Origin of the sequence: Chitinophaga oryziterrae, assembly GCF_009758125.1 — a bacterium.
In the GTDB taxonomy this organism is placed as follows: Bacteria; Bacteroidota; Bacteroidia; order Chitinophagales; family Chitinophagaceae; genus Chitinophaga; species Chitinophaga oryziterrae.
Genome location: NZ_WRXO01000005.1, coordinates 115,344 through 230,686 on the forward strand (window position 1 = coordinate 115,344; position 115,343 = coordinate 230,686).

General features: G+C 43.9%; 98 protein-coding genes, 3 tRNA genes and 1 riboswitch (2 of these 102 cut by a window edge). Of the genes, 48 read left to right on the forward strand and 53 right to left on the reverse strand.

All coding sequences use genetic code 11. The features are described 5' to 3' along the window. Positions 1-81, reverse strand: the 5' end (the start) of a protein-coding gene (locus tag GO495_RS18080) for a Crp/Fnr family transcriptional regulator (protein WP_157301134.1). The gene continues 630 nt to the left of window position 1, outside the view; 81 of the gene's 711 nt are visible here — the first part of the coding sequence; its start codon is at positions 79-81; its stop codon lies beyond the left edge, outside the window. Positions 82-144: 63 nt separating this feature from the next. Between GO495_RS18080 and GO495_RS18085 the strand changes: the two genes are divergently transcribed. From GO495_RS18085 to GO495_RS18115, 7 genes are all read left to right on the forward strand, one after another. Continuing rightward, the gene (locus GO495_RS18085) at positions 145-732 is read left to right on the forward strand and encodes a pseudouridine synthase (RefSeq protein WP_157301135.1); all 588 of its coding nucleotides are present in this window, start codon (positions 145-147) and stop codon (positions 730-732) included. A gap of 81 nt (positions 733-813) precedes the next feature. Beyond that, complete coding sequence (locus GO495_RS18090) at positions 814-1,689, forward strand: YicC/YloC family endoribonuclease (RefSeq protein WP_157301136.1); 876 nt, start codon at positions 814-816, stop codon at positions 1,687-1,689. Between the two features lie 19 nt (positions 1,690-1,708). Further along, a complete protein-coding gene (locus GO495_RS18095; protein WP_157301137.1) occupies positions 1,709-2,218 on the forward strand; it encodes a gliding motility lipoprotein GldH in 510 nt (169 codons plus the stop codon). After that, positions 2,199-3,215, forward strand: a complete 1,017-nt coding sequence (locus GO495_RS18100) for a sensor histidine kinase (protein WP_157301138.1) — start codon at positions 2,199-2,201, stop codon at positions 3,213-3,215. The genes GO495_RS18095 and GO495_RS18100 overlap by 20 nt, the downstream gene beginning before the upstream one ends. Positions 3,216-3,239: 24 nt before the next feature. Then, positions 3,240-3,947: a response regulator transcription factor gene (locus tag GO495_RS18105; RefSeq protein ID WP_090101412.1), complete on the forward strand. Its 708-nt coding sequence runs from the start codon at positions 3,240-3,242 to the stop codon at positions 3,945-3,947. Positions 3,948-4,194: 247 nt separating this feature from the next. After that, complete coding sequence (locus GO495_RS18110) at positions 4,195-4,989, forward strand: sensor histidine kinase (protein ID WP_157301139.1); 795 nt, start codon at positions 4,195-4,197, stop codon at positions 4,987-4,989. Positions 4,990-5,109: 120 nt separating this feature from the next. Beyond that, on the forward strand, positions 5,110-5,868 hold the full coding sequence (locus GO495_RS18115) for a LytR/AlgR family response regulator transcription factor (protein WP_157301140.1): 759 nt from the start codon (positions 5,110-5,112) through the stop codon (positions 5,866-5,868). 6 nt (positions 5,869-5,874) lie between these two features. Here GO495_RS18115 and GO495_RS18120 read toward each other — a convergent pair whose 3' ends face one another. From GO495_RS18120 to GO495_RS18130, 3 genes are all read right to left on the reverse strand, one after another. Then, complete coding sequence (locus GO495_RS18120) at positions 5,875-6,636, reverse strand: SH3 domain-containing protein (RefSeq protein WP_157301141.1); 762 nt, start codon at positions 6,634-6,636, stop codon at positions 5,875-5,877. Between the two features lie 17 nt (positions 6,637-6,653). Further along, positions 6,654-8,612 (reverse strand): BatD family protein, encoded by a 1,959-nt coding sequence (locus GO495_RS18125; protein WP_157301142.1) that lies wholly within the window; start codon positions 8,610-8,612, stop codon positions 6,654-6,656. A 111-nt stretch (positions 8,613-8,723) separates the two neighbouring features. Next, entirely contained in the window at positions 8,724-9,428 is a 705-nt protein-coding gene (locus tag GO495_RS18130; RefSeq protein WP_157301143.1) for an SDR family oxidoreductase, read from the reverse strand. Between the two features lie 63 nt (positions 9,429-9,491). On the opposite strand from GO495_RS18130, the gene GO495_RS18135 reads away from it, so the two are divergent. After that, positions 9,492-10,193, forward strand: coding sequence for a YjjG family noncanonical pyrimidine nucleotidase (locus GO495_RS18135; RefSeq protein ID WP_157301144.1), 702 nt, complete (start codon positions 9,492-9,494; stop codon positions 10,191-10,193). Positions 10,194-10,248: 55 nt separating this feature from the next. On the opposite strand, the gene GO495_RS18140 is transcribed toward GO495_RS18135, so the two are convergent. From GO495_RS18140 to GO495_RS18160, 5 genes are read right to left on the reverse strand one after another with little or no spacing between them, the layout of a single operon-like run. Continuing rightward, positions 10,249-10,452, reverse strand: a complete 204-nt coding sequence (locus GO495_RS18140) for a hypothetical protein (RefSeq protein WP_157301145.1) — start codon at positions 10,450-10,452, stop codon at positions 10,249-10,251. Between the two features lie 11 nt (positions 10,453-10,463). After that, positions 10,464-11,114, reverse strand: coding sequence for a phosphatidylserine decarboxylase family protein (locus tag GO495_RS18145; protein WP_157301146.1), 651 nt, complete (start codon positions 11,112-11,114; stop codon positions 10,464-10,466). A gap of 24 nt (positions 11,115-11,138) precedes the next feature. After that, positions 11,139-12,026 carry a phosphatidate cytidylyltransferase gene (locus GO495_RS18150; RefSeq protein ID WP_157301147.1) on the reverse strand — a complete coding sequence of 296 codons (888 nt, stop codon included), beginning with the start codon at positions 12,024-12,026 and terminating at the stop codon, positions 11,139-11,141. 45 nt (positions 12,027-12,071) lie between these two features. After that, the gene (locus GO495_RS18155; protein WP_157301148.1) at positions 12,072-12,293 is read right to left on the reverse strand and encodes a putative signal transducing protein; all 222 of its coding nucleotides are present in this window, start codon (positions 12,291-12,293) and stop codon (positions 12,072-12,074) included. Between the two features lie 31 nt (positions 12,294-12,324). Beyond that, positions 12,325-13,254 (reverse strand): CPBP family intramembrane glutamic endopeptidase, encoded by a 930-nt coding sequence (locus tag GO495_RS18160; protein ID WP_157301149.1) that lies wholly within the window; start codon positions 13,252-13,254, stop codon positions 12,325-12,327. A gap of 92 nt (positions 13,255-13,346) precedes the next feature. Here GO495_RS18160 and dusB point away from each other — a divergent pair, with 92 nt between their 5' ends. Together dusB and GO495_RS18170 are read left to right on the forward strand one after the other, a co-directional pair. Further along, a complete protein-coding gene (gene dusB / locus GO495_RS18165; protein WP_157301150.1) occupies positions 13,347-14,411 on the forward strand; it encodes a tRNA dihydrouridine synthase DusB in 1,065 nt (354 codons plus the stop codon). Positions 14,412-14,442: 31 nt separating this feature from the next. Continuing rightward, positions 14,443-15,012, forward strand: coding sequence for an NUMOD4 domain-containing protein (locus GO495_RS18170; protein ID WP_157301151.1), 570 nt, complete (start codon positions 14,443-14,445; stop codon positions 15,010-15,012). A gap of 123 nt (positions 15,013-15,135) precedes the next feature. On the opposite strand, the gene GO495_RS18175 is transcribed toward GO495_RS18170, so the two are convergent. Beyond that, positions 15,136-15,705 carry a thermonuclease family protein gene (locus tag GO495_RS18175; RefSeq protein ID WP_157301152.1) on the reverse strand — a complete coding sequence of 190 codons (570 nt, stop codon included), beginning with the start codon at positions 15,703-15,705 and terminating at the stop codon, positions 15,136-15,138. A 112-nt stretch (positions 15,706-15,817) separates the two neighbouring features. Between GO495_RS18175 and proC the strand changes: the two genes are divergently transcribed. Continuing rightward, entirely contained in the window at positions 15,818-16,618 is an 801-nt protein-coding gene (gene proC, locus GO495_RS18180; RefSeq protein ID WP_157301153.1) for a pyrroline-5-carboxylate reductase, read from the forward strand. Here proC and GO495_RS18185 read toward each other — a convergent pair. From GO495_RS18185 to GO495_RS18210, 6 genes are all read right to left on the reverse strand, one after another. Next, positions 16,615-17,115: a SixA phosphatase family protein gene (locus GO495_RS18185; protein ID WP_089781457.1), complete on the reverse strand. Its 501-nt coding sequence runs from the start codon at positions 17,113-17,115 to the stop codon at positions 16,615-16,617. The genes proC and GO495_RS18185 overlap by 4 nt on opposite strands. Before the next feature lie 162 nt (positions 17,116-17,277). Next, complete coding sequence (locus GO495_RS18190; RefSeq protein ID WP_157301154.1) at positions 17,278-19,125, reverse strand: amidophosphoribosyltransferase; 1,848 nt, start codon at positions 19,123-19,125, stop codon at positions 17,278-17,280. Between the two features lie 127 nt (positions 19,126-19,252). Continuing rightward, positions 19,253-20,635 (reverse strand): peptidylprolyl isomerase, encoded by a 1,383-nt coding sequence (locus GO495_RS18195; RefSeq protein WP_157301155.1) that lies wholly within the window; start codon positions 20,633-20,635, stop codon positions 19,253-19,255. An 86-nt stretch (positions 20,636-20,721) separates the two neighbouring features. Next, entirely contained in the window at positions 20,722-24,333 is a 3,612-nt protein-coding gene (gene infB, locus GO495_RS18200) for a translation initiation factor IF-2 (protein WP_157301156.1), read from the reverse strand. A 126-nt stretch (positions 24,334-24,459) separates the two neighbouring features. Further along, a complete protein-coding gene (gene nusA / locus GO495_RS18205) occupies positions 24,460-25,713 on the reverse strand; it encodes a transcription termination factor NusA (protein WP_089781448.1) in 1,254 nt (417 codons plus the stop codon). Positions 25,714-25,735: 22 nt separating this feature from the next. Then, on the reverse strand, positions 25,736-26,200 hold the full coding sequence (locus tag GO495_RS18210) for an LSm family protein (RefSeq protein ID WP_157301157.1): 465 nt from the start codon (positions 26,198-26,200) through the stop codon (positions 25,736-25,738). A 264-nt stretch (positions 26,201-26,464) separates the two neighbouring features. Here GO495_RS18210 and GO495_RS32740 point away from each other — a divergent pair, with 264 nt between their 5' ends. The 3 genes from GO495_RS32740 (at position 26,465) to GO495_RS18225 (ending at position 27,428) form a co-directional block, all read left to right on the forward strand. Continuing rightward, complete coding sequence (locus GO495_RS32740) at positions 26,465-26,704, forward strand: DUF2752 domain-containing protein (protein ID WP_205691288.1); 240 nt, start codon at positions 26,465-26,467, stop codon at positions 26,702-26,704. Next, positions 26,701-27,060: a TM2 domain-containing protein gene (locus GO495_RS18220; protein WP_205691289.1), complete on the forward strand. Its 360-nt coding sequence runs from the start codon at positions 26,701-26,703 to the stop codon at positions 27,058-27,060. Before GO495_RS32740 ends, GO495_RS18220 begins: the two co-directional genes overlap by 4 nt. A 128-nt stretch (positions 27,061-27,188) precedes the next feature. Beyond that, positions 27,189-27,428, forward strand: a complete 240-nt coding sequence (locus tag GO495_RS18225) for a hypothetical protein (RefSeq protein WP_157301159.1) — start codon at positions 27,189-27,191, stop codon at positions 27,426-27,428. Between the two features lie 2 nt (positions 27,429-27,430). On the opposite strand, the gene GO495_RS18230 is transcribed toward GO495_RS18225, so the two are convergent. Next, positions 27,431-28,045: an HAD family hydrolase gene (locus GO495_RS18230; protein WP_157301160.1), complete on the reverse strand. Its 615-nt coding sequence runs from the start codon at positions 28,043-28,045 to the stop codon at positions 27,431-27,433. Positions 28,046-28,177: 132 nt separating this feature from the next. Here GO495_RS18230 and GO495_RS18235 point away from each other — a divergent pair. Then, positions 28,178-28,251: transfer RNA gene (locus GO495_RS18235), tRNA-Ile, on the forward strand. A 74-nt stretch (positions 28,252-28,325) separates the two neighbouring features. Then, on the forward strand, positions 28,326-29,018 hold the full coding sequence (gene tmk, locus GO495_RS18240; protein WP_157301161.1) for a dTMP kinase: 693 nt from the start codon (positions 28,326-28,328) through the stop codon (positions 29,016-29,018). Positions 29,019-29,188: 170 nt separating this feature from the next. Here tmk and GO495_RS18245 read toward each other — a convergent pair whose 3' ends face one another. The 4 genes from GO495_RS18245 to GO495_RS18260 form a co-directional block, all read right to left on the reverse strand. Then, on the reverse strand, positions 29,189-30,286 hold the full coding sequence (locus GO495_RS18245; protein ID WP_157301162.1) for an esterase-like activity of phytase family protein: 1,098 nt from the start codon (positions 30,284-30,286) through the stop codon (positions 29,189-29,191). A gap of 94 nt (positions 30,287-30,380) precedes the next feature. After that, a complete protein-coding gene (locus GO495_RS18250; protein ID WP_157301163.1) occupies positions 30,381-31,175 on the reverse strand; it encodes a ferritin-like domain-containing protein in 795 nt (264 codons plus the stop codon). Between the two features lie 36 nt (positions 31,176-31,211). Further along, positions 31,212-31,919, reverse strand: a complete 708-nt coding sequence (locus tag GO495_RS18255) for a ferritin-like domain-containing protein (RefSeq protein WP_157301164.1) — start codon at positions 31,917-31,919, stop codon at positions 31,212-31,214. A gap of 329 nt (positions 31,920-32,248) precedes the next feature. Next, positions 32,249-32,401: a lmo0937 family membrane protein gene (locus GO495_RS18260; RefSeq protein WP_157301165.1), complete on the reverse strand. Its 153-nt coding sequence runs from the start codon at positions 32,399-32,401 to the stop codon at positions 32,249-32,251. A gap of 327 nt (positions 32,402-32,728) precedes the next feature. Here GO495_RS18260 and GO495_RS18265 point away from each other — a divergent pair, with 327 nt between their 5' ends. Further along, positions 32,729-33,193, forward strand: coding sequence for a ferritin-like domain-containing protein (locus GO495_RS18265; protein ID WP_157301166.1), 465 nt, complete (start codon positions 32,729-32,731; stop codon positions 33,191-33,193). 198 nt (positions 33,194-33,391) lie between these two features. Here GO495_RS18265 and thiH read toward each other — a convergent pair whose 3' ends face one another. From thiH to thiS, 6 genes are all read right to left on the reverse strand, one after another. Beyond that, positions 33,392-34,492 carry a 2-iminoacetate synthase ThiH gene (gene thiH / locus GO495_RS18270; protein WP_157301167.1) on the reverse strand — a complete coding sequence of 367 codons (1,101 nt, stop codon included), beginning with the start codon at positions 34,490-34,492 and terminating at the stop codon, positions 33,392-33,394. 13 nt (positions 34,493-34,505) lie between these two features. Beyond that, on the reverse strand, positions 34,506-35,264 hold the full coding sequence (locus tag GO495_RS18275; RefSeq protein WP_157301168.1) for a thiazole synthase: 759 nt from the start codon (positions 35,262-35,264) through the stop codon (positions 34,506-34,508). Between the two features lie 10 nt (positions 35,265-35,274). Next, on the reverse strand, positions 35,275-35,898 hold the full coding sequence (locus tag GO495_RS18280) for a thiamine phosphate synthase (RefSeq protein ID WP_157301169.1): 624 nt from the start codon (positions 35,896-35,898) through the stop codon (positions 35,275-35,277). A gap of 1 nt (position 35,899) precedes the next feature. Then, a complete protein-coding gene (locus GO495_RS18285) occupies positions 35,900-36,505 on the reverse strand; it encodes a thiamine phosphate synthase (protein WP_157301170.1) in 606 nt (201 codons plus the stop codon). 16 nt (positions 36,506-36,521) lie between these two features. Continuing rightward, positions 36,522-38,312: a phosphomethylpyrimidine synthase ThiC gene (thiC, locus tag GO495_RS18290; protein ID WP_157301171.1), complete on the reverse strand. Its 1,791-nt coding sequence runs from the start codon at positions 38,310-38,312 to the stop codon at positions 36,522-36,524. A gap of 79 nt (positions 38,313-38,391) precedes the next feature. Further along, the gene (gene thiS, locus GO495_RS18295) at positions 38,392-38,595 is read right to left on the reverse strand and encodes a sulfur carrier protein ThiS (RefSeq protein ID WP_089781415.1); all 204 of its coding nucleotides are present in this window, start codon (positions 38,593-38,595) and stop codon (positions 38,392-38,394) included. 51 nt (positions 38,596-38,646) lie between these two features. Further along, a riboswitch (TPP riboswitch) is annotated at positions 38,647-38,753 on the reverse strand. A gap of 36 nt (positions 38,754-38,789) precedes the next feature. On the opposite strand from thiS, the gene GO495_RS18300 reads away from it, so the two are divergent. Beyond that, positions 38,790-39,299 (forward strand): lipocalin-like domain-containing protein, encoded by a 510-nt coding sequence (locus GO495_RS18300; RefSeq protein WP_157301172.1) that lies wholly within the window; start codon positions 38,790-38,792, stop codon positions 39,297-39,299. A 24-nt stretch (positions 39,300-39,323) separates the two neighbouring features. Here the strand turns inward: GO495_RS18300 and GO495_RS18305 are convergent, their stop codons facing one another. The 3 genes from GO495_RS18305 to dnaN all read right to left on the reverse strand — a co-directional run bounded on the left by GO495_RS18305 (position 39,324) and on the right by dnaN (position 41,721). Further along, entirely contained in the window at positions 39,324-39,584 is a 261-nt protein-coding gene (locus GO495_RS18305; protein WP_157301173.1) for a hypothetical protein, read from the reverse strand. 3 nt (positions 39,585-39,587) lie between these two features. After that, complete coding sequence (locus tag GO495_RS18310) at positions 39,588-40,412, reverse strand: sterol desaturase family protein (RefSeq protein ID WP_157301174.1); 825 nt, start codon at positions 40,410-40,412, stop codon at positions 39,588-39,590. Between the two features lie 190 nt (positions 40,413-40,602). After that, positions 40,603-41,721, reverse strand: a complete 1,119-nt coding sequence (gene dnaN / locus GO495_RS18315) for a DNA polymerase III subunit beta (RefSeq protein WP_089781409.1) — start codon at positions 41,719-41,721, stop codon at positions 40,603-40,605. Positions 41,722-42,002: 281 nt separating this feature from the next. Here dnaN and GO495_RS18320 point away from each other — a divergent pair, with 281 nt between their 5' ends. After that, a complete protein-coding gene (locus GO495_RS18320; RefSeq protein ID WP_157301175.1) occupies positions 42,003-43,262 on the forward strand; it encodes a pyridoxal phosphate-dependent aminotransferase in 1,260 nt (419 codons plus the stop codon). 121 nt (positions 43,263-43,383) lie between these two features. Here GO495_RS18320 and GO495_RS18325 read toward each other — a convergent pair whose 3' ends face one another. Continuing rightward, a complete protein-coding gene (locus tag GO495_RS18325; protein ID WP_157301176.1) occupies positions 43,384-43,920 on the reverse strand; it encodes a hypothetical protein in 537 nt (178 codons plus the stop codon). A 674-nt stretch (positions 43,921-44,594) separates the two neighbouring features. Here GO495_RS18325 and GO495_RS18330 point away from each other — a divergent pair. The 5 genes from GO495_RS18330 to GO495_RS18350 are packed head-to-tail and all read left to right on the forward strand — an operon-like array spanning position 44,595 to position 51,529. Then, positions 44,595-45,209 (forward strand): TetR/AcrR family transcriptional regulator, encoded by a 615-nt coding sequence (locus tag GO495_RS18330; RefSeq protein WP_157301177.1) that lies wholly within the window; start codon positions 44,595-44,597, stop codon positions 45,207-45,209. A gap of 12 nt (positions 45,210-45,221) precedes the next feature. Further along, complete coding sequence (locus GO495_RS18335) at positions 45,222-45,836, forward strand: TetR/AcrR family transcriptional regulator (protein ID WP_157301178.1); 615 nt, start codon at positions 45,222-45,224, stop codon at positions 45,834-45,836. Positions 45,837-45,894: 58 nt separating this feature from the next. Further along, positions 45,895-47,250, forward strand: coding sequence for a TolC family protein (locus GO495_RS18340; RefSeq protein ID WP_157301179.1), 1,356 nt, complete (start codon positions 45,895-45,897; stop codon positions 47,248-47,250). 31 nt (positions 47,251-47,281) lie between these two features. Beyond that, positions 47,282-48,343, forward strand: coding sequence for an efflux RND transporter periplasmic adaptor subunit (locus GO495_RS18345; protein WP_157301180.1), 1,062 nt, complete (start codon positions 47,282-47,284; stop codon positions 48,341-48,343). A 6-nt stretch (positions 48,344-48,349) separates the two neighbouring features. Next, positions 48,350-51,529 carry an efflux RND transporter permease subunit gene (locus GO495_RS18350; RefSeq protein ID WP_157301181.1) on the forward strand — a complete coding sequence of 1,060 codons (3,180 nt, stop codon included), beginning with the start codon at positions 48,350-48,352 and terminating at the stop codon, positions 51,527-51,529. A 79-nt stretch (positions 51,530-51,608) separates the two neighbouring features. Here the strand turns inward: GO495_RS18350 and GO495_RS18355 are convergent, their stop codons facing one another. The 6 genes from GO495_RS18355 to GO495_RS18380 form a co-directional block, all read right to left on the reverse strand. Continuing rightward, on the reverse strand, positions 51,609-53,147 hold the full coding sequence (locus tag GO495_RS18355; protein ID WP_157301182.1) for a class I SAM-dependent methyltransferase: 1,539 nt from the start codon (positions 53,145-53,147) through the stop codon (positions 51,609-51,611). 90 nt (positions 53,148-53,237) lie between these two features. Beyond that, positions 53,238-54,653 (reverse strand): nicotinate phosphoribosyltransferase, encoded by a 1,416-nt coding sequence (locus GO495_RS18360; RefSeq protein ID WP_157301183.1) that lies wholly within the window; start codon positions 54,651-54,653, stop codon positions 53,238-53,240. Positions 54,654-54,664: 11 nt separating this feature from the next. Then, complete coding sequence (locus tag GO495_RS18365) at positions 54,665-55,576, reverse strand: pantoate--beta-alanine ligase (protein WP_157301184.1); 912 nt, start codon at positions 55,574-55,576, stop codon at positions 54,665-54,667. Positions 55,577-55,739: 163 nt separating this feature from the next. After that, positions 55,740-56,426: an NUDIX hydrolase gene (locus tag GO495_RS18370; RefSeq protein ID WP_157301185.1), complete on the reverse strand. Its 687-nt coding sequence runs from the start codon at positions 56,424-56,426 to the stop codon at positions 55,740-55,742. Between the two features lie 4 nt (positions 56,427-56,430). Next, the gene (locus GO495_RS18375) at positions 56,431-56,823 is read right to left on the reverse strand and encodes a hypothetical protein (RefSeq protein WP_157301186.1); all 393 of its coding nucleotides are present in this window, start codon (positions 56,821-56,823) and stop codon (positions 56,431-56,433) included. A 51-nt stretch (positions 56,824-56,874) separates the two neighbouring features. Beyond that, a complete protein-coding gene (locus tag GO495_RS18380) occupies positions 56,875-58,488 on the reverse strand; it encodes a M20/M25/M40 family metallo-hydrolase (RefSeq protein WP_157301187.1) in 1,614 nt (537 codons plus the stop codon). Positions 58,489-58,737: 249 nt separating this feature from the next. Here GO495_RS18380 and gcvT point away from each other — a divergent pair, with 249 nt between their 5' ends. The 5 genes from gcvT (at position 58,738) to GO495_RS18405 (ending at position 65,858) form a co-directional block, all read left to right on the forward strand. Beyond that, positions 58,738-59,826 (forward strand): glycine cleavage system aminomethyltransferase GcvT, encoded by a 1,089-nt coding sequence (gcvT, locus tag GO495_RS18385; protein WP_157301188.1) that lies wholly within the window; start codon positions 58,738-58,740, stop codon positions 59,824-59,826. 63 nt (positions 59,827-59,889) lie between these two features. Further along, entirely contained in the window at positions 59,890-60,363 is a 474-nt protein-coding gene (locus GO495_RS18390; RefSeq protein WP_157301189.1) for an SRPBCC family protein, read from the forward strand. Between the two features lie 45 nt (positions 60,364-60,408). Next, on the forward strand, positions 60,409-61,134 hold the full coding sequence (locus GO495_RS18395) for a 2-phosphosulfolactate phosphatase (RefSeq protein ID WP_157301190.1): 726 nt from the start codon (positions 60,409-60,411) through the stop codon (positions 61,132-61,134). 136 nt (positions 61,135-61,270) lie between these two features. Continuing rightward, positions 61,271-65,017 carry a DEAD/DEAH box helicase gene (locus GO495_RS18400; RefSeq protein WP_157301191.1) on the forward strand — a complete coding sequence of 1,249 codons (3,747 nt, stop codon included), beginning with the start codon at positions 61,271-61,273 and terminating at the stop codon, positions 65,015-65,017. A gap of 142 nt (positions 65,018-65,159) precedes the next feature. Next, positions 65,160-65,858 (forward strand): outer membrane beta-barrel protein, encoded by a 699-nt coding sequence (locus GO495_RS18405; protein WP_157301192.1) that lies wholly within the window; start codon positions 65,160-65,162, stop codon positions 65,856-65,858. A 64-nt stretch (positions 65,859-65,922) separates the two neighbouring features. On the opposite strand, the gene GO495_RS18410 is transcribed toward GO495_RS18405, so the two are convergent. Both GO495_RS18410 and GO495_RS18415 read right to left on the reverse strand, forming a co-directional pair. Then, entirely contained in the window at positions 65,923-66,699 is a 777-nt protein-coding gene (locus GO495_RS18410) for an enoyl-CoA hydratase-related protein (RefSeq protein ID WP_157301193.1), read from the reverse strand. 71 nt (positions 66,700-66,770) lie between these two features. Then, on the reverse strand, positions 66,771-68,798 hold the full coding sequence (locus GO495_RS18415) for a S9 family peptidase (RefSeq protein ID WP_157301194.1): 2,028 nt from the start codon (positions 68,796-68,798) through the stop codon (positions 66,771-66,773). Between the two features lie 83 nt (positions 68,799-68,881). Here GO495_RS18415 and hflX point away from each other — a divergent pair, with 83 nt between their 5' ends. The 5 genes from hflX (at position 68,882) to GO495_RS18440 (ending at position 72,820) form a co-directional block, all read left to right on the forward strand. Beyond that, positions 68,882-70,072 (forward strand): GTPase HflX, encoded by a 1,191-nt coding sequence (gene hflX / locus GO495_RS18420; protein ID WP_157301195.1) that lies wholly within the window; start codon positions 68,882-68,884, stop codon positions 70,070-70,072. Beyond that, complete coding sequence (locus GO495_RS18425; protein ID WP_157301196.1) at positions 70,072-70,410, forward strand: Rieske (2Fe-2S) protein; 339 nt, start codon at positions 70,072-70,074, stop codon at positions 70,408-70,410. The genes hflX and GO495_RS18425 overlap by 1 nt, the downstream gene beginning before the upstream one ends. Positions 70,411-70,479: 69 nt before the next feature. Next, entirely contained in the window at positions 70,480-72,099 is a 1,620-nt protein-coding gene (locus GO495_RS18430) for an ArnT family glycosyltransferase (protein ID WP_157301197.1), read from the forward strand. A gap of 76 nt (positions 72,100-72,175) precedes the next feature. Further along, positions 72,176-72,249: transfer RNA gene (locus GO495_RS18435), tRNA-Asn, on the forward strand. A 232-nt stretch (positions 72,250-72,481) separates the two neighbouring features. Beyond that, the gene (locus GO495_RS18440; RefSeq protein WP_089781363.1) at positions 72,482-72,820 is read left to right on the forward strand and encodes a hypothetical protein; all 339 of its coding nucleotides are present in this window, start codon (positions 72,482-72,484) and stop codon (positions 72,818-72,820) included. A gap of 101 nt (positions 72,821-72,921) precedes the next feature. Here GO495_RS18440 and GO495_RS18445 read toward each other — a convergent pair whose 3' ends face one another. The 4 genes from GO495_RS18445 to GO495_RS18460 form a co-directional block, all read right to left on the reverse strand. After that, positions 72,922-73,398 carry a hypothetical protein gene (locus GO495_RS18445; protein ID WP_157301198.1) on the reverse strand — a complete coding sequence of 159 codons (477 nt, stop codon included), beginning with the start codon at positions 73,396-73,398 and terminating at the stop codon, positions 72,922-72,924. Between the two features lie 92 nt (positions 73,399-73,490). After that, positions 73,491-74,186, reverse strand: a complete 696-nt coding sequence (locus GO495_RS18450) for a metallophosphoesterase (protein ID WP_157301199.1) — start codon at positions 74,184-74,186, stop codon at positions 73,491-73,493. 18 nt (positions 74,187-74,204) lie between these two features. Next, positions 74,205-74,681, reverse strand: coding sequence for a hypothetical protein (locus GO495_RS18455; RefSeq protein ID WP_157301200.1), 477 nt, complete (start codon positions 74,679-74,681; stop codon positions 74,205-74,207). A 272-nt stretch (positions 74,682-74,953) separates the two neighbouring features. After that, positions 74,954-75,026: transfer RNA gene (locus GO495_RS18460), tRNA-Ile, on the reverse strand. Between the two features lie 526 nt (positions 75,027-75,552). Between GO495_RS18460 and GO495_RS18465 the strand changes: the two genes are divergently transcribed. After that, the gene (locus GO495_RS18465; RefSeq protein ID WP_157301201.1) at positions 75,553-76,266 is read left to right on the forward strand and encodes a phytanoyl-CoA dioxygenase family protein; all 714 of its coding nucleotides are present in this window, start codon (positions 75,553-75,555) and stop codon (positions 76,264-76,266) included. Here GO495_RS18465 and GO495_RS18470 read toward each other — a convergent pair. Together GO495_RS18470 and GO495_RS18475 are read right to left on the reverse strand one after the other, a co-directional pair. Next, positions 76,258-76,788 carry a hypothetical protein gene (locus GO495_RS18470; RefSeq protein WP_157301202.1) on the reverse strand — a complete coding sequence of 177 codons (531 nt, stop codon included), beginning with the start codon at positions 76,786-76,788 and terminating at the stop codon, positions 76,258-76,260. The two genes, GO495_RS18465 and GO495_RS18470, sit on opposite strands and share 9 nt — an antisense overlap. 77 nt (positions 76,789-76,865) lie before the next feature. Further along, positions 76,866-77,972 carry a slipin family protein gene (locus GO495_RS18475; protein WP_157301203.1) on the reverse strand — a complete coding sequence of 369 codons (1,107 nt, stop codon included), beginning with the start codon at positions 77,970-77,972 and terminating at the stop codon, positions 76,866-76,868. 520 nt (positions 77,973-78,492) lie between these two features. Between GO495_RS18475 and GO495_RS18480 the strand changes: the two genes are divergently transcribed. The 6 genes from GO495_RS18480 to GO495_RS18505 all read left to right on the forward strand — a co-directional run bounded on the left by GO495_RS18480 (position 78,493) and on the right by GO495_RS18505 (position 89,318). Further along, positions 78,493-79,530: a helix-turn-helix transcriptional regulator gene (locus GO495_RS18480; protein ID WP_157301204.1), complete on the forward strand. Its 1,038-nt coding sequence runs from the start codon at positions 78,493-78,495 to the stop codon at positions 79,528-79,530. A gap of 27 nt (positions 79,531-79,557) precedes the next feature. After that, complete coding sequence (locus GO495_RS18485) at positions 79,558-81,162, forward strand: DUF6377 domain-containing protein (RefSeq protein ID WP_157301205.1); 1,605 nt, start codon at positions 79,558-79,560, stop codon at positions 81,160-81,162. A 427-nt stretch (positions 81,163-81,589) separates the two neighbouring features. After that, positions 81,590-84,550, forward strand: a complete 2,961-nt coding sequence (locus GO495_RS18490; protein ID WP_157301206.1) for a SusC/RagA family TonB-linked outer membrane protein — start codon at positions 81,590-81,592, stop codon at positions 84,548-84,550. 24 nt (positions 84,551-84,574) lie between these two features. Next, positions 84,575-86,122 carry a RagB/SusD family nutrient uptake outer membrane protein gene (locus GO495_RS18495; RefSeq protein ID WP_157301207.1) on the forward strand — a complete coding sequence of 516 codons (1,548 nt, stop codon included), beginning with the start codon at positions 84,575-84,577 and terminating at the stop codon, positions 86,120-86,122. Positions 86,123-86,174: 52 nt separating this feature from the next. Then, positions 86,175-88,625, forward strand: a complete 2,451-nt coding sequence (locus tag GO495_RS18500; protein WP_240915256.1) for a glycoside hydrolase family 31 protein — start codon at positions 86,175-86,177, stop codon at positions 88,623-88,625. A gap of 462 nt (positions 88,626-89,087) precedes the next feature. Further along, positions 89,088-89,318 (forward strand): hypothetical protein, encoded by a 231-nt coding sequence (locus GO495_RS18505; protein ID WP_157301208.1) that lies wholly within the window; start codon positions 89,088-89,090, stop codon positions 89,316-89,318. 361 nt (positions 89,319-89,679) lie between these two features. Here GO495_RS18505 and GO495_RS18510 read toward each other — a convergent pair whose 3' ends face one another. From GO495_RS18510 to GO495_RS18520, 3 genes are all read right to left on the reverse strand, one after another. Then, positions 89,680-90,765 (reverse strand): family 10 glycosylhydrolase, encoded by a 1,086-nt coding sequence (locus tag GO495_RS18510; protein ID WP_157301209.1) that lies wholly within the window; start codon positions 90,763-90,765, stop codon positions 89,680-89,682. 2 nt (positions 90,766-90,767) lie between these two features. Next, complete coding sequence (locus GO495_RS18515; protein ID WP_157301210.1) at positions 90,768-91,871, reverse strand: carbohydrate-binding family 9-like protein; 1,104 nt, start codon at positions 91,869-91,871, stop codon at positions 90,768-90,770. Between the two features lie 78 nt (positions 91,872-91,949). Further along, entirely contained in the window at positions 91,950-92,855 is a 906-nt protein-coding gene (locus tag GO495_RS18520) for a carbohydrate kinase family protein (protein WP_157301211.1), read from the reverse strand. Between the two features lie 766 nt (positions 92,856-93,621). Between GO495_RS18520 and GO495_RS18525 the strand changes: the two genes are divergently transcribed. From GO495_RS18525 to GO495_RS18550, 6 genes are all read left to right on the forward strand, one after another. Continuing rightward, on the forward strand, positions 93,622-94,245 hold the full coding sequence (locus tag GO495_RS18525; protein ID WP_157301212.1) for a TetR/AcrR family transcriptional regulator: 624 nt from the start codon (positions 93,622-93,624) through the stop codon (positions 94,243-94,245). Continuing rightward, positions 94,235-95,599, forward strand: a complete 1,365-nt coding sequence (locus GO495_RS18530; RefSeq protein ID WP_157301213.1) for a TolC family protein — start codon at positions 94,235-94,237, stop codon at positions 95,597-95,599. Before GO495_RS18525 ends, GO495_RS18530 begins: the two co-directional genes overlap by 11 nt. A gap of 55 nt (positions 95,600-95,654) precedes the next feature. Then, positions 95,655-96,785, forward strand: a complete 1,131-nt coding sequence (locus GO495_RS18535) for an HlyD family secretion protein (protein WP_157301214.1) — start codon at positions 95,655-95,657, stop codon at positions 96,783-96,785. A gap of 137 nt (positions 96,786-96,922) precedes the next feature. Then, complete coding sequence (locus tag GO495_RS18540) at positions 96,923-98,506, forward strand: DHA2 family efflux MFS transporter permease subunit (RefSeq protein WP_157301215.1); 1,584 nt, start codon at positions 96,923-96,925, stop codon at positions 98,504-98,506. A 594-nt stretch (positions 98,507-99,100) separates the two neighbouring features. Then, positions 99,101-99,328 carry a hypothetical protein gene (locus GO495_RS18545; protein WP_157301216.1) on the forward strand — a complete coding sequence of 76 codons (228 nt, stop codon included), beginning with the start codon at positions 99,101-99,103 and terminating at the stop codon, positions 99,326-99,328. 12 nt (positions 99,329-99,340) lie between these two features. After that, positions 99,341-99,589, forward strand: a complete 249-nt coding sequence (locus tag GO495_RS18550; RefSeq protein ID WP_157301217.1) for a hypothetical protein — start codon at positions 99,341-99,343, stop codon at positions 99,587-99,589. Here the strand turns inward: GO495_RS18550 and GO495_RS18555 are convergent, their stop codons facing one another. From GO495_RS18555 to GO495_RS18575, 5 genes are all read right to left on the reverse strand, one after another. Beyond that, positions 99,590-101,467, reverse strand: coding sequence for a monovalent cation:proton antiporter-2 (CPA2) family protein (locus tag GO495_RS18555; RefSeq protein WP_157301218.1), 1,878 nt, complete (start codon positions 101,465-101,467; stop codon positions 99,590-99,592). A gap of 8 nt (positions 101,468-101,475) precedes the next feature. After that, positions 101,476-102,024: an NAD(P)H-dependent oxidoreductase gene (locus GO495_RS18560; protein WP_338075444.1), complete on the reverse strand. Its 549-nt coding sequence runs from the start codon at positions 102,022-102,024 to the stop codon at positions 101,476-101,478. Positions 102,025-102,033: 9 nt separating this feature from the next. After that, positions 102,034-103,773, reverse strand: coding sequence for a chloride channel protein (locus GO495_RS18565; RefSeq protein ID WP_240915257.1), 1,740 nt, complete (start codon positions 103,771-103,773; stop codon positions 102,034-102,036). 133 nt (positions 103,774-103,906) lie between these two features. Then, positions 103,907-104,827 carry a transglutaminase-like domain-containing protein gene (locus tag GO495_RS18570; RefSeq protein WP_240915258.1) on the reverse strand — a complete coding sequence of 307 codons (921 nt, stop codon included), beginning with the start codon at positions 104,825-104,827 and terminating at the stop codon, positions 103,907-103,909. 57 nt (positions 104,828-104,884) lie between these two features. Further along, positions 104,885-107,464, reverse strand: coding sequence for an NACHT domain-containing protein (locus tag GO495_RS18575; RefSeq protein WP_157301220.1), 2,580 nt, complete (start codon positions 107,462-107,464; stop codon positions 104,885-104,887). Positions 107,465-108,159: 695 nt separating this feature from the next. Here GO495_RS18575 and GO495_RS18580 point away from each other — a divergent pair. Beyond that, on the forward strand, positions 108,160-115,343 hold the 5' portion of the coding sequence (locus GO495_RS18580) for a T9SS type B sorting domain-containing protein (protein ID WP_157301221.1). Its footprint extends 4,570 nt past the window's final position; only the first 7,184 of its 11,754 coding nucleotides appear in the window; its start codon is at positions 108,160-108,162; its stop codon lies beyond the right edge, outside the window.

Here is a 115,343-nt window from a genome sequence, read left to right on the forward strand (position 1 = left end):
GCACTTTTCTGCTTTGAAAAGGATTGATCCAAAGCGGGCCTGGCAATTCAGACAAGAAGCATTATGGAAAGCTGTACACATATATTCGACCGCAAAATTACTAATTTACAGGCAATTTACCCTTAAGTAACGAGTTGTTAATGTATGCCATTTAATTATTATGTTATATATAAACCTTTTCAGGTACTTACCCGTTTCGGGAAAGAGGATGGGAAGGACAGTCTGTCAGATTATTTTAAAGTACCTGTGGATGTATATCCGGTAGGCAGGCTGGATTATGATAGTGAGGGATTGCTGATACTTTCGAATGATAAATCATTGACTAACAGATTGCTTGATCCTGTGAATGCGCATGAACGGGAATACTGGGTGCAGGTAGACGGGGCTATAGATGATGCTGCTATCCGGCAATTACGTCAGGGCGTTACCATTGCTGTGGACGGGAAAAAATATCAGACCCGCCGCTGTCAGGCAGAGATCTTTGAGACGGAACCAGCGGTTCCGGAGCGTAATCCCCCTATTCGTTTCCGAAAGAGCATCCCTGCACCCTGGATAAAACTGGTTTTGCAGGAAGGCAAAAACCGGCAGGTACGCAAAATGACTGCAGCCGCGGGATTCCCTACGTTGAGACTTATCCGTTATCGTATCGGAGGCATTACCATAGAGGGAATATTACCCGGAGAGATGAGAGAGATGACCCAACGGGAGATCTACGCATTATTGTTTAAGTAATTACCACCAGTAAAGACCTTGTAGCTAATCTTTTGCGCTTTGCCCTAATTTAGCTAGGTTTGTTACTCACAAATCTCTATTATGCTGAAATCAATGACCGGCTTCGGAAGGGCGGAAAATACCAGGGGAGAGACCACCATCGTGGCAGAAGTAAAATCGCTCAATGGTAAGCAGTTTGACGTAAACCTGAAAATATCCCCGTTATTAAAGCCTTACGAATTTGATATCCGCAACCTGCTGCAACAATCTTTGCTGCGTGGTACACTGGATGCAACGGTGAATGTGCGGCAGAACGGGGCTAACCGTCCGGTGATGATCAATACGGAGCTGGCCCGGTTTTATCACCAGTCCATCACTACGCTGGCAACAGAGCTGAACATGCCGCAGGAAGATATGCTGAACGTGCTGATGAAATTGCCTGAAGTAGTGACGCCTGCTACAGAACAGATCACAGAGGAGGAGTGGAAAGAGGTGGAAAAAGTGCTGAAAGCTGCGCTGGATGAACTGGACGCACACCGTCAGGATGAAGGACAAATGATGGCAGCAGACCTGCTGGTACGCATAGATAATATAGAGTCTTATTGTGTAAAAGTGCGGGAACTGGACCCATTGCGTAAGGATAAAGTGCGTCAGCGACTGGAAAGTTTGCTGGCAGAACATGTGGGCAAAGAGAACGTCGATGCGAACCGTCTGGAACAGGAACTGATATTTTATTTAGAAAAGCTGGATATTTCAGAAGAGTTGATCAGACTGGAAAATCATTGCCGTTACTTCAAGGAGATCCTGCATGAAGCGGATCCTGCGAAAGGAAAGAAGCTTGGATTTGTGCTGCAGGAAGTGGGTAGAGAGATCAATACAACCGGTTCAAAGGCAAATGATGCCGCTATACAACAATGGGTGGTATTGATGAAGGACGAGCTGGAAAAGGCAAAAGAACAGGTACTGAACGTACTTTAATAAAAGTATTTCGAATTATATGAGTAATTTCTGCCGGACTATTGTGGCCGCAGGTATGCTGCTGATAGTGGCGTCCTGCCAACCCATGAAGATGGACACCTATGAAAAGAACCTGGAGATCCCGGGACATGAATGGTCTTACGAGCATAAACCTGTTTTTGAGGTTACATTGCTTCCGGAGGACACCGCCTACCTGTATAATATATTTGTAAATGTAAGGCATAAGGACTCCTATCCTTACAGTAATATATGGCTGGTAGTAAGTACACAGTTCCCCGAAGGAAAGCCAATACCTCAGCGTGTAGAACTGCCACTGGCAGACATGTCCGGCAAATGGCTGGGTAGCGGGCTGGATGACATTTACGAACACCAGATACCTATTCAGCAGAAAGCAATACTCAACAAGCCGGGCACTTACCGGTTCACCTTTGAACAAAATATGCGGCAAAATCCGCTGCCAGATATCATGAATGTAGGCCTGCGGATTGAGAAAGCCGGGTTACGAAAAAATGAGAAAGCTATTCCTTAAAATGCACGAAGGAAAGGTTATTTCCTTCATTTACCTCTTTGTACTGGCATACACTATTCTTGCCCTGGTATGGTGGGGGGTGTTACTGTTCATGCAAAGTGAACAGATCGCCCGCTTCGAAGTCCAGAACCTGGAACTAAGAACAGATAGTGTTTCGCACCCCGTAGAATATCATCAGGAACTCCAACGCATAGAAACTACCGAAGAACGACGAACTGTCATGTTCTTTGGGGAGGGGGTTATTTTCCTTGCCATCATACTTTTAGGCGGGTTCTTCGTATACCTGGCAGTCTATAAACAGATGAAGTTATCACAGCAGCAACAGAACTTCCTGATGGCGGTGACGCATGAACTGAAGTCGCCCATAGCCGCAGCTAAACTGAACCTGGAAACATTGCGCAAACATAAGCTGGACGAGGAAAAGCAACATCGCCTGCTGGATAATACCATCCGGGAAACCAATCGCCTGGACCAGCTTTGTAATAATATTTTACTGGCTTCCCAGATGGAATCCCAGCGTTATCAGCTGTACCGGGAAGACCTTGATTTCTCTGCCCTGATGGAGGCCGGCGTAAAGGAAATACAGTCACGGATACCGACCCATACTATACAGGCACATATTTTGCCTGACGTGTGGTTGAATGGGGACAAGTTCATGTTGCAGATCATGCTGAGTAACCTGGTGGAAAATGCTGCCAAATATTCACCTAAAAATACGGTGATAGATGTTGAGCTTACCGCAACAGCGAATCAGCTCAAATTAAAGGTAACGGACGAGGGACCAGGAATACCCATTGATGAGCGCAGGCGCATCTTCCTTAAGTTTTATCGTATAGGCAATGAAAATACGCGTAAATCCAAAGGATCAGGTTTGGGATTATTCCTTACCGAGAAGATCGTACAGCAACACGGAGGAACAATTATAGTGAAGGATAATGTGCCGGCTGGTGCCAGTTTTGAAATAACATGGCCTGTATATTCCGCACAAACTGTGTAAATTAGATTATTGCAATTATAAATTATGAAGGAAGCTACAAAAGCATCCATACTACTGGTAGAGGACGAAGAGAACCTCCAGGAAGCATTGAAGCTTAACCTGGAGCTTGAAGGATATGAAGTTACGGCTGTAGATAATGGCACCGCTGCTTTGAAGGCGGTGAAGAATGAATATTTTGATCTGATCATACTGGATATTATGCTGCCGGAAATGGACGGCATCGCCGTATGTGAGAACATCCGTATCCAGAATAATGAGGTTCCCATCTTATTCCTGAGTGCCAAAAATAGTAGTGCAGACCGGGTACTGGGCCTGAAGAAAGGCGGGGATGACTATATGACCAAGCCTTTTAACCTGGAAGAGTTGCTGCTGAGGGTAGAAAAGCTGATCGTAAAGAACAAGAAGATTCAGGATAAAGACAGTGTGCCAAGCGTATACCGCTTTGGAAGTAATGAAATAGACTTTGGAGCACAGGAATGTATAGGCAAAGACGGAAAGCATTATGAATTAAGCAAGAAGGAGGCCATGTTGCTGAAACTGCTGATAGAGAACAAGGGGGAAGTCGTGACCCGGGAGAAGATCCTGCAGGTGGTATGGGGGTACAATGTATATCCTACTACCCGTACTATTGATAACTTTATACTGAACTTCCGGAAGTATTTTGAGGAAGACAGCCGGAACTCGCGATACTTTCACTCTGTGAGAGGTGTCGGCTATAAATTTACCGAATAGAAGCTCCGCCAGGAGCTTTTTGTTTTTAACCCAATTACCACTTACCATGCGTTTTCCCCCAATTTCGGGAGAAATGCTGCCTTGTAATAATTGTCACTTTAATTTCATACATATTTAGCGGATATTTAAGATCGGTCTTAACTGATGTTGCAATGCCGTACCTGATTGAGGTTTTCTAACCTGGTGATGGTGCCACTTTGTAGTACAGACTTTAATTATATCCTTTTAAATAAAAACCGTTAAAGAGTTGAGGCTTTGCAATGACATACTCAGTGCAGCAGGTTGGCCGTATTGGCTGTTTTTTTTGTTAAGTGTAACGATATTATGTATCCTTTTTTTCAGAAGAGAAAGGCAGATAAGGAAGATCACAGCAAAAGAGATAACCCGGCAACAATCCCTTGTATACCTGGAAATGCACGCATTTCAGGCGCAGATGGACCCTCATTTCATCTTCAATAGCCTGAACGCAATACATCATTATATCCTTACTACCAGTACGGACCTGGCATCTCTGTACCTTACCCGCTTTGCAAGACTGATGCGATCCATGATCCGGAACTGCAACAAAGAATGGATAAACCTGGAAGAGGATGTAGAAGCCCTTGAACTATATCTGCAACTGGAACAACTGCGCTTTGGCCCACAGTTCGACTATAACCTGGAAGTATTGCCGGAGGTATTTCAGCAGGTGACCATGATCCCCCCTCTTATTATTCAGCCATATGTACAGGAAGCCATCTGGCAACGCTTGTTGCTGAGACCTGAAAAGACCGGCGGATTCCTGAAAATCATTATCAGTCGCGATAAAGACATGCTCTGCATCCACATAGCGGATAACGGTGTTCATAATGACACCATACCTCCCTCAGACGCTTCGTTCCTGAAAGGGATTACAATCGCTGCGGAAAGACTGGAAGCCATCAATGAAAAATATAACCTGAGAGCTTCTGTAGAAGAAGAAGATGTTTATAATGATCAGCATGAACCTGATGGAAGTCACGTTATTATCAAAATGCAACACGTTTCCAGCCGTCTGAATTAGCCCCTGCTTATTTTATTTAAATCATACACAAATCTTTACGGGAAATATTGTACTTTTTCCCTGCCTGACCTATACATGAGCATAAGCAGGGAATTTTGGGGACAAAGAATTTTCTAGAACATGCGTACCATCATAGTGGATGATGAAAAGCTAAGCAGGAGCGTACTGACGCTTTTATTGGAGAAACACTGCCCGGCAGTAAATATAGTGGCTGTTTGTGCCGATGGTATCACGGCTTTAGAGGCTATTGAGGCACATAAACCCGAACTCCTTTTCCTGGACGTGGAGATGCCGGGCCTGAACGGCTTTGAAGTATTGCAGGCCTGCAAGGATGCCAGCTTCTCTATCATAATAACTACTTCGCATGATCATTATGCATTGGATGCAATCCGTCATAATGCGCTGGATTATCTGATGAAGCCTATTATTAAGGAAGATCTGCAGGAAGCTGTGGATAAGGCCCAGCTGCGTCTTTCCAAAATAAAGGAACAGGCGGTCAGCAAAACAGATAGCCTGATGGAGTTCCTGCATCAGCACCTGCATCCGGGAGAACGGTTGGCATTGCCTAGTCCTGAAGGACTAAGGATGTTATTGGTAAGGGATATCCTTTACTGCGTAGCAGACGGGGAAAACACCAAAATTTATCTACAGAGTTCGCCGGAACAACCATCGCTGGTATGCCGTACATTAAAAGAAGTAGAGAGTAATCTAAAAAACAAAGGATTTTTCAGGGTACACCATAGCTATGTGGTGAACCTCTTCTATATGGACAGGTATATAAAAGGAGATGGCGGGGATATTATAATGAGCGACGGTTGTAGTATACCGGTGTCCCGGAATCGCAAGCAGGAGTTTATGGAAAGGATAGAGCGGCTGTAAGAATCCTTACAGCCTTTTTATTTCTGCACAGGCCAGCCATCCGGTTTTGCCATCTGGCAACACTATTTTGCAGTACTCCTGCGTAGCGTCTGTCACCTGTACTTTTACACCTTCATGTAATTCAAAAATATCTTTGCTGCCCAGGTCTGGTGCCGCTTTTACTTTTACCGTACTACCCATAATGATACCAGTATCATGCACGTTGGTATTCATGTAAGCACTAACGGCCATACTGATAAAACATAGAAACAACACACCTGTAATAACATTCCCCCATTTTATTAAAACCGGGTTAATTGCAGGGCGCAACAGCATTACAATAATACCCGTAACAAACAGCCAGAAGAAAAGAATACTTCCTAATGCCCATCCGTTCGGGTTATAGAGATGTTGTATCTGTAACCACCATTGCTGGAAGAATAACAGGGGAATATCATTTACATAGCCTTCTACCCGCTGATTAGCCACGGAAAGATTATGTGTTGCCGGTTTATAGAAAGGGTCCCTGATCAGTGCTTTTTCATAATTGTAAATAGCCAGGCCGGTGCGGTTGGCCTTGTACCAGGCATTACCTGCATTGACGTATAACTCAGGCTGGTTATAGCCTTCGTCTATCAGTTGCTGATAAGTACCAGCAGCGTCACTGTATTGTTTTTGCCGGAAAAGATCATTGGCTTTGTTGAACAACTGTTGCTGCGGTATCTCTGCTGCCAGTAATGAATTACATAGCAGCAAGCAGAAACAGATACCTGTTAATATTGATTTCATCCGTTAATAGTTATATTTTATGCAACTGTTTTTGCGCGTTGCAACTCGTCTTCTAATTGGCTGATCACCTTTACTGCCTGCTGATAGGTCCCCTGCATTTTGTCGTTGTTATGCATAGGGGTATACAGCGCCATTTCGCAATTATCAAGCAGTTCGAACAGCTGTTCAGTATTTTCTCCATTGATCTGTTGTTGTGAAAGGCGTTCCTGGATCAGCTGTTTACTAAGATCTGAAAAAGGAATATGCAGTTTATTACTAAGATAACCCCATACTGCACGGGAAGTTTCCTCATAGAATGCCTTGTCTTTTCCTTCCCGCAGGTAACGCGCAGCCAGTTCCAGGCGTTTGAGCGCTACTTTATTAGCATAGCGGTGTTTAAGGAATGCTGCGTTATTCTGCTGATAATCCTGTTTGCGGCGGTAAAATAACACAACGATCAGGACTATTAACGGAAGCAGTAATAAGATATAGAACCATGGACTAGCTAACAGGAATCGTTGGTCTTTGATCCATTGTAGTTGTCCATTGAAGTTAGAAGTGATGGTATTCCTGTTTTCGCTAAAGTCTTCCTTCTCTTTTTTTGCCTGTTTGCCTGCTGTTACATGTACTTTAAAGGCCGGCGAATGCATCGTTTTATAACTATTGGATGCTGCGTCGAAGTAAGAAAACTCTACGGGAGGGATCGTCTGATCCCCTGCTTCCAGCGGCATGAGCGCAAACTCAAACTGACGGGAGCCGGAAAGAGGGTTACTGTTCTTCTCAATGTTATCGGTAACCTTCGGATCGTATTTTTCGAAGCTGGACGGAATATCCAGCTTAGGTGCATTCAGCAGGTTCACATTACCCTGGCCGGCGATCACCACTTTCAGGGTGAGGGCATCGTCTGTACTCAGGTTTTGTTTGTCTACTGTAGCCGTCATATTGAATTTACCAACAGCACCGGTGAAGCTTATCGGGCGGCTGTCTACCGGCAGAGGTTTCACATTTATTTTTACAGGCGGTGTTTGTATTTTATATGGCACATCCTCATAACTCACTTCCGGACGGTTAAAGAAGTCGTCGAAGAAAGGGTCGCTGAAGGGGTCGTTAAATGCATCCCCGAAAGGATCACGTGCTGCTTTTTTGTTATTCTTTACAAGCTTTACCAGTCGTACATGGTTATCCACTTCTACCGGGTCCAGTTCCAGTGTGCCGGATTGCAGTGGGAACAGGAGCGTTTTGCGAATGATAAATACTTTGAACGGTATGCCATTCACCAGTTCTTCCGTTGCCTGTGGCGGATTCGGTAGTTCTATATCTTTAGCGGAAAAGCCTTTGAATGCAGGTACTTTGGTAACACTTGAATTTGTTGGGAGGCGTGTGTATAGCTTATAGGTAACCGTTAACTGTTGCCCTTCATACAGGCTGGTTTTATCTACGTCTACCTTCACGAAAATATTCTTCTTTAGCTTGGCATTTACATCTTCCCCATTCTTCAATACCCCTTCCATTTCATCCTGTCTGCCGGGTTGTTGTGCACGGGACTGGGGAATAGCTGTCTGGGGCAACTGTTGCTGTTGCGGTCCCAGGTTGCGGGCGCCTTTCACAACTTCTATCGTAACCGGGTTGGAATGCACCACATTTCCGTTCGTGCGTGCAGTAGCGCCTGTGAGGGTAAAGTTACCCACTCTTTTGGGTTGCAGTACGTAAATGAGCGCAATATATTCAGAGCGGTGACCGTTCATAATAGACTGCCCCTGCATCTGGGAAGGGCCTTGCAACACTTCAAAATCGTTAAAGGAAGGAGGGGTAAAGCTAGATACATTAGGGGCATTTTCCAGCATGAATTGTATCTGGAAAGGTTCATCCAATGCCACTTTTGTATTACTAACAGTGGTAGTGAACTTAAAATCCTGCGCCTGCAGGCATGATACTACACCCAGAGAACAAAGCAGGGATAGTACACTCATCCTTATACTAACAGTATTGACCATCATAATGCATAACAAATTTAACCAAAGCCAGCCCTGTTATGACCGGATACCCAGTTAAAACTTAGTTAAAAAAATAATAGATATGAAGGTGAAAAGTGCTTACTGGTAAGGGTTTTACTGGATATCTCCCAGCATGGGCCGCATAAGTACTTCTTCCACAACAGCCTGAGCCGACAGTGTATATGCCGCCCACAGCAGGTTCGCAATATCTTCCGGTTCCATCATCCGGCCCGGAGGGGCATCAAAACCGTCCCAGGAGGCCGTTAATGTTGGGCCCGGACTGAGCGACGTTACTTTCACGTTATGTTGTTTCAGCTCTTCGCGCAGGTTCCTGGAAAATCCCAGCAGGGCAAACTTGGTAATGCTATAAGCTCCGCCATTTGGGTAAGCCTTATAACTGGCTGTAGAGCAGAGGTTGAAGATATGCCCTTTGCGCAGTGCTTTCATCGCAGGCAACAATTGCCGGGTGAGGTGATAGGCACTGTATACATTTGCGGCCATCATGCTTTCCAGCAGCCCGTCTTCCTGTTCGTCCAGACTGCCGGGTACAAAAAAACCAGCATTGTTTACCAGTATATCCACTGAAGGGAATACCGATTTTATTTTGGCTGCAAAGGCGAGTACATCCTCTTTTTTACCCATGTCTGCGGGCATGGATAATACGGTTGCCTGCGGATTTTGTGCCTGTATATCAGTAACGGCCTGTTCCAGGGGGGCTGCATTCCTGGCACAAATAGCTACGTTAAATCCTTCCCGGGCAAGCTTTTCAGCGATGGCCTTCCCTATGCCTTTACTGGCTCCGGTGATTACTGCGTTCATAAATTACATTTATAAGAGGGTGGAAAATAGTAAATTTATGCCTGCTTTCAGCAGCATTTTAAGATGAAATACAAACATATATTTTTTGACCTTGACCATACGTTGTGGGATTTTGAAGCCAACTCCTTTGAGGTTTTAGAGGAATTATATCATGAGCATAACCTGGAAAGCAGAGGCGTTGCCTCTTTTACCGTTTTTCACGAGCATTTTACTGTACATAATGATAAGCTGTGGGACCGTTTCAGAAAAGGATTTATCAACAGGAATGAGTTGCGTGTAAAACGTTTCAGGGTAACATTGCTCGACTTTAAAATCGGGGATGAAAAGTTAGCGGATGCATTAAGTGTGCAGTTCCTGGAACGTCTGCCCTTTAAAACAAACTTATTCCCGCATACTAAAGACGTACTGGAATATCTGGCAGCTAAAAACTATCCTATACATCTCATTACGAATGGATTTGAGGAAACACAGCTGCAAAAAATACGTAATTCCGGGATAGATCATTTCTTCACACATATCATTACTTCTGAATCTGCGGGCACGCTGAAACCGAAGAAAGAGATTTTTGATTTCGCTATTGCCAAGGCTGTAGCAACTACGGAGACGAGCATTATGATCGGAGATGCACTGGATATTGATGTGCTGGGAGCGTATAATGCGGGGATAGACCAGGTACACTTTAATCCGCTGTTACTGGCGCCTAAGATTGATCTGAAGCCTACTTACTCTATTCAGAGCCTGCATGAACTAAAGGGAATATTATAGATATAAAAGACCGGGCCTCAGTTAGAACTGAGGCCCGGTCTTTTTTGCATAGAAATTATTTTCTGGCAGCAGGCTTTGCCGGCTGGGCCGGTTGTGCTGGCTTCGCCGGTTTGGCAGTACGCAGACCGGCTGTTTTAACCGGCTGTTTGCAACATGCTTTGTTGCCCTTACTGCAGGATTTCTCCTTTGCTTTCTCCTGGGCCAGAACTGTACCTGTAATGAATAATACGGTGACAGCTCCTATGATTAATTTCTTCATATATGCGTATTTTATAAAGTTGCAATGACTGTCTGACCAGCACGCACTACCTGGTCCAGCTGAACTGATACCTGGGTACCTACCGGCAGATAAAGGTCTACCCTTGAACCAAATTTAATGAACCCCATTTCTTCATTCTGTGTTACTTCCATACCTGGTTTCAGATAGTTTACGATACGGCGGGCCAATGCACCGGCGATCTGTCTTACCAGCACATCTGTTTTTCCGTTGCCGATCACCACAGTATGGCGTTCGTTTTCGGTAGATGATTTTGGATGCCAGGCCACCAGATATTTACCTGAATGGTACTGAGACAGTTTTACCTGTCCGCTGATAGGGTTCCTGTTCACATGTACATTTGCAGGGCTCATAAAGATAGACACCTGCAGGCGTTTGTCTTTAAAATACTCAGGTTCATAGGTTTCTTCAATCACCACTACTTTACCGTCGCAGGGCGCTAATACCAGGGACTCGCCGTGTTTCATTTCCCGGTTTGGGATACGGAAAAAAGAAATAATGAACAGGAAAAGTGCCAGGGAAAAGGCAGCAATAATCTGGAGGGTGAGCGTGTTTCCGGAAAAGTAGAAAACGGCGCCGTTGATCAGTGCAAGCACTACAAAAGTCAGTAAAATGGTGGCCAATCCTTCTCGATGGATCTTCATGTTGTGTTATTATTTGATGCGAAGTTAAATCATTGCGAATAAATGTACATATAACCATGCAAAAGGAGCCGCAAGTAGCAGGGAATCAAAGCGATCCATAAAACCACCATGCCCCGGCATTATTCTGCCGGAATCCTTTACACCAGCCATACGCTTGAGTTTTGACTCCAGCAGATCGCCTATGGTACCGAAAACAGCCGCGATCGTTGCCAATGCCAGCCAGTGTTGCAGGGACAGCCATTGCTGGCCCCAGTAATGGCCGTACACGCCAGCAGCGGCTACTGCCAGGATCATACCGCCCAGAGTGCCTTCTATGGTCTTTTTAGGGGATATAGTGGGTGCAAATGGAGTGCGTCCTATCAGAGAGCCTACAATGTAGGCCATGGTGTCATTGATCCAGATAAAGATGATGAGCAGGAGCGGAATAAGCCAGCCTGGTCCTGTACCGGTAGCCGTAGGCGTAAACCGGATACTGTCATAATTCAGGCAGAGATGTATCAGCAAGCCCAGGGAGAGCGTAATATAAATGAGGCCCAGGGCGGAATAGCCCATGTTTTTAAGTGAGAACTCTTTACTCAGCAATATCTCCCCTATAGGCATTACCAGCAGGAAAATGACGGCCAGCCACCAGCCCAGGAAACCCAGTGAAAGGTTTGCGGCAGAGATGAAATGTTCCCCGGTAAAGGCCATGATCAGCGCACAACTGGCAATGAGAATACCGTTCCTGTGCCAGCCGGAAATGCCGGCATATTCAGGATCTATGTTCCTGATCAGTTTGAAATATTCCTGCAGGGCAAAGAAGTTGATCAGGAAAAAAAGCAGGAAAAAAGTAAAGGAACTGTATAAGATCCCGCCCAGCATTACGGCTACAAAAACGAGGGCAGTAGCTGTTCGGGTAAAAAATGTCTTCATGTAAGCGTATGATTTGAAAGGTGATATCCGCTGTTCAGGCGGCTTTTATTCTTCATTCTCCGGGTTTTCCTGCAGCAGTTTGATCGCTTCTGCTTCCTGGGATTGATGTACATAAATTTCGGCCATCCCGGGCAGCGTCACAAGATAGGAAGAGTCCACTCTGTTTACCAGTACTGCGTTTACGCCGTATTCCTGTAACATACCTTTCACTATTTCCGCGCGGAAAGTTTGGTTGGTAGTAAATATTTTCACCCAGTCTTTTTCCATAAGTCTTTTATTGATGCCTGTAATTTACGATTTACTCACCGATTGAATCTATATCTGGTTCTTTTACAGTGAGTAGTTTAGGTTGATCCGACCTTTTACGCAGGTACCACAGCAGAGCTACTGTTATAATCAGGCTGATGGCTGCGCTGTACCAGGCGGTGGTTTCCGACTGCATAGGATCGTCATGGATCAGTTTAGCCTGATAAAGATAGACCATCACCACCTGCATTCCATTATTGAGGAAGTGTCCGAGGATGGATAACCAGAGGTTCCCACTCAGATAATAGATAGCACCCAACAGGAAACCTAATATAATGCGGGGGATAAAGTCCAGCCATTCCATATGAATAGCGCTGAAGAAAACAGCGGTAAGGAGAACTGCTATCCAGGGAATTTTTGGCATGGCCTGGATAAGAAGACGTTGTATCACCCCTCTGAAAAAGAACTCTTCTGCGATAGCAGGGAGTATGGCAATGAGTATGATGTTTACGAGCAGTGTACCCAAGTTGGGCATTTTCAGCAATATCCTGGTAAGGAGTTCTGCCTGTTCTTCCATTTGCATGGAGGACCCGGACAGCTGCCAGGTATGGTTCCAGTCACCTGCAAAGCCTACCACTGGTAATGCAGCCAGCATAACTAAAATGGCCAGCGCTGCCGGCAATACCCTGGGAGCTTTCTGTAAGTGCATCCACTGTGCAGGGCTGGGGGCTGCCAGATAGGCAAAAAGGGCCGCCGGGCACAGATAAACTACTAAAGTGTATAGAAATTGCGTTAATTTCAGATAGCCGAGAACTTTAGGTAGGGAAGGATCAGCAGTTTGCAGTGTTTCTATGGTATAGCCGCTGATGTAAGGAAAAACAGTGATCAGGAAGATCCCATACAGCAGTGAAAAGCCAATGAATAAGCCAAAAAATGTAGCGATCTGTAACGCTGGCGGGTACTGCCTCAGGTAGCCTGTCATAGAGTAATTTTGCGTAAATTTACAGTGCGAAATCGAGTTGGCAATTGGTTTCCGGATTAATAAGTGTTAATAGCCAGCTATCAAATAATAAAATGGTAAAAATTGGGAATATAATATTAGGTGATTTTCCGCTCTTACTGGCTCCGATGGAAGACGTAAGTGATCCACCTTTTCGTGCAGTGTGTAAAGACCAGGGGGCGGACCTGATGTATACGGAGTTTATTTCTTCGGAGGGTCTTATACGTGATGCGATCAAGAGCCGGCAGAAGCTGGATATATTTGATTATGAACGCCCTGTAGGTATTCAGATCTTTGGCGGGGATGAGGAACCAATGGCAATGGCCGCACAGATAGTAGAGGCAACCAATCCTGATCTGCTGGATATCAACTACGGCTGTCCGGTGAAGAAAGTAGTATGCAAGGGCGCCGGTTCCGGTATCCTGAAGGATATTCCTAAAATGGTAAAGTTAACGTCCGCGGTGGTGAAGGCTACCCGTCTGCCGGTTACGGTAAAGACCCGCCTTGGCTGGGATGATAACACAAAAAATATTGAAGAAGTAGCAGAGCGTTTACAGGATGTTGGCATACAGGCGCTTACAATACATGGGCGTACCCGTACCCAGATGTATAAGGGTAGCGCTGACTGGTCGCTGATCGCCAAAGTAAAGAACAATCCCCGTATTCATATACCCATCTTTGGGAATGGAGATATCTGTACACCTGAACAGGCAGTAGCTGCCCGTCAGAAATATGGTGTGGACGGGATTATGATAGGACGTGCTGCAATAGGGTATCCCTGGATCTTTAATGAAATCAAGCATTTTATGAAGACGGGTGAACATTTACCTCTTCCAACTGTTTTTGAGAGAGTAGAAGTTTGTAAGAAACATCTGCGGCATTCGGTAGCCTGGAAAGGGGACGTTGTAGGTATACTGGAAATGCGCAGGCACTATACCAATTATCTCAAGGGATTACCGCACATCAAAGATTTCAGACAACAATTAGTAACTTGCAATACGCTGGCAGCAGTAGAAGACGTTTTAGATAAAGTAGCAATACATTACAAGGATCATGTTATAGAACGGACATCCCCCCTTGCAGATAATAATTTATTGCCGGCAAATAATGAAGTAGTAGATTGTAACGTTTACGGATAAACCCCAGGTTCAACTATTAAATTTCTTTCACATGGCCACGATTAAAAACCTGAAAAATGAAGTCTGGAAAGACTTGCAGATTAAAAACAAATCTGCCCTGCGTAAAAAATACGCAGTCTCTAACATGGGAAGAGTGATCAGCTATTATGAAGATATCACGGACGGAAAACTCTTGTCCGGATCTACAGTGGAAGGCTATACCGTATTGAATGTTAAGCCTGCAGACAGTTATCAGTCGCTATACCTGCACAGGGAAGTAGCCAAACTGTTTAACAAGAAGCCCGGCCGTACATACAAGTACGTGATCCATGTTGATTACGACAAGAAGAACAACAAGGTCAGTAACCTGCAATGGGCTACTAAAGAAGAAATGGAAGCGCATCAGCAGTTTAGTCCAGCTAAACTTGCCTACAAGGAAAAGCAGCGTAACCGTGTTAAAGGGCTGAAGCTCAACATTACCAAAGTTAAGAGTATCAAACGTTTACTGGCTAAACCCGGTAAAAAGACAATGAAACAGATTGCCGAGCAGTTTGATATCAGTGAAATGCAGCTCTACCGTATTAAAAGCGGAGAAAACTGGAGCCATGTTACCCTGGATTAAGCCAGCTTTCCTGAAGGGGATCGGATGATATTGTGTTATAACGGTATAATGTTAGCACCAGGCCTTTGTATAATTTGCCAGGTAATGTTACTTAGCAGGGACGTATCAGAACAGACTTTAAAGTTATGTCCTGACGCCTTTTTTCCCTTTCGGCCCCTTTTTCTTCCCCGTTCTGTCTTTGCCATTCCCTATTTGTTTGGATTCTTCCCGGAATAACCAGGGAGCGATAGGATTTGCCTGTGCCCAAAGGCCCAGCTTCTGCCTTCGTGCATTCGCTTCTGCGGCTGCCAGCGGGGCACTTTTTGAATATTTTGTATAATGCCAGGCATGTCCGTCCGCTATCAGCCACCCGTTTACATACTCATTATTGCTGCTGTAGACATCTCCTATCCAGCGCTGATACCTGTCTTTATTCAACAACTCTACCGTTACCATCTTACCAAAGATCAGATCTGCCAGGGCCTGCCTGCTTTTCTGGTAATAGTCCTGTCCTTTTTCCGGTGCATCTATAGCACTCAGGCGGATCTTGTAAGTCTCCTTTTTTACCAGTAGTTCAAAGGTATCCCCGTCTATAATGCGTACCACTTTCCCTTTTACTTTTACAGGCGCTTTTTTCACAGTCGTATGAGCTGTTAATTGCTGCGTAAGGAAGCACAGGAAAAAGACAAGTACAAGATTAAAACGAGTGGGCATGAAATAGGATTTAGGCATGCGAAGTAACACATTTTATTTTAATGTGACTAGTGTTCTTGTGTATCTGATCATCTTGTTATACCTTCCGCATAATATTAAAGCGATAGTGAACATGTCTAGTAAGAAAATCGCCATCATTGGTGGTGGAAATCTGGGATCTGCAATAGCGCAGGGGTTATTAAAGAGCGGCTTTGCACAGCCTGCGGATCTTACCGTTACAAAAAGAAATATTGCATCATTAAGCGAGTTGCAGGCATTGGGTGTGCAGACGATTTCAGATAATGAGGCGGCCATCCGTGGTGCGGAAATAATAGTTGTGGCATTAAAGCCCTACAATGTAAAAGAGGTACTGGCAAAAGTAAAGAGCGCATTTGATCCGAAACGCCAGGTGCTGATCAGCGTAATGACCGGGGTATCTATAGACGACCTGGAAGAGATAGCCGGAGCAGGGATGCCGGTGGTGAGAGCAATGCCTAATACGGCCATTGCCATCCAGGAATCCATGACCTGTATCTGTTATAAGAACGTACCGGAGCAACTGGTGACTTTTGTAAAAGATATGTTTGACCAGCTGGGAGTTACGGTAAGTATAGACGAAAAGCTGATGGATGCTGCCACGGTATTGGGAGCATGTGGTATTGCCTATGCTTTGCGTTTTATCCGGGCCAATATACAAGGGGGTATAGAGATCGGGTTTGATGTAAAAACAGCCAATCTGATCGCTGCACAAACGGTGAAGGGTGCAGCAGAATTGCTGATACGTGAAAAACGCCATCCGGAAGAAGAGATCGATAAAGTAACTACCCCTAAAGGATGCACCATCGCTGGTCTCAATGAGATGGAGCATCAGGGATTCAGTTCCTCATTGATCAAGGGGATCACAGTTTCGTATAATAAGATCGTGAAAGGTTAGACGATTTCCTGTTTGGGGTAATCGAAGAACAGGAATGTTTTCCTGGCGCGGTCAAAATCTTTCCATGAATCAGTAAATGCCTGTACGGCAAAGATACCGGTAGTGGGAACATTATCAATGCGTATCTCCTGGGTCAGGTAATTGGCAAAGTCGGTAATACCGGGATTATGTGCGAAGATGGCGACAGCGCTGAAATCGTCGTCAATTTTAGTGATCACTTTCAGAAAGGTAGACGCGTAACAGAGATAGAGCTCTTCTTCGAACAGGATAGCTTCTTTGGGGTAATCCCATTCTTTGGCCATGATCTTGGCAGTACTGCTGGTCCGTTTAGCCGGACTAGCAATGATCAGCTCCGGTACAACTCCGCGCAGCATCAGTCTTGACGCCATTTCAGGCGCATTCTGTTTGCCCCGTTTATTAAGTGGCCGGTCAAAATCATCTACATCCGGATCATTCCAGCTGGATTTGGCGTGTCGAATAAGAAGTAATGTTTTCATAGCACATTACAGGTTAGCTGCATGAGAATTAATGTTTAGTACTAACTAATTTACGGATTTTACCGGGAGTAAGAGCGGACCGGTGCGGTAGAAGGGACGTGGAAACAGGGATTTAAAGTAAATTTAATAATAGGCCCGGGAATTACGCCCGGGCCTGTATATTTAATATCCTCTTTCGTTCTTGCCTTCCATATAATTCATGAAAGCTTTGTTTACCACACGGTTACCACCCGGAGTAGGATAGTTACCTGTGAAGTACCAATCACCGAGGTTATTGGGACAAGCTTTATGCAGACTTTCTATAGATTGATAGATCACATCTACTTTGGCATTAATGCCGGAAGGAGTGATGATCTGTGCAATCTTGGCAGAGATTTCTTCTGTAGTAAAAGGTTTGTAAATATTACGTACCACATTCTGCGCATGAAGGGTGTTGGTACGCTGCAGTTCCAGGCAAAGGCCATACGCTTCCTGCAGGATATGTTCCTTATCTTGTTCTTTCAGCAGGGAAATAGCAGCCTGGAAGGCAACGAAATCGCCCATCTTACTCATGTCGATACCGTAGCAGTCAGGATAACGGATCTGCGGTGCGGAAGAAACAACGATGATCCTTTTTGGTCCCAGACGGTCCAGCATTTTGATGATGCTTTCGCGCAGCGTAGTACCGCGAACGATGGAGTCGTCTATTACTACCAGGGTATCTATACCCGGGCGTACGGTACCATAAGTGATATCGTATACGTGTTGTACCATTTCATTACGGCCGGTATCTGCTGAAATAAAGGTGCGCATTTTCACGTCTTTGATAGCTATTTTATCAATGCGGACGCGGCGTCTGATCATTTCCGTCAGCTTCTCTTCATCTATGTCCTTACCCCAGGAAGCGATACGTTCGATCTTAATATTATTCAGGTAATCTTCCAGCCCTTTAATCATCCCGTAGAAAGCTATTTCAGCCGTATTTGGGATAAAGGAGAAGATGGTATTGCGAAGGTCGTTATCTATATTCTTCAGGATAGTTTCAGACAGGTTCTGACCAAGTGCGTGACGCTCTTTATAGATCTTTTCGTCGTTACCACGGGAGAAATAGATCCTTTCAAAGCTACAGGCACGGCGTTCTTTAGGCGCCAGTATCTGTTCTATGCTGTATTCGCCGTTTTCTTTTACGATCAGTGCGTTACCCGGCATCAGTTCATGTACTTCGTTTTCCCCTACGTTGAAAGCGGTACGGATGGCAGCACGTTCGGAAGCAGCTACGATCACATCTTCATTTACATAATAGTAAGAAGGGCGTATCCCGTGTGCATCGCGGATCACGAAAGAATCACCGCTACCTAAAAGACCACATACGTGGTAACCACCGTCAAACATGGAGAAAGCCTGTTGAAGGATCTGCTTCACATCCAGACCGTTAGTCCTTTCTTCATCTGCTTTACAAAGGAAATGGTGTACTACTTCCAGCATAGCAGCAAGGTCGCTGTTCTTATGTGTTTCTCCTGGCTGAACGTCTACGAACTTGAAGAGTTCATCAGCATTTACCAGGTTAAAGTTACCGGCGATTGCCAGGTTGCGTGCAGGAATTGTGTTGTAGCGTACAAAGGGGTGGCAGAGTTCTACGTTGTTTCTGCCCTGGGTGGCGTAGCGGAGATGCCCCATCAGTAATTCGCCCAGGAAGCGCATATGCCCTTTCATGAGGCCGGGGTACTTGGTGATTTCAGGCTGGTACTTTTCGATCTCGTCGATCTCGTCCTTCACTTTGGCAAAGATATCACCGATCGCCTGTGTAGCGCTGCTGCGGAGACGTTGCATAAAAGGGACCCCTGGCTCTGTATTCAATTTCACGGTTGCTATCCCTGCGCCATCCTGTCCCCTGTTATGCTGCTTTTCCATCAGCAGGTACAGCTTGTTGAGGCCGTAGAAAACCGTTCCATATTGTTGTTGGTAATAAGAAAACGGCTTCCTTAATCTTATAAATGCTAAACCGCATTCATGCTTTATGGCATCACTCATCCCTATAGAATTGAAGGCGCAAAGTTACGTGTAAAAAGCCGAAAAAGCCTAAAGTTCATGTTTAAATGAAAATCCCCGGTATAGCTATACCGGGGATCAATTATATTATAATGTGTATTGTTCTCATTTACTGTTTGGCAACGCTTTCAATCCATTTGGAGATGTGACTGCACTGTTTGAACTCATCATCCACATGGATATAGTACGTAGGGATTTTTTCCTTCAGCCATTTGTCGCGGGTTTCTTCCTGTTTGATCTGCAAGGTACGTTGCTGGATACGTGCATAATCATCGGTCATGTTCTCGCGGTGAGGCTGGGTACGTGTTTTCAGGTAAACAATACGGCAACCGAGACTTCCTTTTTCATCTGTATACTGAACCGGTTTGGATAGTCCGCCTGGTTTCAGGGTGTCCAGCATAAGTACGATATCCCTTTCGGAAGGATCGTCCAGCTGATCTATGGTGATCAGGGTGCTACCATTCATTTTGTTCTGTAGCATACCACCGTCGAACTTAGCCATTGGGGCATCGCTGTATTTGGCAACAGCTTCTGCAAAGGTGTATTTACCGGTAGCTATGTTGGTTCGGATGGTATCCAGTTTGGCCATTGCCTGGGCGATATCGGAACGGGTGATGTTTGGTTTGAGCAGAATATGCTGAACGGTCACGTTATCACCCTGGCGTTTAATACATTGGATCAGGTGGTAACCGAACTGTGTTTTGATAGGGCTGGAGATCTCATTCTCTTTCAGGCGGAAAGCCGCTGCGAGGAAGTCTGCATCCCATTGTTTATCTGCACGGTTCAGGATGTATACACCCTTGTTGTCTTTAGCTCCGGGATCGTCTGAGTACAAGAGTGCCAACCGACCGAAGTCGTTGGTTTTGTCCTGCACCTGTTTTTTGAAATCCAGCAGACGGCTGATGGAGTATTGTTCCATTTCGCGGGTGGGTTTCGGCAACAGGATCAGCTGACCTATTTCCAGTTCAGATTCGTAGAAGTGAAGGCTATCGTGAGGAATACCATCGAAATACCTTTTTACTTCAGAAGGGGTCACCTTTACTGTTCCGGTGATTTTTTCCTGCATGGCTTTTGCCAGAAGGCCTTCTTTGATAGGCTGGCGGAAGCGTTCACGCAGCTGGTAAATAGAATACCCGGTTACTTCTTTCATTTTTTCGCGGGTACCATATAGTTCTTCGAAATAGCGGATACGGTTTTCTATCTGTCCGTCCACATCCGCGTCACTTACGGGCAAACTATCGCGTTCTGCCTGCATTACCATTACTTTCTGAGCGATGATCTGTTCCATAATCAGGCAGGAAGCGTTTGGAGGCAGGCTATTGTCCGGCGTATTACGTTGCAGGTTTACCATTTCTCCTTCCACATCAGACTTCAAAACGATCTTGTCCCCTACGATGGCGGCTATTTTATCCGCTACCATCTTTTTCTGCTGGGCTGAAACTACCTGACAAAGCAGTAATGCGCCTGCAGAAATTGCCAATATTCTATTCATAATAACGAGTGCAGTGAATTTCAAAAGTAACCAAAAAATAAGCCGCGTGATAGCGGCTTATTTTTTTAACAAAAGTTTATGCTGTATTATAACGTTCTCTTTACTTCTACCTCTTCGAATCCTTCTACTATATCTCCTACGTGGAGGTCGCTGTAGTTTCTGATACTCAGACCGCATTCCATGTTGGCAGCCACTTCTTTCACATCTTCCTTGTAGCGTTTCAGAGATCCCAGTTCACCGGTGTAGATTACTATACCATCACGTACCAGGTTCACACGGGTGTTACGGGCTATCTTACCATCCAGTACAAAGCAACCTGCAACGGTAACCTTGTCGAAGCGATAAGTTTCGCGCACCTCTACGTTGGCAATAACCTTCTTCTCGATCTTAGGTTCAAGCATACCTTCCATCGCGCTCTTCAGCTCATCGATCGCATCGTAGATGATGGAGTAGGTACGGATCTCGATATTCTCTTTCTCTGCCAGTTTGGATGCCTGTGAAGACGGACGCACCTGGAAGCCCACGATGATCGCATCTGAAGCGGTAGCCAGCAATACGTCGGATTCTGTGATCTGACCCACTGCCTTGTGCACTACGCTTACTGCAATTTCTTCGGAAGACAGTTTCTGCAGGGAATCGCTCAATGCTTCTACAGAACCATCAAAGTCACCCTTGATGATCAGGTTCAGCTGTTTGAAGTTACCCAGTGCAAGACGACGACCGATTTCATCCAGCGTAATGTGTTTCTTGGTACGGATACCCTGTTCGCGGATGATCTGCGCACGGCGGGTAGCCATTTCCTTTGCTTCGGATTCATCTTCGTACATTCTGAATTTCTCACCAGCCTGCGGTGCACCGTTCAGACCCAGTACCTGTACAGGTGCGGATGGCCCGGCGGATTCTACACGCTGACCGCGTTCATTGAACATCGCCTTGATCTTACCGAAGTGAGACCCCGAAGCGATGGTATCGCCCTGATGAAGGGTACCTGCCTGTACCAGCAGGGTGGCTACATAACCACGACCTTTATCCAGTGATGCTTCAATTACGCTACCGGAGCCTTCTCTGTTAGGATTAGCTTTCAGTTCAAGTAATTCAGCTTCCAGTAATATCTTTTCCAGCAGGATGTCTATGTTGAAACCGCTCTTGGCAGAAATTTCCTGGCTCTGGTATTTACCACCCCAGTCTTCTACCAGCAGGTTCATACCAGCCAGTTGTTCTTTAATCTTTTCAGGATTAGCGCCCTCCTTATCTATCTTGTTAATAGCGAACACCATAGGCAGACCCGCTGCCTGTGAGTGGGAGATGGCTTCTTTTGTCTGTGGCATGATCGCATCATCCGCAGCAATTACGATGATAGCGATGTCCGCAACTTTGGCACCACGGGCACGCATCGCAGTGAAGGCTTCGTGACCCGGTGTATCCAGGAAGGTGAGGCGTTTTCCTGTAGCGGTAGTTACCTGGTAGGCTCCAATGTGCTGGGTAATACCCCCTGCCTCACCGGACACCACGTTTGCGCTACGGATATAGTCAAGCAAGGAGGTCTTACCATGGTCTACGTGACCCATGATGGTCACAATAGGCGCTCTTGGAACCAGATCTTCCTCGTTATCTTCTACTTCCTCTTCGTCCATTTCGTCTGCATCATCTACACCGATGAATTCAACTTCGTAACCAAACTCTCCGGATACCAGTTCTATTACTTCCGCATCGAGGCGTTGGTTAATAGATACCATGATACCGAGGCCCATACATTTGGAGATTACTTCTGCGAAGCTCACGTCCATCAGGTTGGCCAGTTCACTTACAGAAACGAATTCTGTAACCTGGAGTTTGTTGCCTTCAGCGCCCTGGTTAGCCATTTGCTCTGCGAGTTCATGACGTTTATCACGGCGTTGTTTGGCTTTGGTATTTTTACCACGTCCACCACCGCCGGTCATTTTGGCCATGGTTTCCTTGATCTTGTTCTGGATTTCGTTCTTATCTATTTCTTTGTCCTCAGGTCTCCTGTTATCGCGGTTACCATAACCACCACCAGCACCTACAGCGGGTCTGTTACCAAAACCACCTGGTCTGTTGCCGCCTGCTCCGCCGCCACGGTTACCACCTGGTCCACCCGGTCTGTTACCGCCGCCCTGATGGCCGCCTGGTCCGCCCGGTCTGTTACCACCTGGTCTGCCGTCACGATTAGGTGCAGCATGTGGTCTGCTTGGTCCTGCAGGTTTATTTGCATCGCCGGCATTGGCATTATTACCACCACCGCGATTACCTCCAGCACCCGCAGGCCTGTTATGATCGCGGTTAAAGTCACGGTTACCCGGACCGCGGTTGCCACCACCTTCATGACCGCCTTTATTCCCGGAACCACCCTCATTTGGGGAGACAGGTTCTGGTTTCTTTTCTACGATGATACGCTTGCGTTTGCGTTTGTCATCGCGGTCATTGTTATTATTGTTACCGCCACCGCCGCGATTGAAATTATTGTTATTTCCCTTGTTATCGCGGGTATGTCTTTCGGTATGAACGGGCAGATCGATTTTACCGATGACTTTTGGTCCGGTCAGTTTTTCTGCCTGTATGTTTTCTATAACGGCGTTACCACCGTTATCATCCTGGTCTGATGCAATTGCTGCTGCAACTTCCTCCATATGCTGTGCGGCCGGTTTTTGTGCGGGTTCTTTCGCAGGTACCGGTTCTTTTGTTTTATCCTGAGCGACGGCTGTTTTTTCAGCTACCGGCGCCTGTTTGTCTTCAACCACTTTAACAACTGGTTTTTCAGCAACAGGTGCAATAACTTTTTCTGTTTGGATGGGCTGTACAGGTTTCACCACTTCCGGTTCGGCAGGTTTTACTGCTTCTACGGGGCGTGTTGGTTGTACAGGCGGCACAACAACAGGCTCCTTAACGGGTTCTTTTTCTTTTGCCACAGGTGCTACGGGAGCAACGGGGGCTATAGGAGCCACAGGAGTTACAGGTGTTTCCGGTTGTTTTGCAACTGGTTTTTCTTCCTGTTCCTGTTTCTTGGCAACCGGAGGAGCTTTTTTGTGCTTATTAAGGGCATCCAGATCAATAGTGGCCACCACTTTGGGGCCATTAATCTTTGGAGCATCTGTTTTAGTGACTTCCGGGCTTTCCGGTTGTGCAGGAACTACAGGGGCTTTTTCAACAACAGGGGGCTGCGGAGCAGGCGGTTCTTTCTTAACCTCTTCTGTTTTAACAACAGGAGGGGTTACTACCGCTGCCACTACCGGTTCCGGTTTAGGCTCGGGCTTTGGTTCAGGCTTAGGCTCCGGTTTTGGTTCGGGTTTGGGCTCTGCTTTAGGCTCGGGCTTTGGTTCGGGTTTAGGCTCTGGTTTGGGTTCCACTGCTGCCGGGGATGTGGGTTCCTCTTTAGAAGAGGTTTCCTTCTTTTTGGCTGCTGCTGCCTCTGCTTCTTCCTTTTCCTTCTTCTTCATTGCATCTAACACACTTCCTTTAGGCAAGGCTATCTGATCGCTTTTGCGTTTATTAGCCTTATCCTGCTGGAATTCAGATTGCAGGGCCACATACATCTGAGAAGTCAGGCGTGCATTGGGTGAACCAAAGCCCCCCATATCATAGCCTTTATTAGCAAGAAAATCGATTAGCGTTTCCTTACCAATATTGAACTCCTTGGCTGCAGCCAGCAATCGTGGCGTGTTGTTTGTTACTTCAGGCATATTGTAATCTCGGGCCTCCCCATTTTTCCTGTTAGCTAACAGGACTCCGTTTTTTAACAATTAACAATAACTAAAAAATATTTCCTGTCAAGTAAGCCCACATCCTGGGGAAGTTGCGGTGTGGTCTTACTCTTTATCCTTATCAAATTCTTCCTGTAGTATTCTTCTAATATCTTTTACTGTTTCTTCTTCCAGATCAGAACGGCGAACCAGTTCTTCTACTGTAAGGTCCAGCACACTACGCGCGGTGTCGCAACCAATGCGTTTAAGTTCATCCAGCACCCACTCTTCAATCTCATCAGAGAATTCTTCCAGGTCAATATCAAATTCTGTTTGTTCCTGTTCTTCATCGCGGAACACATCTATTTCATATCCTGTCAATTCGCAGGCCAGTTTAATATTTACACCTTTTTTTCCGATAGCCAGGGATACCTGGTCTGCCTTAAGGTAAACAGAAGCATACTTATTATCATTATCCACTTCCATGCGGCTGATCCTTGCAGGCGTTAAGGCGCGCTGTATCAGCAATTGGATGTTAGCGGTATAGTTGATGATATCTATGTTTTCGTTGCGCAATTCCCTTACGATGCCATGAATGCGGCTTCCTTTCATACCAACGCAGGCCCCAACAGGGTCTATGCGGTCATCATAGGATTCCACAGCCACTTTGGCTCTTTCTCCGGGTTCGCGTACAATTTTCTTGATTACAATAAGGCCGTCAAAGATCTCGGGAACCTCAATTTCCAGCAATTTCGCCAGGAAGGTAGGATGGGTGCGGGAGAGTATGATAAGTGGTGCGTTGTTTTTCATTTCCACTTTCTTCACTACTGCTCTTACATTTTCCCCTTTCTTGAAATAATCGGTAGGAATTTGTTCAGATTTAGGTAAAATTAACTCATTCCTTTCATCATCAAGCAATAAAACTTCTTTTTTCCAAACCTGATAAACTTCACCGGTTACAATTTCACCTACTCTATCTGCATATTTTTTTACCAGGATGTTCTTTTTCAGGTCCCCTATACGGGCAGAAAGTGTCTGCTTAGCAGCCAGTATGGCTCTGCGGCCGAAATCCATGATTTCCACTTCTTCGTACAGATCCTCACCAACCTGGTAATCTGGTTCTACTAAAATGGCTTCAGAATAAGCAATCTGGGCATTATCGTCTTCCACTTCTCCATCCGTCACAATTGTTCTGCGGCGTAAAATCTCCAGGTCACCCTTCTCAGTATTTACAATCACGTCAAAATTCTCATCAGAGCCATACTTCTTACGAAGAAGCGTTTTAAACACATCTTCCAATACCTTCATCAAGGTAGGGCGGTCAATGTTTTCCGCCTCCTTAAACTCCGTGAATGACTCAATCAGGTTAATACTTGCCATGTTTCGATTATATTATTATATTTTAAAACACGATGCACACCATAGTGTGCTTTATTTCGCTTAAATTAATTTCTGTTGTTACTTTCTCTTTCTTCTTGCCCACTGTCTCCTCAATCGTGATCTTCTCCTCAGTGGCCGCCAGCAGCGTACCCTCCTTCTCTGTATTGTCCAGGAACGTCACAGCTACCTTACGGCCAATATTCTTAAGATATTGGCGGTTGAGTTTAAGCGGCTCGTCTAATCCGGGAGAGGAAACTTCCAGGGAGAAATCATTATCTGGAAAAAGGTTTGCACCTTCCAGTCTGGGGTATAAGTTGCGGTTGAAGGCTACAAGCTTCTCTACAGGCACACCATTGTCGCCATCTACAAAAAGCTTTATATTATTAGTGGGTTTTATCCGCACGTCTACCACAAAATATTCCGGGTAGGGTGCCAGCATTTCAGCTGCCAGGTCCCGGATGTTTATTAAAACATGTTCATTTGCCATATAAAAAAACGAGAAGGGGACAGTCCAGTCCCCTTCAATTGAATCATTTTCCTACATGCAAAATTAGGAATTTATTTTAATCCAAAAACTATTTCTTTAACTTGTACGAAATAATTTAATATATCCAAACCCCCGACCTATACAGATTGTAAAAGATTTTAATAAATTCACGCCCGCGCAGGTAACATGCAAATTAAAAGATACATACAACACGTTCATATAGAGTTATTCATATGGCCAACGGCGTTAGTGCTGCTATATTTCATGAACCCACAAGCTTCGGGCGCTCAAAGTTTTTGTTTGTTGAAGCACCTGGGAATTCCCTGGTGTCCGGGCTGCGGAATGGGACATTCTATCAATTACCTGCTTCACGGACAGTGGATCGCCTCCTTTAAAAACCATCCCTTAGGTCCATTTGCCGTATGCATGTTAACATATAGGACCTTCCAGCTGGGGAAATTACAGGTACAATCTATTTCTGAACTAAAAAACAACATCACATGACAGATTTTTCTTTTGCCATGTTGCCCGGCGTTGATTCGGAAGAATTAATGTGGCTGCAGGAACTTACCAAAAACTTCTCTGAAGAAAACAAAAGACGCTTCCTGTCTATCTACCAGGGACGCCGTCAGGACCCGCAAACCATCCTGATCTGTTCTCTTATCGGCCTGATCGGACCTGCGGGTATCCAACGTTTTCTCTTAAAGCAGATAGGAATGGGGATACTATACCTCTTTACCCTGGGATTCTGCTTTATAGGTACCATCGTAGATGCCGTTAATCACCGCAAACTTACATGGGAGTATAATAAGAAGGAAGCAATTGAGTCTGCTGCCTTACTGGGACTAAAAGACTTTTAACAGATTGATCAATTGCATACATTATTTATATATGTATGCAATTGATCTCAACAAATCCCATGTTAAAGAAAACCTAAAATCCAGCCGTTTTCCGGCCCTGATAGCCGATTAACTCCTACATTTGCTGTATGCTTAAGATTATCTTTTACACATTTATATTCTGGCTGCTGTACAAGCTCATATTTGATTTCATTGTACCGGTATACCAGTCCACCAAACAGGTTCGCCGTCAGATGGGTGATATCCAGGACCGTATGCGTCAGCAATATCAGGAACAACAACAGGCGCAGCAAGAGGCACAACGGCCGCAGGCATCTGCTAAAAAAACAGATAAAAGAGACTATCTCGATTTTGAAGAGATCAAATAGTCCTATCTGAAAATATCCGCAATAGTTTTAGGCGGTATCAGGTGAATTGTTTCCAGTCCAACCAGTTTTGCTCCCTCTATATTTGGCAAAGTATCGTCAATAAATAACGTTTCGGAAGGTTGCAGTCCATTCTCTTCCAGTACCAGCTGGTACGCCTCCTTCTCCGGCTTACGGAGACCAATCAGGTGCGAATAATACACTTTATCAAAAAAGTCTGCCAGTGATGGAATACTTCTGCTTTGCTGCAGAATGTTATTAAATGCGTCCATATGGATCGCATTCGTATTGCTAAGCAGGTACAAACCATAGTGCTGACGCAATTGCTGCAGGATCTGTAAACGACGCAGCGGGAAATCCAGCAGCATCGCATTCCAGGCATCTATGATCTGCTGGTCCGTCGTTCCTTCGGGTACGTGTTGCTGCATGGCAGTAAGAAAATCTTCCTTCCCGATCTTACCTGTTTCAAGATCTCCAAATAAATTGGATAACGTAAACTGGTTATACAGACTCGTAAAGTCTTTTACGCCTAACGCTGCAAATGCATTGTAAGTGAGCTGGTAATTGATGTTTAGTATAACTCCACCCAGATCGAAAATAATGTGCTTAATGCCTTTCATGGGTACAAATTTAGGAGTCTGAAAGAAAAAATTATAAATCAGTTGGATAATTGAATAAAAAATAATTAATTTTGCCCTCCCCTGAAAAGGGTACCCACAAAAAGTTTCAATATATTCGTTCTGCAAAGAACAGGTCCTATAGCTCAGTTGGTTAGAGCACCTGACTCATAATCAGGGGGTCCCTGGATCATGCCCAGGTGGGACCACACAGAAACAACGAGGCCGTCTCTTTCTTTGAGATGGCCTTTTTTTTGTCTGTTCGTTAAATGATCGTAACTACATGCAGATAAAAAGCAAATTCTTCGCTGTTGAAGGCCTGGACGGCGCCGGCAAGTCTACACAAATCGCATTACTGACAAATTATTTCAATGCCCGTGGTATTGAAACAAGATTTGTTCATTTCCCCAGAAGCCAGGAAGGCGTGTTCGGAGACCTGATCGCAAAATTCCTGCGCGGGGAATTCGGTGATGTGAAACAGGTACATCCGCAACTGGTAGCATTGCTCTTTGCAGAAGACAGAAAAGCATTTGCCCAAACGATCAACGAATGGCAGCAAAGCGGGCATGTAGTACTGGTAGACAGGTACGTGTTATCTAATATAGCTTTTCAGTGCGCCAAGCTGACATCAGAAAATGAGAAACGGGAATTAAGGGAATGGATCAATATGTTTGAATATGAATATAACCAGATCCCTAAGCCCGACTTGTCTTTTTACCTGGACGTACCCTTTGCATTCACAGAAAAAGCACTCACAGAAAGACGTTCTGGAGAAGAAAGAAAATATTTAAATGGAAAGGATGATATCCATGAAAAGGATTTCTCCCTGCAGCTGGCGGTAAAACATGAATATGATGTGCTGGTAAATACAGATAATACGATCACAAAAATTACCTGTTATAATAAAGACAATCAAATGAAATCAATAGCGGATATTCATACTGAGATCATTTCGAATATTGAGAAGATTATCTGAGGGAAGTTTACGGACATGTGAAAAATGAAAAAAAGGGTTCTCAGAGGATTAGAATACAATTGCTGGCATAGATTATTTCGAGAAGCTCTTTTGTAATAACAATTTAATACAAAACGTCCTTAATACCAATTTTGCTGTATATGCTATCAGAGATAGTTAAAAAAGCATTACTACTCCACCTCAAATAGATAAAACTGCGTCTCTTCCTGCGCGGAAAAATTATTATCTGCTACAAAAATCATACTCTTATGACCGTTCGGAAGACGTGGCCCGAAAGTCATTCCTTCTATGTTGTCTATGTACGTATGCAGACTCTCAAAATTAAATAACTGTTTTTTGCTGACAGGCGTAAAGGCTTTTACCTCCTGCAAAGAGTTGATATTGCTGACATCTGTAGCCTTATCCAGACTGGCAACAAACAACCTGATCGTACAATCTTTAATACCTGTGGAAAAAGACCGCTCTATAATCAACAGCTGAGAAGCTGATAATACAAGGATATCTGAAATACCATTGATGTAGAACTTATCTGAAGGTACCGGATGTTGTGCTACCGGATCCAGTTTATACGCATATTGCGCTACCGGTTTACGGCTTTGCAGATCGTATTTGAGAATACGGATATAGGCCGTTGTATCTGTGAATTCTGCACGTGGACCATCTTCATAACGGGGTTCTTCCAGGTTTACAAACATGTAACGGCCGTCAGGTGTAAACCCAAGTCCTTCGAATGTACCATTGCGGCGTGGACCAGCGGCTGTTGCCTGCATATGAAACTGTGACGGAATAGCAAATGAATCTAAAAAACGTCCATCTTTGCTGATCTCATACACACCAGGATCTTTTAGGATGGTGTCTTTATCTACAATCCTTTCTCCTTCACTGCTCCAGATGAGATGACCGGTATGCGGGTTATAACGCATCGCTTCCGGATCGGGCGCCATGTTTTTCGTAGCCGGATATACGTTACCATCCGGCATCCGTAATGAAGTAACAGCTGTAAAGCGGACACTGTCCGTTGTTAATTGAGCAGTATAAAATCTGGCAGACTGCTTTTCTGAACGATCATCACAAATGAGGTAATATACCTGTTGTGCAGTATCGTAATCGATACCCGATAATCCACCAATGGTTGTACCATTAAAAGGAAGATCATGAGGGATGATGTATTTATGTATTAACCGGAGTTTTGAAACAACAGGAGTTGTTGTTTTATGTGCAACGCTGCATCCGCTGAGCAGTATGCATAACAGCCAATATTTTTTCATACAAGCAGATGTTATTACCTGCTGCAAATGTATGAAATACAAAGCACCCGGTCGTTAACCCCAGGTGCTTTATGTTAAATATGAGCTGCTACGATCAGGTGTTTATAAAAGGAGCAATAATTGTTCGTACGGTGGCAGCATCCAGTGGTTCCTCGAATGCTTCGGTTGCTGCATCGGCAGTTATTCCTGTACAAATACCGGTAATGGTTACACCATCTTGTACCGTTAGGTCTTCTCCCGCGTATGTAGCATCTGTATCTGAGAAATCGTTTTGCGCCTGTGTAATCCAGCCTTTTTTTCCTCTCATCGTACGAATGTGCGCAGCATGACGTGCTTCTACAGAATGGATCTGTAAGGCAATTGTCAGTACTGTTCTATTTTCCTGTAAGTTACATATCTGGCCTTTGTATGCTCTTACACCCGTATCTTCAAAAGCCTGGGCTACTGTTAGCAATGTAGCTAAGTCGGTAAAGGTTGGTAAAGCGCCATTCTTCGTATAAGTGAAGGCAGGTGCAGGATCAGGAGTACCACCTAGTGCCTGAATAGTTTGCGCAATCAATGTTACGTGTGCAGCTTCCTGATTGGCGATCGTAGTAAATGCTGCAAATCCGGCTGCATCGAACAACGAGGTATGTGTAATAGCCTCAGAATAGAAACCTGATTCCAGGTGTTCCAGTAAAAGAGCAAACTGTAATACTGATAATACATCGGCGGGAGTACGGCCATAAGCCTTTTTAAACATGCTGCCTAATGCAAGAGGGACCGCAGACATAGCAAGCGCTTTACCAACATTGGCAAAACGCTTCATTGCACTTCTGCGCGTATCCAGACGTTCGTATATTTCCGGATCCGTTTTCTCTATAGCGGTAAAAATATTTTGAAGGTCCATATTGTAAGATTGTAAGACTGTGGAGTAATAAAGCAACTAGTGTGGCAGCGTGTTTACGTTGATCTGTGTCTTGATATACCTGCCGGCTATTGCAAAAACATCCAGTGGCGTTCTTGCTTTGTCCAGGCCCTTTTCATCAACAGCCGTGCTGGCCGCAAATGAACCGGCAAAGATCAGGTCACGTATAACGGCTGCGTGACGTGCTTCCACAGAAACAATTTTACCTGCAAATTCAAGATATTTAACCAATGAAATATACTGTCCTGCACCATTGTAGGCACTTACTCCCAGGTCTTCAAAAGCCATTGCTGCTGCCAGCACCTTCGTTCTGCTGGTGAAATCAATAGACGTGAAATTTACTTCCAGGGATGCAATTGCATTTGCACCTAATGCTGCTTTGAAGAATTCACGGTGAGCGATTTCGTGATTACGGATATCTGTAAGAATCGTTGCTTCGGCTGGACTCATGTCTGTATAAGGAGTAGCGATGACCTGTGTGTAGAATGCGGCTTCCAACTGTTCTAATGCGTATGCGTAGTTTAACACTGAAACATCACCACTACCAAGGCTTACACCAGAATCATCCGTATGATCTTTTGAGCAACTGCTTAATGTGGCTCCGGCAGAAAGTATGGCGGTGCCCATACCTGCGTATTTAAGGAATGTTCGGCGATGTACGCTGGGCTGGGCAATACCTTCCTCCTGACCATTACCGGCCACGGAGCGGGTTTTCCGTATGAACATAATGAAAGAGTTTTGTTTGAACTAAAAGGTTTTCAGATTATAGAAACGTACAACAAGAGAAAATGTTTAGAGCTACGCGATAGCAAAAACCAGGATTGCACTTTGGATGTGATAACAGGCTTTCTGTAGTTGATATACGGGAAGTAAATTCTCGGGATTTTAAAAAACGGTGAAATATTTCAATTGAATATTGAATATGATGTGGGGGCGCTATAAAGAGGGGATTTAAAGAATGATATATATAAGAATACGGATAATGAATCATGGTTTATCATTCATAACTATGATTCATTATCCGTAAAAAAACAGAGCTTTGGGAGCTACAATAATTATAGGGCCCTTCCACGTATGATATTTACGAGAATGGCGATGATAGCCAATACAAGTAGTACATGGATCAAGCCACCTGCGGAGTAAACAAACACGCCCAAAACCCATCCGATAATCAGAATAACTGCGATTAAATAAAGTAAGCCGTTCATATCAAAAAGATTTGGTTATAAATAGTATTTAAAAATCTATGCCAGATAAACAGGTGGTGGTACATAACCAGCTAGAACGGCCAATTATAAGTATTTGGGCGGTTTTCCCGCCAGTAGCAGGCAATCTGGCCACAGCGGTATAAAGTAGATTTGGGGAAGGTATTCCCCAGAAGGGGTATTAATGTTGGTTACCCCGCTCGGTAAACTATTGTAGGATACAGGTGTTTACTAACTGGACACATTTTTGAAATCATAAAAGAGGACTTATAAGGAACTGTTTTCCCCAGGAACAAGTTTCATTTATCACTGAATAAAATTTTAACACCCATGCAACACAACGAAAAATTGATGGAAGCCCTGAGTGATCTTGTTAAGATCAATAACGACCGCATCGAAGGATATAAAAAAGCCATGGACCAGACTGATGATGTTGACCTGAAAGCATTGTTTCAACGAATGACGGAAGAAAGCCGTGTGTATATAAACCAGTTGAATGAAGAACTGGTAAAAGGTGGAATTGGCGGGGAAAAGAATACAACGGTCTATGGAAGACTATACCGTACCTGGATGGGCGTAAAAGCAACCTTTACGGGAAAGAACCGCTATGCTATCCTGGCAGCCTGTGAATACGGGGAGGATGCTGCACAAAAGACTTATGAAGATGCTTTACGTTCTGATATCTCAATGCCTTACAGCGTTCGTGAAATGATCGCAAACCAGAAGAGTGCGCTGAAAAGTTCTCACGATACGATTAAGACTTTCAGGGATCTTGAAAAGGTAGTTCACAATTAATTCAGTTGTTCATTACTGACAGGCCTGTTCTTTTTGTTCATAATAGTGAAGTGTTCCTCCTGTTCAGGATGTGCAGCTTACATTTGAAACGAAGATTAAGCGGCTACTTATATTTATAAGTAACATTTCAGTAATGGATTTAGGTAAATAGACAGCCACGCAATACGTGGCTGTCTGTATTTAAAAACGAATGTCTTTCTAAAACCAGTCTTTCCACACAGGTTCGTATCCTTGTTTTCTTAGCATAAGCGCAATGTCTGCGGCATTCCTTTCATCTGAGATCTCAAATTGCTCAAGAGATGAAGTATCGGCAGCATACCCTCCGGGATTAGTTTTGGAGCCGGCGCTGATAGCGGTGATACCCAGCTTTACAATATTGTCCCGGAATGTTTCATTCTCCCGGGTAGATAAGCTGAGCTCTACTTCCTGGTCCAGTAAGCGGTAGGCGCAAATAAGCTGTACCAGTTCCCGGTCGTTCATGACAACCTTAGGCGGCAGTCCTCCTGAACATGGGCGTAACCTGGGAAAGGAAAGGCTGTATTTTGTTTGCCAGTAGGTTTTTTCTAAATACTGAAGATGAAGTGCTGTAAAGAAACTGTCTGTGCGCCAGTCTTCCAGTCCTATTAATACCCCCAGCCCTATTTTATGCACCCCGGCCCGGCCCAATCTGTCGGGCGTTTCCAGACGGTAATCAAAGTTTGATTTACGCCCTTTGGGATGATGTAGTTTATAATCTTCCCGGTGGTATGTTTCCTGGTATACCAGTACCGCATGTAATCCCAGGGGAATAAGTGCTGCGTATTCTGCCTCATCCATAGGCTGCACTTCCATAGAAATGCTGGCAAAGTGAGGACGGATAAGTTCCAGCGCCTGTTTGAAATAATCCAGGCCAACGGTCTGACTGGCTTCTCCTGTTACCAGCAGCACATGATCATATCCCATTTTCTTTATTGCGGCCACTTCCTGGAGTATCTCTGCCGGGGCCAGTGTTTTCCGCCGGATCTTATTATCCAGGCTAAATCCGCAGTAAGTGCATATGTTCTGACACTCATTGCTGAGATAGAGCGGGATATACAACTGCATGGTATTACCAAAGCGTTGCTGTGTCAGTTGCCGGCTCAGTTGCGCCATTTCTCCCAGGTAAGGAAGCGCGGCCGGAGACAGCAATGCTTTAAAATCTTCCAGGGTACGTTTGCGGACATGTAATGCCTGTTCCACATCCGTAGCCGTTTTAGCATAAATGCTTTCTTTTACCTGGTCCCAGTTATATTGATCAAAAATGTTTTTGAAGCCTGACATAAGATAGATGGATTTAATCAAGGAAACCGATAAGCGGACTGGACGCAATCGCCTCTTTATGAGCAGGCGCCAGTCCGGCCTCATAGGCTAATCTGCCCGCAATGACCGCCAGTTTAAATGCTTCAGCCATAACTACGGGGTTTTTAGACACGGCAATAGCGGTATTCACCAACACCGCGTCCGCACCCATTTCAAGGGCTCTGGCGGCATCTGAGGGGCTGCCAATGCCTGCATCTATCACTACCGGGATATTACTCTGCTCTATAATGATCTCCAGGAAATCTACCGTCTTTAATCCCTTGTTACTGCCTATAGGCGACCCGAGAGGCATCACTGCTGCCGTACCAACTGCTTCCAGTCGTTTGCACAGCACAGGATCTGCGTGTATATAGGGCAATACCACAAAGCCCAGTTTAACCAGTTCCTCGGCCGCAGCAAGTGTTTCTATCGGGTCCGGTAACAGGTAGCGGGGATCGGGATGTATTTCCAGCTTGATCCAGTTTGTTTCCATGGCTTCACGGGCCAGTTGTGCCGCATAGACCGCCTCTTTTGCCGTGCGCACACCGGAGGTGTTAGGCAACAGCCGGAAGGGCAAATGTTGTAACATATCATCTGCCTCGTTATGCAGGTCTACCCTTTTTAACGCGACGGTTACGAGTTCTGTGCCGGACGCCCGCAGCGCTTCCTCCATTACCGGCAGCGAAGCGAATTTGCCTGTGCCGGTAAAAAGGCGGGACGTAAAGGTGTGACCGGCTATGATCAAAGGTTGCATGACTGGAAATTTAAATGTTGCACAGTTGGATATCATTCATGATGGAAGACACCAGTTGTTTCTTGTCTGTTGTATGCGTAAGCAATCCGCTGATGGCAATACCATGAATGCCGGTGCGCATCAGGTCCGGTACATCCGCTGCCAGGATACCACCAATAGCGATAATGGGAATATCTATGTCCAGTGCTTTCAGTTTCTGCATAATAGCGTAGATGCCTTCCAGGCCCAGGATAGGACTTAGTTTTTGCTTCGTAGTAGTGAAACGGTAAGGTCCCACGCCCACATAATCAGCTCCGTCCTGCACATGCTGCAGTATATCTTCAAGGGTGTTGGCCGTGCCGCCTACAATAGCGTCACTGCCCATTATTTTTCTGGCCTCAGCGACTGTCATATCATTTTTGCCAACATGAACGCCATCAGCGCCTGCCGCTTTTGCTATATGCGGATGGTCGTTGATAATAAGCGTAGCGCCATAATCTGCACAAATGGCTTTGGCAGACAACGCCTCGCTGGCAATAAGCCTTTCGGGCGCATGTTTAATCCGTAGCTGTACCCAGCGGCAGCCCGCTTCGCATGCAGCCTGGATGTTCTCCAGGTGCATGGGTTGCGATATGTATTGTAATGTACTGATCATGTTAATTAATTTTTCTCCAGATATCCCTGATACGGCAAAACTCTTTTACGGCCTTCTCCGGTTTTTCCCATATAGCGCCCAGTAGCGCGATACCATCAAACAGCATACGACGGGCCTTACAGGCGGTGCTGTCATTAACACCACCCAATGCCAGCACATTCCCTTTGAAACCATTTTTATTCAACCGGAAACTTTCATTAAAAGCCGCAGTATAGCCTTTCTTGGAAATGCTGTCAAACACAGGGCTTAACAGCAGGTTATTCCAGTTATTACTGGCCACCTGCAATGTTTCAGCGCTGTGGATACCGGTACTTAATGACCACCCCATTTGCTGATAACTGCTAATGTCCTTTTCCGTAATATTTCCCCTGGCCGCTTCCCCGAAATGCAGCCCCTGTAAGCCATAGCGTTCACAGAGGACCGCATGTTCTGCTATCATCAGCCTGGGATAACAGGAAGGATCTGCCTGTGATAATAACTGTTCATAATCTGTTTCCTGCCAGCCCGGTTTACGCACAAGAATGCTATCAGCCCCTTCTTCCAGTAACTGTTGCCAAATGAGCGTTTCACCGGGAATGTTTTGCGTATGGGTGATGATCTGTATCAAAGTCTTTAAATTTGATTTAGAAATACACTTCTCCGCCCTGCTCATTAAAGGCCGCTGCTTGTGCAGCCATGCCGGACGCTGCGTAGTCCCGTACTTCCTGTGTTATTTTCATAGAGCAGAAATGCGGGCCGCACATAGAACAGAAGTGTGCAATTTTCGCGCCTTCTGCGGGTAGCGTTTCATCATGGTAAGAGCGGGCGGTATCAGGGTCCAGCGATAAGTTGAACTGATCTTCCCAGCGGAACTCAAAACGTGCTTTACTTAGTGCGTTATCGCGGTGCTGTGCACCCGGATGTCCCTTGGCCAGGTCCGCCGCATGTGCTGCTATTTTATATGCAATTACGCCCTGACGTACATCTTCTTTATTAGGCAGGCCAAGGTGTTCTTTGGGCGTTACATAACAAAGCATCGCCGTACCAAACCAGCCTATCATAGCCGCACCGATCGCAGAAGTGATATGGTCATAACCCGGAGCGATATCAGTGGTCAATGGGCCGAGTGTATAAAAAGGCGCTTCACTGCAATGCTGTAACTGTTTCTCCATGTTGGCTTTGATAAGATGCATGGGCACATGTCCCGGCCCTTCTATCATCACCTGTATATCGTGTTTCCAGGCTATCTGGGTCAGTTCTCCCAGTGTTTCCAGTTCGGCAAACTGTGCCGCATCGTTTGCATCTGCGATACAGCCGGGGCGTAATCCATCACCTAATGAGAACGCCACGTCATACGCCTTCATAATCTCGCAGATTTCTTCGAAGTGTGTATAGAGGAAATTCTCTTTATGATGAGACAGACACCATTTAGCCATGATGGAACCACCACGGGAAACGATACCGGTAGTACGTGTGGCGGTTAAAGGAACATAACGCAAAAGCACGCCGGCATGAATAGTAAAATAATCTACGCCCTGTTCTGCCTGTTCTATCAGGGTATCTCTGAAAATCTCCCAGGTGAGCGCTTCCGCTTTCCCGTTTACTTTTTCCAAAGCCTGGTAAATAGGCACCGTACCAATGGGCACAGGAGAGTTGCGGATAATCCATTCTCTTGTTTCATGAATATGTTTTCCGGTACTGAGGTCCATGATGGTATCAGCACCCCAGCGGCAGGACCATACCGCTTTTTCCACTTCTTCCTCTATGCTGGAGGATACCGCAGAGTTACCAATGTTAGCATTGATCTTCACCAGGAAGTTACGACCGATGATCATCGGTTCACTTTCCGGGTGATTAATATTAGCAGGGATAATTGCACGGCCGGCCGCTACTTCTTCCCGTACGAATTCCGGTGTAATAAATTTGACAGGGGTATTGGCGCCAAAGGAATGTCCCTTATGCTGATGCCACAACGGATCATCTTTCATCAGCTGCTCCACACACTGGTTCTCCCGAATGGCGATGTATTCCATCTCCGGAGTGATGATGCCTTTGCGGGCATAATGTAACTGGGTGACATTACTACCTTTTTTCGCTTTCATCGGAGAATGTAAATACGAAAAGCGCAGGGAATCCAAACGGCTGTCTGCCAGTCGTTCCTGTCCGTATACAGAAGTAACGGCAGTCAGCTGATCTACGTCATTACGTTCTTTTATCCAGTTCTCACGCAGGCGGGGTAAGCCTTTGCGAACATCAATTTCAATCTCAGGGTCCGTGTAAGGGCCACTGGTATCATACACTACAACAGGAGCATTAGGCATTTCCCCTTCAGTGCCATGCGGCCGTGTAGGAGTTAGCGTTATCTCTCTCATGGCTACGCCATTAACATAAATCTTTTTTGAGCCGGTAAATGGCGCACGTGAAATGGGTTGCATAAATTAGTTTTAAATAAGGCAATAAGATTCCTGACGACATTAAGCCGTAAAATCAAAAAGGTGAAATGCGGGGATGAATTTACCCTCCCTGTGTAGCGCGTATAATAGTTATACTATCTGCGCTTTGCAGCGTTTGTTGCTGCCAGGTAGCCTTAGGTACAACCTGGCTGTTAATGGCAATAGCAATGCCTTTGTCTGATGGTAATTGAATAAACTGTAAGAGAGCAGCAATGGTTATACCAGGCTGCACCGCATAAAGTTTATTGTTTACATGCACTTCCATGTTTACAGAAATTTAAGTGAAACAATAAACTTTAAGGATGGTAAAAGATGTGAGAGTTCAGTTACTTTTCCCTACGGCAGTATGAACTGCGTCAGGTCTGAGGGTCTCATCTCAGCTTCCCGGTGATTTATTTCCGGGAAACACCCCTAAAGTGAGGGGTAAAGGTAGGGGAAAAAGTCCATATCTTTGAAGCTATGAAAAAATGCATTGTGCTGACTGCATCACTCATTATCCTATATGCGTGCGAACCATCTTCCGGACCAGCTTCTGCTATCACATCCAGGGACAGTAGTCTGATCGATGTGCCGGACAGTACATCAATGCAGATTGCGGATTCTGTTGCAGTACTTGCAACAACGGATACGGTTACTTATAAGGCAGACCGGTTAGTGGGTAGATGGCTGCAACCGGTGCCGGGGCTGGATAAAGAAAAGCAGGGCTTTCTCCTGAAGAAAAACGGGAAAGCTGTTTCTATCAACACTTACTCTCTGGTATATGATAAATGGTTATTACAGCATGATACATTGCTGCTGTGGAACCATGCCGAAGGGGTACACAGCAAAGACACTGCAGCGACTGTAGATACTACGATCATTCAGTCGCTTACCGACACAACGCTGGTGTTATTCCCCATTAAAGCTGTTCCCGGATATCAGGAACAATACACAAAAGAGAAGGTTGACGGGAGAAAAGGCAAGCGGTGAAATTCCCCTTTCTCCTTAGCCACCTCAGTTATACATCTGCCATAAGGCTACGGCGCAAGCTACTACGGCCATGAATATACCGGCAGTAGCGACCTGCATATCCTCAGTGCTCCTGCGGGCTTTTATAACGGAAAAACCGCCAATCAGAATGGCCGCAATACCAAATACAAGGGCAGTGCCCGGATTTTTTGCTGCGTAAGCGTAAATAGCAGCAAACACGCCTGCAAACATGGATACGAAGCAGGCAATTTTAGTGCTTCTGGTGGTGGTGGTGTGCTGTTGCATAAATTATGGATTTGAATTAGAGAACTGTGTACTGTTTTTCTCCCATGGCAGTTTCAGCAACGATCCGATCTCCTGATAACGGTCATCCTGGTATTCATCCAGTCCATAACGGATAGACGTAGTATCCTGTATTTTTACAAACGTGCCGAAAAGTCGATCCCACAGGGAAAATATATTTGCATAATTAGCGTCTGTTTCCGGTTGGTAATGGCTATGATGCACCTTGTGCATATCGGGCGATACGATAATCCAGCTAAGGGTATTATCAAGCCATTTGGGCAAATGGATATTCGCGTGATTAAACTGCGCCATAAAGGCGGAAATAGTCTGATACAGCATTACCATCCAGATGGGTACTCCCATCGTAATAATTGCCAGGAAAAGGGCTATTACGCGGAAAAAACTTTCTACCGGATGATGCCGGAGAGCCGTGGTTGCATCAATCGCATTATCTGTATGATGGATCTTATGGAAATGCCACATCCAGCCAATTTTATGCTGGATGAAATGCACGAGATAGGCCCCGATAAAATCCAGCATCAATAATGCCAGTATACAATGTAACCACAGAGGAAGATGTACGATATACAGCAGACCAAACTGCTCGCGGCCGGTCCATTCAGAGGCTTTCACGATCAGGAATGCAAAGCCCAGATTTACGATTACAGTAGTTAATGTAAAAAACAGATTCGTGCCGGCATGGCGGTAGCGGTTGCTTTTAAAGGATAAACGCGGAATAGCGCCTTCTATAATCCAAAGCAATACAAGGCCGCCTACCAGAAAGGCAGTACGATACCAGGAAGGAATGTTATCAAAAAACGCTTCCATACGGGAATTTAATTTGCGGGATAAACAAGACCGGGGAAATAACGTCGTTACTGTCCTTTTGTACCTTAATTTCTACGATAAATTACGACTTTTTTTGCTCTCAAACGCTTGCTGGAAAAGAAAAAAGCAACCTCCTTGTGAGAGATTGCTTTACAAATAAATATTAGTTATCAGTTGTTGTCCTGCCTGCTTAATTGTTTAACATCAGCGGCATCACCAGCATCAGGAGATCTTCGTTTTCTTCTTTTTCGGAAGGTCTGAGGATACCTGCTTTGGTAGGAGTAGATAATTCGATAGTGATCTCATCACCTTCTGCTGCGTTCAGCATTTCTATCAGGAACTTGGCGTTAAAGGCGATCTGCATGTCTTCGCCGGTGTACTGGCAGTTCATACGTTCGTTACCTTCAAAGGAGAAGTCTACATCCTGTGCAGAAAGCTGGAGTTCGCTGCCGGTAATGTTCAAGGCTACCTGGTTAGTGCTTTTATTAGAGAATACACTGATACGTTTCAGTGCGTTCTGGAAATCGCTCTTTACCAGGGTAAGGCGGTAAGGGTTATCTTTTGGAATAACCACTTTATAATCCGGGAAGCGGGCGTCGATCAGACGACAGATCATCTGTGAGCCATCATGAGATACAAAGAAGTGATTCTGGCTATATGATATTTTCAGTTCACTCTCGTTATCCGGTAGGGATGATTTCAGCAGGTTCAGCGGCTTTTTAGGCACGATGAAAGTTTCTGCTTTAGGGCATTCAATGCCTGTTCTTACATATTTTACCAGTCTGTGAGCATCTGTGGCCACAAAGGTGAGGCTGTTGACGGTCAGTTCAAAGAACACGCCTGTCATAGCAGGACGAAGATCGTCGTTGCTCACCGCAAACAGTGTTTTGTTGATAGCAGTTACCAATGCAGTAGAAGGAAGTGTGAAAGAGGTAGTGTCATCGGCAGTAGGCTCTTTCGGGAAGTTCTCCGGATTTTCGCCCATTACCTTGTACTTACCATTATCCGAAGTAATCTCAACTGCATAAGAGTTCAGATCTATATGGAAAGTCAATGGCTGGTCGGGCAGATTCTTGAGAGAATCCATCAGGATCTTCGCCGGGATACAAATACGGCCGGTTTCTTTGGCTTCTACCTCCAGCTTTACCTTCATTACAGTTTCCAGGTCTGTAGCCACTACAGTTAGTTCGTTTTTGTCAATCAGGAAAAGGAAATCCTCCAGGATTGGCAATACGGTATTGGAGTTAATCACACCGCTGATCTGCTGCAATTGTTTTAACAAAGTAGAGGAAGAAACGATAAACTTCATGTGATATTATTATTTGAAAGCAAACAAAGATAGAAAGTTTTGCCAATCTACAAAGAAGCGGACTGTAAACAACAGACTAATCAGGAAATACAAATATTACCCTAAAATGCAATGTTGAATAAAATAGCATTTATTGGGCTTATTATTGAGGGATATTCAAAAATTGAGCCTGTATTTCGAATGTTCTGAAAAAATGTAGTGTTTCTTTTAAATGATCTGCATATCCGTTAGCTTTGCGGACTCAAAAAAAATATTTCTAAAACTTAAAAATCTTTTGGGTTATGAAACTGTCTCATTTAGCCGAAACGTTGATCGGGTCTGAAATTATTAAGCTGGCCGGTGAGATAAAGGAGAAGCAGGCCAAGGGCGAGAAGATCTACAATTTTACAATTGGGGATTTTGACCCCAAGGTATTTCCTATTCCGGCTGAGTTTGAGGAAGAGATCATAACTGCTTATAAGAATCATTTTACCAACTACCCTCCGGCGGATGGTATCCTTGAGTTGAGAAAAGCGGTGGGTGAATTCATCTCAGAACATGAACACCTGAACTATGATCCGGCAAAGGAGATCGTTATCTCCTGCGGCGGCCGTCCAATTATCTATGCCACATTCAGAACAATCCTGGACAGGGGTGAAAAGGTAATCTATGCCACTCCTTCCTGGAACAATAATCACTATACTCACTTCCTGGAAGCAGAACACGTAGTGCTGGAAACAAAGGCAGAAAATGATTTCATGCCTACGGCAGCAGAACTGAAACCTTTACTGAAAGGCGCTACCCTGCTGGCGTTATGTTCTCCACAGAACCCTACAGGTACTGCTTTTGGCAAACAACAGCTGGAAGATATCTGCGACCTGGTCATTGCTGAAAACAAGAGTCGTGGCGCTGATGAAAAACCGCTGTACATCATGTTCGACCAGATGTACTGGGTACTGACTTTCGGACAAACACAACACTACACACCTGTTTCCCTGCGTCCTGAGCTGAGAGACTACACCATCTTCATCGATGGTATGAGTAAAGCTTTTGCTGCTACCGGTGTAAGAGTAGGTTGGGCATTAGGCCCCGCTCACGTGATCAGCAAGATGAAATCCATCCTGTCTCACGTTGGCGCATGGAGCCCAATGGCAGAGCAGCATGCTGCAGCCAAATACCTGCGTCGCAAAGATGAAGTGAATGCTTACCTGAAAAGCTTTAAAGCGGAAGTAGAGGAAAGACTGCAGCGCATCTACGAAGGATTTGACGCACTGAAAAAAGCAGGCCATTCCGTAGAAGCTATCGCGCCACAGGCCGCTATTTATCTCACGCTGAAAATAGACCTGGTAGGTAAGAAAACGGCTGATGGTAAAGTACTGGAAGATCAGGCGGCAGTTACATCCTATATCCTGGATGAAGCTAAACTGGGTCTTGTTCCGTTCTATGCTTTCGGTTCTGCGAAGAACTCGCCCTGGTATCGCATGAGTGTAGGTACCTGTGTGAAAGAAGAAATACCAGCTATGCTGGCACAGCTGAAAGCTGCGCTGGAAAAGTTAAAATAGTTATTGATAAGCTAAATATCAGAAAGCCGTTTTGGGACTTCCCCGAAACGGCTTTGCTTTTTGGTGTATTATTTACTTACTGTCTGTAGTTATCCCTTTCTATGTAAGCAGGCCTGTTTATTTAGCGCCTGTCTTTACCCTTTCCATGTCCTTTTTCCTTCCCTCCTTTATTCCTGTGGTCATTATTCCCATGGCCTTTATTCCCGTGGCTGTCATTACCCTGATGTTCTTTCTGCCACTGGGCGTGCTGAGGGTGATACCTGTTCACAAAATACCTTTCTTCTTTGCTGTCACGTATAGGCGTCTGATCATGCTTACCTCTATAGGTAGCATATTCCTGTCTGTATTTATCATGTTGTAAATAAGGTCTGTTTACGCCATTGATCACCACCTTATGACTGTTATACACGTCGAAGTTAGCATAACGTGCAGGCAGTGTCCTGGACCTGTGCCAGGTGTTACCGCTTCTATAGATATATACCCGTCCCGGTACATAATAATAAGATTCGATATCCGGCAGGTAATAATAGTCAACATAATCATAACCTGTAGGTCCCCAGGCTGGCTGAGTACCTATGTTGATACTAACATTGACCTGTGCCTGTGAGGCAAACGTAAATCCTGTTAAGGCAATTACGAGGAACATTAACTTTTTCATATAGATTGATTTAGCTTAAGTAATGCAAAAGGGATGCCCCAACATGCCAAAACCCTGTATTTGAGATATAATGCCGAAATCCATCTGTTAACACTCAGAATTTCGCCGCAATCAGCACTAACCGGGAAAAGTCTCATTGAAATCTTTACTATTTACTGATATAATAATTTGAAATGCATTTTAATCTATTGCTAATCAGTGATAAAAAGCATTAAGATTATAGTTACTGCTTATAACCTACTGAGATTCAGCCTATATGAAGGTATAAGCCCTATATAAGCCCTCTATAAGTCCTATACAATTGCTCTACAAGCCCACCTTATTTAGAGTGGGCTTATATACCGGTTATAGACCAGTTATGAAGAGTTTACAGGAATGTTTAAGCTCTCTCTGTGTTGCGTAATACGTTTATTATAAACACGTAGCATATTAAATAGTTGTATGCACCAGGTTTTTTATTCACTATAGCCCAACTAAAGAGTGACGAAGTCATGATGTTGAAATGAGCCATCAGTAAGTTTTTAACAGCCTGTTTTCCAATTGTTTAAATACCGCTATTAACTTCCTGACTTTTTAGTTCGAAAAGTTAATCAATTGTTAAATAGCCAACTTCCTTGACTATTCTCATAAAAGTTCTTACTTTTGACTTCGAAACTAAAAAAGTCAAAAAGTTAATGTACGCAGAAACCAAAGATGAAATGAGGGAGAAGATCCTGGAGGCGGCTTTGAAGCGGTTTACTCACTATGGAGCGTCCAAGACTACCATGAATGAGATAGCTGACGATCTGCGTTGCTCAAAGGCATCTTTGTACTATTACTTCCCGGATAAGAAGGGATTACATTTCGCTGTGCTGGAGAAAATCGGGGAAATCTTTTTTGCGGAACAAGAGGCTGAAGCGCAGAACATTACATCTGCCACTCAGACACTGCTGAATATTATTGAAGTAAAACGCCAGTTCGTACAACGTTACAGCCGCCTGGAATTATTCAAAGTATTGAATGATAGTAGTCCGGCAACACAACGGATTATCAGTGAAGTGAAGAAATCGGAAGATGCGCTGACCACCAGGATCATGAAATATGGTGTAGAGGTGGGAGAATTTGTAATTGAAGATGTAGAAAGGATCGCACAGTTATATAATCAGGCCCTGGCCGGATTAAGGTTTAGCATAATGGACTGCATGCCGGTTCAATTAAACGCAGACATAGATCCGGAAGATTTTGAAAAAATTGTAGCACAGCAGAAGCTGCTGACGGAAATATTTGTGAAAGGATTAAAGCATCGTTAAACAGGAGTCGTCATGCCAGTCAGAGAACGGATAATGGAAACAGCACTACGGATGTTCAGGATGTATGGAATTAAGAGCGTAACAATGTTTGATATATCGAGGGAAAGCGGAGTGTCGAAAAAGACGGTATACGAACATTTTAGAGACAAAGAAGACCTGGTACATGAAGGAATGAGTTTTTTACTGAATGGCCACATGGAGCAATTTAAAAATTTCCGTCAGCACTCTGCCAATGCTATTGAAGAATTAATCAGGGAACTGGAGTACATGGAGCTACTGGGTAAAACAGTGAATCCGGTGATGTTGTACGAAGTACAGAAATATCACCCGGGCATCTGGAAAACCGTAGAAGATTTTAAAAGGGATTGTGTACTGAGCTCCATCTCCGAAAACCTGAAGCGGGGAATTGAAGAAGGATTATACCGCAACGATCTTGATGCCGCAATAGTGGCCCGTATGCGGCAACTGCAACTGGAAACGGTATTCGATCCTGCACAATATCCGGCCACAGCGTATGATTTGCATGAGGTAATGGCGCAACTTACACAGCATTTCATATTAGGCATTACAACTTTGAAGGGACGTAAGATCGCCGCCGGATACCTGCAAATTAAAGATGAAAACTAATATTCGGGCGAACTATTAATATTCGAATCCGCCAACAAAAAAAACAAAGATTATACGGATGAAAAGGATCATGTTAACGCTTATTCTCCTCGTGGGAATAGGGGGCTATACTACCTATGCGCAGTCGGAACTGTCACTGCAGGAGTGCCTGAAGTACGCACTTACCAATAACCAGCAGCTGGCACGTATCCGCATGGAAGAAGATATGGGTCGTTTCAAAACAAGCGAAGTTAGAGCCAAAGCACTTCCGCAGGTAAACGCCAGCGGACAGTATACCAACAATATCAAGAAACAGGTACTGGCCGTTCCCGGGGAACTTATCCAGGAACCTGGTAAAACAGTATTGCTGGAAGCAGGTACCACGCATAACGTCACTGCTTCAGGTACCCTTACACAGACCATATATGATCAGTCCGTATTTACCGGTTTAAAAGCCGCAAAAGCAGGAGAAGAATATTACAGCATGCAGTCTGTACAAAGCGAAGAAACCGTGATCTATAATGTGACCCAGTTATACTACAGCACACTGGTATCCCGCGAAAAAATGATCGTACTGGATGCTAATATAGAAAAGATAAGTAAGCTGGTAAACACCACTGGCTCTCAGGTAGAAAGCGGACTGGCAAGGAAAATAGACCTGGACCGTATGCGCGTAAACCTCACCAACTATAAAACACAACGCACACAGGCACAGAACCAATACCTGGTACAACTGAATCAGCTCAAACAACAAATGGGTATGTCAATGGCGGCTTCCATCGACCTGCCACATACTTCCTTTAAAGAGATAGAAAGCAAAGCTGTAGGTGCGCTGGACTTTGGTGGCGTGAACCTGGATAACAGGATAGAATACCGTCTGCTGAAGAAACAGGAAGAATTACAGGAGTTCCAGAAGAAAGCATACAAAGCTGAATATTACCCTTCCCTCGCCTTATCCGGTAACTATTCCTATAATGGGATCAGTAACAAATTTGACATGTTCAAAGGGAGCGGTTCTACTGCCAGCTGGTATAGTATGGCAGCTGTGAGCCTCACTTTAAAGATTCCGATTTTTGATGGTTTTGCCCGTCGTTCACGTGTAAGTCAGGCCAGCGTAACACTGAAAGAACTGAACAAACAAAAGGAAGAAACCGCCCTTGCTCTTAACACGCAGTTTGAAAATGCGAAACTGCAGGTACAGAATAATCTGACTACCATACAGGCGCAGAAAGAGAACGTAGACCTGGCCAACGAGGTATATAATTCTACTCAGAATAATTATAACCTTGGACTGGCCAACCTCACCGATCTGTTAGATGCAGAAACATCCCTTACAGAAGCACAGAACAACTATAACGAAGCCCTGCTGCAATACAAACTGGCAGAACTGGACATTATCAAATCAAACGGGAATCTTAAAAGTCTCCTGAACTAATCAACATCTATAAACATTATACTGGATCTATATGAAGAAAATTATTATCTGGAGCTTAGTTGTAATAGTAGCGGGTGCACTGATCATGTGGAAACTGGGCGCCAATAAAAAAGCCAACGAGGCAAAAACGGAGTTCGTAAAAGAAAGTAATGCAGGTGATATTCCTGTACTGGTAGAAAAAGTAGCTAAATCGGATTTCTCACAAGGCTTCCTGGCCAATGGTAACTTCACTCCCGTACGTGAACTTACCTACCTGGCAGAAATCGCAGGACGTATCACTAAACTGACTGTAGACGAAGGTAGTGTGGTAAAGCAGGGACAGATCATTGGTTATATAGATGGAGAAATCCTGGGAACAGATTTACAATCTGCAAAGGTGAACCTGGAACAACTGAGAGTAGATAAAGAAAGATATGAAAGCGCTTTTAAAACAGGTGGTGTTACCCGCAAACAGGTAGATGATGCCAAACTGCAGTACGACCTGGCTGCTTCTAAATATACTGCTGCCAGCCGTCGTGTAAGCGATACTTATATCAAAGCCCCTATACAGGGTATCATCAATAAAAAATATGTAGAACAGGGTGCTTACCTCTCTATTGGTAATAAATTGTTCGATATCGTAGACGTATCCCGCTTAAAACTGGCGGTATCAGTACCGGAAGCACAGGTGGTAACCCTGAAAGTAGGCGATAAAGTAAATGTAACGACCAACGTATTCCCGGAAGTTACTTACGAAGGCCGCATCACATTTATTGCAGCCAAAGGTGATAATACATTGAACTATCCGATAGAAATGGAAGTGGCTAACGTGAGTGGCAAACAATTGAAAGCCGGTATGTTCGGTACAGCACATTTTGACCTGCCTAAAGGATCAGCAGCTATACTGGTAGCACGTACCGCTTTCGTAGGTGGTGTGAACAGCAACCAGGTATATGTAATGCAGGACAGCACCGCTAAACTGCGTAAAGTAATTGCAGGTCGCATCTTTGGCGATAAAGTGGAAATAAGAGAAGGACTGAATGAAGGAGAAACAGTTATCACCAGCGGACAGATCAACCTGATAGATGGTGCTAAAGTAATGGTGCAAAAATAATCAACTATGAAGATCACTGAAATATCCATAAAGCGGCCGACCATAGTGGTAGTGGTATTTACCGTACTTACCCTGATGGGATTCATTAGTTATAAATCGCTTAACTATGAGTTGCTGCCAAAATTTACATCACCTATAGTAACAATTGCTACAGTATATCCCGGGGCTTCTCCTAAAGAGGTAGAGAGTACAATTACCAAGAAGATTGAAGATGCCGTTGCATCCATGGAGAAGATCAAAAAGATCATTTCCAAATCCTCCGAAAGTTTATCTACTGTAACAATAGAATTGAACAATGATGCAAATGTAGATATTGCCCTGCAGGATGCCCAGCGTAAGGTAAACTCCGTACTGTCTGATCTGCCTACAGATGCAAAGACGCCATCATTGACAAAGTTCGCTCTGGACGACTTACCTATTATGACTTTGTCTGTTACCGCTAATATGGATAGCAAAACATTTTATGATCTGGTAGATAAAAAAATACAACCATTACTTTCCCGTTTGCCGGGTGTTGCACAGGTAACACTGATCGGTGGACAGGAACGTGAGATCCAGATAAATATAGATCCTAAAAAGCTGGATGCATATAAGCTGTCTATTGTACAGTTGCGTCAGACCATCACCAATGCCAACTTAGACTTCCCTACAGGTAAGGTAAAAACATTGGATCAGCAGATGCTGATCCGTCTGGCAGGTAAATATAAAGATGTAGATCAGTTGCGTAATCTGGTACTGACTACGCTGGATGATGGTACACAGGTTCGCCTGAAAGATGTGGCAGATGTACAGGATGGGCAGAAAGATGCAGAGCGTATCGCCCGCTTGGACGGAATGAGTTCTATCGCTTTACAGGTGCAGAAACAGAACGATGCCAATGCTGTAACCGTGAGTGAGGAAATGAAGAAAGCGATTGCCGGCATCGAAAAGGATTATACTGCCAGCAAACTGAAAATATTTATCGCGAACGACTCTTCCGACTTTACACTGGAATCTGCTGATTCTGTAATCCATGACCTGATTATTGCGATCGTACTCGTGGCCTTTGTAATGCTATTATTCCTGCACAGTATCCGTAACGCGATCTTCGTAATGATCTCAATTCCGGCATCACTGATCGCAACTTTTATCGGCATGAAACTGATGGGCTATTCACTAAACCTGATGTCCCTGCTGGGTTTATCCCTGGTGGTAGGTATCCTGGTGGATGATGCGATCGTGGTACTGGAGAATATTTACAGGCACATGGAAATGGGTAAGAACCGTGTACGTGCTGCTTTTGATGGTGTAAAAGAAATAGGCTTTACCGTTACCTCCATTACACTCGTAATTGTGGTGGTATTCCTGCCTATCTCGCTGACAAGCGGACTGGTATCAATGATCCTCCGTCAGTTCTGCGTAGTGGTGATGATATCTACAATGCTTAGCTTGCTTGCCTCTTTTATGATCGTTCCATTACTATCGTCAAGATTTGGAAAGCTGGAACATATCACTGGTAAGAACCTTTTTGAAAAATTCATCCTGTGGTTTGAAAAGCAACTATCGAAATTTACTGACTGGATGACCGGCATCCTGAAATGGGCGCTGAATCATAAAGCAATTATGCTGATTGGTGCAGTAGGCTTGTTGTTCCTGTCTTTCATGCTGGTAGGTAAAGGATACATTGGCGGGGAGTTCATCCCTAATGGTGACCGCGGGCAGTTCATCGTTGTGCTGGAAATGCCAAAGGATGCATCTGTAGAACAAACCAACCAGGCTACCCGCACTGCGGAGAAATATCTTGCCACTAAAAAAGAGATCACGCGGTTAATCACTACCGTGGGACAAACCAGTGAGGATGGTTTTGGTGCATCACAGTCGACCGCTTACAAAGCCGAGATCACGGTAATGCTGGTAGATCCTAAAGAGCGTCTGGACGGAGCCGATATTTATGGCGCCAAAATCAAAGAAGAACTCCGCAAAGTTTTACCTGGTGTGAAGGTGAAAACAATGGACGTGAGTATCATGGGTACGGCACAGACAGCGCCTGTGGAACTTGTTGTGATGGGTACTGAACTGGATAGTGTAATGGGATTTGCTAAGAAAGCGATGGTGATACTATCAAAAATTGATGGTACAAGTGATGTGAAGTTATCCGTAGAAGATGGTAACCCGGAAATCAATGTGCAGGTGGACCGTGATAAGATGTCTGCACTGGGACTTACGCTGGAAGGCGTAGGTGGAACCATGCAAACTGCATTCAACGGTACTGCCGATGATTCCAAAATAAAATTCAGACAGGGAGATTATGAATATGATATAAACATCCGGTTCGACGACTTTAACAGGAAGAATCTGGAGGATGTTTCCAATATAGAGTTTTTAAATAGCGGGGGACAGTTGGTTAAGCTGTCGCAGTTTGCTACTATCACAGAAGGTTCCGGTCCCAGTAAGCTGGAAAGAAGGGATAAGAATACATCGGTATCCGTGAAATCGCTGGTTGTAGGTCGCCCAAGCGGTACTGTGCAGGCGGAGTTTGCCGCTAAACTGGCAGAACTGCCTAAGCCTGCAGGTATCAGTTACCTCTGGGCAGGTGATGCGGAAAATCAGGGAGATTCGTTTGGTACGATAGGCGTAGCATTGCTGATCTCTATCGTGCTGGTGTACCTGATCATGGTAGCATTGTATGATAACTATATTTACCCGCTGGTAGTATTGTTCTCTATTCCTCTGGCAATTATCGGTGCATTACTGGCACTGGCACTTACCAATAATACCCTGAACATCTTCAGCCTCCTGGGTATGATTATGTTGATAGGACTTGTGGCGAAAAATGCGATCATTCTGGTCGATTTTACTAACCAGATGAAGGAGCAGGGGATGAGTACCAATGAAGCACTGATTCATGCGAATCATGCGCGTCTCCGCCCAATCCTGATGACAACGATTGCGATGGTAATCGGGATGTTACCAATTGCATTGGCAACCGGTGGTGTATCTGCTATCAAAAATGGTCTTGCCTGGGTAATCATCGGAGGTCTGACGAGCTCCATGTTCCTGACCCTGATCATAGTGCCGGTGGTGTATAAAATTGTGGATAGCGCGATGAACCGCTTAGGCATGAATAAGCCTTCTGCCAAACGTTTGATCCGTCAGCGTTTAGTAGCACCTTATGCTGCGGAAATTGAAGAAGCAACTTTAAACTAATTATAAGATAATCGTTACTCTAACAGTGTAACAGTTGTAGGTTTAGGTAAATGGCCGGGGTATTCCTACCCCGGCCTCTTTATTTTCTGGCCAGTAATAACATATGAGATACGGGAAAAGGGATTTCTTCCAGAGAGGTATTGAATAATTTTGTTTTCCCTTCCAACCTGTTTTTCACGATCCATTCGTTACGGTAATGTCTGGATAATTTGTCTACTCTGAAACCTGCGGTTTCCAGCGCCTGTTGCCAGTCTGCAAAATTCCAGAAACAGAATGTTTCATGCATTTCGCTTAGCCAGTTGTCTTTATAGTCTTTTGTAAACAGGAACTCACAAGCGTCCTGCATTTTTAAACGGCAATAGGTTTCATCCTGTATGGTTACCCATTCATAAGGTAGCTGAAATCCTTCTGCATGACGGAAGTCCTGCGCAAAGCGTGTGAATAAAGCTCGTGTAGATAGTTTGTCGAGATCTGTTGTATCGTTCTCTCCGTCTGTATCGTTTAGCCACATTAATATGATCTCGTCTTTATTGTCCGGCCCCACAACATCCCTGTTAATCCATACTCCGCCAGGGGCTAATTCCTGATAACGGTTATTGATAAATTCAAGAAGATCTGCCCTGCTACCATAAGATTCTATTTCGTGGGTAAGAGAGGATGTATGAATAGTGTTCATGCTGCCGGCATCAAATACCAGGCTGGTCACCGCGTTTTTCTGAGAAAAGAAAACAGAGGGATTCGTAAAGTCCCCGTTATGCTTGCGTTGCAGGCAGATATCAAATAAATGCCTGGAAACTTCCACTCCATAAAAATCACACTCATGCAAACGCTCATCCTCACTCCCTGTCTTTATCCAGGAACCAGCAGCACAGCCAATATCTCCTATTTTGCCGGTTTGAATGTAAGGTGCAGTTTCCTGGTATTTCAATGCAGCGATTTCATCCATCTGCTTTACATAGGCATTATAATCCCGTGTAGCCGTAAGGTCGCCGTCAGCGCCTATAATTGGGTCTTTTAAAATGCGCTGTACTTTATCTCCTACATTATACTGGCTCCAGACTTTAAATGCCGCCGGATGCATCAGATCTAAAATCTGTTTATCTTTTTTCCAGTTATCAGATTTAACGATCATCTGCACAATATCCCATGGTAAAACCTGTGTGTATTGCTGGGTATTGATATCCCATTCTGCCGGTAGTACACGATAGCCTTGTTCTGCATACATATCCTTTACAGGAGTTGAGCAGATTACAATAGTATTATCGGGTGTGAGCTTATGAAAACCTTCACTGTTATGGTTAATTGTTTTTAACGTGTAACCAGCGAAGTTGTCAATAACCCCTACATCATCAATCCCATATACAAATACAGGAACATCTAAATAACTGGAAAACTCCTGTATGGTCATGGCCCTTAAATAAAAAGGCACGGGGTTACGCTTTGTCCCCAGGTGATTGGAAGAAGTAACTGCAAATATTATTGCTGTAATAGGAGTGGATAACATGGGGTTACCCTCAATATCCGGTTCTCCTTCCAGGTTGCGCTGTACAAGCCCGTTCAGGTACTTGAACTGAAAGTCTGTAAGAAGGTGGTGTCGGCCAGGTATTAGTATATACATCTGCACAAAATAATAAAAAAAAGATGCTGTCTGCCGGGAGGCCGGAGACAGCATACAAAAAAAGGGGGACAAATGATGGCGATGAATGAGTTAGAGAATAGCTCTTTTCTTTATTTCGTCAAAAGTGTATTGCTTTTTAATCTCTCCATTTTCAAATACTGTTACCAGCTCGTCCGGTAACTGAGGTGCTTCGCTTTGAGCATAAGATTTGAAAACGCCATTTTCCTTTACCAGTACCTGTTTACCGTATTTGGATTTCTTGAAAGAAACACGGGTATTGCCATTCGCATCTAATTCCAAAGGATTCTTCTGTACGTTAATTTCTTTACCATTTACCTGTGCATAGGAACATTTCAATGCGTATTCCTGTGTATCGCGATTCACGCGTTGCAGCAAAGCTCCTCCCATGCCCAGCACAAGGTTTTCGGCACTGATGCCGGCATTCTTCAGTGCTTCGTAAATAACGGGAATAGAAGAGTAGCTGATACCATCACCCTGGATCACGCGTACCTGCGGAGGTAATACTTTATACCCTTTCTCATTCAGGGTAAATCCAAATTCCTGCATCAGTATTTCAAATACTTTCAGCAATGTCTGTACAGCATCGCCGCTGTCCGGACGTATTACCAATGTCCCCTTACGGTTCAGGATCTGTTGTTTCAGTGCTGTACCCCAGTAATCTTTACATGCGCGGAGAATATTGTAGGAGTCAGATACGCAGGCAATAATACCTGTAGGGAACGCATCAAGAACGTGACGGAATATTTCCAGCTCCCCTTCCTCTCCCAGCAATGTAACGATAGAGTGTTCAGTGGCAGGAATAGATACTCCCGGTGCAACAGGCGCGTTATAATAACGTTTCGCGTAGGTAGAAGCAATTAATGTATCGCTGCCGGCAAAGTTGATCAGGTGGGCGCTACCGCCCCATCCTGCACTTTCTACGGAGCTGGCCCCGCGGAAACCAAAGTCATTCAGTACATAATCGATGCCGGCAAAAGATTCCGCGCTGGCAGTAGCTGTATAATACTGGTGTACTATCTTTTTGATCTCTCTGGAAAGTGTAGCTACAGTACATGGGTACCATACCTGCATGAGTAAGGTTTCCAGGAAATTGGTTAACCAGAAACAGTTTGGGTCTGTATTTTCGATGGTCATCAGCACATTCTTTACAGATGTGACGGTTCCTTCCGGTACTGCTTTGATACGCACCGGTAAGCGACCACCATGTTTCTCTATAATATAGTCGAATTTACTACGGTCGAAGATATCGTTGCGGCCAAATACTTCCAGCAAAGTAGCTGCTGCTTCATCGATCTTTTCTTTAGTAATAACAGCGCCCTGCAGGTATTCCATGAGGAGGTACTGTAATCCATAGAAAACGGTTTCTTCAAACTTACCGCCGCGGCTTTCCAGGTAGGAGTAAATATATTCGGTGCCTGGTATATACAGTTTGTGGTGAGAATATTTGTAAGCGTCGGCTAAGAGAATGATGTTTTCCTTTGTCATGATTCCTTATTTTAATCGTTGGTAGAATATTTTTCGGATAATTTTTCCAGCAGGGGTATATGGGTGCTCACTATTTCACCTTGAGCAATGAGTTGGGTGATCTCGTTTACATTTATCCATCTCATAGCGGCAAGATCATCTGCTGCTGCAGGTTCTCCGAAGAGAAGGTCCGTACTGAAGAGTGTAGTGATGATCTTATCTACTTCAGCGCGATAGCGCCAGTCGTCCATCAGCAGCGATAATTCAAACTGCATAGGGCCGGCTTCCACTTCTCCGCATTCTTCACGTAGTTCACGGCGGGCAGCCATTTCGAAACTGTTATCTGTAGGGTCTGCAAAACCACCCGGTAATCTCCAGGCTATTTCATTCGGCTTGCGGCCCAATAACAGTTGACGGCGGTTCTGCCGGAACAGGGCGATATCTACTGTAGGATAAACTTTGGGGAACAGGTTGTAAGTGTTATAGATCACACCTGCACGAAACTCTTCTGTATCGAATACTTTATCAGAGATCGCTTCCCTTTGTGCTGTAGCGTTAAAGTCCTGCACAGGAGGTAATGCCTCTGTGTTGTAACGGCCGGTGTAAGAAGGGATGAAACTATCGCGGCTGCCATACAGCACAAATGTTTCCTGCGGGAAGTTATTGGATAGCAGATCATCCAGTTTCTGAGACCATATTTTATCTATTGCCTGATCACTGAGTGGTAATATGATGATATCTGAAAACAGTTGTTTGAGCATCCGTTCACGGGTGTAATAGTCCAGCGGATTTTTACGACTACCCTTTACCGGGCTTACTCCTAAAACAATGATCAGCCGGTTATGTTTTTGTTTCACCTGGCGGATCAGTGAAAGGTGTCCCTCATGAAGGGCCGGTGTCTGAAACCTTGCTATGATGACTGCTGTCGGCTTATTTGTTAGCATGGGATGAATTAGTTTGCGTATTTATGACACAAATGTAATAAGTTATAACACATAGACAAAATAAATCTTGTAAAATTTACACAAATAAAAACAAATAATTGAATTTGAGGGAATTGAGCGGTAAAAATAAAAAAGGCTCCAATAGGAGCCTGTCAATAAATAGTTATATTTCGAAGATGATGCCTTCCTGTTTGAGCTTAAAATACTGCTCTTCATTAAAGCTGTACAATTTAGCCGGACGGCCTGCCGACGGATGTTTCTGTTTCTCATTATGCCCCATCAGAATTCCGAAATGATTCATTTTTTTCTGGAAATTCCGCCGGTCAATGGGACGGTCTAATACTGTTTCGTATAACTTTTCCAGGTCAGAAATAGGGAACTTCTGATCCAGCAGCTCAAAGCCTAAAGGCTCATATCTTATCTTGGTACGCAGGCGTTTTACGGCGGTTTCCACTACTTCTGCATGGTCGAAGGCGAGGTCCGGCAATTTCTTGATATCAAACCAGCGGGCATCTTCCGCATCAGAGCTGGCCGCCAGTTTAAAGTTAGTAGGGTTTACCAGTCCAAAGTAAGCCACAGACACTACTCTGCCACGTGGGTCCCGTTCCGGCCGGCCAAAGGTATACAGCTGTTCCAGGTAGTTGATATGTACACCGGCTTCTGTATGCAGTTCCCTTGTTACGGCTTCTTCCAGGGTTTCACCATCCAGCACAAAACCACCTGGCAATGCCCAGCGGTGCATAAAAGGAGGAATGGTACGCTTGATGAGCAGTACGGAGATACTTTCTTTCGCCGTGTAGCCAAACACAACCGCATCCACACAAAGTCTTATGTTTTGTTTTGGTTCCAACCGCTTATTTTATATAATGTTCTACCTGTGTGGTATCCTTATGGAGATTGATAAAGAGCGGATTTTTTGCAGGATCGAATACGATAATGGTATTAGCGCCCCAGGCATCCTGCGGAGCAGGTAAATCTATCAGTACTTCCTGTGCATTGGTCCTGTGAAACAGCAGGCTGTCTTTAGCTGCAATATGTTTGGTGAAGCCATGGCGCTGAAGATAGTTCTCCATTTGCTGTTTGCGTTGGAACACAGAATCATCAGGATTGCCAGGTTTGATATTCCGGGTTACGTAGCTCTTCTCTGTGATTATATCGTAAGCCGCCCTGTTGGTACTATCCCGCTCACCTGACTGATTACATGAAAAAAGCAGGGTGCTTGTTAATAAAATGAGAATACTACGCATGATAAATTTATGTTATAAAGCTGCAAGGTATTAAAAAAAGTGTTGTGGCTGCTAAAACTGGATATTAAATACTTTTTCGGCTTCTCCTCTCCTGATCTTTACGGTGGTGGTATCCCCTTTTTTAAAAGAGGAAAGGGCCTGCATATATTCTTCCAGGGTAGCGATTTTTTGTTTTCCCAATTGTACGATCACATCGTTGATCGCCAGTCCTGCTTTCTGGGCAGGCTTGCCATCAGACACTGCATCTACCCTTACTCCTGCTTTCTGGAAAGTATAATCCGGCATGATACCCAATGTAACGGTGAAGTGTGCGCTGCTACCTGTTTGCAGTTCACGGGTTTTGGTGAACACCAGTTTATCCATGCCATTGGTTTTCTCAACAACAGTATATATCATCCTGATCACCTTTACTTCTCCCTCATAATTAATCTTGTCCGCTTCATCTGAAGGTTTGTGGTAATCGCTATGGGTACCGGTAAAGAAAAATAATACCGGTATATTTTTACGATAGAAAGAAGTATGATCGGATGGCCCAACGCCCGATGAATCGTAGGTAAGATGCAAACCTGCCGGCGCGGTTTGTGGCAGCAATGCCGGCCAGTCGGGAGATGTACCTATTCCGCCTACCTGCAAACCTTTGGTTTCATCCAGGCGGCCTACCATATCCATATTTATCATGTAGTCGAAAGTGGCAGGGTCCACTGTGCTATGTTCTGTAAAGTATTTGGAACCAAACAGTCCCAGTTCTTCGCCGGAGAAAGCAACAAAGAGGTAGTTGTACTTATTAAGGCGGGAACCTTTAAGTTGTTTGGCCAGTTCCAGCAAGGCGGCTATGCCACTGGCATTATCATCTGCGCCATGATGTACGACTTTCAGTTCAGGTGTCAGGGAATTATGATCTTCCCCATAACCGAGATGATCAAAGTGTGCACCTATCACCACAGTGGCGGGTGCTTTATTATCTATATATCCGACTACGTTAGTACCGGTACGTTTGAAGCTACCGAAGGCTACGCGTATATTGATATGACTATCTTCTGTAGTAGAGAGGGATTTACTTATTTTGCTGTTGATCCATACTGCCGGAATGGTCAATGGTTCGGAGGGAGTAGCTAGCCACTTCTTTACTTCTTCCGGGCTTTCTGTACCATTATAGAACACCACGCCTGTAGCGCTGGATTTAGCAGCTTCACGGGCATACTGACGGTAGACGTCAACCGGTGTGGCATGAGGGTTTATCTCAAATTCCTTCACATTGATCAGCCATATATTATCCGGTTCATTTACATCCGGTATTACATCGCCTTTCACGCTTTTTTCCGCACTGAAAGGGAGCGGAATGAATTCGTCACCAGCAGTGAGATTAGAGATATTGATGGTGAGCAGACTTTTTTCTCCAATGGTCCTGTTTTCGCTTACAGGAAATGTCTGCAGGTAACCGTCATTACCTTTGGGTGTTAGTCCTGCCTGTTTCATCTGATCGGCGATATACGCTACGGCCAGTTGTTCTCCGCGGGTGCCGGTACGGCGGCCTTCCAGTATGTCGCTTGTTAAATAGGTGATGCTGGCCTGAAGGTTTCCCAATGTTTTACGGTCAGCCTTTTTTTGGGCGTTTGATTGTGTAAAGGGCAATAAGAGTGCGAATAGCCAAATGATGTGCTTCACAGTTGTTGTTTTTTAAGGAGTCTGTCGACGGTTGTCAATAAACAAGAACAGGTGTTAAGCCTTTGAAGTTCAGTGCAAATGTAGTTTACTTCTATGTACTATGGATTATTGACTGGGACACGAAGGCAATTATTGCACCAAAATCACGATTTCAGCCCGAATTTAGAAAATCGCCCTATTTTTGCGGGGCTAAAACAGAATCTGAACTTTAAAACATACCCAAAACAAGAAACCGATCATTAAATATTTATGAAGAACACACCTTTTACACACAAACACATAGCGCTGGGCGCTAAAATGGCTGCTTTTGCGGGCTATAATATGCCAATATCCTATACTGGCATTAATGATGAACACCTGGCAGTACGTAATAATGCAGGGGTTTTTGATGTAAGTCACATGGGTGAGTTTATACTAAAAGGAGAGAACGCACTGGACCTGATTCAGCGTGTTACGAGCAACGATGCTTCCAAACTGACGGCTGGTAAAGCACAATACAGCTGTCTGCCTAATGAAAAGGGTGGTATTGTGGACGACCTGCTGGTGTATTGTATTGAAGAAAACAAGACTTATATGCTGGTAGTAAATGCCAGCAATATTGAGAAAGACTGGAACTGGATCAGCCAGCACAATACCAGGGGAGCGGAGATGCACAATATTTCCGAAAAGACCTGCCTGCTGGCAATACAGGGGCCTAACGCCTCCGGTATGCTGCAGCCGTTAACGGATATTGAACTGGTAAACCTGAAGTATTATACTTTCGCAAAAGGTGTGTTTGCAGGTGTGCCTAATGTATTGATCAGTGCTACGGGTTATACCGGTGCAGGTGGTATTGAAATTTATTTCGAAGATAAGGATGGCGCTGCGGATAAGATCTGGGATGCTATATTTGAAACCGGCGGACCAAAGGGACTGAAGCCAATCGGACTGGGGGCCCGTGATACCCTGCGCCTGGAAATGGGTTTCTGCCTGTACGGTAATGATATCGATGATACCACCTCTCCTCTGGAAGCTGGTTTGGGCTGGATTACAAAATTTACAAAAGACTTCACTTCCCGTAGTATATTTGAGGCGCAGAAAGCTGCCGGTTTACAGAATAAGCTGGTAGGTTTTGAGATGATAGATAAGGGAATTCCCCGTCATGACTATGAAATCAAGGATGCAGAAGGGCAGGTAATTGGCCGCGTAACATCCGGAACACAGTCGCCCTCCTTGCAAAAAGCGATAGGTTTAGGTTATGTGAAGACTGCATTTGCTGCCCAGGACTCCGAAATCTTTATTGCGGTGAGAGATAAGTTGTTGAAGGCCAAGGTAGTAAAAGTTCCTTTTTTAAGTTAATAAGAACATAATAAAAAGGGAGCTATAATCGTTAGCTTTATTTGCTGAAAAACCATATCCGCTATGCCTACAATTCATATAACTACTTTGATTCATGCTCCAATGGAAAGGGTCTTTGACCTGAGCCGGAGCATTACCCTGCATAAGCGCAGCATGCTGCACCTGCAGGAGGAAGCAATAAAGGGCCGTACGAACGGGCTGATAGAGTTGGATGAAACGGTTACCTGGCGTGCCAAACACCTGGGAAAGGTAAGGCAACTGACTACCCGTGTAACAGAAATGCGTCCTAAAGACTATTTCTGCGATGAGATGGTAGAAGGGGATTTTACCTTTATGAAGCATGAGCATCATTTTAAGCAGATAGAAAACGGTACCGTAGCCATTGATATTTTTGAATTTGGTACACCGTATGGCAAGCTGGGTAAACTGCTGGAAAGGTTTTACCTCCAGCGGTATATGACCCGCCTGCTGCAACTACGGAATAGTGTAATAAAAGATTACGCGGAGAGTGAAAAGTGGAGAGTGATATTAGATTAACAGCTACAGGGCCTGCCGGAGGCAGGTCCTGCAACTTAAGAGAGAATGACAGAACAGGCAAAACCCTCTTTAGAGGTATGTTTATCACCAGCATTGCTGCACTTGTATGATGTGAAGAATTATATAGTGGTGATTATTGATGTGTTAAGGGCAACTTCTACTATCTGTACAGCCTTACACAATGGAGCAACCAAAGTAATACCGGTATCATCGGTGGCAGAATGTGTGAGTATTGGCAAACAACTGGGAGCTATTACTGCCGGTGAACGGGATGGAATGATTGCTGAGGGCTTATTAAACGGGAACTCTCCTTTTGAGTATTCGAGGGAGTTCATCCAGGACAAAACACTGGTGCTGACGACTACAAATGGCACCAAATTACTGCACATGGCTAAAGATGCCATACAGATCGTAACCGGTTCCTTTCCTAATATTTCTGCCGTATGTGATTACCTGGTAGCGCAAAAGTTGCCGGTGATCCTGGGTTGTGCCGCCTGGAAAGATCGTGCAAACCTGGAGGATACCCTTTTTGCCGGCGCCGTAGTGAGCCGTATAAAAGAGCACTTTTCTGTCAATTGTGACTCCGCAATTATGGCAGAGTCTGTATTTAATACTTCCAAAGACGATATTTTTGGTTTTATGACACAGGCTTCCCACTTTAAGCGGCTGGCTAATTACGGATTGGAAAAGGATATCCGTTACTGTCTTTCCCCTGATGGTGCTAACGTTTTACCCATATTCAGAAACGGAGAGTTGGTAATAGCGGGATAGCGTTCTGTATAAAGCCTTCAGCTTTTAGCTTTTTAGGTTTTTTCTGCTTACTTTTGTGAATTGCCTTTTCACCAGCTGCTAAATATTTTAGTTTTTTAACCCTGCTGGTTAAAAAAAGTAGGCAGATTTTTGAACTATGTCGCTGCCCCAGTTGCTCAAATATGTTTATAATAACGGAACCGATGAGGTAATCCGTAGGGGGAAACGTATATACGCAGCTGGCGGTGTAGAACTGATTGAGGCAGACCCGGTTTTAAAGTCAGCCACTTTCCGGGTTAAAAGCGATACACACGCCAATTACTATAGGGTTTCCATTAATAAATACCATGATACGGGCAGTATGAATGTCCGTTGCCAGTGTCCTTACAACCTGGGAGATATCTGCCGGCATGAGGCCGCTGCAATGTTCCAGCTACAGGAAATGCTGGATAAAAATCATTTCGATAGCTATGAAACAAAGTACAACCAGCAGCATACGCTGGTGAAAATGAAGTTTATAGATATCAAAGCATTAAAACTGCTTACCAATAACGACATTTTTGCAGAGGCCGAAAAAATGGCCAAGCAGGCCCGTGCGATTAAAATCATTTCTGCCAAGGACGAAAAAGTAGAGGCGGTACTTAAAGCAGATGGTGCAGAGTTCCCCATGATCCTACAGCGGAACGAGGAAAGACACTTTGATACACATTGTACCTGTGACGAAACGGAATTTGCCATCTGCAAACATAAAACCGCCCTGTTCCTGTACCTGCTGAATAAGCAGGGGCCTTACTATTTTGATACGCTCAGGAACTGGGATAAGGAAAAGAATAAGTTATTGGCATTATATGGTTATTCTTTAGAGGATAACCTGGAAGGCAAGTTCACCTTTTCTTACCTGGAAGGAAAACCCTTCCTGCGGGTGCTTGATTCGAGCATCAAGAGAGTAGACGGCCTGGGAAGCGGTAACCGGCAGCCGGTGGCTCCTCCGCCACCAGATGTGGCCGCTGTTATTACCCAACGTGTGGGTGTGGTGTTTAACGGCAACGAACCTTTGTACCCATTCTTCAGGATAGACCTGGTAAGCGGGGAAGTAAATGAAGATCAAACAGGGTTTGTATCGCTGGTAAACAAGCTTGATCTTACCAAATACGTTGATTTTTATCAATATAAAGAGATAGACCGTGACCTGATAACACCTATCCGTAAGGTACAGGGCATGGAAGTGAGCAAGTTCCTCAGTAAGAATTCCCCTTTTGCGGGTATCTGGGAGAATATTACACATGACGAAAATGAATCAGCCCTCCCTACGGAAACAAAGGAACTGATGCTGGAATACCTTCACCCCAAACTGGCGAAGCTGTTTCCGCAGATTGCCGCTCATGGGTTATTGTTCCTCCTGCCCAACCGTCAGCCTTTTAAAACAAAGAGCCTGTTGCCGGTTAGTTTATCCGGAGAAAGACTGCAGCCCATCTTTAAAACACATTCCTCCCCCGATTTTGTGGAGATCACCTGTCATGTTTCTATAGAAGGTGAAATGGTGAATGTGGCGGATAATGAATGGGACAGCTCTATCCTGTTCCTGAAAGGACAGGTATTGTACCTTTTTGAGAACCCACAGGATGCCCTGCATGTGGAACTGTTCCGTGAAACAGGACGGGTAAAGATCCCGGCCGATCAGTTTAGTACGTATTTGCAGGATTACCTGCTGCCGTTAAGTAAGCAGTATAACATTGAATTCGATAATTCCCTGCTGGCAGAAGTGGATGATGTGGTGCCTGAATACCGGGTGTTCCTGCGGGAAGTGGGAGAAACATTCGTTATCCAGCCCGGTTTTGCCTACCACGGACAGGAAGTAGACTGGAACAGCGATGCCCGGATCACCGTGCAGGAAGGGAATAAGGTACTGATCATTCATCGTAACAAAAGCGCAGAGCGGGAGTTTGTTGAAAAGCTCAGTACACTGCACACCAACTTCTCTCAGCCTAATACACATAATTACTTTTTCCTGCGTGCAAAAGAAGCGCTGAAGAACAACTGGTTCTTCCTGTTCTTCGATGCCCTGAAGGAAATGAATGTGCGGGTATTTGGATTTGAAGGACTTAAAAACTTCAAGTTCAGTGCACATAAGCCGGTCACTAACCTACAGATCAGCTCCGGTATAGACTGGTTTGATGCTAAGATCGAGGTAGTGTATGGAGATCAGAAGGTAAGTATCCGGGATATTAAGGCCGCACTGGCCAGCAAACAGAACTATGTTCAACTGGCGGATGGTTCGCTGGGGCTGCTGCCGGAGGAATGGCTGAAGAAATATTCGCTGTTATTTAAGATAGGCGAAGAGAAAGATAAGGGAGCGCTGAAACTGAGTAAGTATAACTTCAGCGTAATTGATGAACTGTTTGAATTCATAGATGATGAAGCCATCCTGATAGAGCTGGAGCAGAAACGCCGGAAGCTCTTACAGTTTGACGAGATCCGGAATATAGACCTGCCTACCAATATGCACGCTACCCTGCGTCCTTACCAGGAAAGCGGGTTCCAGTGGCTCAACTACCTGGACGAAGTGAAATGGGGCGGGATTCTGGCAGATGATATGGGTCTTGGTAAGACCATTCAGGCGCTTACATTTATCCAGCATTATAAAAATATGCATGATGATAAATGTCTGGCACTGGTGGTTTGTCCTACGACATTGATCTATAACTGGGAGAATGAAATCAAGAAGTTCACGCCTACGATGAGGTATCATATACATCATGGTCCGGCGAGAATGAAGAATGCGGAAGACCTGCAACAGTTTGATATCCTCATCACCACCTATGGTACCTTACGCAGTGATATCACTACGCTTATGAAGATGCCGCTGGACTATGTAGTACTGGATGAATCGCAGGCTATCAAGAATCCGCAGAGCAAGGTGACCAAAGCGGCGCAACTGCTGAACACCCGTAATAAGCTGGCGTTGAGCGGTACCCCCATGCAGAATAATACCTTTGATATATATGCACAGATGAACTTCCTGAATCCGGGAATGCTGGGCAGTGTAGACTTCTTCCGTAATGAGTTTGCCACGCCTATCGATAAGTTCCAGGATGAAGAACGTAAAGATCATCTGCGTAAACTTATCTACCCTTTCATATTAAGACGTACTAAAGAGCAGGTGGCGAAAGACCTGCCAGAGAAGATTGAAACCGTGATCTTCTGTGAAATGGATACGGAACAGCGCCATATTTACGACGCTTACCGTAACTCTTATCGTTCCAAGATCCTGGGTGTGATAGAAGATCAGGGGATGGAACGCTCTCAGCTGACCATCTTGCAGGGGCTGATGAAGCTGCGTCAGATCTGTGATTCCCCGGCTATTCTGAATGATACGGAGAAGTATCCGAACCATTCTGTGAAGCTGCATGAACTTACCCGTGAGATGTCTGAGAACATCAGTAACCATAAGGTGCTGATCTTTTCACAGTTCCTGGGTATGCTGGGGCTGATCCGTGAGAAGCTGCAGCATATGAAAATCGAGTTCGAATATTTTGATGGCAGTACTTCCGCTACAGACAGGGAAAAGGCCATTCAGAATTTTCAGAATAACGAGGAATGCCGTGTGTTCCTGATATCTTTAAAAGCCGGTGGTGTAGGTTTGAACCTTACCGCAGCAGATTATGTTTATATCGTGGACCCATGGTGGAATCCGGCGGTAGAGCAACAGGCTATTGACCGTACACACCGTATTGGACAAACGAAGAACATCTTCGCTTACCGTATGATCTGTAAAGACACAGTAGAGGAAAAAATACTGGAATTGCAGGAACGTAAGAAGTCTCTGGTAAAAGAGATTATTGCGGACGACAGCGGTTTTGTGAAGAAGCTTACTAAAGAAGATGTTTTATATCTGTTCAGTTAAATACGGTTAAACAGAGATAATATATGTACATCTACAGATAGAGGGAAGGGCAAATAATATTTTTGCAATATTTTAACCCTTTATTTTATTCCTATTCCATTAAATTTGCCTAATATTCTTTTTCAAGACTTTATACTTAAACATGAAGAAAATATTCTTTACGCTGGGAATGCTGCTTGTCTCCTATGGTATTTTTGCACAGAGTGCAGGTGATGCGGTTGCCGGTAAGGCAATGAAAGCGACGCAACATTCCAAGGACTTTTTGGTGATCCAGCTGGGTTATGTTGGTTTGAATGGCACAGGAGCGAGTAATATTAAATCCGGGTTTAACCGTGAATTTAACCTTGCTTTTATGTACGACATTCCTTTGCAGAACACTAATTTCAGCCTGGCAGCAGGTTTAGGTGTCAGTTCAACGGGGATATATCTCAATGATCAGGTTATTAATCTTACTGCTGTAACTACTTCTCCGGCTTTCACGTCGTCTACGACTTATAAGAAGTTCAAATTAGCCATGAACTACATTGAACTGCCTTTGGAAATACGTTACCGTCAGGTACCGGAAAATGCAAATAAAGGCTTCAAAGTAGGATTAGGTATTAAAGTGGGTAACCTGGTGAATGTACATACACGTTCAGTGCAGACTATCAATAACTCTAAGGCTATTGAGAAGGAAGCTAACAAGAGCCTGTTCAATACATGGCGCTTTGCGGGTACTGCAAGAGTTGGTTATGGTAACTTCTCTCTCTACGGTACTTATGCGCTGACTACCATCTTTAAAGACAACAGCACTTATGATATCAAGCCATATACAATTGGTATTATGATCAGCGGTCTGTAAAATAATCTGAGTTAATAAAAAGAGCGGCCAGGGATTCCCTGGCCGCTCTTTTTATTAACTCAGATTATTTGCCTTTGAAAAGGGCTGTTCTCTTCTCAATAAAAGCCTTTACTCCTTCAGCGTTATCTTCTGTGTTCCCTGCTATCTCCTGGCAATAGGCTTCGTAGTCTAATGCAGTATCCAGGTTTTCAGTCATGCCCTTCGTCAGCATTTTCTTCATCAAAGCAATTGCTTTGGTAGGAGCATTTGCATAAAACACAGCTTCTGCCTGTACTGTGCTATCCAGTTCTCCGGGCGTTACTACTTTATTGATCAGTCCCAGATGCTGTGCTTCTGTGGCAGAAAGTTTAGTCGCCTTTGTGGCCAGTTCAAAAGCCCTGTGATAGCCAACTGTACGTGGTAAAAAATAAGAAGAGCCGGAATCCAGTACCAGGGCAATGTTGATAAAGATCTCTATCATAGAGGCTGTTTCACTGGCAATAATCATATCGCAGGCCAGCGCCAGTGAGCAACCTGCTCCCGCCGCTACGCCATTGAGTTTGCAGATGACCGGTTTGGGCATATTGCGGATAGCCCTGATAATAGGATTATATCTTTTATGCAACGACTCGCTGAGATTACGGGTGCCGGCTTCCATAGACGCTTTAAGGTCCTGTCCGCTGCAGAAAGCCTTTCCGGCGCCGGTGAGTATCACTACTCTTACCGCAGGGTCTTTTTCTGCCTGTTTTAGAGCATCCTGAAGTTCGTAACTCTGGGCGTCATTAAATGCGTTGTAAACTTCGGGGCGATTGAGTGTAATCGTGGCAATGCCATCATTGATCTGGTGTAAGATTGCAGACATGGAATGTAATTGTGGAATTGGAGTAACGAAAGATCGTAAACAGGAATTTCCTGTTTACGATCGTATATTATTTAAAGTGTTTCAGTCAACCATTTAAAGAATTCACGTTGCCATACCAGTGCATTCTGCGCTTTCAGCACCCAATGATTCTCTTCAGGGAAATAAAGCAGTTTACTTTTAATGCCTTTTAACTGGGCCAGCTGGAAAGCCTGTAATCCCTGTTCTATACCAACCCGGAAATCAATCCCGCCCTGGATGATCATGATCGGCGTATTCCATTTATTGGCGTATTCACTGGGATTAAATTCCTTATAGATTTTAGCATTGGCAGGGTCCCAGTAAGCTCCGATATCATAGTTGGCAAACCAGAGTTCTTCTGTAGTACCATACCAGCTTTTCAGATCAAAAAGACCATCATGGGCGATAAATGTTTTAAAGCGATTATTATGCACGCCCGCCAGCATATAGACAGAGTAACCGCCATAACTGGCACCTACAGCACCCAGCCGGCTTTTATCTACATAAGGTTCCTGGCTAACGGCATCAATGGCGCTCAGGTAATCGCGGATGGGTTGTCCGCCCCAGTCCTTACTGATGGCTGCGTTCCATTCCACACCATGACCAGGCATACCGCGACGGTTAGGTGCCACTACAATATACCCCTGAGAAGCGATTAACTGAAAATTCCAGCGGTAAGAGTAAAACTGTGACAGCGCGGCCTGTGGGCCACCCTGGCAATACAGCAGAGTAGGATATTTTTTTGCAGGGTCAAAGTCGGGAGGGAAAATCACCCAGCTTAACATGTCTTTGCCATCTGTCGTTTTGATCCAGCGTTTCTCCACCTTACACATGCCTGTTTTATCATACACCGTTTTGTTCACTGTTGTAAGTGGCTGCATTGTGCCTTTAGGCAAAGAAACGGTGTACAGTTCAGATGCGTGGTTGATATCCATACGGGATACTATCAGTGTATTACCTGATTGACCAAGGATAGCACTGATATCAAAATCGCCTTCCGTTACCTGGCGTATATGCCTGGCTGTTGTAGCCGTTATATCTTTCTGTAATGCTATTTCCAGCAGTTGTTCAGTACCCTTTACAACGGCAAGGAAGTAGAGTTGTTTGCCATCTTTACTCCAGTAGATAGAAGATACTGTGCCATCCCAGTCTTTCGTAAGATTGGTACGCGTACCGGTAGCAAGGTTCAGGACAATGATATCATTTTTATCGGCCTCATAACCATCTTTGGCCATGCTTTGCCAGGCCAGGTATTTGCCATCAGCGCTGAAAACAGGGCCCAGATCGTAACCAGGCATACCTTCGGAAAGGTTCTTGGTAGCTTTGGTTTCCAGGTTATATTCGTAAATATCTGTGTTGGTGCTGGTCGCGTAATCTTTACCGAATTTCTTCTTGGAAACGTATATAATGCTTTTGCTGTCGGGAGCCCAGATCATATCTTCTGTACCGCCGAAAGGCATCTGAGGCGCATCAAAGGCCTCTCCTTCCATAATATCCACAGGAGTTCCTACCTGACCATTTTCGTAGGTAGCGTAGAACACGTGCTGGAAGTTACCGTCTTCCCAGGCATCCCAGTGGCGGTAGTTCAGGTTATCGTAGATCTGTACGTTTGACTTTGGAAGGTCCGGGTAATGATCCGCGCCACTCACTTTTTTGATCTTCACATCTTTTGAGAAGAGGATGTGTTTACCATCCGGGGCCAGGCGTATATTCTGCAATCCACCTTCTACGTTGGTGAGTTGTATCGCACCGGTACCATCTGCGTTCATTTCCCACCATTGTCCTTTTAAGGAATAGCCGATCTTCTGAGCGTAAAGGGCTGCAACGTCGCCTTCTCCGCCTTCCGCTGTTGTGATCTGCTGTGCGGTACCGCCGGTTAACGGGATAGCATAAAGGTTCTTTTCGCTTTTGTTTTCAGCAATGTTGTATTGCGATACGCCATAAACAACTGTTTTGCCATCTGCTGTAATCGTTTCCCCGCTTACTCTGCCTAATTGCCAGAGTTGCTCAGGCGTCATTTTCTGTTGCGCCGTGGCCATAGTTGTTATAAATAGTAATGTTAACAAAGGAGGTTTGAGCATGTTAGATTTTGTTTGGAGGAATAAATGTAGGGAAAATAGTGTCAGCATCTAATTTGCTACCTTTGTAAAAATTATCAGATACTTTGATTGAGAAAAAACAAGCTGTACAACAGGAAGAGAGAGCGGTGATCGTGGGCTTGATAACCAAGGAACAAACTGAGCGTCAGGTACAGGAGTACCTTGACGAGCTGGTGTTTCTGGCGGAAACAGCAGGAGCTCCTATTATAAAACGTTTCACACAAAAGATGGCCCGTCCCGATAGGGCAACCTTTGTGGGTAAGGGTAAGCTGGAAGAAATTAGAGATTTCATTACCGGAAGGAATATTACCCTGGTAATATTCGATGATGAGCTGTCTGGCTCCCAGATAGCTAATATAGAAAAGGTCCTGAACGTAAAAGTGATAGACCGCAGTGACCTTATCCTGGATATTTTTGCCCGGCGTGCCCGCACGGCCCAGGCGAAAGTGCAGGTGGAACTGGCACAATATCAGTACATTCTGCCACGCCTGAAAGGGATGTGGAGTCACCTGGAAAGACAGGGAGGTGGTATTGGTAGTCGTGGTCCGGGGGAAACGGAAATTGAAACTGACCGTCGTATTATCAAGGATAAGATCTCTTTATTGCGTAAACGCCTGGCGGAAATCGACAAGCAGGCTTTGACCCAGCGTAAAGACCGTGGTGAATACATTCGTGTGGCATTGGTAGGATATACCAATGTGGGCAAGAGTACCATCATGAACGTGCTGAGTAAAAGTGAGGTGTTTGCAGAGAATAAATTATTCGCAACACTGGACACCACTACCCGCAAGGTAGTATTTGACCAGACGCCTTTCCTCTTAAGTGATACCGTAGGGTTTATCCGCAAATTACCCCATCACCTGGTAGAGAGTTTTAAGTCTACCCTTGATGAAGTACGTGAAAGTGATATTCTGATGCACGTGGTAGATATCTCCCATCCGCAGTACGAAGACCAGGTAGAAGTGGTGAACCGCACGCTGCAGGAGCTGAAAGCCTTTGACAAGCCTACCATCATGATCTTTAACAAGATGGACCTTTACGAACAGAATACGTTCGATAAATGGCTGGCCGAGGATATTAAACAGGATATCCTTACACAGATGAAAGCTGACTGGGAACGCCGTTCACAGGGAAACTGTGTGTTCATTTCTGCCCTGGAAAAGAAGAATATTGAGGAGCTTCGCCAGACCATTATGGATAAAGTCATGAACCTATACCGGGAACGGTTTCCTTACAAGTCAGAATTTTTCTATTAATGGCAAAGCAATACAACTGGCATCGGGTAGAAGATCTTCCGATGACCAACCAGGAGATTACTGTGCTGGATGTTCATGGAAAGAAAATTTGTTGTACCCGCTATGAGGGCAGTTTATATGCGTTCGCATATAAGTGCCCGCATGCCAGCGGTATTATGGCAGATGGGTTTATAGATGATTCCGGGAATGTGGTATGTCCGTTACACCGGTACCGGTTTAACGTAAAGAACGGGTATAATTCAAGCGGAGAAGGATTTTACCTGAAAACCTACCCCGTAGAACAACGGGAAGACGGGGTGTATATCGGATTAGAGAAAACCGGGCTGTTCGGGTGGTAGCCACGTTAATTTTCCATTAAAGACAAACGTATTCTTGTGGAAGTGCCAGCTATGCTGTAATTTTTGCACATGTCTTCTTCCTCCTTCTCAGAAAAACAGGTCAGCATATTCATTATAGGGCTGCTTGTATTCCTGCATTTTACGGGTTTGAATGTTACCATTATGGAACCTGACGGCGCTTTATATGCCGGCATTGCCAAATATATGGTACAGCATCACGACTACCTGAACCTGTTTGCAGACGGGCATGACTGGCTGGATAAGCCACATTTTCCCTTCTGGATAACGGCGCTCTCCTACAATTTTTTGGGTATTAACACGCTCGCTTATAAACTTCCTGCCATCCTCTTTTTAATGATGGGGGTGATCTACACTTACCGGTTCGCACATGCTTTATACGGGGCTCAGACAGGGCGTTGGGCGGTATGCATCCTGCTATCGGCAGAACACCTGATTATCTCCAGCAATGATGTTCGGGCAGAGCCTTACCTTACCGGTCTGATCATCGCCAGTGTATATCATCTCTATAGGGGGCGTGGTTTCCACCTGGTATTGGGAGCTTTGTTTGCCGCTTGTGCTGTAATGACCAAAGGACCTTTTGCGTTGGTACCGATAGGCTGTGCCATTGCCGGGCAATACCTCTTTACCCGACAGTGGAAGGAGTTGTTCCATGTACGCTGGTTACTGGTAGCCGTGCTTATTGGCATCTTTATCCTGCCTGAGTTGTATGCTTTGCGGCAGCAATTTGATCTGCATCCGGAGAAGGTCATCTTTGGGCAAACGGGCGTATCCGGTATCCGTTTCTTTTTCTGGGATAGTCAGTTTGGCCGGTTTATGAATACAGGGCCTATCAAAGGGCAGGGAGATCCTTCCTTTTTCTTCCATACGGTATTATGGGCCTTTTTGCCCTGGTCGATATTCCTGTATGCAGCGGTGATTGTCTTTTTCCGCAGAGAAAAGCGGGAATATTATTGTATCTGTGGTGCGCTGGCAACATTTGTGTTGTTCTCTCTTTCCAGTTTCCAGTTACCGCATTACCTCAATATTATCTTTCCCTTTTTCGCTATTCTTACCGCTCAATATATTTTATCGTTGAAGGGGCTGAAATTCTTCCGGATCACGCAATATGTGATCATGAGTGTCATCGGGGTGGCAATCGTTGGATTATGGCTGCTATATCAGCCGGCGGTTAACTATGTGACAGTCGTGTTGATCCTGCTGGTAGTATCATTATTTATTTTCCTTCCGTTAGAGGGCCTGCAACGTGTTTTTTTCCGTACCTGTCTGGCCAGTGTAGCATTGAATCTGTTTTTGAACGGAATGTTTTACCCGGATGTATTGCAATACCAGAGTGGAAGTGCAGCAGCTTTTTATGCAAATAAGGAGTTGCGGGGTCAGCCGGTAGTTTTTTACAGGGTGAACTCTTATGCGATGGAATTTTACCTGGATGCACCGGTAGAAAGGTATGAAAGTGTAGCAGGTGATAAGCCGGGTTTGTTTTTTACAACACCGGGATATAGGGATAGTTTAGTGGAACTGGGGCATTCCTGCAAGGTGATAAAGTCATTTCCTTATTTCGCCGTAACAAAATTAGATCTTCCTTTTGTGAATCATAGTACGCGTAATTCCGCTTTGGGAGAGCGTTTGCTGATATCTGTAGATGCTGTGTCAGAAAAATTTCCAAAGTAAATTGGAAAAAAATCCCGAATAGATTTTGCAGGAATAAAAAATTGTCTATTTTTGCAATCCCGAAACGGGAAAACACTCCTCCTTAGCTCAGTTGGTTAGAGCATCTGACTGTTAATCAGAGGGTCTCTGGTTCAAGTCCAGAAGGGGGAGCAAAAAAAGGGTTTTAACGTCTTACGTTAAGACCCTTTTTCATTTAATAGGAGTATTTTTGTATTCAGCTTCGCAGATATCCATCCTGGGAGTTACAAAGCCGCTTAAGATTAAACTATCAACCAACGTTTGTAAACAATCACGGATCACTTCGTCAAGGCAATTTGTTTAAAGAAAGGATTTGTTCATAATCAGGTTACGTAGCGATACATCATTAGAAGAAAAATAAATTATGGGTAACGAGGTAGGAAAGTATTTACCATTTTGGGGAAAGTTTATTTCTGTGATTAAGATCTTATTGAAAAGATCAATTGCAGGAGACCAGGTGTTTGAAATGAGTAAAGGAGAATTTGAAGCAATTGGCAACAGGGAGAAATCCGGTTATAGCTTTAATCTCGAGATCATTAACGGTCGTGTTACCAATGATCTTGGAGGTTCTGCTATTGCGAGGGATTTGTTCCAGGTGCTTTCAGACAATGAGGACATTAAGAAATGGCTGAAAGGAAAGAGTGTGAAAATTAACATGGGAAACAAGTTTTCTTTGATGCTTCAGAGTACTCAGCTGGACTAGCACACTGGTTTTATTCGCCCCGAATTTTATTTCCCTGAAAGGGGAACGGGCCTACTGTATAAGTATAATTTTCATGAAAGGATATAGGAAGAGGATATTAATTAGGGTATAATTAAAATCCTTCTTCCGATTATGCTACATCTGCCGGTGATATATTGAAACCCTCCCCCTGGTATACCAATAGGTATATCCCAATAAATCAATTCCCCGTTAACTTTCTCCAGCCTGGCTTCTCCAAACCAACCACCTGGTTTTACATCCTTTTTGAAAGTCTGTGATAATATTAAGCTTAAATGGCTCTTAAAATCAGTATAATAAACGGACTCACAAGATGAGGGACCGATTCTTATAAACCTGGTAGTGGTATTCACGATATAATTATCATCGCAGGTAGCAAGTATCAGCACCGGTATCTCAAACGGGCCTAAGGGGACTTTGTTTAGTATTTCACCATGTTCTGCATAAGAGAACAGGTTAAAGAGATTATACTCGTCTCCGTTTTTATTATAAAACATCAGGTACTGCCGTTGCAATTGTGCGGCTACCTGTATGGGTGTTTTTACAATTTTTTCTGCCATAAAATTTTTTTTAAAGTGATAAAGTTAAAACCGGATTCCTGGAAAGAAATCCGGGGTGACATTGCATATATTCGACATCAGCAACAACTCATTCAGACTGTTGGCTGGTACATCTCTCCTATATCCAGACAACGGAACAGCACACCTTCTTTTTCTTCTACCATAGATTGATGATAATGCCCATAATACCATTGCTTACAACCAGCCAGTTTTGCATGTTGATACACAACATTCATATTGCTACGTTCCTGGTATAAAGCGTTGGCTAATCCTGGTTCCCTGCTTACATAATGATTTACTACAGGAGTAAAGGAGTATGGCCATGCGCTGTTGGGCGCAATGTGTGTAATGACCATATCAATTCCTGCAGCACATGCATTGTCCAGTAATACCGGGTTTAATACAAACTCTTCATCTATCCAGTAATCTTTTCCGGCTATTCTGTTCTTTCTGTCAATAGAGATACCACCACCGATAAATAATATTTTCTGCTCTTCAATAGTCACTGCCTCATAATCCTGCACAAAGAAGATATTCTTCATCTGAATTTCCTGGCGGTGATTCCAGAAATAAGGATTATCGTGATTACCTCTGATCAGATAAAGCGAATTCCCTTTTTCATGCAGGAACTTATTTAATCCGGATAGTGTTTTGATATCATGATGAAGGTCATGAAAGCCTAATCCAAAATCGCCAACCTGTATAAGTGTTGTATTCCTTATTTCAAGGTTATTGATCTTATATAAAATATTGAGGTATTCACCATGTAAATCACCTATCAGTATCATTGTAAAAAAGTTTGATAATTATTTATCGTTTATTATTCTTATCGTATCTACCCGTCTTGCAACATCCCAGAAGTGGTAAAATTCACCGGCAGGTATTTTCCAGAAAACCATGTCCCCATCTGTTTTTTTAAGTCCGATATCAACAAGTTTTGTGGGCGACATTTTTTCTATTTTAGAATGAATAGATTGATAAAAAACTATTGTTTCAAATTCTTCATAATAAACTGATTCAATATTTTTCGAAGTAATTTTTATAAATCGTTCATTGGTGTTCACCACGTACGTACTGGTATTAATAGTTAGTACCAGTATGGGTATTTCCTTTGAATTGAAATTTATTTGCTTAGTGATTGCTGTTTGTTTTTCAACCGTTAATTTTTCAAATAATGTAAATGGTTCTCCTCCATTTATCTGAAATTCAATTACACGAGAGTGCATTAAATACCAATGCTTTATTTTGTGGGCGGCCTGTTTGGGCTCCATTGCGATTCTCATAAGTAAATATTTCGGGTGAAAAATTATACAGACCAGCACTCATCTATCCAGATAACTGAATAGATGGTGTAGCCTTGGCTAATGCGTACATTCGCCGATTACAATTATCAACAAGAGGAGTTACCCGGTATATTCTTGTTGACACAGAAACGGACACTGAACCGGGATATCTTCCGTTATCTGAAATAAAATTTCTAGTAATTAAATTGTACATCATCCTCATTTTAATACACTATTTTATTGACGCCGAAGCGTACGGGTTTGCTTTAATGTTGGCCTGACCGGACTCGAACCAGTAATCAGCTGCGTATAAGGCAGATGCTCTAACCATTGAGCTACAGGCCAGTGAAAAATAAAAAACCCGGTCGTGATGAACGACCGGGTTTTACTTTATGGGCATACGTTATTTATGGCCATATATAAAAAGGTCGTTGATAAATACTGTTACGTTTACCAGGATTATAAGAATAGCTTACGCCTGATATTAGTATATCATTCATGATTGTAAATCCTATATTTTCAAAATGTAATTGCATGTGCCGGCTGAATTATTAAAAAATAAAAAGCCCCGCAATTTCTTGCAGGGCTTGTGTTATATTGAATTCGTTTATTTAAACTTATTCTACAGCATAACTCGCCCTGCAGTCAATAAATCCTCTACAGGACTAATTGAACATTTTGGATTTGTATGGAGCTGTATAAATTTCATTTCCGTCGTTGTATTTATTTTAACAATGCAAAGGTGCATTTATTTTTTTGATAATAACAAATTTTGAAAAGAATATTTTTTTGTCAATAATAGCTATCAGTATTTAATAAATTAATTGTGATGTAGTTATGCGCTCCCCGAATAATGTATTATTTTTAAAACATGGATGTCATCAGCAAGAAAGAAGAAATAGAGAAAAACGGGTTCACTATCATCAATAATATTTTTACAGAAGATGAGATAGTAAACTTGATTACTATCATTCAAAAAGCAGACAGTTCAAACGGTACTTTCCGTAAAACCAAGGACCTGTTTGCAATCCGTCAGTTCCTGAAAGAGATCCCTGATATCGTTCCTTTCATCCTTACACAGAAATTATCTTCCATAATTACACAGCTTTTTGGAACCGGCTATGCTGTGGTAAAATCTATTTATTTCGATAAACCAGGAGATTCCAATTGGTTTGTTGCATATCATCAGGATCTGACGATATCTGTAAATGAAAAAACTGATATAGCAGGTTTTGGCCCCTGGACTGTAAAACAAAATCAATATGCAGTACAACCTCCTTTATCAGTGCTGGAAAACAATTTTACAATCAGAATACACCTGGACGATACAGACGAGAACAATGGCGCACTAAGGGTAATACCGGGGTCGCACAGGAAAGGTATTTATCGCGCAGAAACAATAAACTGGAATGAAGAATCAGAAGTTGTGTGTGGTGTTTTAAAAGGAGGTATTATGATTATGCGGCCATTACTTCTACATGCTTCCAACAGAACAAACAATAATCATAAAAGAAGAGTGACACATATAGAGTTTAGCAATCAGCAATTACCTTCGCCACTTCTTTGGTCAGAAGCATTAAAATAGCCAGCTTCTCTCGCTGAGAACTGTTTTCTTTTTGATAGTAATTTGTTTGGTGAAAGTAGTAGGTGGCTGATTGGGGTTGGTGAGAATAGTTCCTTTCACAGTAACGAGATAACTGTTGCCTGCCTTGCGGCTATCGAATGCGAAAGTAATAGAACCGGAAGAAGATTCATAACCGGGATGTACCAGTTTGCAATTCTCCGGTAATTCGAAAAAAGTTGGCACTAGTGGATTCGTATCGCATAGATTTGAAGTAACGGATGCTAAAGAAGAAGCACTTACTGTAACATCAAGTGTCTTTATATGTGTCACTTCATGTACGTTTTCGAAGTTGAGGAAAACCCTTAACTCTTTATCGCTATTGATCATGAACTCCGGCTTTATGGAAAGGTGATTACCTACATTGGTATAGGCTTCCTCCCTGTCATATACAATGATTGTATCCAACCTGTAGGAAAGGAAAAAATAACTGCCGATAGCGATAGTCAACAGAACAAAAAACGTAGTTATGACGATTTTAAGCATGTAATAAAATTACACATCTTTGTATTGTCCGGGCATCCCTGAAAACCATGGTTTTATATAAAAAAGGATGACTATTGTCATCCCTTTTTCTGTGGTATAAAAATCTGCTTTAACTGTCCGACAAGGTCTCCCCCGCCATTTACAGAAATGCTGCTGATCTTGTCAGCGATCTTCTCAACGTATTCCATTTCCTTCAGCTTAAAAAGCATTTCGTTTTCTTCCATCAATCTGGCGGTGTTCAGCAGGCTGCGTGTACTGGCCGTCTCTTCCCGGCGCATGATGCTGTTAGCCTGCGCTTTCTTCTCCGCTACCAATACCTGGTTCATGATCTCCTTTACATCACCTGGTAAGATGATATCCCTGATACCGCAATCGGCTACCGTAACACCTAATGCCTCCGCTCTTTCTTTTACGGCAGACAGTACCAGCGGGGAAATAGCATCCCGCTTATCCAGGAGTTCATCCAGTGTATAGGCAGAAACCTGTTCTCTTAATGCCAGTTGTAGTAATACGTATAACTGCTTGTCGTATTCCTTGTTTTCTACTGCCTTAAGGATATCAGATACCTTGTACTGCAAAGAGCAGTTTAAACGGATATTCGCTTTATCTTTTGTAAGAATTTCCTGTCCGTTCATCTCCATCTGTAACTGACGGGTATCTGATTTATACACGGTTAATGCAGCTGGTGTTCTCCAGAAGTAGTAAATACCAGGTTCCAGCTTCTTACGGAACTTTCCGTCCTCATATAACAAGCCCTGTTCATAAGACTCTACTGTATATACCCTTACATAAGGAACAAGATCCTGTCTTAACAGGATCGCCCGGTCTACGGCTTCTGTAATCTCGTATTTGCCAAGGTCTATACTGATAGTAGTATATGTAATGATCCCTTTCCAGAAAGCATACCTTCCGGCAGCCAGGACGGATTTAAATAATCCGTTTTCGTATAACAGCACCAGTTCGTTCTGCTTTACGTCAATAACTAATAATGCTTCTGCCAGTGCAGGTTCCTGTAATAGTATATTTATATCTAAAGGCGCGACGAAAGGCTGGGCCATATCATAACTGATCACAGTTTCCCCGGGAGCTACCCAATATTTTCCTTCTGCCAGTAATTTTACAAATCTGTTGTTTTTTAATACCAATGCTTTGTGATAAGCAGCAACGTTTGTTCTAAGTGTCATATATCAATTTTAAAAAGTAAAAAGAAAACAGGGTAAAACATCCTATCTGTATCAGGCGGAGCCTGGCTTAAGTGGATGTTTGTTCAACAGGTTTTAAGCTTTGGGGGCACTTAAAAGCCGGAGAACAGTCAACCACGGTATCTGCCTTTGTCAGGCCGGCAACGGACTGCTATAGAACCTTTTGTTCTGTGCCAGGGTGCTTTTCCTGTTTTCAACGGGTGGTGACAGTTTTGAAGTCTGTCAACTTACAGTTAGTGGATTTTCAGTCCATCTGTTTGTTTCAACCAATGAGCCTTTACCAGAAAAAGGAGAGGGATTCGAACCCTCAACCACGGAAATCAATTTTTATAACAGCAGCATATTACCCGCCATGGACCGGCAATACTATGAGGGCTATCAGTGAAACCACCATCAGGTCTGTTACAATCATTTCTCCCGTGTACAATGCAAAGGTTGAAGACAAGTGCGCAGTTTTTTTGCGCAATAGATTTTTTTTCCTACTTTTTGAAAAATTCTACGGATGCCCGTCAACAAAAATGCTTTGATCCGCTATAAGACTATTGATGCCTGCCTGCGGAACCGACGTAGAAAGTGGACGCTGGAGAACCTCATAGATGCAGTTTCTGAAGCCTTGTATGACTATGAAGGGATTGATAAAGGCATTAGCCGGCGTTCCGTACAGGCGGACCTGCAGCTGATGCGGAGTGACAAACTGGGATATAATGCTCCTATCATTGTTGTAAGCAGGAAGTATTATACTTATGAGGACCCTGGATACAGTATTACCAATATACCGTTGAATGAGCAGGACCTGGGGCGTATGAATGAAGCGGTGGAAATTTTGAAACAATTCAAGGGCTTTTCTCATTTTAGTAGTCTGAATGAGGTGGTACAAAAATTAGAAGACCACGTATATGCTGCTGCGCATAACTCTCAAACGGTTATCGACTTTGAAAAGAATGAGCGGCTGAAGGGACTGGAACACCTGGAAATACTCTATCAGTCCGTTATACAGCAAAAGGTGGTAATGATTACCTATCAGTCGTTCCGGGCCAGGGAAGAGAATTCCTTTGTTTTTCATGTGTGGTGGCTGAAAGAGTTTAAGAATCGCTGGTTTGCAGTAGGGGTGAAGGGGAAAGGCTTGCCGATCATGCACCTGGCGCTGGACAGAATTGGGAATCTGGTAATAGCAGAAGACGCTTTATATGTTGATAATGAAGAAATTACCCCGTCAGAGTATTATAAGGATGTCGTAGGCGTAACCGTCAGTAGTACATCGAGGGCCAATAATGTAAAACTATTTGTGAGCAATGAGCATGCACCGTATGTAACGACCAAACCGATGCATCATTCTCAGGAAATAGTAGAAACAAAAGAAGATGGGATTATCATCAATCTGAAAGTACAATTGAATTTTGAGCTGGAAAGAGAGATATTGGGGTATGCAGAAGGAATGAGGGTATTAGCGCCCGAATATTTGCGAAGGAGAATATTTAAAAAGCTAAAGCAGGGAGTGTATAATTATAATGATGAGAACGGGACCGTTAATGCTTCGTAATCATCTGATTTCCACAAAAATGAACTAATGAAGTATAAGTATATCTGTTTGTTATTACTATTAACTGCAGGAAGAACATATGCCCGTTCAGGTAATGATAGTTTATTAGATCGATTGAATTGGACGATAGAGAAAGCTGCCATGTACGATGCTGAGAAAGTTCAGCAGATCAATATTTTAAGAAAAACTTTACAAAAGGATGAACATCTGTCATTGCAACAGCGTTATACTCTTTGTCAGCAGTTGTATGAGCAGTATAAAGTGTTTAAATATGATTCCGCCTTCGCCTATGCCCAGCAGTTGCAGGCACTGGCCAGGGAGATGAATGACCCGGCCAGGATCAATTACGCAGGCATTAAACTGGGTTTTGTACTGCTTTCTTCCGGCATGTTCAAAGAAACAGGCGACTACCTCGCGGCTATTGATGTAGCGGCCCTCCCCGATAGTGCAAGAGCGGAATATTATACACTGAAAGGAAGGTATTATTATGATTTATCTGATTACAGCAGTGATCAATACTTTGCGCCGGGATATACCCGGCAGGGAAATAGCTGTATGGATTCTGCCCTGATACTTTTTAAACCACACTCGTTTAATTACGAGTACAATTATGGTTTGATGTATCAGAAAATGGGGAATATGGATAGCGCCCGGTATTATTATGTGCGCGCTGTTGCTTTGAAGAATCTTACTACACACCAGGTAGCTATCGCTACCTCTTCCCTTGGTAATATATATATACGTACCGGCAAAAAGGATAGCGCCATCATTATGATGACAAAAGCAGCTATCGCAGATATCGCTTCCAGTACGAAAGAGACAACAGCCATGTTTATCCTGGCGGGTCTGTTATTTAAAGAGCAGGATGTAAAACATGCGTCCCGTTATATAGAATATGCCGTTGCGGATGCTTCATTTTATGGCGCCCGTCTGCGGAAAGTGCAGGTAAGCGCTATCCTGCCCATTATTGAAAGCGAAAAGATCAATACGGTAGAGGGGCAAAAGAAACTGTTGTTTGCCTATGCCGCCATTGTTACGCTTCTTTTGCTTTTACTGGTATGGCTGGCGGTGATCATCCTGAGGCAATATAAAAAGTTGCAGGCAGCCCAAAAGGTAATTACAGCTGCTCATACCCTCCAGCAGGAGATCAATGACAAGCTAATGGAGGCGAACACAATTAAAGAAGAGTATATCGGTTATTGCTTCCAGGTAAACTCTGCCTACCTGGACAAAATCAAGAAGTTCAAAAAACTGGCTGATCAAAAATTAACCGATAATAAATACGGGGAAGTAAAGTACCTTGTAAATAATATCGACCTTAAAGAAGAACGGGAAGAGTTATTCCGGAGCTTTGACCGTATCTTTCTGAAGATCTTTCCGAATTTTGTAGGAGTGTTTAATTCATTCTTCCGGGAAGAGGATCAGATCAGGTTAAAGGATAATGAACTATTGAACACAGATCTCAGAATATTCGCCCTCATCAGAATTGGTATTAGTGATAATGTAAAAATAGCCCAGATATTAGAATACTCCGTAAACACAATTTATACTTACAAAACCAAGATCAAAAACAAAGCAATTATTCCAAAAGAGGAGTTTGAAGAACGCCTTATGGATATAAAAGCAATGTAAAAATGATCCTATGATCCTTATATATATAAATATATAATGTAAACTTATTGTGCTGATAAACAGCTGGTTATTTCTTCTTATAACCCATTTTTGGTTAATATTTTCTATATATCGACCATATAAATTGTTAACCAGTTGAAAGCTGATTTACTTTGATTTATCGAACTGCAATAGTGATTCACTTGTTATATAAGCCGTTGTAATGGCACCACGTATTTAATTAATTCCAGTATGAGAACAATGTCCACGCACTTACAGTTATCAGTCAATTTATTTCTAAGGACAAAGTGTAAATGGGAGCATCACCCGGGTTAAGGGGTTAACTGAATACAATTTATTCCACGTTTAGAACGCCGGGCATCTTCTGCCGGTTTTCAATCTATTTCCCAATGGCATCAATATTCCACAACCAAATAAAAACTGATCTATGACCAATCTTCTATTTCGTAAAGTGCGCCTGTTATGCTCGCTATTACTGCTTACTGCAGGTATAGCCAGTGCACAGGCTCAGACTAAGCCCATTACCGGTAAGGTAACTGATGAAAGCGGCATGGCCATCCCCGGAGCTTCCATCCAGGTGAAAGGTACCAGTTCCGGTACTTCTACCGGAGTAGACGGTAGTTTCAAACTAAATGCGCCATCTAACGCTACTACCCTGATCGTCTCTTTTATAGGGTATGTTAAACAGGAAGTGATTATTACCGGTAAATCTGAAATTTCCGTTACCCTGAAGGCAGAAAGTACCACATTAACAGATGTGGTAGTGGTAGGTTATGGTACCTCCCGCAAAAAGGACCTGACAGGATCGGTTGTTTCTATTAAGTCCGCAGATTTTAACAAAGGGATCGTCACGGCTCCGGATCAGCTGATCCAGGGTAAGGTTGCCGGCCTGATGGTGGTAAACAACAGTGGTGCTCCCGGTGGTGCTACCACTGTAAGGATCAGGGGTAACTCCTCTGTAAGAACCGGTAACCAGCCACTGTATGTAGTGGATGGTATGCCTTTGGACGGCCGCACGGCAAAGCCATCTGTAGCTGCAAATGGCCTTGGTCAGACACCAGATGCCAACCCGCTTAACTTCATCAACTCTTTCGATATCCAGTCCATGGACGTATTGAAAGATGCATCTGCTACTGCTATCTATGGTGCAAGAGGCGCCAATGGCGTAGTGATCATTACTACCAAGAAAGGTGTTGCAGGCCCTCCCCGTCTGGATGTTTCCTATTCTGCCGGTGTAAGCAAGATCATGAAGAAGCTGGATGTACTGGATGCTGCCGGTTACAGAAGTGCACTGAAACAATATAATCTTACTTCCGGAGATGAAGGTTCCAGTGCTGATGGCCTGGAAAGTATTCTCCGCACCGGTACTACCCAAAACGTAAACGTAGGTGTTAGCGGTGGTAGTGATAATAGCACGTACAGAGCGTCTTTTGGTTTACTGGACCAACAGGGGATTGTGAAAAAAACAGGACTGAAAAAATATACTGCTAATCTGAACGGACAATATAAATTCCTGGACAATAACCGCTTAGGGATTGACTATTCCGTACAGGCAGCCCATACCACAGAACAGATTGCCCCTATTACCAATGATGCCGGTTTTACCGGTAGCTTAATAGGACAGGCACTGCAATGGAACCCTACCCTGGCATTACATAAACCAGATGGTTCTTTCAATATACTGGGAGTTGGTTCTGCGATCAATCCGGAAGCCATGTCTGCCGCTTATGATGATAATGTAAACATCAACAGTATCCTGGCCAGCATCTCCCCTTATTTTAAATTCACCAATGATCTGGAATACCGTTTCACTTTCAGTATCAACCACCAGGTAGGTGAAAGGGAAACTCAGATAGCTTCTTTTATCAATATCGACCAGGTATTTGGCAATGGCCAGGCTTATTATGGCAATAATACGCTTACTTCCCGGCTGTTTACACATACGCTGAACTATAACAAGCAGGTGACCAAAGCCCTGTACCTGAGTGCAGTGGCAGGTTACGAATACCAGCGTTTCGATTACAAAGGCAGGAGCCTTGGCGGTCTCGGATTCTCTACTGATCAGTTGAAATACACAGATATCTTACAGAGCCCTTCTCAGACCAATACTTTCATTACCTCTTTCCGCAATCCTAAATCAGAGCTGCAATCTTATTTTGGAAGAGCTAACCTGAACTTCTTTGATAAGTACCTGCTGACAGCTACTTTAAGGGCAGATGGTTCCAGCAAATTCGGGACTAATAACAAATATGGTTATTTCCCTTCTTTTGCTGCAAAATGGAATCTTAGTAATGAGGCTTTCTTAAAGGATAACAAGACTATCAACCAACTGGCATTACGTGTTGGCTGGGGGCTTACCGGTAACCAGGAATTTCCTGCAGGAGCCGCTCAGGAACAATATACAGTTAATTCAAACGGGGGGGCCAGTCTGAGTAACGTGGCTAATCCTAACCTGAAATGGGAAAGTTCCAAACAGCTGAATGCTGGTGTAGACTATACCTTCTTCGGTGGCCGTTTATATGGTAGCCTGGATTATTTCCGTAAGAATACTACCAATCTTCTCTTTAACTTCCCTGCCATTCAGCCTGCACCGGCATCCAATTACTGGATCAACCTGCCTGCTAATGTGATAAACAAAGGGGTGGAAATTGTATTACGCGGAGATATCATTGCTACTAAAAACCTCACCTGGAACCTGGGTGTAAATGCCACTTTCCTGAATAATGAACTGAAGAATTATGATGGCCCTCCGGTGCTGACAGGTTCCATCAGTGGACAGGGGGTATCTAACGCTTATGCACAAAAACTTGTTAATGGCAGACCACTGAACTCTTTTTATGTAAGACAATTCCTTGGATTTGATGATAACGGTCAGGGTAAATATACGGACGGTGGTAACAGTCAGTTTTTCCTGGGAAATCCTAACCCTACCACTATGCTGGGTATTAATACTTCTGTTAATTACAAACAATGGACATTGGGCATCAACTCTCATGGCGCATTTGGTATGGATGTGTATAATAACACAGCTAATACGGTGTTGCCAATTGGTAACCTTGGTTCCAGGAACATCTCAGCTAAACTGGTAGGTACCAAAGAAAGTCTGTCTAACCCAATCACTGTATCCAGCCGTTATCTTGAAAAAGCGGATTTCATGAAGCTGGACAATGCCACACTTAGTTATAATATCGGGAATATAGGAAAGGTGATCAAAGGTGCTTCTATTTATATAACAGGTCAGAACCTGTTCATCATTACGAAGTATTCAGGATTTGATCCGGAAGTAAATACGGATAAGAGTATCAATGGTGTTACCTCTTTTGGTATTGAGTATTCACCTTATCCAACTGCACGGAGCTTCCTGGCAGGTATCAACTTCTCATTATAATTCACCGGTCTAAAAATTACAATTATGCGTTTTAATAAAGCATTCGTCATATTTTCTCTTGTGATAGGAAGTGGTTTGACTTCCTGCACCAAGCTGGATGAAAAACTGGGTTCTACCCTTACACGTTCGCAGGCAGATTCTGTGATCCAGGTTTCCGCATTGTTGAAATCTGCTTACGATGGTTTACAATTGCCTTACCAGGACCAGAGTAACTACTGGGCCTTAGAGGAAATGACTGCAGATGAAGCGGTTGCACCTACAAGGGGCGGCGACTGGGATGATAATGGTGTGTGGCGTGCGTTGAAGCTCCATAACTGGACATCAGACCATACTTTTATTGGTAATACATTCTCCAATATCCTGCAACTGCAGTTCCTGGCGACCAATGTACTGAGCTTCCGTCCTACTACAGGACAGGCTGCTGAAGCACGTTTCCTGCGTGCCTGGGCTATGTATACGGTACTGAATGGATGGGGACAGGTTCCTTTCCGTGCTCCCGGAGATACATTGCTGAACATGCCTAAAGTATTGACTGCGGCAGAAGCAACCGATTTTATTATCAGCGAACTCACAGCTATCACTGCTGATCTCAGCGATGATGCACCAGCTTATGTTGCTAATAAAAACGCTGCAAGGGCTTTGCTGATGAAGTGTTACCTGAACAAGGGCGCTTTCCTCAACAGGAAATCACCTACGTTTGATGCAGCAGATATGGCCAAGGTAATCTCCCTGGCAAATGAAATTACTGCCAGTGGTAAGTATAGCCTGACTGCAAATTACTTCAACAACTTTTCCTACAACAATGATGTAGTCTCTAACGAAAACATCTTTACACAGCAGAATGGTCCGGGGTTAAGTACCGTAAGAAGTGGTAACGCCGTGTTCTGTCATTGGGCTCCTACCCTGCATTACAATCAGGACCCGAGCGGCTGGAACGGATTTACGACTATCTCTGATTTCTACGATAAGTTTGAAACAGTGGATACACGCAGAGGTGGCAGTTTTACCGGTGTTACAGATGTAACCGGTCTGAATGTTGGATTTCTCTTAGGCCAGCAGTATGGCGCCGGTGGTGTTGCATTGCAAGACAGAAAGGGACATGCACTGATCTTTACCCGCGAAGTAAAATTGCAGGAAACAGATCCGGCTACACTGGAAGTAACTGGTATCCGTGTGGTGAAATATCCTCCGGATATGACATCCAAAGAAACTAAAAGCAGCAACAACGCACATAACGATTACGTATTCTTACGCTATGCCGATGTACTGCTGATGAAAGCAGAAGCTTTATTGCGCACTTCAGATGCAGCAGGTGCATTAGTGATAGTAAATGATCTCCGCACCACCCGTAAGGCAACTGCCTGGACAAGCATCACCCTCGATAATCTGATTGATGAAAGAGGTCGTGAACTGTACTGGGAAGGCTGGCGCAGGGAAGACCTGATCCGCTTCGGTAAGTTCCTCGATACCTGGCAGCTGAAACCCTCAGACGATCCTAAATACCTGTTATTCCCGATACCCACCAGTGATCTGGCGGTTAACAAGAACCTCAAACAGAACGACGGGTATTAATAAGCAAGGCTGACGAAAAGATACTTTTCGTCAGCCTTTATAATTATAATTTATGAGCAGAAAATTATTGCCTGCTATAATGGTCATTTACGGACTATTATGCAGTATGGGCGCTTATGCGCAAAAAAGTGTGGTGAATATCGGGGATGTTAAAAGTGTTCAGATAGGTAGTGGAACGGTGAAAATGGTCACTACCAATGCATTTGCAGATCTTACAGTATATAGTGCAGCCATAATAAGAGTAAGGATAGACCGTCAGAAACTGACTGACGATTTCTCTTATGCTGTTATTGCAAAACCTGCGGCAGTGAAAGCTGTCATAAAAGAAGATGCAGCGAATATTACAATTACTACGGACTCGCTGCAGGCCCGCATTACGAAAAGGCCTTTTTCCATTGCGTTTTACACAACAGACGGTTTATTAATTAATGAAGATGAAAAGGGACTTACTACTTCATGGGCAGGTAATGAGGTTACTTCTTATAAGAAGATGCAGGAAGGCGAACGATTCGTTGGACTGGGGGAAAAAAATGGTAACCTGGACAGAACAGGAAGCGCGTATACCAACTGGAACTCGGATGTATTCGGGTACAGAGCAGATCAGGACCCATTGTACAGTACCATCCCGTTTTATATAGGTATACATCATGGGCTTAATTACGGGATCTTTTTTGATAACACTTATCAGAGTGATTTCAACTTTGGTGCGAGTAACAATCGCTTCTCGTCTTTCGGTGCAAGAGACGGAGAAATGAATTATTACTTCATGTATGCACCCGCTATGGCCGGCATTATTAATGCTTACACCAGTTTAACAGGCCGTATGCACATGCCTCCTTTATGGAGTCTTGGGTATCAGCAGAACCGGTATAGCTACTATCCTGATAAAGAAGTGCTCCGCATTGCACAAACATTAAGAGAAAAGAAAATTCCAGCAGATGGTATTACACTGGACATCCATTATATGGACGCGTATAAACTATTTACCTGGAATAAAGAACGTTTCCCTGATCCGGCTAAAATGAATGCCGAATTATTAAAAATGGGATTTAGAATTACGGTGATCAATGACCCGGGAATTAAGGTAGAGAAAGGATATGCAGCCTATGAAAATGGTGTAAAGGAAAATGTATTTATAAAGTACCCTGACGGGCAGTTATATACTGGTCAGGTGTGGCCAGGCTGGTGTCACTTTGCTGATTTCACCAGCGAGAAAGGACGTAACTGGTGGAAGACACAGATGAAAGGATATGTGGACAATGGTGTTTCCGGTTACTGGAATGACATGAACGAGATCGCTACCTGGGGACAGAAAATGCCCGGTAATGTGTTATTTGATTATGATGGTCATCCTACGACACATCAGCAGGCACATAATGTATATGGACTGGAAATGACGCGCGCAAGTTATGAAGGTGCCCGTACCCTTACAGGTAAAAGGCCCTTTATATTAACACGTGCCGGGTATGCCGGTTTGCAACGTTATACTGCTATCTGGACCGGCGACAACCGTGCAGAAGAAGATCATATGCTGGCAGGGGTAAGATTGCTGAATAGTCTTGGCCTGAGTGGGGTCGCCTTTACCGGAATGGACATAGGAGGTTTCACCGGCAATCCTACTGTGGGGCTGTATGCGCGCTGGATGCAACTGGGTGCATTTATCCCGTATTTCAGGAATCATACAGGAGTGAATACCAAATCATCTGAGCCCTGGGCATACGGAGAAGAGGTACTGGAGATAGCGCGGAATTATATTAACCTGCGTTACCGCCTGTTGCCATACATCTATAGTGCGTTTTATGAAGCTTCGCAAAGTGGTATGCCTGTGATGCGTTCGCTGGCAATAGATTACACGCATGATGCCAATGTATATGATACCCGTTTTCAGAATCAGTTCCAGTTAGGGAAAGCATTTCTGGTAGCACCGTTTGAGAGTACAAAAGATTTTGGTGAGATCTATTTTCCTGCTGGCAGATGGTATAATCTGTATACTGATGAATTGCAGGCTGGTGGAGAAAAGAAGGTGGTTCCATTAGGATTACAGAAAATACCGGTGTTTGTAAAAGGAGGTAGTATTATTCCTATGCAAACGTTGATACAGACTACAGCTGAAAAGCCTGCAGATACATTGTTCCTGCATGTATATAAAGGTGATACCGCCAATACAATAGTATATTATGAAGATGATGGAGAGAGCTATGATTATGAGAATGGAGGATTTTACAAACGTACTATCCGGTATGATGATCGTCTTACACTTGAAAAAGCAGAAGGTAATTTTAATTCTAAGTTCAATAATATTAAGCTGATACTGCATGGTTTTGATTCTTTACAGCAGGTAAAGGTGAATGGTGGAGTACAGCTTTTACAATCTTCAGGCATTAATTTCCTCACGCCTATTTCCCGTTTCGATCCGCAGGGTGGGTATGCTATACCAGACATCTGTAAGGTGTTTACGGCAAGCATAAAAAATAGTGCGGATAGGATAGTGGTGGAATTTTGATGCAGCTTATTACCCGGCTGGGGGCAGGATTGGTCGCCTCCACCGGGAATAAGCCTTTTAAAGCAGATCTATTTATTTCTTCTAACGGAAATGGATAGATCTGCTTTTGTTTTTAATACATTCTACTGCAATTACACCACAGTGAATAGAATGATTTCGGGAAAAACAAAATGAACAGAATGGCATATGGATACATGAGAACTATATTATACTTTTGAATTGTCGCTTATCAATAGTGATCTTTTTTCGCCAACAGTATTCTTTTGTTTGTAGCCAAAACCTATAAAATGAAACGTACTAAATATTATTAAAAATCGTTCAATCCAATTTGTGGGAATAAAGATGTTGTTGTAATCATTATCTACAAGCACATTATTGTTTAACTCACAGGCAATCATTGTATGCCTGGTGTGATGGCTATGCCATTGCCTGTAAAAATATTTTCGTCGCATACGCAGGGTTATGAAATACACAGATCCGGGAGCTATTCCTGGTTCCCGGCCTCTTTTTGCCTGTCATATAAGAGGTAACGGATCAATGTATTTCTTGCTTTCAATTAAAGTATTTATACGTGGTTTTGGAATTGTTCTTAAAGGTAAACCGGAGACTATTCCTGGTTTCCGGGTGTTCTTAATGATGGAGTTTATAACAAGTAATAACATCGGGAGCTATTCCTGGTTCCTGACTTTTTAAGAACAGATTCTGCAAAGCTGCCAGAAAAGTATGGTGTATTTCGGTTTAGGATTAGGGGTTAAAATGAGAAATGACCCGGGTACAATTCTTTGTACCTGGTTTTAATTTATGCATTGCCGTTAGAATGCACTAAATCATTTTTTTGGGTTAATTCATAAGCTTGATTTAAAAGGCAGGCACTATTCCTGGTGCCTGAATTTTTTCTTACCAGGTGTAAGCGAAGGAAACTTATAGTTCAACGGGATATATCAATAAAACCGGGCACTAGTCTTGGTGCCTGAAGTTATTAAAATTAAAAAACCTGAAGGATTAAAGTGATGTACACTTTGCTCCTTCAGGCTATATCTGAATAACTATTTTATTAACTACCTGCTTTCTGTAAAGTTTGCAGCACTTCTGGTGTTACACCACCAAACAGGGATACTCCCGCAGCACCGTTTTGTATAGACAATCTTACACCTTTTTCAAGGTCAGCCATATTGCCGTTGAAATCAGGCAGATAAAGACCCGCATACAAAGGGAAACGTCCGTCTAATCCTCTCACACCTTCCGCTACGGCATCACCTATCCAGGCAACGTCTTCTTTGTAGAAGCCATGATAGATCATAGGGCAAACGGCATTCAGCGGCCAGTTGGTCCAATCCTGTCTTACAATACGTTTAGCTATTTCCGGGGTTGGGAATACAGCCGCGGATATTGGTTTCTTATGTTGTTTGGCTACTGCTGCCAGGTTCGTTACCACATTAGTAATACGATCATACCTGAATTTCCTCCAGGAAGGACTTTGGTCCGGATGTTCCAGTTCCAAAGGGTCTTTCCCTTTTAATTCCTTGTATTTGTCACGGCAGGTTTCGCAATAGCAGAAGTCGTACTCTGGTAATTCTTTTGATTGATCAATATTATAATTGCTCCATAGATTTACCGGAAGTATTACATCGCAATATCTTACATAGTCCAGGTGAAGACCATCCACATAATCTTTAGACAATACCATTTCAGCCTGTTCTTTCAGGTAGTTCACTACTTCCGGTTTACTGGGGCATAGCCAGCGGTAGTAGTCCACGTAAGGAGGGTGTGTAGCGCAGGACTCTCCTTTACGGTTTTTTGCGTACCATTCAGGATGACTGGCCAGCAATTCTTTCTCGCCGCGGTTCATTGTCCAGATCCAGCGATGCGCTTTTATACCGTTGTCCTTTGCTGTTTTGAAATGTTTCTCACTGTCTGCTTCAAAGAAGATATCCGCAATGCCTGCTTTTTTATAAGAAGCGTACAGCTTTTGCAGATCGGCAATGGTATCCTTTTCATTTGGATTTATCCATACGCGGTGCCTGGCAGTACCTGTAGGTTTGGATATTGTATTTGCCTTCAACGCCAGTGTAGGTATAGCCGGCTGCATGATAGCCAGGCTACCCAGTCCTACAGATTTCAGGAAATTACGTTTATTCATGATTAGTGCTTTTGAGATATTTTTCCTTCCTGGTTAATAGAGCAGCTTTCAGTAGAGTTCTCCGTACGTATAGTGGCTGTATATTGATCGGAGAGCGCTTCCAGTTGCAGGGAATACGTTAAACCGTTCTCTTTCACCGGGCCTTCAGATAAGCCTAATGCAACAAGCGTAGTTGCATATTTACCGTGGTCACGTTTATAATCACGTTGTTTACGATAGATCTGCCAAAGGTATTCTTTTGCCTGTTCCATAGCAGGTAATGGTAATGCAACGGCCGGACTGCCCGAAGGTTGTTTTACAAAGAAGACGTATCCCCATTTCTCCGGAGCATGCATATCGATGATACCCTGTGGGGACCATACCCAGTTATGCTCAGGTAATGATTTGCCGGTAACTTTATCACGACGTTTAACATACTTGCCGTTTATGATATCCGTATCCCATTCCACCCGGGAGAAGTTAATACGCCAGAAGGAATTTTCTTTCGGTGGAGTTGCTTTCTGATTAAAGAAGCTGAGTGCCGAAAACGGGATCGCCATTTCTACTGTCCATTTTTTGTCTTTATCACCTGCTTTGTTGAGTGTCCCATCAATCTGTACCGCGGTACGCATACCATGCGCATCCCAGTTCATGAGGGCATCTCCACCTTCGCGATAAGGTTTGGGCATGAAAAGGTCCATCACGGTATTGTGCGGATTGATCTCTATTTCAAAGTAGTGATGCGTATCTCCATTGGGATCAATGAATACTTCAAAATCGTTATCCAGGAAGATGATCGTATCATGCTGATGCAGGGTCGCCCAGATGTTCTGGTCTTCAATTTCTGCCGCAATGTAGAGATACTGATTATCCCATAACATTTTAAGGCGGGTGCGCATAGCCGGTTTGGGCTGTTTGTCGCCTTCTATATCTGTAAAATCATCACTCCATGCAGCTTGTGACCAGGCCTTTTCATCGAATTTCCCATCTATTTTGACAGGAGTAGGAGATTGATAACAGTGATATTGCCTTGGCGCTACGTACGCCGGCTTTAACTGGGCATTGGCGGAAAGTGTAACACATAACACTCCCAATGCATTGAACACATGACGAATAAGTTGAGACATGGTATAAATATAAAACAGATGGTTCGAATATTTTTATTTTTTCAATGAATGGTTGAAAATGTTGATGAACTACTAATTTTAAGCGGTAGTATTCATCACTCCTGCAATTTCGGATAACTGGTAATCGGGGCAGCCACCAGGAAGGCTGGCCACCAGGGCGCCCAGTGCGCAGGCAAATGATAAGGTATTCGCTGCTCCGTGTTTATGGATCGTGCTATATAAGAAACCTGCCAGGAAAGCATCTCCGCTGCCAATAGTATCTGCTACTTTTACCTGGTAGCCTGGATGCTGGTAAAAGTTACCATCCTGGAGGAGTACGGCCCCTTTATCTCCCATCGTGGTAATGATAGTAGGAATCACAAAGAAGTTGCTCAGTGCTCTTAATCGTTCTTCCAGGTTTACGGGCAGTTGATACCATTCCCCCAGCAGCTCCAGTTCGGACTCATTTAGTTTCAAGATGTTGCAATGCTGTAAAAGCAGGCCTACTATCTTTTTATCATAATGAGGAGGACGCAGATTAATATCCAGTACGAAAGTGCGGTCGCTATCCATTAATGAGAGCAGTGTTAGCAGGGTTTTCCGCGTTTCGTTATTTCTGGCGGCGAGGCTGCCAAAAACAAGGTATCCTTTATCTGAATGTTGCATCAGTCCCTGCTGTTCCGGTGTCACTTTTATATAATCCCAGGCCACTGGTTGCACGATATCGTATTTCATTTCATTATTGGCTGCAGCCCTGGCAAATACTTTCCCCGTTTCATGCAGTGGATCTGTTTGAATATAATCGGTATTGAGGTGATACTGTTTAAGTATATCAAGCAGTTTTCTTCCATCATCATCGTTTCCAATGCCGGATATCAGTGTAGTAGCTATGGCCAGTCTGTTGAGGTGGTAGGCTACATTCATGGGTGCGCCACCGGGTAATGTTTTATCTGGTAATATATCCCAAAGTAATTCTCCAAAACAGACAACTTTATATGATTTCATGTGTAGATGTATTGAATGCTAATTTAGTTTAAATGAGATAAAAAGAAAGCCGGGATGTTGGATAACATCCCGGGTTCGTGCTTTTTTATTAGCTTGTTATTTGTCTTTAGAGATAGCCGGGATACTGGAAAGCATCCCGGGTTTGTGGATCTTGGTCAACTTTAGAATTAATGAATTATCACCAGTTCCGTTTCAGGACCTGGAAATTATAAGTTACCATAAGCCTGATTAGATGAAATAGAAAGGCCTAAGCGCTGGAAAACGCTCCTGGCGTTATTTTCAACCTTGGATTATCGGAAAATGTAAAATTTTGGTAAGGGACATTATCGGCATGTCCCTTTTACAAACAATGGATATGTAAATTATGTATTGGGTGATTTTACAGAAGCATAGTTGTAGGTATAAAATGGTCAACAATAATAATCGTTGCATCAAAAGTAAAATGGAAAATTGGAATATGATGATTCCATTCTGTTCATTGTGATTTTGCCAAAATCATTTTGTTCAAGTTGCATTTATAGCATTCGGATATTTGTTAATATCAGATTTTAATGTTATGAGAGAGGTCTGCTTTATAAAACTTCAAAAATTTTTGTTTTAACAGAATATTGGCATAATCTGCTGATTTTCATGTAGTCTACCCGGTTGTCTATTTATCTAAAGAGCTTAAAATCAGCTTAAAGATGTATTTATTTATGAAATATTTAAACGGTCGTTTGATTTAATTAAATGTTTGTTTAACTTTGCGTCACAATACAAATTGCATATGGAATACAATCAAAAGCAAATATCAATCCTGGAGGCGGCGGAACAACTGTTTGCTTCTCAGGGGTTCCACGGGACCTCTGTCAGGGATATTGCTCATGAGGCTGATGTTAACATTGCAATGATATCCTACTACTTCGGATCTAAGGAGAAACTGATAGAAGCGATTTTCCTCAAACGCATACATGCGTGGAAATTAGTGCTGGAAGATCTTTTAAAGGATAACACCCAATCATTTGAGGCTCGTTTTGACGGTTTGGTTGAAACATATGTGCAGAGGGTGATGAGTAATCCCTGTTTTCACCTGATGATGATCCGTGCGCAGATCCAGATAGATATAAAAGTTAATGAACTGATCCACGAGAACAAAAAGGAAGTTTACGAGGTCATTAAAAACTTTATTATTGAAGGACAGGAGAAAGGGGTATTTAACGATGTAGATATTATGATGATGGTGAGTACGCTTACGGGTACCACTAACCATATTATGTCCACAAGACATCATTTTCAGCGTCTGAGCAATTTGGAACATCTGTCAGACGAGCAGTTACAGGAATATTTAATTATTCATATAAGCACCTATTTAAAAAAATTGTTTAAAGCCATTCTAATCCATGAAGCTTAATAGTACATACAGGCGTTTATGGTCCCTGGTGGCAGGTATATTGCTGATATTGCCATATTCCGGTAGCCAGGCACAGGACAAAAAGACTCTTTCTCTGAAAGAGGCCATAACGCTTAGTATTCAGAACAGTAAAGAATTGAAACTAAGTCAGGCAAAAATAGACGCAGCACTTGCTTCTGTTAAAACAGCTGGCAATGCTCAATTACCGGATCTGAGCGTTTCCGGATCTTACTTAAGAATTAACAGCCCTAACGTAAGTCTGAAAACGGGCAGTGACAGCAGCAGTGGTGGTTCTTCCACACCTAAAGTAAATCAGGTGGCCTATGCGATGGCTACAGTATCCGTGCCTATCTTCTCCGGTTTTATCCTCCAGAGCCAGAAAGCATCTGCCCGTTACCTGGCAGAAGCCGCAAAGCTGGATGCGGACAAAGACCGTGAAGCTGTGATACAAAATACAGTTGATGCATACAGCAATCTATATAAATCACAACAGGCGGTATTGCTTGTTCAGGAGAACCTGAAACAGCAGCAGCAAAGGGTTACCGATTTTTCCAACCTTGAGAAAAATGGTATCATGGCCAGAAACGACCTGTTAAAAGCGCAGTTACAGGCTTCCAATGTAGAAGTATCCCTGCTGGAGGCAGAAAGCAACCTTAAACTGGCAAACATTAGTATGAACCTCTTACTGGGTTTACCTGAAAGTACCGAACTGGCAATAGATATGAATGCTTTTGATCAGCAGGTGCCAGCAGGAGCCAAAGCAGTAACTGAATGGGAGGTACTGGCCTTACAGAACCGTAAAGATGCAGCAGCGTTAGGTCTTCGTGAAAAAGCAGCAGATGCAAATATTAAGGCTACTAAAGGCGCTTATTATCCTTCCGTAGCTTTAACCGGCGGTTATGTAGCCCTGGACGTTCCGAATTTTTTAACCGTAACCAACGCAGTAAACGCAGGTATTGGTGTAAAATATAACGCTTCCAGCCTTTGGAAGAATGGTTCGAAAGTAGCAGAAGCTAAGGTGCAGTTACAGCAGGTGAAAGTAAATGAAGAGATGCTGACCGATAATATTCATATCGCTGTTAACAGGGCATATCAGGATTACCTGGTAAACCAGAAGAAAATAGATATGTACCAGACAGCCATCGATCAGTCAGAAGAAAATTATAAGATCGTAAAAAATAAGCAGGAGAATAACCTCGCTACTACTACGGATCTGCTGGAAGCTGACGTGGCCAATGTCCAGGCTAAACTGAACCGTGCTTTTGCAAAAGCAGATGCTATGGTGTCCTATACCAAATTACTTGAAACAGCTGGTCTTTTGAATGAATCTGGTCCGCTTGTATCTGGTAAATAGAGAGAAATTAATCGCAATCAATAATAGTAAAAGATAACAATCATATATATATTATATGGAAACGCAAACAACTACAGCTGCAAATAAAGGGTCTAATAGTGCACAGGAAGCGCCTAAAAAGAAGAACTATCGTTTCATCATCGTGTTGGCAATCCTGGTAATAGGTGGCGGTACCTTTGGTATCAGCAAATACATCCACGCACAGCACCATGAAGAAACGGACAATGCACAGGTAGAAGCGAATGTAAGTCCTGTTATTCCAAGGGTGACAGGTTATGTGAAAGAGGTGCGTGTAAAAGATAACCAGCGTGTGAAGAAAGGTGATACCCTCATTATTCTCGACGATAGAGACCTGCAGATAAAGCTGGAACAGGCAGAAGCCGCTCTGGCAGCAGCACAGGCTAACGTTGCAGTAGCAGCCGCCAACAGTAATGCTGCTCATTCCAATATCTCTTCATCAGAAGCAAACATTGCTACTGTAAGTGCACAGATCGAAGCTGCCAAAGTAAATTTATGGCGTGCAAATCAGGACTATGAACGTTACAGTAACCTGATCAAAGATCATTCTATTACCCAACAGCAATACGAACAGGCTCTGGCTACAAAACAGAGCGCAGAACGTCAGCTGGATGTGTTACAGACACAGAAGAATGTGGCTTCCCGCCAGACTTCTGCTGTAGCGTCACAAAGCAGTGCTACTGCTGAACAGATCAATGCTGCAAAGGCTGTCATCAAAGAGCGCCAGGCAGAAATTGACAATGCTAAACTGGTACTGAGCTATTCAATCATCACAGCTCCTGAAGATGGTGAAGTATCTAAAACATACGTACAACCAGGTCAGCTGGTACAGGCTGGTCAGTCATTATTCAGCGTAGTATTATCTCATGATATCTGGGTTGTTGCCAATTTCAAGGAAACACAGCTGGATAAAATGAAGCTTGGTCAGGAAGTAGGTGTACACGTAGATGCATTCCCGGGTAAAGAACTGAAAGCTAAGATTACGTCTTTCTCTCCTGCTACGGGCGCACGTTTCGCTTTACTGCCTCCGGATAATGCTTCCGGTAACTTCGTAAAAGTTGTACAGCGTCTGCCTGTGAAGATCGAATTTGTGAATGTTGATCAGCAGCCCGAAGTGAAACAACTCCGCCCCGGTATGAACGTGGTCGTAGATGTTCACCTGGACTAAAAATATGATCGGTTACGAATGATCAATTACGAATTACGGGAATGGTATTACTCTAAGACTGGATTTATTCTTCGCACGTCGTAATTCGTAATTGAACATTCGCTAGCTGATTTTTACACACATAATTGAATAAAGGGATGGAACTGCCACAAAATTCATTAGTAGAGTATGGCGCCCGCAGGGTGATCATTACAATTACTGCCATTTTTTGCGCGTTGCTTGAAATAGTGGATACCACTATCGTTAACGTTGCATTGAATGATATGCGCGGTAACATGGGTGCTACTCTGAGTGAGATCGGATGGGTGATCACCGCTTACGCTATCGGTAATGTGATCATTGTGCCAATGACCAGCTGGCTGGCGCAGCAATTCGGAAGACGCAATTATTTTGCGGTTTCCATTATCATCTTTACCGTTTCATCTTTTCTTTGTGGTAACGCTTCCACTATGTGGGAACTGGTGTTATTCCGCTTCATACAAGGACTTGGCGGTGGTGCACTGCTGGTAACTTCACAAACTATTATCACAGAGAGCTATCCTCCTGAAAAACGTGGTATGGCGCAGGCGATTTATGGTTTGGGTGTAATCATCGGTCCAACCTTAGGCCCCCCGTTAGGTGGTTATATCGTAGATAACTTCTCCTGGCCTTACATTTTCTACATCAATATCCCTATTGGTGTAATTGCAACTCTTCTTACGCTGCAATTCGTAAGAAGTCCGAAATATGGTGAAAAGAAATCTGCAAGTGAGATTGACTGGTTCGGTATTATTTTCCTTGCACTGGGAGTGGGATCCCTGCAATTTGTACTGGAACGCGGGCAGGAGGACGACTGGTTTAATGATACTACCATATTACTATTAACGGTTACGGCAGTACTTGCTTTCTTCTTCTTCATCTGGAGAGAGCTGGTATATAAAAATCCGATAGTAGAATTGAGAGTAATGAAAAACGGGAACCTGAGAGTTGGTACACTACTATCTTTCTTACTTGGTTTCGGTTTATATGGATCTACATTTATTATTCCGCTGTATACGCAAAGTACATTAGGCTGGACAGCAACACAATCCGGCATGCTGATGATTCCTGCGGCGCTTACCACGGCATTTATGATGCCTATTATCGGTAAGCTGCTGGAGAAAGGTGTTCCGCAGCCATACCTGATTGCGTTCGGTATGTTACTGTTCTTTGTTTATAGCTTCTGGGGATATAAAATAATAACACCTGATACAGGCGCTGATGCATTCTTTTGGATGCTGATAGTACGCGGGGTAGGTATGGGTATGTTGTTCATTCCGATTACGGCGCTCTCCTTATCCACACTGAAAGGTCAGCAGATCGGGCAGGGTGCGGCCTTTACGGGTATGATGCGACAGTTGGGCGGTTCTTTTGGTGTGGCATTGATCACCACATTTATTGCACGCCGTAACGAGTCTCACCGTTCAGATCTGGTGAGCAAACTGGATACGAATAATCCGGATGTGATCAACCGCATAAATAGTATGGCGAACGGTTTTATGAGTAAGGGTATGGATTCAAAAGCCGCACTCGGAACTGCTTACCGGGCAATGGACTATAATGTCGGCAAACAGGCAGTGGTAATGTCTTATATGGAAGTGTTCCTGTATCTGGGAGTATTGTTCCTTATCTGTATACCGTTGATGCTGCTGGTGAAGAGTAATAAACAAAAAGGAAAATTAGACGCAAGTGCGATGCACTAAAAGATATTAAAGATATGTTACTAACAGTGTAACAGTTGTAGGTTTAGGTAATGAGCCGGAATAATCTTATTCCGGCTTTTTTAATAGGTATAAGGCAAGAATAAAAAAGGGCCCTCCCGCGACAGGGCAGGCCGTTTCATTGTTTCGGTGTGTTTAAGTTTTATTCGTTATGTGGAAATGCGATTTTTTTCTGCAGAGAGAGAAGTAAAGAAGTTGGAATGTTAATATCTACTTTATCATCCTGATAAGACTAATAATATACTTTAGATATAAGTCTAATCTTGTCATTGATGAGGCTTTGTAAAAATGCACAATTATAACACTATTTAATTATAAAAGTGAATATAAATATAGATAAAGTAACAATTATGTGCATTTTATCTGTATTTGTAGATTTATACACATTCAGGTGTATTTCCTTCAAATGTGGAAAAATATCTACGAAGAAATAATCATGGATAGTACCTTTGCGCTATCTAATTGTCATGGCATCAGGTTTGCCCCCAATAATCAGCATTAGAATTAACCAACGATTTTAATAGAACGGAAAGATCAATTTTATAATAAAAGGAAGAATCCCAAAATTAACTCTTTATGAAGAGAATTGCTTTTGCATTTGCAACCATTGGTACATTATTCGCCATCTTAGCACAATACGCTGTTATCAATGACTGGGTGTGGTTCCGTGTGTTCCATACACTTGGTTTCATTGGATATATTCTTATCATCAGCGCAATTGCTTACTTTTCACTTTTATTTATTCATCAGTTATCAAGAGAAGAGAAAGTGAAAATGAGAAGCAGGAGTATTGATATACAGTAAAAATTAAGGCAGGTGGAGAATTTCATATTAAAGTTTGAATACATGGACAAACCTCATATCCTTGAGGTGCATCCGCATTTACAACAGTACAAAGCTACTTTCAAAGTAACTGTAGAACAGCATGAAATTACTTTCGAAGAAGATGAAGAAGGATATCTCCGTGCTATCGGCGACATCCAGTCTCATATGCCGGATATGGAACCAGGCCTGCTGGAAGAAATAGCCCGCAGGATTGTGGAAGCTGTAAATCAGGATCAGTAACTACTGATCCTCGTTCGCTTCATTGATCAGAGAACTTTCATCCCAGCCCTGTGCGGGAGAATTCCAACGGGTAATCTTATCGTTCGCCATCAGTTTTTCCAGTTCTTCTATACGTTCCTTCACTGTATTTATATATAATTTCTTATCGTTCCTGATAGCAGAAAGTCCCTTCAATGCTTTGTCTTCCTGTTTACGGAATGTGCTGGCTATACGGTGTGCATGATAAGCCCTGATACCCAGCATGTTCAGTGCATCGGCTCCCATACGTAAAGATGTATCAAGTGTTTCCCGGTAGATGTGTAATACGCCCAGGTCCATCAGTTCATAAGTATCCGGAATATTTTCTGCCTTCACCAGCATTTGCAGATGAGGGAAATGTTTGCGTACTACTTTTACCACTTCCAGTGTCTGCTCTACTGTATCCATGGCAATAATAATTATTTTCGCGTCCGCTGCTCCGGCAGCTTCCAGCAAGTCGTGACGGGAGGCATCCCCGTAATATACTTTTACACCTAAGTTCTGTAAGGCATCCACACGATCAGAGTCCAGGTCCAGTATGGTTGCCTTGATGCCGTTTACACGAAGAAACCTGCCAACGATATTACCAAAGCGGCCAAAACCGGCAATGATAACCGGATGTTTTTCCTGTAAATGTATTTCGTCCGGCTGACGGGTATTCTTGTCTGCTACGTTGAAGCGTGGCTGTATTACTCTTTCATACAGCATCATGAGCAATGGGGTAAACGCCATACTGATGGCAACTACGGCAGTCATAATACTCACGGTAGCTTGCGGCAGTATGTTGTACTGATTTGTAAAGGATAATAACACGAAGGCAAATTCTCCTACCTGTGACAAAGCCACCCCGAATAAAAGATTCTGTTCTATACTGATACGGAATACTTTGCCCAGCGTTAATAAGATGATAGCCTTTATTGCCATCAGTGCAGCTACCAACCCTATGATCACCCATGGCATGGATAATACCAGCTTGAAATCTATAGACGCACCTACTGCTATAAAGAATAAGCCCAGCAATAACCCTTTAAAAGGCTCTACGTCGCTTTCCAGTTCGTGGCGGTACTCACTGTTTGCCAATACTACGCCGCCCAGGAATGCCCCTAATGCAGGGCTTAAACCAACCAGCGACATTAACACCGAAATGGAGACAACCAGCAATAAAGCGAAAGCGGTGAACAGCTCGCGCACACGGGCGCGGGCAACTATACGCAGTAAAGGTTTTATCAGATAACGGCCGGCTACTATGATCACGACTACCGCTCCCAGCACCATGAGTGTTTGCCCCCATGCAGGCAGGTTATCGCGGAGTGTATGCCCGTCGTCAGTATGTGTGGAGCTGACCCCTGCCAGCAGCGGGAAGATGGCCAGCATGGGAATCACGGCGATATCCTGGAACAGCAATACAGAGAAGGAACTTTGTCCGGCTGAAGAAGAGAGGATACCTTTCTCTTTGAGACTTTGCAGCACAATGGCCGTAGAGGATAGTGACAGCGTCATACCCAGTGCCAGTGATGCATTCAGTGGCTGACCGAGTAATAATGCGCCACCTGTGATCACGGCGGTAGTGATCAATACCTGCAATCCGCCTAATCCGAGGATGGGGGCCCGCATGTTCCATAGTAGCGCTGGTTCCAGTTCAAGGCCGATGAGGAACAGCATCATCACTACTCCAAATTCCGCGAAGTGCATAATATCCTGTCCTTCCTGTCCTATGAATCCCAGCATGGAAGGCCCGATGACCATACCCGCCAGCAGGTATCCCAATACAGAGCCTAACCCAAGTTTTCTGGCTAACGGTATAAAGATGACCGCGGCAGCCAGGTATATCATTGTTATAAAAAAGTAAGAATGTTCCATAGCATAATTTATTGGGTCAGGGATTTTCCATCTCTCAGTTCTTCCAGCATCCGCCTGTAAGCGACTACCTCTTCCTGGATGAGGGATGGTGTAATACGAAGGGTCCCGTAAATAATATACGGAGGCATGTACTGCATATTGCAGAGGGTTGCCGTTTGCTTGAATGGCAGCAGGAAATCCTCTACGGAATGATGGTTCCATCCTTCTTTACCATAGGACGATTCCTGTCCGCCGGTAGTGATAATATTGCCAATCCGTTTACCCCGTAATGCGGTACCGGTGCTACCATATGCCCATCCGTGTTCCAGTACAAGGTCCTGCCATTGTTTGATCATAGCGGGTGCACTGTACCAGTAAAAAGGATGCTGGAATAAAATAATGTCATGTTGCAGGAGCAAAGACTGTTCATGCCTGACATCTATATTGAGATCCGGATATACTTCGTATAAATCATGCAGGGTAACGCCCTGCATGCCTTTTATTGCAGGAAGTAACGCTGCCTGTACCCTGGATTTTTCAAGCGCGGGATGCGCAAATAGTATAAGAATTTTGGTCACAGTCGTTCTTTAATTTTGTGTGTCTTCTGAGTATTCCTGCAACAAAAGCCTGTACTGATTAAGTATACTTGATTTTGACACGAAGCCCACCAGTTTTTTATCATTGATGACAGGCAGGTTCCATGCATGTGTGTCATCGAAGCGGCGGATAACGTTGGCTACATTATCATTCAGGTAAATCAATGCTGCGGGGGGCTTCATCAGCTGTTTCACCACCGTGGTGTCGTAGAGCGCCTGATTGAACATGATGGGACGGATATCATCCAGTGATATCAGTCCGTCCAGGCGCCCCTCTGAGTTCACTACTGCAATGATATCCCGGCTGCTACCCTGTTTTACCAGTTCTATTAAGGAACGTAGTGTGGCAGTATTGTTTATCGTTTGAAACGCTGTTTCTACAAAGTCTTCTATCTTCAGCAGCGACAATATGTTTTTATCATGAGCACGGGTAAATATCTTTCCTTCATCTACCAGGTGCTGAAGATCGGGCGGAGTAGGAGAAAACCATTTAGCAATCAGGAATGAAATAGTGGCTACAATCATTAGCGGAATAAAGAGGTCGTAACCGGAACTGGATTCGGCAATGAGGAATATAGCGGTAAGGGGTGCATACATTACACCACTCATTACGCCTGCCATTCCTACTATTACAAGGTTTGTGAGCGGAACATGTTCAAAGCCCAGGGTCACGCATACCATGGAAAAGAAGTAACCGAGAAAACCACCTGCAAACAGAGAGGGGGCAAAGTTACCGCCATTACCGCCACTATGAATAGTAAACGCAGTAGCAAATACTTTCAGCAGGCAGATACAACCTGTGAATACCAGTATCATCCAGCTTTGTGCAGGCAGGTAACGGAAGAAGCTGTTCTGTATAATATTATCGGAATCTCCTACTGCCAACAGCTTTACACTTGAATATCCTTCACCGAAAAAGGGAGGTAGTAATACACATAGAAAAGAAACGATCAGGCCGCCGAATACTGCTTTTTTCAGAGCAGACCATTGCAGCTTTGCAAAGAAATGTTCTATGCGTTGTGATACTACCACAAAATAACGGGCATAGAGGGCGCATAACAGCCCCAGTACTATATAGAAAGGTACATTATAATAATTGAACGGTTGTCTTGATTCAAAATGGAATAACACCTCTTCCTGTAAAATGATCTTTGATAACAGGCTGCCACATACAGAGGCCAGTATGAGTGGCATAAAATCAGAGAATACGACACCGGTGAGCAGGATTTCAAAAGCGAACATCACGCCTGCTATAGGTGCATTAAAGGCGGCGGCAATACCCGCGGTGGCGCCGGCCGCAAGTAATAACGTACGCTCTTTATATCCCAGCCGGTAGTTGCGTGCATAATTGGAACCGATAGCCGCACCGGTTACTGCGATGGGACTTTCCAGTCCGGCAGAACCTCCCAACCCTACAGTGATAGCGCTTTGCAATACCTGGGAGTACATCTTTACCTGGGGAATCAGGCTGGAATTTTGTGCGATCTCATATAGTATTGCCGGAATACCTTTACGGGATTGTCCTTTAAAGAATAACAGCACTACGAGGGTGGTGAGTACGATACCGAGAAAGGGAAATAAAGCATAGAATATCAGCTGTGTGTTAAAGTGAACTTTGTAGGTAATAAAATAGTGGATATAGTGTACCAGCATTTTCAGCACAACACCTGCCAGTCCGGCCGCACAACCTACAATAATACCAGAGAGGATCAGGAACTGATTCCTGCTCATTTTTTTATGTAACCAGTGAATAATAATTTCATAACTCCTGGCACGTTTCAGGCTATATCTCTCAAAATCTCTCCTGAATCTAAAAAAACTGTGATACTTCTTTATATTGTTAAAATGGCTCATTTGCTTTTCCTCATAATTCGATTAATGAATAGACCTTATCATTCATATATGGACCGCCGGGATGACGGGCGGTATAATCAAGATTGATCCAATACTCTCCTTTCATTTCGTGGTAATGGATCTCTCTTACAGGTGGTTGGGGAAATAAAGTTACGATAGCCTGTTTTATTACTTCAAAATCCTCTCTGCCGCCGCAATAAAGCTCCGGGTAAGCGTGTCCCTGGATAAGTACTATACGGCAACGGGCGCCAATGGCCTGCAGGCACGAGGCCATCAGGATAGAATGATCGTCACAATCACCTCCAAGGCCATTTTGAATGGTTTCCTGGGGAGTGGCAAAATACTCGTCACGACGGGTATCCGGCACGTATTTGAAATTCCTGTTGATATAGTGGAACAGGGCAAGGTAACGGGATACCTTGCCATATTTCGGGAAGTATTCATCAAAGTCGGTCAGGGAGTGGGTTACGGAGAAATTACGTACCAGGGAATCTTTATAATTCACTTTATCCCGGATCCCCCTTACCGTTTTATCGCGGTAACTCTCTACACGATGAGGATAGAGACTGAGGATGTCCAGCTGTTTACTGTTCTTGGCGCCCCAGTTACCCTGGACCATCCCTTTATAATCATTTAATACATTATCGAAAGAGTAATTATCGGTTAAGTAGTTGAAACATAATATACTGCATACCAGTACAAACGCAGGAACGATCAATGGTTTAAATATCCAGAATAATAAACGGGTAAAAAAGAAAGCGAGCAATACGGCTACGAACATGTCCACATGCAATCCCCCGGCTACAATTGGTGGTATGTACCTGTTCATGTAGGGTGCCAGCGGAATGATCGTCAACAAGCTCAGGAGGTTGAGGAGGAAATGCTGGAAAGTGGTGTATTTGCTTTCATCTATGGCCATTATGCTATGCAATAACGCAAAATTATGCCAGATAAAGAAAAGGTGAGAGATTATCCTGTTCTCCCTTTTTTACATCCACAGTTTGTTGATCTGTCTAAAAGAGGTGCTTTTATTAATAAGTGTAATCTGTTGTTTTGATTGGTTTTGTGGTTTATCCAGTTGTAATTGTGGGTATATCTTGCTAAGTAGCTGATATCCCATCAGGATGAATAGCTTGAAGTCCATTTTCTGGGAAATATCTATGGCTGCTTCTGCGGTACGGATGGCCTTGTTTAATTCATTTTCATGAAAATAAATATGTGCCTGGATCAGTTTCTGTAAAACTTCCAGGTGGCGTCCGTTCAGGAAATCGAAGGAATATTTCCGGATCAGGCATTCAGCATGTCTGACAATTTTAGATGCTGCCGGAAAATTGCCCATCCCCATATGCGCATAGGCCTGCCAGCAAAGAAGGGACAAACGAAGGGGATCTGTTTTCTGATATACCAGCAGCGGATAACATTCAAAAACGCGTTTGGTGTAGTTGAGCATATGGGTATAGTCGTTCTTCAGCACAAATGCAAACCCCATCAGGCGTAATACCATTTCCATTGAAACAGAAGGGGATTGCCGGGTAGTACCGTTAAGATACCGGGAATAGTTATAGATCTTGTCTTTGATGGTTTCATTGACCAGACCGAACTTCATGTATTCGTAGATGAACAGGTAAAGTTCGTGTGGAGTAACCCACAGGTCATCTTCAATCTGTTCATGACTTATCAGTTTTTTGATACTGTTCAACTCCTGTTCACATTGTTCTGCATCCAGTTGCAGTAAAGACATAATGAAGAGAATACTTCGGATTTTTATTTTGTCTTCAGGTAGTTCGGCAAGGTCCAGCAGTGCGTTGAGTACTTTCTTTTTACTGAAGTGAACGAAATTATCGTTGAGGAACCTGTGTAAAGGATGTTTGCGGAAATACCCCTGTGGAAAAATGGATTTCAGCATCACCTGTTTATCTCCTTCATGTTGATAGTACACTGCGAGATATTCCAGCAGGTAAGATTTCTCCATGTTAGTGAGAGGGAGGTAAAACATGTTGTGGATACTGGCCGTCTGATTATTATTGATGGCATAACGGAGCAGCCATTTGAACACGCCTACACGATAGGAAGATGCCGGAAGTTGTTCCTGCACATGTTGCAGCATCTTTGTATCCACCACCATTTTTGATTCGTGAATGAAATGCATCGCGGTAAAATATTCCAGTAGTACGTTATGAGCGAAGCGCACTTTTACATGGAACATGATTTCCTGGCTCAGGTTTTCCTCTACCAGGATATTATCTGTCAGCAGCTCTTTATATGCGGGAAAGAGGTCTGCATTTTTATTCAGCAATAATTGTTTCTCTGTATACTGGCCGGCCTTTCCAAAGTCCAGTAACAGCAGCAGTTTCTCTATGATTGTTATCTTGAAAGTATTGCTCTGTGAGTTGAATACCCTGCTTTGTACAAACCTGGATACCATTTCAAAGAGGCTGAGGTTCTCATCCACGAAGGTTTGTTCGGGGCCTGTATTTATCTGGCAGAACAGCTGCAGGTAGTAGGGGTACCGGAGTTTCTGGAGGAATCCTTCACTGAAAGTACGAACGGTAGCAGGGTCCAGCCGGTGGTTATATAATACGGCCTTTACTTCCTGTTCGGTTAAACAGGGCAGGTTGATATTGGTTTCTTCATCCATCTCAGGCCCAAGATACCAGTAGCGGCGGAATGCCGGGTATTGTAAAGAGTGCTGGAAAATTTCCGACCACGTATTGCTACGGATAGAAAGGATCACTTTAACCCATGGGAAACGGTCATTTGAATATACAAATTCTTCCAGTTTGGTATAGAGTAGTTTCATCTTATCTCCCAAGAGAGAGATTTCATCAAACCCGTCTATGATCAGGATCAGTCGTCCTCCTTTCGTGTCAAAGTGTGTTGAGAAGTATTCGCGGAAATTTTCACCAGTGCCCAGATTTAGCTGGTTATCCAGCCAGGAAGCCAGTGAAAAGCCTCTGAGCAACATGTTGCCGGCGGCATGTGCATGAATGAACCAGCAGACGTCCTGTTTGTATTTAGCTTCTTTGCTGAACCAGAAATGCTCTGCCAGGTGCACAAGTGTAATGGATTTGCCCCAGCCGGAGGGAGCGATAAATGCGGTAGCAGCATAATCACTTCCCAGGAAGCGCTCTATGTGTGAAAAACAATGTGATCTTGGAACTGTGGATGCAAAGGGAATTCCTGAACGGTTCTTGAGTGTAAGAATCGTATAATGTGAAACGGCTGTCGCTTTGTTTATGAGCTCTGTCCATTTGCTATCATCTATTTCAGGTACAGCGCCTTCGGTATCAAGTTGTAATTGATGAAAGTGTCTGGACTGGAAATCATCCCAATCTTTATAATTGCAATATTGAGATAAAGTATTTAATGTATAACGTGAGAAGCTATGTAGAGTCGTAGCAAAGCCGAATACTCTTTTGAGAGTAGTCTCGCTAACCAGTTTAGTGGTTTTATCCAATATGGACTGAGAAAGTCGCTTGCAATCTCCCGGTATAATGGAATCAGCTCCGAATTTGCGCAATACTTCCTTCTGTAACGTTATGATAAAGTCATAGGAGAGATCTATCATGTGGGGACAATAATGGATTTTAAGGATTTAATGGACTTTGGTATCATTAGTAAACTTACGATGCTGTTTTCAGTTCAGATTTATTTGATTCAAAATGAATAAAATGAACAAGACATATTTGAATGAACCGAATATAATAATCTTTGATTATTAATAAAAGACTGAAAGATAGGTTTTAGGAAAATAATAAAACAGATTCATCAAATATTGATTAATTAAATTTGATTAGTATTGCTAACTAGATGGTTAGAGTGGTTTTTAGGTTGATTATCAGATATTATCTAAAAAAAAATAAATTTTTCTGCATAAATCTTTCTATTTAGCGTGAAATGGAACGATAAACCCAGTTCTCAACCCCTCAAAGTCTTCCTCTCAATTTCGTTGCCAACAATCAATAATGAACAAAAAGAACTGCATTATTCATTAAATGAATAAAAAGGATGAGCATGCAATACTGGATAAAATGGCTTATCGCTTTACGGCCCTGTCAGCCTACATTCGTGGCTCAAATACCAAAAAAGTATTTAGCAAAAAAGGATAGCAGTCTTGTGCTCTTGGCCTTTACCTGTATCGACCTGCTTCATATCCCGAACTTCATAACCTGCCAGTGTATAGATCATCAAGTTCCTGAAAAATGATTGTGAGAAAATAAACTATAAACATACACGCTTTATAACCCGAACTAATTGATTGCTATGCATTTTAACGCTACTCCTAAAAGCCCTCTGAAAGCTTTTATATTTACTGTTATCTCATTAATCTGGCTGGTTGGGTTACCGGTCGGGGTTACTTACGCAAAGAAGTTACCGGCTTCCCTGGTTATTGCCAAAAACAGTAACAGTGAAGTAATAACCTGGTTAAATAAATACCTGAAAGTACATCCCAATGCTCCTATACAGAGGAATGACTGGATGGCCGCGGACAGGCATATTACAGCAGCCGGCCCCTTATGGAGTTATGCCGGCAGTCAGAGCGTTGTTACTTTTGGCGTTGCATGTGCCCTTTGTACTGTAGAAGCCCCTGCAAACGCTATCGACGGCAATGTGAACACTGCTGCCACGATGGTACTACCTGCTGGCGCTGTTGGCGGAGTGGGATTAAAATTAAAATTTCCCGGCAGTTATCTTGCCGGTGACCGAATAGCGCTGGATCTGGAGATTCCCGATCAGGTATTGTCTCTGCAATTACTTTCTGCTATATCCATCACTACCTTTAATGGCGGTGTGGCAAACAACGACGTGGTTGCACTTGATAATGCCATTACCCGCGTAGATCTGCTGGGACTTGGTACAGGCAGTACGCCAAAATTCAGGGTAACTATCCCTGTTACTAAAAACTTTGATGAAGTACAGGTGAACCTTTCTGCAATAGTTGCAGGTTTTGGTTCATTACTCGTGTATGAGGCTACTGCATTTATACCAGTAACTGTTAGTCCTGCAGCGCCGTCCATTACTTCAGGAGGAACAGTCACCTTTTCATCTTCTATCAATCGCATCCCGGATGCGACTTTCCGCTGGTACACATCTGCTACAGGCGGGACTCCTGTTTCATCTGCCGGCACTTTCACCACACCTGCTTTGAAACGCAGTACTACGTATTATGTAGAAGCAACTTCTCCTACGGATGGTTTGACGAGCAATGTACGTACACCTGTTACCGTAGAGGTGAGCGGCGGTGCCGGTCCATTGTGGAGTTATGGAGATCAGCAGCAAAGCCCCATCACAGGTGGTATAGCCTGTGCTTTGTGTTATGTAGATGACCCGGGTAATGCAGTTGATGCTGATACAACCACTTTTTCCAGAATTACTTTGCCGTTAGGTGCGCTTACCTCTGTAGGACAATTACTCGAATTCCCCGGCGGTTATAAAGCGGGTGATAATATTATACTGGACCTGGAAATCCCCGGTCAGACATTGTCCGTTGGTGTATTAGGTGGCATACAGGTACAAACCTTTAATGGTGCTGCTGCCAATAATGATGCTATCACACTGAGTGCTGGTGTGATACATGTAGATATGCTGGGATTGGGTTCCGGAACATCCCGTAAGTTCCGCGTAACAGTTCCGGTCACCAAAGATTTTGACAGGGTACAGGTAAGCCTTACCACAGCCTTTGCTGCATTTGGCGCCTTAAACATATATGAAGCTGCGGCATCTATTCCGGTGACAGTAACGCCCGGCAATCCTGCTACAACAGCTGGTGGTTCTGTATCATTAACTGCATCGGTAGATGCCCGCGTGGCATCGCCTGTGTTCAAATGGTATACAGATGCGCAAGGTGGTACACCCATAGCAACCAGTGGCACTTTTGCTACACCAGCATTGAACCGTACGACTACCTATTATGTAGAAGCATATGCTGCCGGGGATAACCTGAGCAGCTATACACGTACACCGGTTACCATTAAAGTAGCAGGTGGGCCAGGTACGATCTGGAGTTTCGGACAGGATGAGGAAAGTCCTGTTACCGGTGGCTTAGCCTGTGTGGGTTGCCTGGTGAGTAATCCTTTACTTGCTGCGGACGGTGATACTACCACTGCCTCTACGTTGACAATTCCGCTGGGAATAGCTACCACTGTGGGTCAACTGGTGAAATTACCAGGAGTATACCAGGCAGGCGATAGCATCGTGCTGTTCCTGGATTCGCCTTCACAGGACCTTGCTGCCGTACTCTTACCTAAAGTAAAAGTAACCACTTATAATAATAGTATCGCCGGTCCTGCCGTATCAAACAATGATGCTGTCACATTAAACAGTTCTGCTGTAAGTATAAAGTTCCTTGGCGCTGGTTTGAATAATTCAAATAAGTACAGGGTAACGGTTCCTGCTACTAAGACATTTGATGGTGTACAGGTTGATTTCGGAGGATTAGCAGGTGTAGCCGGTACCCTTGACCTGTATGAAGTGGCTGCAATGATTCCTGTAAAGGTATTGCCAGACCCTGCTAAGACAGCTTACAATACCAGTATTACATTAACGCCTTCCATAAGAATTACTAATCCCACATTTAACTGGTATACTACCCCAACCGGTGGCACACCTGTTTTCAGTGGCAGCGGTGCTTTTCAAACACCCGCATTGATCCGCAATACCAATTATTATGTAGAAGCGGAGGACCCCGCCGGTACAGTAAGTCTTATGCGCACGGTTGTTCCTGTTATGATAGGTGGCGGTAATGGCCCTTTATGGACGTATGGTACAGCGCAGCAATCTCCTGTCACCGGTGGCATTGCCTGTGCATTGTGTACGGTGCAGAATCCGCAGTTTGCTGTTGATGGAGATACAAGCAGTGCTTCCCTTTTGTCACTTCCTTTGGGTGTAGCTACTACATTAGGACAAAAAATCAGTTTCCCCGGTGTATATCACAGTGGGGACAGTATCATATTCATTCTCGGAACTAAAGGAGATCCGATTGCAGATGCCTCTTTATTAGGGGCCATCAAGGTCACTACTTCTCTGAATAATGTAAGTAACAATGATGGGCAATTGCTGAACGGCCCATTGTTGAACCTGCAATTATTAAGTAAGAATAGTATCAGCAAATTCCGGATAGCAGTGCCCGTATCAAAAACGTTTGATGCTGCTCAGATAGATATCAGCAGCCTGCTGGCGGCGGATAATACGTTGTATGTGTTTGAAGCAGCGGCTATGACACCTGTAACGGTTACTCCTTCTTCTGCAAGTATTACAGCGGGTCAGACAGCTACTTTCGCGGCTACTCTTCCCAGCATACCCGGAGCAATATTCAACTGGTATGAAACAAAAACGGGGGGCGCTCCGGTATATACCGGCAGCAGCTTTACCACACCGCCATTATACCAGGATAAAACTTATTATATAGAAGCTGTTTCTCCTACTGATGGATTGATCAGTATTGAACGTACAGGGGTATCTGTGAGCGTGACAAATACCAGTGGCAATGGTGCATTGTCCTGCAGTGGAGCAAAAACGCAGAATAATGGTGTTATAGGGATCTGTTTACTCTGCGGAATATCTAATGCTGGTAATGCAATAGATAACCTGCCCGCAACAGCGTCTTCACTTCGCACAACAGTAGGGCTGGGATCAACAGTATACCAGGATTTGGTATTTGCCAAGGCAGGAAAGGCGGGTGATACTGTGCGGATAGGATTGGGTAATAATACAGGATTGCTGGATGTTACTTTGCTGGCTGGTATCAGTGTTGGTTTAGGTAATGGCTCCCGTCCTGCAGATGCAGATATGACGGCATTGAGTCCGCAATTATTAGGGCTTCGTTTGCTGAGTGGGGTACAACAGAGTTCTTATGCTTTTGTTGCTACCAAAGCATTTGACAGGGTGGAGATTCGCGTAAACGGGCTGTTGACAGCTGTAAGCACATTGAATGTTTATTATGCACAAATAGTTACTCCCATAGCACAGGTAAGTGCAGGTACCGTCTACGCATGTAGCGGTACATCTGCCACCTTGAGTGCTGTTGGCCCCAATGGCTATAACTTCCGGTGGTACTCCAGTTATACTGGTGGTACCCCGGTTGGGTATGGTGCCACATTTACTACTCCGGTTATTACGAAAGACACTACTTATTTTGTAGAAACAGCGGGCACTGATAGCTGCGGTAGTGAAACGCGCATACCTGTACAGGTGAAGCTGGGATTACCCAGTGTGAATGTAACACCATCTTCAGCGTCCGTAGCACAAAGTGCAACACCTACTTTCAATGTTGTATCTCCGAATGCAGCCTATAAGTATAACTGGTATACTGTACCAACCGGCGGAACACCGGTATTTGTAGGTTCACAGTTTACTACTCCACCGGTAACAGCAAATGTTACTTACTATGCAGAGGCGGTGAATGCGAGTAACACAAGTTGTAAGAGTTTACGTACTCCGGTTTCCGTTACCCTGAACGGTAATGGCGGACCAACTCCTCCTGTAAGTGATATTGATTGTGGTGGGGCTGCCAGTCAGCAAACAACTACCAGCGGTATCTGTATCGGCTGCTATGTAGAGAAGCAGGATTCTGCGGTGGATAACAGTACGCAAACAGCATCGGTCATGCATACCATTCTGGGTGTAGGCTCTTATGTACAGCAATCCCTTATATTCTCCGCTGCGGGAGTAAAGGGTGATAGCGTACGTATTAAGCTGGGTTTCCAGATTGGACTGGCAGACCTGAGTGTGTTGTCCGGTATTCAGGTATCTTCTTCCAATGCAGGAACTGCTAATAACGATGCTGTAACGTTAGCGCCTGAACTGCTTAATCTTAAATTGATAAACGGTAACCGTGGCCTGTTCTTTACCTTTGCTCCTGCTGCAAACTTCGACAGGGTGAACATCCGTCTGAATGGATTGGCGACTGCATTAACAGCACTCAAAGTATATTCTGCTCAAATATTCGCCGGCACGCCAACAGTTGAAAAAGACACTGTTTACATGTGTCTGGGCGGATCTGCTACAATGAAAGCTACTGGTCCGGGTACATCCTTCCGCTGGTATAACCAGCCAACAGGCGGTACTGTTCTGGCAACAGGGGCTACTTATACTGTAAGCGCTACGACAAATGCGATCTATTATGTAGAAGCTGTTTCCGGCAGTGGTTGTACAAACCCTGTTCGTAAAGCAGTATATGTAATGGTAGGTTTACCTCAGCCATTAGTATCGCCTTCAGTACAAACCATCAACTCCGGGCAAACGGCTACTTTCACGGTCTCCAATCCTAATCCTGCATACCAGTACAACTGGTACAATGTACCTGTGGGAGGTACTGTGTTGAAAGCCAATGCCACTACTTATACAACCGCTGCGCTTACAGCAGCAGCGGTTTATTACGTAGAGGTAAAAGACCCTGCGAACAATTGTACCAGCCCAACCCGTACAATGGTAAGGGTAGATATAAATCTGCCTACAGAACCAACACCATGTAGTTATGCTACCCAGCAGCAAAGTCCTGTTATTTCAGGTGTCTGCCTGTTATGCAGTGTGTCTGATGCCGCGCTGGCAGTAGATCAGAATACGAATTCTGCTTCTACTATCAACGCTACTATAAGTGCCGCAGGTTATGTAGGACAGTTATTACAATATGCACATACTTATCCTGCGGGAGATAGCATCACCCTTGATCTGGAAGTACCTGGTCAGTTAGTAAATGCTGCCCTGCTGGGAGGCATCAGAATAGAAACATATAATAACAGTACAGCTAACGGGGATGCTAAATTCCTGAATAACGGACTGATACGTTTGGCGTTGTTAAATACCGGTAACAGGTTCCGCGTGACGATACCTACCGCCAAAACATTTAATGGCGTAATAGTAAGTATTAATGGTTTACTGACAGCACTTACCAGTGTGAAAGTATACTTCGCTGCTGTGGTTACACCAAGACCTGTAGTTGCGGCGACCAACGTCAATACCTGCAGTGGTACTACGGCCACTTTAACAGCTACCTCTCCCAATGCTGTAGATATTGCCTGGTATACAGATGCCGTGGGTGGAACTGCTGTAGGGACAGGCGGACAGTTCATTACTCCTGTATTAACTTCTTCTGTAACTTATTATGCAGAGGCAGGCCGCTTCGGTTGTGCTAATCCTACAAGAGTACCGGTAACGGTGAATGTGGGTACTACTCCTGTTGCGCCTACGGCTGCATCCAGAAGTATCTGTACCGGCAGTCAGATAACATTGCTGGCGACAGCGCCTCCGGGTGTTACCTTCCGCTGGTATACTGCCGCTACCGGTGGTATGCTGCTGGCGTCTGCCGCGACTTACACAACCAACGCATTAACTGCGGATACTGCCTTCTATGTAGAGTCTGACAATAATGGTTGTAAGAGCGTAACAAGAACACGTGTAAAAGTTACCGTGAGTGCTGCACCAACCGGACTTACAGTTACCCCATTGGGTACATCTGTAAGCAGCGGCCAGGGCGCTCTCTTCACCGCAAGTGCAACAGGTACGAACATCCGTTACGTATGGTATAATGCCGCTGGCGATTCTATCTTCAACGCGGCCGTATTTAATACAGGGCCATTAACCGCCACTACTACTTATTCTGTAGAAGCGGTGAATGCCGGCGGTTGTAAAAGCAGTGCAAGGGCATTTGTAACAGCTACCGTTATACCTGGTGGTAATGATATTCCATGTGATGCTGCCACTTCTGAAACGAATACCGCAAATGGAATATGTTTAGGTTGCTCTGTACAGAATCCGGCACTAGCAGTGGATAACAGTACATCTACCAGCTCTACGCTACATGTGGTACTGGGTTTACTGGGTGGATACGTACAACAGACACTGATCTTCCCGCAGATCAGCGAACTGAATGACAGTATTCAGATCCGTTTATCTTTTGATGCTTCTGTGGCAGACGTTGGCCTGTTATCTACAATACAGATTGGGTCTTACAACGGAGCTACTTCCAATAATGATTTTGTTGCGCTGAACAATACGCAGGTGAAGGTGACTTTACTAAGCGGTAATCAGCAGGCGATGATAGGCTTTAAACCAAAGGGGCTCTTCGACAGGATCGTAGTGCGTCTTAACTCTGGTCTGGTTACCGCCATCAGCTCCATAAATGTGCATTACGCCAGCCGCCTCGTAGGTTTGCCGGTAGTGAAAGGTGATACGGTATGTTCCGGAGGCCGCGCTACACTTACAGCTAGCGGACCGTCTAATGTTACTTTCCGCTGGTACACTACTGCCACCGGTGGAACCTCCATCTTTACAGGCAGCAGTTACCAGACACCGGCACTTACAGCTACTACTACCTTCTATGCAGAAGCACTGAAAACAAGCCTTACCTGTCCCAATCCGCAGCGGGTACCGGTAATAGCTGTGGTAGATCCCGTGCCGGATGCTCCGGCGCTTGACACAACTGCATTAACGATCTGCAGTGGCAGCAA

Bases quoted from the DNA above. Each gene is read 5' to 3' on its own strand.
- GO495_RS18085 (WP_157301135.1), top strand. From the start codon at position 145: ATGCCATTTAATTATTATGTTATATATAAACCTTTTCAGGTACTTACC.
- GO495_RS18090 (WP_157301136.1), top strand. From the start codon at position 814: ATGCTGAAATCAATGACCGGCTTCGGAAGGGCGGAAAATACCAGGGGA.
- GO495_RS18095 (WP_157301137.1), top strand. From the start codon at position 1,709: ATGAGTAATTTCTGCCGGACTATTGTGGCCGCAGGTATGCTGCTGATA.
- GO495_RS18100 (WP_157301138.1), top strand. From the start codon at position 2,199: ATGAGAAAGCTATTCCTTAAAATGCACGAAGGAAAGGTTATTTCCTTC.
- GO495_RS18105 (WP_090101412.1), top strand. From the start codon at position 3,240: ATGAAGGAAGCTACAAAAGCATCCATACTACTGGTAGAGGACGAAGAG.
- GO495_RS18115 (WP_157301140.1), top strand. From the start codon at position 5,110: ATGCGTACCATCATAGTGGATGATGAAAAGCTAAGCAGGAGCGTACTG.
- GO495_RS18120 (WP_157301141.1), bottom strand. From the start codon at position 6,636: ATGAAATCAATATTAACAGGTATCTGTTTCTGCTTGCTGCTATGTAAT.
- GO495_RS18125 (WP_157301142.1), bottom strand. From the start codon at position 8,612: ATGATGGTCAATACTGTTAGTATAAGGATGAGTGTACTATCCCTGCTT.
- GO495_RS18130 (WP_157301143.1), bottom strand. From the start codon at position 9,428: ATGAACGCAGTAATCACCGGAGCCAGTAAAGGCATAGGGAAGGCCATC.
- GO495_RS18135 (WP_157301144.1), top strand. From the start codon at position 9,492: ATGAAATACAAACATATATTTTTTGACCTTGACCATACGTTGTGGGAT.
- GO495_RS18140 (WP_157301145.1), bottom strand. From the start codon at position 10,452: ATGAAGAAATTAATCATAGGAGCTGTCACCGTATTATTCATTACAGGT.
- GO495_RS18145 (WP_157301146.1), bottom strand. From the start codon at position 11,114: ATGAAGATCCATCGAGAAGGATTGGCCACCATTTTACTGACTTTTGTA.
- GO495_RS18150 (WP_157301147.1), bottom strand. From the start codon at position 12,026: ATGAAGACATTTTTTACCCGAACAGCTACTGCCCTCGTTTTTGTAGCC.
- GO495_RS18155 (WP_157301148.1), bottom strand. From the start codon at position 12,293: ATGGAAAAAGACTGGGTGAAAATATTTACTACCAACCAAACTTTCCGC.
- GO495_RS18160 (WP_157301149.1), bottom strand. From the start codon at position 13,254: ATGACAGGCTACCTGAGGCAGTACCCGCCAGCGTTACAGATCGCTACA.
- dusB (WP_157301150.1), top strand. From the start codon at position 13,347: ATGGTAAAAATTGGGAATATAATATTAGGTGATTTTCCGCTCTTACTG.
- GO495_RS18170 (WP_157301151.1), top strand. From the start codon at position 14,443: ATGGCCACGATTAAAAACCTGAAAAATGAAGTCTGGAAAGACTTGCAG.
- GO495_RS18175 (WP_157301152.1), bottom strand. From the start codon at position 15,705: ATGCCCACTCGTTTTAATCTTGTACTTGTCTTTTTCCTGTGCTTCCTT.
- proC (WP_157301153.1), top strand. From the start codon at position 15,818: ATGTCTAGTAAGAAAATCGCCATCATTGGTGGTGGAAATCTGGGATCT.
- GO495_RS18185 (WP_089781457.1), bottom strand. From the start codon at position 17,115: ATGAAAACATTACTTCTTATTCGACACGCCAAATCCAGCTGGAATGAT.
- GO495_RS18190 (WP_157301154.1), bottom strand. From the start codon at position 19,125: ATGAGTGATGCCATAAAGCATGAATGCGGTTTAGCATTTATAAGATTA.
- GO495_RS18195 (WP_157301155.1), bottom strand. From the start codon at position 20,635: ATGAATAGAATATTGGCAATTTCTGCAGGCGCATTACTGCTTTGTCAG.
- infB (WP_157301156.1), bottom strand. From the start codon at position 24,333: ATGCCTGAAGTAACAAACAACACGCCACGATTGCTGGCTGCAGCCAAG.
- nusA (WP_089781448.1), bottom strand. From the start codon at position 25,713: ATGGCAAGTATTAACCTGATTGAGTCATTCACGGAGTTTAAGGAGGCG.
- GO495_RS18210 (WP_157301157.1), bottom strand. From the start codon at position 26,200: ATGGCAAATGAACATGTTTTAATAAACATCCGGGACCTGGCAGCTGAA.
- GO495_RS32740 (WP_205691288.1), top strand. From the start codon at position 26,465: ATGAACCCACAAGCTTCGGGCGCTCAAAGTTTTTGTTTGTTGAAGCAC.
- GO495_RS18220 (WP_205691289.1), top strand. From the start codon at position 26,701: ATGACAGATTTTTCTTTTGCCATGTTGCCCGGCGTTGATTCGGAAGAA.
- GO495_RS18225 (WP_157301159.1), top strand. From the start codon at position 27,189: ATGCTTAAGATTATCTTTTACACATTTATATTCTGGCTGCTGTACAAG.
- GO495_RS18230 (WP_157301160.1), bottom strand. From the start codon at position 28,045: ATGAAAGGCATTAAGCACATTATTTTCGATCTGGGTGGAGTTATACTA.
- tmk (WP_157301161.1), top strand. From the start codon at position 28,326: ATGCAGATAAAAAGCAAATTCTTCGCTGTTGAAGGCCTGGACGGCGCC.
- GO495_RS18245 (WP_157301162.1), bottom strand. From the start codon at position 30,286: ATGAAAAAATATTGGCTGTTATGCATACTGCTCAGCGGATGCAGCGTT.
- GO495_RS18250 (WP_157301163.1), bottom strand. From the start codon at position 31,175: ATGGACCTTCAAAATATTTTTACCGCTATAGAGAAAACGGATCCGGAA.
- GO495_RS18255 (WP_157301164.1), bottom strand. From the start codon at position 31,919: ATGTTCATACGGAAAACCCGCTCCGTGGCCGGTAATGGTCAGGAGGAA.
- GO495_RS18260 (WP_157301165.1), bottom strand. From the start codon at position 32,401: ATGAACGGCTTACTTTATTTAATCGCAGTTATTCTGATTATCGGATGG.
- GO495_RS18265 (WP_157301166.1), top strand. From the start codon at position 32,729: ATGCAACACAACGAAAAATTGATGGAAGCCCTGAGTGATCTTGTTAAG.
- thiH (WP_157301167.1), bottom strand. From the start codon at position 34,492: ATGTCAGGCTTCAAAAACATTTTTGATCAATATAACTGGGACCAGGTA.
- GO495_RS18275 (WP_157301168.1), bottom strand. From the start codon at position 35,264: ATGCAACCTTTGATCATAGCCGGTCACACCTTTACGTCCCGCCTTTTT.
- GO495_RS18280 (WP_157301169.1), bottom strand. From the start codon at position 35,898: ATGATCAGTACATTACAATACATATCGCAACCCATGCACCTGGAGAAC.
- thiC (WP_157301171.1), bottom strand. From the start codon at position 38,312: ATGCAACCCATTTCACGTGCGCCATTTACCGGCTCAAAAAAGATTTAT.
- thiS (WP_089781415.1), bottom strand. From the start codon at position 38,595: ATGGAAGTGCATGTAAACAATAAACTTTATGCGGTGCAGCCTGGTATA.
- GO495_RS18300 (WP_157301172.1), top strand. From the start codon at position 38,790: ATGAAAAAATGCATTGTGCTGACTGCATCACTCATTATCCTATATGCG.
- GO495_RS18305 (WP_157301173.1), bottom strand. From the start codon at position 39,584: ATGCAACAGCACACCACCACCACCAGAAGCACTAAAATTGCCTGCTTC.
- GO495_RS18310 (WP_157301174.1), bottom strand. From the start codon at position 40,412: ATGGAAGCGTTTTTTGATAACATTCCTTCCTGGTATCGTACTGCCTTT.
- dnaN (WP_089781409.1), bottom strand. From the start codon at position 41,721: ATGAAGTTTATCGTTTCTTCCTCTACTTTGTTAAAACAATTGCAGCAG.
- GO495_RS18320 (WP_157301175.1), top strand. From the start codon at position 42,003: ATGAAACTGTCTCATTTAGCCGAAACGTTGATCGGGTCTGAAATTATT.
- GO495_RS18325 (WP_157301176.1), bottom strand. From the start codon at position 43,920: ATGAAAAAGTTAATGTTCCTCGTAATTGCCTTAACAGGATTTACGTTT.
- GO495_RS18330 (WP_157301177.1), top strand. From the start codon at position 44,595: ATGTACGCAGAAACCAAAGATGAAATGAGGGAGAAGATCCTGGAGGCG.
- GO495_RS18335 (WP_157301178.1), top strand. From the start codon at position 45,222: ATGCCAGTCAGAGAACGGATAATGGAAACAGCACTACGGATGTTCAGG.
- GO495_RS18340 (WP_157301179.1), top strand. From the start codon at position 45,895: ATGAAAAGGATCATGTTAACGCTTATTCTCCTCGTGGGAATAGGGGGC.
- GO495_RS18345 (WP_157301180.1), top strand. From the start codon at position 47,282: ATGAAGAAAATTATTATCTGGAGCTTAGTTGTAATAGTAGCGGGTGCA.
- GO495_RS18350 (WP_157301181.1), top strand. From the start codon at position 48,350: ATGAAGATCACTGAAATATCCATAAAGCGGCCGACCATAGTGGTAGTG.
- GO495_RS18355 (WP_157301182.1), bottom strand. From the start codon at position 53,147: ATGTATATACTAATACCTGGCCGACACCACCTTCTTACAGACTTTCAG.
- GO495_RS18360 (WP_157301183.1), bottom strand. From the start codon at position 54,653: ATGACAAAGGAAAACATCATTCTCTTAGCCGACGCTTACAAATATTCT.
- GO495_RS18365 (WP_157301184.1), bottom strand. From the start codon at position 55,576: ATGCTAACAAATAAGCCGACAGCAGTCATCATAGCAAGGTTTCAGACA.
- GO495_RS18375 (WP_157301186.1), bottom strand. From the start codon at position 56,823: ATGCGTAGTATTCTCATTTTATTAACAAGCACCCTGCTTTTTTCATGT.
- gcvT (WP_157301188.1), top strand. From the start codon at position 58,738: ATGAAGAACACACCTTTTACACACAAACACATAGCGCTGGGCGCTAAA.
- GO495_RS18390 (WP_157301189.1), top strand. From the start codon at position 59,890: ATGCCTACAATTCATATAACTACTTTGATTCATGCTCCAATGGAAAGG.
- GO495_RS18395 (WP_157301190.1), top strand. From the start codon at position 60,409: ATGACAGAACAGGCAAAACCCTCTTTAGAGGTATGTTTATCACCAGCA.
- GO495_RS18400 (WP_157301191.1), top strand. From the start codon at position 61,271: ATGTCGCTGCCCCAGTTGCTCAAATATGTTTATAATAACGGAACCGAT.
- GO495_RS18405 (WP_157301192.1), top strand. From the start codon at position 65,160: ATGAAGAAAATATTCTTTACGCTGGGAATGCTGCTTGTCTCCTATGGT.
- GO495_RS18410 (WP_157301193.1), bottom strand. From the start codon at position 66,699: ATGTCTGCAATCTTACACCAGATCAATGATGGCATTGCCACGATTACA.
- GO495_RS18415 (WP_157301194.1), bottom strand. From the start codon at position 68,798: ATGCTCAAACCTCCTTTGTTAACATTACTATTTATAACAACTATGGCC.
- GO495_RS18425 (WP_157301196.1), top strand. From the start codon at position 70,072: ATGGCAAAGCAATACAACTGGCATCGGGTAGAAGATCTTCCGATGACC.
- GO495_RS18430 (WP_157301197.1), top strand. From the start codon at position 70,480: ATGTCTTCTTCCTCCTTCTCAGAAAAACAGGTCAGCATATTCATTATA.
- GO495_RS18440 (WP_089781363.1), top strand. From the start codon at position 72,482: ATGGGTAACGAGGTAGGAAAGTATTTACCATTTTGGGGAAAGTTTATT.
- GO495_RS18445 (WP_157301198.1), bottom strand. From the start codon at position 73,398: ATGGCAGAAAAAATTGTAAAAACACCCATACAGGTAGCCGCACAATTG.
- GO495_RS18450 (WP_157301199.1), bottom strand. From the start codon at position 74,186: ATGATACTGATAGGTGATTTACATGGTGAATACCTCAATATTTTATAT.
- GO495_RS18455 (WP_157301200.1), bottom strand. From the start codon at position 74,681: ATGAGAATCGCAATGGAGCCCAAACAGGCCGCCCACAAAATAAAGCAT.
- GO495_RS18465 (WP_157301201.1), top strand. From the start codon at position 75,553: ATGGATGTCATCAGCAAGAAAGAAGAAATAGAGAAAAACGGGTTCACT.
- GO495_RS18470 (WP_157301202.1), bottom strand. From the start codon at position 76,788: ATGCTTAAAATCGTCATAACTACGTTTTTTGTTCTGTTGACTATCGCT.
- GO495_RS18475 (WP_157301203.1), bottom strand. From the start codon at position 77,972: ATGACACTTAGAACAAACGTTGCTGCTTATCACAAAGCATTGGTATTA.
- GO495_RS18480 (WP_157301204.1), top strand. From the start codon at position 78,493: ATGCCCGTCAACAAAAATGCTTTGATCCGCTATAAGACTATTGATGCC.
- GO495_RS18485 (WP_157301205.1), top strand. From the start codon at position 79,558: ATGAAGTATAAGTATATCTGTTTGTTATTACTATTAACTGCAGGAAGA.
- GO495_RS18490 (WP_157301206.1), top strand. From the start codon at position 81,590: ATGACCAATCTTCTATTTCGTAAAGTGCGCCTGTTATGCTCGCTATTA.
- GO495_RS18495 (WP_157301207.1), top strand. From the start codon at position 84,575: ATGCGTTTTAATAAAGCATTCGTCATATTTTCTCTTGTGATAGGAAGT.
- GO495_RS18500 (WP_240915256.1), top strand. From the start codon at position 86,175: ATGAGCAGAAAATTATTGCCTGCTATAATGGTCATTTACGGACTATTA.
- GO495_RS18505 (WP_157301208.1), top strand. From the start codon at position 89,088: ATGAAATACACAGATCCGGGAGCTATTCCTGGTTCCCGGCCTCTTTTT.
- GO495_RS18510 (WP_157301209.1), bottom strand. From the start codon at position 90,765: ATGAATAAACGTAATTTCCTGAAATCTGTAGGACTGGGTAGCCTGGCT.
- GO495_RS18515 (WP_157301210.1), bottom strand. From the start codon at position 91,871: ATGTCTCAACTTATTCGTCATGTGTTCAATGCATTGGGAGTGTTATGT.
- GO495_RS18520 (WP_157301211.1), bottom strand. From the start codon at position 92,855: ATGAAATCATATAAAGTTGTCTGTTTTGGAGAATTACTTTGGGATATA.
- GO495_RS18525 (WP_157301212.1), top strand. From the start codon at position 93,622: ATGGAATACAATCAAAAGCAAATATCAATCCTGGAGGCGGCGGAACAA.
- GO495_RS18530 (WP_157301213.1), top strand. From the start codon at position 94,235: ATGAAGCTTAATAGTACATACAGGCGTTTATGGTCCCTGGTGGCAGGT.
- GO495_RS18535 (WP_157301214.1), top strand. From the start codon at position 95,655: ATGGAAACGCAAACAACTACAGCTGCAAATAAAGGGTCTAATAGTGCA.
- GO495_RS18540 (WP_157301215.1), top strand. From the start codon at position 96,923: ATGGAACTGCCACAAAATTCATTAGTAGAGTATGGCGCCCGCAGGGTG.
- GO495_RS18545 (WP_157301216.1), top strand. From the start codon at position 99,101: ATGAAGAGAATTGCTTTTGCATTTGCAACCATTGGTACATTATTCGCC.
- GO495_RS18555 (WP_157301218.1), bottom strand. From the start codon at position 101,467: ATGGAACATTCTTACTTTTTTATAACAATGATATACCTGGCTGCCGCG.
- GO495_RS18565 (WP_240915257.1), bottom strand. From the start codon at position 103,773: ATGAGCAGGAATCAGTTCCTGATCCTCTCTGGTATTATTGTAGGTTGT.
- GO495_RS18575 (WP_157301220.1), bottom strand. From the start codon at position 107,464: ATGATAGATCTCTCCTATGACTTTATCATAACGTTACAGAAGGAAGTA.